Source organism: Ideonella sp., assembly GCF_036277275.1.
Lineage (GTDB): Bacteria > Pseudomonadota > Gammaproteobacteria > Burkholderiales > Burkholderiaceae_C > Ideonella.
Genome location: NZ_DASUNH010000044.1, coordinates 1 through 83,218, shown reverse-complemented (window position 1 = coordinate 83,218; position 83,218 = coordinate 1). Strand labels below are relative to the sequence as shown.

Here is an 83,218-nt window from a genome sequence, read left to right as displayed (position 1 = left end):
CAACCGCTCGGCACTGGGCCTGCTGGGCTTCACGTCGGCCACCGAGGTGGTGGGCCGCCCGATGCATGCGCTGATCCATCCCGATTGCGTCGACGACGGCACGCGGCCCGCCTCGGCCTGCCGGCTTCACAACGCCTTCCGCCTGCGCGAGGCCACGCACGAAGCCGGCGACACGTTCCGCCGGCACGACGGGGCCCCCTTCGCGGTGGAGTACTGGTCCTACCCGATGTCGGAAGACGGCCACCCCATGGGTGTGGTGGTGACGTTCTTCGACATCAGCGAACGCCTGCGCACGCAAGAAGCCCTGCGCAAGAGCGAGGCGCGGCTGGCCAAGCTGATCGACGCCGTCGCGGACGCCGTGATCTCGATGGACGCGGCCGGCCGCATCGTGCTGTTCAACCGTTCGGCCGAACGCATCTTTGGCCGCACGCTCAGCGACACCTTCGGCGAGCCGGTGGCGCAGCTGACGGCGCCCGCGTCCAGCGCGAAGCTGGCCCGCCTTCTGCAGCAGCCGCCCACCGGCAACGTGCCGGGCGCGGTGCAGGAGCTGACCTGCGTGCGCGCAGACGGCGAGGAGTTTCCGGCCGAAGCGACCGTGTCCAGGATCGACATCGACCAGGGCGTGTTGATGACGATCGTGCTGCGCGATGTCAGCGAGCAGCTGGCTGCGCGCCACGAACGCGAAGCGCGCGAGGCCCTGGAGCACTCGAGCCGCGCGAAGACGCATTTCCTCTCGCGCATGAGCCACGAGCTGCGCACCCCATTGAACGCGGTGCTCGGCTTCGCGCAGCTGATGAGCATCGACACCAGCCGCTCGCTGGACGCGGAGAACCGAGCACGCGTCAAGCACATCGAACGGGCGGGCAGCCATCTGCTGGCGCTGGTCAACGATGTGCTCGATTTGTCGATGGTCGAGTCGGGCCGCCTGTCGCTGTCGCTGGAGACCGTCGACGCGCGCGTGGTGGCCGAAGAGGCCCTGACGGTGGTTGCCCCGTTGGCCCGCGACAGCGGAATCGCGCTCGAGACCTTGCTGACGCATCGCACCGTCGATGCCAGCTTCGCGGCAGATGCCGACAAGGACGCGCGGCTCGACGCGTTCGGCGTCTGGATCCATGCCGACCGGGTCCGGCTGCGGCAGGTGCTGATCAACCTGCTGAGCAACGCGATCAAGTACAACGAGCGCAATGGGCGCGTGACGCTGTCGTTGTTGCCGACTGGCGATGTGTGCCAAGTGGTCGTCACCGACACCGGCGTGGGCATGACGGCCGAGCAGCTGAATCACCTGTTCGAGCCGTTCAATCGCCTCGGCGCCGAACGTTCGGCCGTCGAAGGCACCGGCATCGGGCTGGTGCTGACGCGCCAGCTGGTCGAGCTGATGGACGGCCGGCTCGAGATCACCAGCACCGTGGGCCAGGGCACGGTCGCCACCGTCACCTTGCCGCGCGCAGCGCCCGCCGTCATCACGCAGCGCCTGCCCTCGCTGCCGGAATGTGACGATGGCCAGGCGGGGCCGCTGGATGTGCTCTATGCCGAGGACAACGAGGTCAACATCGAGCTGATGCGACAGGTCACGCTGCTGCGCCCATCGATCAACTTCCGCTACGCCACGAGCGGCGCCGAGGCGCTGAAGATGGCCCAGGAGCAACCACCCGACCTGATGCTGGTCGACATGAACCTCGGCGACACCACAGGCACGTTACTGGCTCAATCGATACGCCGCGACCCCGACACCGCGCGCATCCACCTCGTCGCGTTGTCGGCCGATGCCTTGCCCGGGCAGATCCGCGCCGCACTCGACGGCGGCTTCGAGAACTACCTGACCAAGCCGATCAACTTCGTCGAGATCCTCCGCGTCTTCGACGGCTACAGCAAGCTGTGCGAATCCTCGAAGACCACCGGCGCCCGCCGGGCGGCCACGGTTGACGAGCGATTGCACCACACATCACCTTGACGGCGCTGCGGCCACGGGCGACGTTAGACTGCGCCGATGGTCGTGAAGAGAAGTCAACGGGCCCGCACCAGCTGGTGCCTTCCGCCCGAGCCGCCGGGCGCCTGCCCGCTGTGCGCGCGGCCCTTGGTGCCGGGCGCCAGTGTCGACGAGCACCACCTGGTACCGCGCAGCCAGGGCGGCGTGGCGAAAGAGAAGGTGCACCGCATCTGCCACCGCAAGATCCACGCGACCTTCAACGAGAAGGAGCTGGCGCGCAACTTCCACTCGTGGGAGTCGCTGCGGGCCCATCCGGCGATCGCCGATTTCATTCGCTGGGTGGCCAACAAGCCGCCGGAGTTCTACCGGCGCAATGCGGCGTCTTCCGAGCGGCGTTGAGCTGCGGGGTTGAATGGTGGGCTGAACGCCACCATCGAACGGTCAGGGCACGTACTTGGCGGTATGGGCGTCTTGCTCGTGTGCGCCCGCGGCCACCGGCGACGCGCCCCCCGCAGCGATTCTCCGAGGTGCGGCCTCATCCTCCTGCGCCAGCGGAGTCAGCAGCAGCTTGTGCATGGCACCATGCGCCCCGGTGATCACCAGGAGCCCTCGACCAATGTCTCAGCGCCTCGCATCCTGCAGTTGCGGTCAACTCACGGCCCAGGTCGTCGGGGAGCCGGTCCGCGTCTCCATCTGCCACTGCCTGGCCTGCCAACGCAGGACGGGCAGCGTCTTCGGGCAGCAGGCCAGGTTCCGGCGCGAGGACGTGGCGCTTTCAGGCACCTCATCCGAGTACGTGCGGGTCGGTGACGAGGGCTCTCGCGTCAGGTTCCACTTCTGCCCCCACTGCGGCTCCAAGCCCGAAGGGCTGGAGGCGTACCTTGCCATTCCTGTCGGGGCGTTCGCCGATCCGAGCTTCCCGGCGCCGAGCGTGTCCGTCTACGAGGAACGCATGCACGGCTGGGTCGTTCCGCCAGCCGACGCCGAGCACATCCCCTGAGCTTGCAGCAAGCCCTCCAGCAGGTGTGTGTCCATCGCATGTCGGGGCTCGGCACCACTCAACGAACGGGTTATTCGGCCACCATGCTGCGTACGGCGCATTCCCACCCCGGCCGCGGCACAAGCGCCCCGGGCCGGCGCTCCCAGCACAGCGCCCGCACTGCCTGCACCGCCACGAAGAGGTCTCGCGGTTAAACCGATGTGACGGTGTGTAAGGCCTCAGGTCAGACCCCGTTGACGCCGTCAGACGTGGGGAATACAACCCGGGCACGCGTTCGCGAACAACGTATCGCGAAGAAGAATGGGCATGAGGGTGCCCTGGTCACTGATCCGGTAACTTGAGCAGGCAAAAAGACCGCGCTTGGCTTCCGGCCATTTTTTTTCCCACCGAATGACAACGCTGTCTACTCATCGGAGGAGCCGACATGAACCTTGAACCGAACCCCTCGCGCGAGGGATGGCCCCGTCTGCGTACATCCGCCTGGGCGGTGCTGCCTGCAGCCTTGCTGGCAGCCTGCGGTGGCGGCTCCGACGCGGACGACGTCAACACCACCGGCACCGCGGCCGCGGCGCGTGAGCGCGCGCTGGCGGTCACGACCACCGCCGCGGCCCCGCGCTTCAACTACGCCGAGGCGCTGCAGAAGGTCGTGTTCTTCTACGAGGCCCAGCAGTCCGGCAAGAAGCCTGACTGGAATCGCGTCAGCTGGCGCGGCGACTCGCGCCTGACCGACGGCAGCGATGTCGGCCTGGACCTGACCGGCGGCTGGCACGACGCCGGCGACCACGTGAAGTTCGGCTTCCCGATGGCCTCCACCGCGACCGAGCTGGCCTGGGGCGCCCTCGAATTCGAAGCGGGCCACAAGAGCGCCGGCCAGTACGACGCGTTGCTGCTCAACCTGCGCTTCGTCAACGACTACTTCATCAAGGCACATCCTTCGGCGAATGTGTTCTACGGCCAGGTCGGCAACGGCGGCATCGACCACAGCTGGTGGGGGCCCGTCGAGGTCTACCCGAAAGCCGCGCCAGCCTACAAGATCGACAGCAGCTGCGGCGGCTCGGACCTGGCCGGCGAGACCGCCGCAGCGATGGCCGCCGCGTCGATGGTCTTCAAGCCGACCGACGCAACCTACGCGGCCAAGCTGCTGACCCACGCCAAACAGCTCTACACGCTGGCCGACACCAAGCGCCAGAAATACAGCGAATGCATCACCGACGCGGCGTCGTACTACAACTCGTGGTCGGGCTACATCGACGAGCTGGCCTGGGGCGCCGTGTGGCTGTACCGCGCGACCGGCGAGCAGGCCTATCTCGACAAGGCCGAATCCTATGTGCACACCGGTGCCGGCGGCTTCGGCACCGAGGGCCAGACGCCCTACCTGCCCTACAAGTGGACGCAGGACTGGGACAGCAAGCACTACGGCGTCTACCTGCTGCTCGCGCGCATCACCGGCAAGCAGAAGTACAAGGACGCGATCGAGCGCAACCTCGCCTACTGGACCACCGGCACGCCCGAAGGTGAGCGCGTCACGATGACACCCGGCGGCCTGGCCTGGCTGTCGCAATGGGGCTCGCTGCGCTATGCGATGAACGAGTCGTTCCTCGCGATGGTCTATGCGAAGGACGTGACCGACGCGAACAAGAAGCAGACCTACCGCGACTTCGCGACCAAGCAGCTGCACTATGCGCTGGGCGACAACCCGCGCAACGGCAGCTACCTGATCGGCTTCGGTGCCAACTCACCGCAGCATCCGCACCACCGCACCGCGCACGGTTCATGGTCCGACAGCATGTCGCTGCCGGCCAACCACCGGCACAAGCTCTACGGCGCGCTGGTCGGCGGCCCGAGTTCGACCGACGCCTACACCGACAGCATCAGCGACTTCGTCTCGAACGAGGTGGCGACCGACTACAACGCCGCGATCACCGGCGTGCTCGCCGCCGCGCAACAGCTGTACCCGGGCAGCAGCCCGCTGCCGGACTTCCCGCAGCCCGAAGTGCCCACCGAAGACGAGCAGTTCGTCGAGGCCGGCATCAACAGCTCCGGCGCGACCTACACCGAGATCAAGGCGCTGGTGAACAACCGCTCGGGCTGGCCGGCGCACAACGCCGACAAGCTGAGCTTCCGTTACTACGTCGACCTGACCGAGGTGTTCGCCGCCGGCCACACCGCCGCCGACATCAAGGTCAGCTCGGGTTATTCGGAAGGGGGCGTCGTCAAGCAGCTGCAGCGCTGCGGCAACAGCAACCTCTACTTCGCCACCGGCGATTTCAGCGGCACCAACATCTACCCGGGCGGCCAGTCGGCCTACAAGAAAGAGCTGCAGATGCGCATCGCCGCACCGGACGGCAGCAACTACTGGAACCCGGCGAACGACCCGTCCTACGTCGGCCTGCCGCCTTCCGGCGTGGCCAAGGTCACCAGCATCGCGCTGTTCGACAACGGCCGCCGCGTCTTCGGCGTCGAGCCCAAGGCCTGCGGTGGCGACCCGCCGCCGCTGCCCGATGTGCCGCAAGGCCTGACGGCGACCGGCGGTGTCGGCAAGATCTCGCTGGCCTGGCAGGACGCGGCCAACGCCGCGAGCTACACCGTCAAGCGCTCGACCACCGGCTCGCCCGGCAGCTTCACGCCGGTCGGCTCACCCACCGACAACGCCTATGTCGACTCGGGCCTGGCCGGCGGCAAGACCTTCTACTACGTGGTCAGTGCACACAACGAGGCAGGCGACAGCGCCGACAGCGACGTCGCCTCGGCCACCACCGTGTTGGCGCCGCCGGCCGCGCCCGAGCCCACCGCCACGCCCGGCAACGAGAAGGTGACGCTGAGCTGGCCAGCGGTCGACGGTGCGAAGACCTACGAGATCGCCCGCGCCGTCAGCGCCGGCGGCCCGTTTGCCAAGATCAAGAAGGGGCTGACCGTCACGACCTTCGTCGACAAGGGTCTGACCAACGGCACGACCTACTACTACAAGGTCGTCGCCCGCAACAGCGCCGGGGCGACAGCGTCGGCCGTGGTGTCGGCCAAGCCGACCAAGGGCGGCGTACCGCCGAGTGCACCGGTGGTCACCCCGACCGCGGGCGACAAGAAGGTGAGCCTGGCCTGGCCCGCGGCCACCGGCGCGACCGGATACATCGTCAAGCGCAGCCTGGCGTCCAGCGGCCCCTTCGACGTGCTGGCCACGCTCGACGGTGCCACGCTCGCCTACACCGACACCGGGTTGACCAACGGCACGCCGTACTACTACATCGTGGTGGCGACGAACAAGGCCGGCAAGACGCCGTCTGCGATGGTGACCGCCACGCCCAAGGCAGGCGGCGGCGAAGCCTGCACGCTGACCGTGGATTCGAGCAACGACTGGGGCACCGGCCAGGTGCTGACCGTGAGTCTGCTGAACAACGGCAACACCACGCTCAGCAACTGGACGGCCACCTTCACCGAGTCGAACACCTTCACGATCACCAACAGCTGGGACGGCACCTTCACGCTCAGCGGCAACAAGGTGAACCTGGTGCCCCTGGCCCACAACAAGGACGTGCCGCCCAACACCACCAAGTCCGCCGGCATGCAGATCAGCTATTCGGGTGCGAAGCCGGTGCCGTCGGCGGCTTCGGTGCCAGGGCATGACTGCACCGTCGTGATCAAGTAACGAGGAGACCCCGCATGAACCCGATCCAACCCATCCGCCGGCTGGTTGCAGCCTTCGCCGCCATCGGCGCGGCCAGCATGCTGTTCGCCCAGCCGGCCCATGCCGAACGCTCGCTGGAAACCGCGGTCGATTCGTCCACCGTGGCCGAAGAGGCCCTGGCTGCACTGGGCGACGACCTGCACATTCCGTCCAAGGGCCAGTACAAGGCACCGTTCCACGTCAAGGGCAAGAAGATCCTCGACGTCAACGGCAAGGTCGTGCAGATGCATGGCGTCAACTGGTTCGGCTTCGAGACGCCCGACAGCATCGTGCACGGCCTGTGGGCACGCAGCTACCAGGACATGGTCAGGCAGATGAAAGAGCTCGGCTTCAACGCCGTCCGCCTGCCCTTCTGCCCGAAGACGCTGACGACTCCCAACATCAGCGGCGGCGTGCGCTACGACCTGAACCCCGACCTGCAGGGCAAGACACCGCTGCAGGCGATGGACCGGATCATCGCGGAGTTCGCCAACAACGGCTTCTACATCCTGCTCGACCACCACCGGCCCGACTGCAACGCGATCTCGCAGATGCCCAATATCCCAGGCTACTCGCTGGACGACTGGATCCGCGACCTGGTGTTCGTGACCACACGGTACAAGGACGTCAAGAACGTGATCGGCATCGACCTGAAGAACGAGCCGCACTCCGACTGGGGCACCGGCGCCTTCTGGGGCACCGGCAAGATCGAGAACGACTGGAAGCTGGCGGCCGAGCGCGCTGGCGCCGCCGTGCACGCCGCCAACCCGAAGGTGCTGGTGTTCGTCGAAGGCGTGTCGGACAACAACGGCAGCTGCCAGACGCCCGACGGCCACTGGTGGGGCGGCAACATCGAGCCTGTCGAGTGCTTCCCGATCGACGAGAACCAGATCCCGCGCGGCAAGCTGGTGCTGTCGCCGCACATCTACGGCCCCGACGTGGCCGACCAGGCCTACTTCGCCGACAGCGCGGGCTTCCCGAACAACATGCCGCGAATCTGGGAGAACCAGATGGGCCGCTTCATGGCGACCTACCCCGTCGTGCTGGGTGAATTCGGCGGCAAGTTCATGGGCAAGGACCAGGTCTGGCAGACCCACTTCGTCGACTGGCTCAAGTGCAAGAACACCAAGAACTTCTTCTACTGGTCGTGGAACCCGAACAGTGGTGACACCGGCGGCATCCTGAAAGACGACTGGATCAGCGTGAACACCGAGAAGTACCAGAACCTGAAGCGCCTGTGGGACGGCTCACCGGTCGACCACGACATCTGCGCCACCAGCGGACTCCACGCAGACTGAAAGGAACCACCATGACCACCCGTTCTTCGATGCGCAGCGCGTTGCTGCTGGCACCGATCGCGCTGGCGAGCGCGCAGGCGCTGGCCCACGGCCTGATCCAGGATCCGCCGTCGCGCAACTGGTTCTGCGGCGCGATCACCAAGCCCGACCACATCACCAACGGCACCGCCAAGTACCCCGAGTGCAAGACCGCGTTCGACACCAACTGGACCGGCAGCTACAACTTCATGAGCGTGCTGACGCACACCAAGGGCCGCTCCGAGGTGACGCCGCTGCCGGCCAATGTCTGCGGCTTCAATGCCGAGACCTTCGGCAACAGTGCCACGCCGTGGGACACGCCGATGCAGTGGCCCGTCAACAAGGTCAGCGCCGGTCGCAAGGAGTTCACCTGGAACATCTCGTGGGGGCCGCATTACTCCGACACCGCGGACTTCCACTACTACATCACCAAGCCGGGTTTCGAATGGTCGCCGACCCGCGCACTGACCTGGGCCGATTTCGAAGACCAGCCCTTCTGCAAGCTGAGCTACGACGACACCAGGCCCGATGGCAACCCTGACGTGGTGCCCGACAAGGGCGCGACGCTGTTCCACACCTTCTGCCAGTTGCCCGCGCGCAATGGCCGCCATGTCGTCTATGGCGAGTGGGGTCGCAACTTCTTCACCTTCGAGCGCTTCCACAGCTGCGTCGACGTGGAGTATGAAGGCACGTCCGGCAAGCCGCCGGTGGCAGCGATCGCCTTCAACCCTGACGTCGATGAAGTGATCGGCAAGACCACCGTGGTCCTCGATGGCACCGGCTCCAAGGGCAAGGGCCTGACCTACGCCTGGAGCCTGAACCCGAGCGACCTGGGCTCGGCCAAGATCGTCGACGCCAACAAGCCCAAGGCCAGGCTGGTGCTGACCGAGCCGCAGGTCAACGAGAACCTGCAGGTCTCGCTACTGGTGAAGAACGCGGCCGGGTTGACCGACACCGAGTCGAAGACGCTGCTTCACAAGCCCACCGGCGGCTCCAAGTGGACAGGCCTCGGCCCGTTGACGACCACGCCGCTGACGCTGCATGCCAACGACAGCGTCAACGTGCGCACGGTGCTGACGACCGGTGCCGACAACTACGTGCCCAATCCGGCACTGGTGCTGACCGACGCCAACGCCGGTGCCAGCCAGTGGCCGCTGGCGCTGGGCCAGGCGGTGAACGCGACCGACAGCGGTCTGCGCATCGGGGTGGTCAACCAGCAGGGAGCGATCAAGCCGGTTGCCGATGCCACGGCCAACCGCATGTTTGCGGCCAAGGGCTCGAAGATTGCCAGCGCCTTCCTGCAGGTCACGGTGTCGAACAAGATCGCTGCGAGCTACACCGTCACCAGTGACTGGGATGCGGGCTATTGCGCCAGCGTGAAGGTCAGCAACAACGACTCGGTGCCGGTGAAGTGGAAGACGACGATGAAGATCGTCGGCCAGGCCAACAACGTCTGGAACCTGGTCTGGTCGCAGGCCGGCGATACGCTGACGATCGAAGGCCCGCCCAACAACAACGTGCTGCAGCCCGGTGCCAACTACACCGACGGCGGCTTCTGCGCGACGAAGTAGGCCGCCTCGAGGCCAGGGCCGTGCCAGCGCAGGCCGGCACGGCCCTTGTCATTGCCGAGGCCCCGTGCCACTTCAGCGCGAGCTGCGTGGCTGGGGCCATGTCGAGCATGCGTTCTTCGAGGCCATTCGGGGCCGCGAGGACGGGACGCTGCGCCGGAATACGTGGCGCTGGACAGCGGCTACGCCGCTCAGGCCCACCTGTGCCGTGACACGTTGCGCCTGACTGGCTGCCGCCCGGACGCCCATTCACTCGCTGACGCCGTACTTCCTGAGCAGTTCCCGGTACTCCGGCTTCTGCTTGTAGGCCTTCATCGCCTCGGAAAAGCGCCTGGCCAGCTCCTGGTGTTGCTTCGCCTTGGAGAAGACGAGGTACAGATCGCGTCGCTCTGACAATACCGGGCTCAGCAGGCTGACGCTGTCGGCCATGCCCAATTTTTCAGCGGCGAACTTCATATCGCCCACATACCCAACAGCGATCTGGACGTGGCCCGCCGCGAGCATCTTCAACAATGCGTATTCGTCTTCGGCGCCATTGTCCTTGTCGAGAAAGTTCGCGTTGTCAAACATCTCTCCATAGGAAAAGCCTCGGCAAGTTCCGAGCTTGTAGCCCTTCAAAGAGCTCAGGTCACCAGAAAAACTGAGCTTCCTTTCGTTGCTCTTCAGGATGAAGAGGCCTATTCGGGTGCTCGACAGGATGTTTCCTTCCATGAAGTAGCCGAACTGCTCACGCTCAGCCGTCCGGGACATGTAGGTGATCGCATCGGCCTCACCCTGCTTCAGCATCCTGATGGCTCGCAACCACGGATAGGACTGAATGACCACCGGCACCCCAAGGGCCTTGGACACGCTCTGGACCATCTCCACGTGAATACCGGCCGGCTCGCCGTTGACGACCGTTTCCCACGGAGGCCAGGAGCCGTCGGGGCGAACCACGAGCAGGCTGCTCTCGCCGGCAACGCAGACGGAGGCAATCAGCAAGGTGGCGAAAAGGCAGCACGCCGTTGGGATGACTGATCTCACAGCAAATCCACATCCAGGCAAACGCATTTCACGGCAATAGAAAACTTGCCGATGCTAGTCCTGTCGCGACACGCTTACAACTCGCAGACACCGTGCAAGACCTGCCGCCTAGGCACAGCTTGCAGGTCCGGGAAGGCGCCTTGCCAGCTGCGCAGCGACCTTCGAGTTGGATGGTGAGTGGGATTCCACGATTCAGAAGACGACGCAGACGTGGCGACGGCGCCTCGCCGCCCCCAACCTAGGGAGTACCAACGCCCTCCGAGCTGCTTAGCATCCAATACCTAACTTAAGAAAGGATTGGACATGCAAGCTCGTATTTCACTCATCGCCTCTGGCGCCTTGCTCGCGTTCTGCACTTTCGCCGCCACTGCGGCTCTCGCCGCCCCGCCGGTCTACAAGATCGAAACCATCGACAAGGCACACAATACCCTGCCGCGTTGGGCATTGGGCATCAGCAACAACGGCATCGTCACCGGCGAGGCGTGGATGAACAGCCGCTACAGCTCCAGCGCCTTCCGGTACAAGAACGGGACGACCCGTCCGCTGTTGGCGCCGGACACCTGGGATGCCGCCGGCTGGCGCGTCAATGACGACGGCGCCGTGGCCGGCTGGGTCGGCTACGAGGCGTGGACCTGGGACAAGGCCGGCGCGGGCACCAACCTGGACGCGTTGGTGCCCTGTGATGCCGATGGCAGCCGAGACAGCAAGGGAAGCGGCATCAACAGCGCCGGTGACGTGGTGCTCAGCTTCATATGCGACCGTGCCGGCGTCCGGGTATTTGGCGCGTACCTGTACCGCGGCGGCAACATGATCGACCTCGGCACGCTCGGTGGCAACTACACCACGGCCAACGCCATCAACAACGCCGGCCAGATCGTGGGAAGCTCGTTCCTCGCGCCTGACAGCGACGGAAAAGTCCACGCGCGCGCGTACATCTGGGAAAACGGCAGCATGCGCGATCTTGGCACGCTCGGCGGCTCCGATTCCAGTGCAGTGGACATCAATGACGCCGGCCACGTGACCGGCATGGCCCGCAACGCGGCGAACGAGAACCGCGCCTACTGGTACGACGGCACCACGATGCATCAGCTGCCCACCTGCCACGGCAGCGACAACTGGCCGCAACCGAGAGCCATCAACAACCACGGCCAGATCACCGGCGACTACTTCGGCAAGGGCTTCGAAGCCTTCCTGTACCAGAAGGGCCGCTGCTACTCGCTGCTGACCCTCCTGGATGCCAGTGGTGCCGGGTGGACCGCCTTGCAGGCCTATGACATCAACGACAAAGGCGTGATCGTGGGCGCGGGCGTGTTCAACGGCAAGGGCCGCGCCTTCATCGCGACGCCGGTCAAACCCTGAGCCCCCCCCGCGCCTCGGCGGCGGTGCGACAGCGGCGGCGTCAGCCCCGCGTAGATGCCATTGACCGCCGCCGCCAGACTCTGCGTGACATGCGAGCGCTCCTCATCGCCTCAGCTAAAGTCGAGCGCATTCATCGCAACGCCGGTGAAACAATGACAACCGGTCGGTGAAAGAGGGCCGGCCTGTCAGGAACATTTCTTGACCATGGCCGGTCCGTTTTTCAGTCATGATGCACCCCACTAACTCGCTAGAAGGACGTCATCATGACTTTCCAACACAGTCTCACGGCCGCGCGTTCCGCGCTGGCCGCGGCCACCCTGGCCTTTGCCGGTGGCGTTGTCGCCGCACCGCTCTACAGCATTCAGAAGCTGGATCGGCCGGAGGGCGTCCAGCCGGACAATGCCACCGCCATCAGCGACAACGGCATCGTTGTCGGCTTTGGCCGCATCGGCGACGGCCCCTACACCGCCCCGCTCATCCGCAGGCACCACAAGACCCACCGGATGGAAAGCCCGGATCGCGCATTTCCCGAGGTGTGGTCGGTCAACAAACTGGGCGAATCGGCCGGCCACTCCAGCCTCAACTCCACCGCCGTCATTTGGGACAGCACTGGCCATTCCACCGACCTCGACTCGCTGATCCCTTGCGACGCCGACGACGGCGGCAGAAACACTCGGGCCGTGGACATCAACAACAACAGCGAAGTGCTGGTCGCGCTCGAGTGCTGGGAGCGGAACTGGTTCAACCATGCATTTGTCTACCACGCCGGCACGGTGACGCCGGTCGGCGATCTGGGCGGCGGCGACGCCCGCGCCAACGACATCAACAACCTGGGTCAGGTCGTGGGCATTTCCACGCTGCCGCCTGACGGCCAAGGCAAGAGCGTCAGCCATGCCTTCGTCTGGGACAAAGGCGTGATGCGCGACCTGGGAACGCTGGGCGGCGGCCAGTTCAGCAATGCGAAAGCCATCAACGACCTCGGCCACATGGCAGTGATCGCCGACGACCAGGCCGGCAAGGTGCAGTTGTACCTTCACGACGGTACGTCGGCGCGCAAGCTGCACAACTGCAACGACGACCGCGCGATGTACCCAGTGGCGATCAACAACCACGACGACATCGTCGCCAACACCGCAATCGAACAAGAGGGCTATCTGTTCCAGAACGGTCACTGCTACCACCTGGTCGACCTGCTGGACGCCAGTGGCACCGGCTGGGAAGAGCTCACCATCAACGACATCAACCACAAGGGCGTGATCGTCGGCTACGGCTTCCTGAACCGCCAGCTTCGCGGGTTCATCGCGACACCAGTTCGCCGCTGACGCGTGGGCCCTCGTTCGCCGGTATGCAGGGCCGCAGCGATGCGCCCTTCAGCCGCCGACCGTGCGGGCGCGCCAATTGCCCGTGCTGTTGGTTGGTGACGGCGCAGCCCCGGGCGACGCCAGTCACCCTCTGCCCAGTAGGGCTGCCCCGTCCGAGGCAACCTGTGCTCCGGTGCAGGGCACTCATCGACAGCGGAGGGACACATGGCGCTAACCGCAGAAATCCGATGGTTCTGGCCGCACGCGACGCCCTCGGCGTTTGCAGTGTGGTTCCGAAGCTCTGTCCATCACGGGTGCATGGTGGGGGGCGGCCGGTCTTGCGCCGACACCCACCTGCGCTGGGAAGGCCACCCGCGCTGGGACATCCGCCGCCGGGGCGCCTCCATCAGCATCAAGGCCTACCAGACTTCGCTGCCGGAGGCCTGCAACGCGCCACCGTTCGAGGGCGACGTTTCGCTGTGGTTCGACCTGATCTCGAAACACGATCCCCCGCCCGACGCGGTGCCGGTGGATCTGATCGGGCGGCGCTGGCAGCGCCTGTTCGACACGGCCGGCCGGCAGCCGGTCGAAATCCGCATGGCCGCGCCGGGCGCGGCGGCCAAGGTCCAGGCGGCGGACGTGAGCCCGCGCTGCGAAGTCGACTTGGCCGAGTTCGAAGTCGGCGCATTCGGCGAGCGCTGGGCCACCTTCGGCCTGACCGCCCACGGCCCCAGCGATTCGCTTGCCGAGAGCATCCGGCACACGGCAGTGGTGCTCGGCGAACGCAGGCCGCCGTCACTGGAAGACGCGTTCGCGATGACGCTGCCCGAGTGGCTGCTGCGCCCTGGCGCGTCCTGGCGGCACGATATCCCGCTGCTGCGCTTCCGGCGCCCGGTGCGGCCCGAGCATCGCCCCCCGTCGTTGCCGACCAGTGCCGGCTCCTGACGCGGCACGCGGGCCGGTGCGCGCGACTTCGGCCGCCGCCGAAGCAGAGATGGCTCGCCGGCGCCATCCCCAGGCTTGACGGCGGAGCGACCCCGATGCGGCTTGCGTCGCCCCGGTGCACCCGCCTAACATCCGGTCCTCGCCCAGTATGCCACTCAAATAATCCATCAGTTTGACTGACTGCCACGATCGTTCGAACGACCACGAAGAGCACCCGGGCGCCCACGGGGCGCCCCTGCGCCCCACGCCTCAGCGCTTTCGCCTGAAAGGACCCGCAATGCCCGCCTCGATTCCCCCTCGCGCCGCCACGCCAAGCCGGTGTGCGGCGGTCGCCCTCGCCGCGTTCGTCGCCTGTACGACCACTGCCGCGCTCGCTGCGCCGCCGCTCTACCACATCGAGGTCATCGACAAGGGCAAGTCGATCCGCCCGACGACCGGTTACGCGATCGCCAACAACGGCACCGTCGCGGGCCAGGGTCGTGACTTCGAGGGCATGCAGGCGGCCTTCCTTCGCGCGGACGGCAAGACCCGCAAGCTCGACACCCAGGGCTCGCTCCGTGGCGGCGCCTACGGTGTCAACAACCACGGCGTCGCCGTGGGCTACAACGAGTCACAGGCCGCGATGTGGGACGCGAACGGCGTTGCCACCGACCTGAGCGCGCTGATCGCGTGCGATCGGGTCGTCCGCAGCTACGCCTACAGCGTCAATGACGCCGGCGCCGCGGTGGGCACCTTCAGTTGCGACAACAGCGGCGGCTGGGAATACGGCTCGTTCATCTTCTACAACGGCAGCCTGTCCAAGCTGCCGGACTTCGGCAACGGGAACACCGTGGCGATCGGCATCAACAAGTTCGGCCAGGTGGTCGGCTCATCCGAATACCCGCCGCAGGACGGCAAGCGTCGCATGCATGCGTTCTCGTGGCACAACGGCGTGATGACCGACATCGGCACCCTGCCCGGCCACGCCGAGAGCGAGGCCACGGCCGTCAATGACCTGGGCCAGATCATCGGCCGCTCGAACGCGCCGGACGGCGACGCCGAAAGCTTCGTCTACGTCAACGGCACGATGCACCCGCTGCCACGTTGTGCCGGCAACCGGGTGATCACCGAGGCGATCAACAACAAGGGCCAGATCGTCGGCAGCTACCTGCTCAAGCGCTACGAGGCCGCGCTGATCCAGGATGGCCGCTGCTATCCGCTGAACGCGCTGCTGGACGACAGCGGCAAGGACTGGTGGCAGCTGCGCGCCTACGACATCAACGATGACGGCGTGATCGTCGGCACCGGCAATTTCGACAACAAATGGCGTGGCTTCATCGCCACCCCGGTCAAGCGCTGACCCGCCCGCGCCTAGGGCCTGTTAACACTACGGAGACCCGATGGGCCTCCGTAGTGTTAACAGGCCCCAATCGAAAGGTCGAACATGACTCACCCGCTTACCCAAGCCCTGCCGCGCGTGGCGCTGGCCCTGATCACCCTGGCTGCGTCTGCCGCGATCGCGGGCACCCCGCCGATGTACCGCATCGAGAAGGTCAAGCGCGACGAGACCGGCCACCTGAAAGCTCACTCGGCGCGATCGATCAACAACGACGGCGTCGTCGTCGGCTGGTCCAGGGTCGACAACTTCGGCTACATCCCCTTCATGCTGGACGGCCGGCGGCCGCAGCAGATGCAAGGACCGGCGGCCTCGGCGATGTACAACGGCCAGACCATCAACATCCGGCGTGAAGTGGCGGGCTCGATCTACCCCAATGCCTACCTGTGGGACAGCGCAGGCACGCCGCTCAACCTGGGCCCGCTGCTGCCCTGCACGGGCACCAAGTCCAGCGCCAGCGCAGCCATCAACGACGCCGGTGTCGCCGTGGGCAACTACACCTGCACGGTCAACCGCAAGACCAGGTACGGCGCATGGATCTACCGCGACGGCCAGATGGCCGACCTGGGTACCTTGGGTGGCGCCGGCAACCAGGTGTACGGCATCAACAACAGCGGGCAGGTGGTCGGCGGCGCCGGCGCCCTCGTCAACGGCAAAGCCGTCACCCACGCCTACCTGTGGCAAGACGGTGTGATGCAAGACCTCGGCACGCTGGGCGAAGACAACAGCGAGGCCACTGCGATCAACGAGGCCGGCTATGTGGTCGGCCGCTCGTACGGCAGCTACCCCGCCGGGTCTCAGGCCTTCGTCTACAAGGACGGCACCATGAAGGCGATGCCCACCTGCGCCGGCAACACCCTCATGCCGTCGGCGATCAACAACCACGGCCAGGTGGTCGGCAACTTCCGCGTCCGCTATTCGCAGACCGCGGTGCTGGTCCACCAAGGCCAGTGCTATTTCCTGTCGGCGCTGCTCGACGACAGCGCCGAAGACTGGCGCGATCTGTGGGTCTACGACATCAACGACGACGGCGTGATCGTCGGCGAAGGCAACAAGGGGGCGTTCGTCGCGACACCGCTGAGGCGCTGAGGCACGGCCATGACGTCGGGGCCACCCGTCGCCCCATGACGCCAGGCCGCTCCGGCCTGGCCCACCGTCCGCCGGCTCGCTCAGCGCTGCAGCGCCGTGCGCAGCGCCGATGCCAGTTGAAGCTGTGCCAACCGCGCGGCCCCGATGGCGCCGCCCATGCTGATGTAGCCATGGGCCAGGCCGTGGTATTCGACGAGGGTCACGGCGTTGCCTGCAGCCAGCAAGGCCTCGCCGTAGGCCAGGGCCTCGTCGCGCAGCGGGTCGTGTGCGGCCAGTTGCAGCAATGTGGGCGGCAGGCCGGCCAGGCTGGGCGACAGCAGCGGCGCGCCACGCCAGTCCGGCGCCCTCGCCGCGGGACCGAAGAAATGGCGGTTGAAGTAGTCGATCGTGCGCAGCGTCAGCGTCGGGCCGAGGGCGTGCTGCTGGCGCGACGGATAGTCGCCATCGTGGCCGCCGGCGGCCGGCGGATAGACCAGCGCCTGGAGGCGGATCGCCGGGCCGGCAGCGTCGCGGGCGCGGATGGCCGCGACCGTGGCCAGCACCGCGCCGGCGCTGTCACCGGCCACCGCCAGGCGCGACGCGTCGCCACCGAAACGGCGTGCGTGCTCGGCCACCCATTGCAGGGCGGCCCACGCGTCTTCGGGGGCGGCGGGAAACGGGTGCTCCGGCGCCAGCCGGTACGCGGCCGACGCGACGATCGCACCGGTGTCGTGGCAGAGCTGGCGGCACACGTTGTCGTAGCCGTCGAGATCCCCCAGCGCATAGCCGCCGCCGTGCCAGTACACGATCACCGGCAGCGGCCCCTCCGCGCCGCGGCCGCCGCCGCGGGGGGTGTAGACACGGACGTGCACCGGCGAATCACCGGGCTGGTCGCGGTACTCGCTCACGCCCACGTCGGCCGGCGGCACGTCCGCCGCGGCAAGGATCTGGCGGTAAAGGCCGCGGCAAGCCTCGGGTGGCGGGTCGCACAGGTCCGGCAGGCCGGCCGCCTGGGCCTGCAACATCATCGCTTCAAGCTGCTTGTCGAGCATCGGTCGTCTCCAACGGGTTCGGGTGGGGGTGCGCGGCACGCGCTGGCCGCAACAGGAAATGGGCCAGCGCAGGCAACAGCACGAGCGCGCCGACCATGTTCCAGGCGAACATGAACGCCAGCAGGATGCCCATGTCGGCCTGGAACTTGATCGGCGACAGCGCCCAGGTGCCCACCGCCAGCGCCAGCGTGATGCCGGTCAGCAGGACCACGCGGCCGGTGAACTGCAGCGCGTGCAGGTAGGCGGCCGACAGCGTCTCGCCGGCACGCAGCCGCGCCAGCATCACGCTGAGCACGTAGAGGGCGTAGTCCACCCCGATGCCCACGCCCAGCGCGATCACCGGCAGCGTGGCGACCTTCACGCCCATCCCGAGGCCAACCATCAGCGCCTCGCAGAGGATGGAGGTGAGCACCAGCGGCAGCACGGCGACGACGACCGCGCGCCACGAGCGGAAGGTCACCCAGCACAGCACGACGACCGCGCCATAGACCCACCAAAGCATCTCGCGCATCGCCTGCTTGACGACGATGTTGGTGGCCGCCGCGATGCCGGCCGAGCCGGCGGCGAGCATGAAGCGAACCTCCGGGCCGGCATCGGGCCGCAGCGCCGGGCCGCCCCAAGCAAGGCCCGATCCCCCCGGGGGATCGACCCGTGTACTCACGGGGCGAGGGGCACCATGCTCTGCGATGAAAGCCTCGGCGGTCTCGACCACGCTGGTGAGCGTCTCGGCCTTGTGGTCCTTCAGGTACACGTACAGCGACAGGAACGAGCAGCCCTGGTTGAACAGCTCGCGCGGTGCACGCGTCTGCACCCCGCCCAGCGCACTGTCGTTGGGGATCAGCTCATACCACTTCAGCTGGCCCTCGTTGTAGCCCACCATCGCCAGCTTCGACAGCGCCGCCATCGAGTTGGTCGATTCGACACCGGGCAGCTGCTCGAGCTGCCAGGCCAGCTGGTCGACCTTGGCCAGCGTGCCGTAGCGCGTGCACTGGTCTTCAGGGGTCGAGACCATGACGACCAGGATGTCGCTCGATGCCGCGTAGTGCGCGGTCACGTAGTCGTTGTCGCGGTTGTAGCGCGAGTCGGCGCGCAGCTCGGGCGCACCGGGATCGAGGTCGCCCACGTTCAGCCGCGTGCTGATGGCATAGCCGATCACGGCCAGCCCAGTCGCGATGACGATGGCCGCCAGCGCCGGGCCGCGGCGCGTGAAGCGATCCAGCATGTGCCACAGCCAACCTCTGCTCGTGACGGTACCGGTGGTTTCGATGTCGGGGTTGAAACTCGGGTCGTCGCGCAGGCTGCGCCGCGCCGCGTCCGGGCTCACGCCCACATACGACAGCAGGATGGGCAGCAACACCAGGTTGGTGAAGATCAGCACGGCCACGCCGATGCTGGCCACGACCGCCAGCTCCTGGATCGCCTGGATGCGGATCAGCGCCAGCACCGCAAAGCCCACCGCGTCGCACAGCAGCGCCGTCAGGCCCGCGACGAACAGGCGCCTGAAGGTGTAGCGCGCGGCCACGACCCGATGGGTGCCGCGGCCCACGTCCTGCATGATGCCGTTCATCTTCTGCGCGCCGTGGCTCATGCCGATGGCGAAGACGAGGAAGGGCACCAGCACCGAGTACGGGTCCAGCGCATGGCCCAGCAGCGCCAGCAGCCCCGCCTGCCACACCACCGCGACGAGCGAGCAAGCAACGACCAGCGCGGTGCTGCGCGCGCAGCGTGTATAGCCGTAGAGCACGACGGCGCAGATCACCAGCGCGACGGCGAAGAACAGCAGAACCTGCTTGAGGCCCTCGATCAGGTCGCCCATCACCTTGGCGAAGCCGGTGATGTAGATGCCGATCGCCTCGCTGTCGTACCGGGCGCGCAGCGCTTCGAGCTGGCGGCCGAGCTCGCCGTAGTCCAGCGCCTGGCCGGTCTTGGGGTTCACGCTCAGCAGCGGCACGAAGACGATGCTGGAGCGCGCATCGCCGGCCACGATCTGCCCGATCTCGCCCGAGCGCTCGACGTTGGCGCGCACCTCGGCCAGCGCCTGCGGCGAGCCGTCGTACGAGTCTCCCATCACGGTGTTGCCGTCCAGACCGTCTTCGGTCACCGCGACCCAGCGGGTGCTGGGCGTCCACAGCGATTTCATGAACGGCCGGTCCACGCCCGGCATCAGGTAGACCTCGTCGCTGATCTTCTGCAGCACCTCAAGGTAATGCTTGTCGTAGATCGAGCCGTTCTTCGCCTCGACGACGATGCGCACCGCGTTGCCCTGCCCGCCCAGGTCGGCCTGGTGGGCCAGGTAGTTGGCGATGTAGGGGTGCAGCGTGGGGATGGTCTTCTCGAAGCTGGCGTTCAGCGTCAGCCGCGTGGCCTGCCAGCCGAAGAACAGCGTGGCCAGCAGGCACAGCAGCATCACCCAGGGGCGGTGGTTGAACAGCAGGCGCTCAGGCAGCGAGCCCGAGGCGGTATCGAAGTCTTCGAGTCGGGCCACCACCGGTTGGGCGGCGAGCGTGTCGGGGGCGTGCATCGCGTGGGGTCGGTTGAGATTCAGGGGGTGGCGCGGCGCGTGCCGCGCAGGCTGGCGATGACCCAGGCACCGTCGGGCGCGAGGCTCAAGCCCGCGGCAGGCAGCGGGCCGGCCGGCGCCTCGGCCGAGGTGAAGCTGCGGCCGTCGTCGCGGCTCACGAAGAGCTCGCCGGTCTGGCCGAGCAGCACCAGCTCGCCTTCACGTTCCACGCCGGCCTGCAGCGTGATGGCGGTGTCGAGATCGACCTTGTCCCAGCTCGCGCCCGCATCGGCCGAGCGCCAGGCACTGCCGCGCAGGCCGTAGGCCACCAGCGTGCCGGAGCGCGCAGCCAGCAGGCCGAAGAAGCTGCCCTTGTAGGGCGAGGCGAGCGCGGTGAAGCTCGCGCCGGCGTCAGCCGACTTCATCAGCAGGCCCTGCTCACCGGCGATGACCCACTGGCCGTCGACGGCCCGCGCGCCGTACAGATGCAGGCTCCTCGGGTTCGCGCTGTGCGTGGGCAGCGGCGCCCAGTGCGCGCCGCCATCACGCGTCGCGAAGGCCAGGCCGTAGGCGCCCACGGCCACGGCGCGCTGTGCGTCGATCACCTCGAGGTCGAAGAAGGGCTTGTCGGGGCCCTCCTCCACCAAGCGCTGCGCGCTGCGCTGGGCGCGCTCGTCGCTGCCGGCAGCGGCGAGCAGCGCGGCGGCGGCTTGCGTGCCGTCGAGCTGCCGGGTCCATGACTGGCCGCCATCCTCGGTCCTGAGGATCACGCCCAGGTGACCCGCCGCCCAGCCCACGCGTTCGTCCACGAAGCGCACGCTGGTCAGCCCGGCTTGCACCGGCACACGCGCCTGCTTCCAGCGCGCGCCGCCGTCATCCGACCACAGCACCGTGCCGCGCTCGCCGACCGCCACGAGGCGCTTGCCAGCGCGGGCCACGGCCAGCGTGGCGGCACCCAGGGCCTTGGGCGTGACGAGCGCGGGCGTAGCCAGTGCCGCCGGCCCATCGGCCGCCGCAGCCACAGGCACGACCGCAGCAAACATCAAACCGAACCAAGCGGCCGCCGCGGAACCGGCTTTGCCGGGCCGCTGGCGGCGCCCCCCTGGGGGGGAGGCGCCGAAGGCGCTTCGGGGGGGAGTCATCTCGCTCCTTCGTTGGCCAATTCCTCCGGGCTGAAGAACGAGCGCGGCATCGTCGCCAGCGGCTTGTACTGCACGCTCAGCTCGTTGCTGGCCATGTTCAGGTAGTAGGCGCCCGTCTGCAGGTCGTAGCCGCCCCAGAACATGTTGCCGACCAGCGCGGGGATGTCCGGCGCCAGCAGCGTGAGCGTGTAGTTGGTGCGCCAGAGCTCGCCCTTCGCGTCCCAGCCGTCGAAGAGGATGATCTGCCACGAGTCCTCGTCGATGTAGTACTTGCGCTTGGGCACCACGTGGCGCTTGCCTTCGGCGAGCGTGGCTTCCACCTCCCACACGCGGTGCAGCTCCCAGCGCACGAGGCTCGGGTTCAGCGTGTTCGGCGTGACGAGATCGGCCACCTTCGCTGATGCCGCGCGGTTGTTGTTGTAGGGGATGTAGAGCTCGCGCTTGCCGACCAGCTTGAGGTTGTGCTTGTCGACGGGTCCGAACAGGTTGAAGGCTTCGTCGAACAGGCCGATGCCCGAGGTCACCGAATCGGGCGTGTCGTAGGCCACCGAGGGCGCCTTGCGCACGCGGCGCTGGCCCACCAGGTATTGCCACAGGCCGCGCGGGTTGCTCGCGTTCAGGTTGTCGTGCGCGAGGATGGCCTCGCCCGCCTTGGAGCCGGGCTCGCTGACCGCGAACTTGCCCAGCGCGTAGTAGCCGTCGAATTTCTCCAGGCTGCCTTCGGGGTCGTAGTACTGGCGGCGAAAGCTCTGCGTGCCGCCCGAGGCCATCGCGCGGCGGCCGTCACCCGTCACCACCCAGACGCGCACCGGCGCCTGCACATAGGTGCCCGTCCACGCGAGGCGGTGGTTCTGGAAGACTTCGTAGCCGTCCTTGGGGATGGGGAACGGCGTGCCGCCGTAGGCGCCCTCGGTGCCGTGCCCGTTGTCGACCAGCTTGGCGCGGGTCGCATTCTTGAAGGTGTTGTCGTAGACGACCTGCGGCGCGGCGGCGGTGCGGTGGGTCGGGTAGACATCGATGCGGAAGTCGGGGTACTTCTTCATCAGGGCCTTCACGCCGTCGCTGAGCTTCGCGTCGTACTGCGCCATGTTCTTGGCGTTGATCGACAACAGCGGCTTCTCGCCGGGAAACGGGTCGGGCCGCGCGTCGCCCGGCTTGTAGCCGGCCGGGGCCTTGGTGAGGCCGCCGTCCCACGCGGGGATGGTCCCTTCCTTGTTGGCGGCGCGCTCGGCGCCCAGCGGCGTCAGCGTGGTCTTGAGCTTGGCGGCTTCGTCGGCCGATACGACGGCGCCGGCCTGCGTGGCGAAGGCGAGGCTGCCGATCAGCGCAGCCAGGATGTGCTTGCGGTGCATGAAGAGTCTCCGTGAGGCTTAGAAGGTGCGCGCGACGCTGAAGGCCACGTAGGCCCGGTCTCTCAGCGACTGGCCGAAGGTGAGCTGGCGCGGCGAGCCGCTGCCCGGCACCAGGGTCTCGGTGAAGGTCTTGGCGGTGCCGAAGTAATCGGTGTAGGTCAGGGCCAGCTTCCAGTCGTTCTGGTAGCTGCCCTTCACGCCGATGCTGTAGTCGCCCGCTTCCGAGGCGCCGCCGGCGTAGTTGAAGATCGCCGACGAGCGGCCGCCGAAGTTGTAGCCCACGCCCACCGGCACCGACAGATCCAGCCCCGGCAGCACCTGGAAGTACTGCGGCTCGAAGAGCATGCGGAAGGCGAACGCGCCCTTGGTGGTGTTCGGGTCCAGCCCGCCGAGGCCTTGGCTGGAGCCATCGGCCGCAGCGAAGATGTCCTTCGTGACCTTCAGCGTGCGGTTGTAGGCCAGCTCGCCCACCATCGCGCCGCCGCCCCACAGGTCGCCCGGCTGCAGCACGTAGATGCCCGAGACCTGCAGGTGCGCGGTGCGGCCCACGGCGTAGCAGGGGTCTGCGCTCGAGGTGCCGCAGGTGATGACCGGGCCCAGGCCCAGCACGGCCGGGTCGCTGGTCAGCGGCGCGTTCCAGCGCAACGAGCCTTCGACCGCCCAGTTCAATTGGCCGACCGACGAGGTGACGCTGGCGCCCACGGTGCGCACGTCCTCGGCATAGGCCAGGTGCAGGTTGCCGTTGACGAAGTCGAACACCGGCACGGCTGGGGTCTTGTCGTGGTACTGCGCCGCGTAGATGCCGAACTCGTAGTCGCTGCCGGTCGGGCTGTAGCGCAACTGCAAGCCGCCCTGGCCGTCATCGCGCGGCTCCAGATCCTTGCCCTTGGCATAGCTCAGCAGAACAGGGTTGCCCTCGGCGTCCACGCCGAAGTTGACGGTGCCGGCGCCGACGTAGTCCTGGTTCGAGAAGTAGCTGCCGACACCGGGAATCTTGCTGGGCCGCCACTTGAGCTGGTAGTACGCCCCGAGCGACACGCCTTCGGCCACCTGCAGCGAGCCCGAGACCTGCTCCACCGGCAGCAGAACCTCCTTGAACTGCCAGCCCGGCACCGAGACGATCTTGGCCACGTCCACCGGGCCTTGCGCATTGGCGATGCCGTTCTGGCCGAAGAACAGGCTCTCGCCCCACTGCAGGGTGTGGCGGCCCAGGCGCACGGTGCCCTTCATACCACCGAGGTCGCCCTTGGCGTAGACGAAAGCATCGAGCAGCTCGCCGCCGCGGCCGTGCTGGCGCACGGTGTCGGGCAGGAACTCGTTGGCCTCCTGGTCGGTGAAGTTGTTCGAGGTCGAGGTCGTCACGCCGATCGGCATGCCACCGGCATGGATCGGCGTGCCCTGGTAGCTGCTGTGGCGCAGGTAGACGCTGTCGCGCCAGGCGCTGCCCGACAGGCGCGCGCCGAAGCCGGGGGCTGTCAGGTCCAGTTCGCCGAGCAGGTCGAAGCGGCTGGAGATCAGCCCCTTCTTGAAGTTGTGGTCACCGTCGTCTTCGTTGACGGTGCCCGGGTCCACCGCCACGTCGAAGCGGGTCAGCGCCGCCGAAGGGTCGTTGAGCCGGTAGCCTGCGCTGTACTTGGGCGTCAAGTCCAGGCGCAGCTTCAGGTCACTGTCGGGCAGCCCGATGTCGAAGGCGTGGGAGGCGGCGGGCAGCGCGAGCGCGGCCGCCACCGCCAGCGCATGGCGGGTGGGTCTTGGCATGGTGTCTCCGGGAGTTGCGGGGCGGCTTCGTTGGCCGCGGTCTTCAGGTCGTCACTCGATGGGTCACTCGATCAATCGGAACTGGCCCTTCTCGATCCTCAACATCACGCGGCCGCGTTCGTCGAAGCCCACGTGGTTGGTCGGCGTGTAGTTCAGGACGCCGTGCGCGAGCACGATTTCCCTCTCGCTTTCCAGCGCATCGCGCAATGCCTGGCGAAACGCCGGCGTGCCGGGCTTGCCGTTCTTCAGCGCCGCCGGCACGATGCGTTGCAGCACCTTGAGCGCGTCGTTGGCGTGCGCACCGAACTGCGTCCGGCTGTTGGGGCCATGTGCCTTCTCGAAGGCGTTCACGTAGTCCAGCGCCACCGGCTTGATCGGGTTCGCATCGGCCAGTTGCTCGGCCACCAGCACCGGGCCGGCGGGCAGGATGGCGCCGTCCATCTTTGGCCCGCCGACGCGGATCAAGTCGGGCGACGCGGCGCCGTGCGTCTGGTAGATCGGCCCGGCCCAGCCGCGCTCGCGCAGGTTGATCTGCAGCATCGCGGCGGCCGAGCCGGCACCGACGATCAGCACCGCGTCGGGCTTGGCCGCGATGACCTTCAGCGTCTGCGCGGTGATGCCCGTGTCGATCGGCGCGAAGCGCTCGGTGGCCACGATCTCGAGCCCGGCCTCTTTCGCCGAGGCGCCGAAAGCCTGCAGCCACATCTCGCCATAGCCTTCGTTCCAGCCGAGGAAGGCGATCCGCCGCACCTTGTCGGCCACCATGCGTTTGGCGACGGCGTCGGACATCAGCGACACCGGCTGCGGCAGCGCAAACGTCCAGTCGTCCTTGCCGCCGGGCCGCGGCGCCGGCGCGAAGGCGAGTTGCACCGTCTTGGCTTCGGCGGCCACCGGTGCCATCGCCAGCACCGCCGGCACGCCAGACGACCCGAGCAGCAGGTCGACCTGGCTCTCGGTGATGAAACGACGCGTGTTCTTGACCGCCGCGAGCGGGTCCGAGCCATCGTCGAGCACGATGACCTTCAGCTTCTCGCCGCCGACCTGCGCCGGCCACAGGGCCATCGATTCCTTGACCGGCCGACCCAGCGACGACAGCGGGCCAGTGAGCGAGAGGTTGACGCCGATCGTGATATCGGCATGGGCGGTGGGCACCAGTGCAACGTTCGACGCCGCGATCAGCACGAGCGTTCCCGCCACCCGGCAAAACAAGCGATGCATGCGTGTCTCCCTCAGAGGTAGGTCGATGCCAGCCCGCCGTCCACCGGCAGGTTGATGCCACTGACCCAGCGCGACTCGTCGGCGCACAGGAAGGCCACCACCGGTGCGATCTCGTCGGCCAGCGCGGGGCGCTTCATGCGGTGGGCGTCTTTCTGCACGCGCTCTTCGCCCAGCATCTGCACGAAGTCGCCCAGGATGGGCGTGAACACCGGGCCAGGCGCCACGCAGTTCATGCGCACGCCCTTTTCGAGGAACCACGTTTGCGACTGCGTGGTGGTCCACACGATCAACGCTTCCTTGAAGTACTGGTAGCACGTGGCCTGCGGCACCGGGTTCTTTGCCAGGAAGGCCAGGCCCGCCTCGAAGCTGGGCGTTTCGGCCAGCGCCTTGTGCACGTCAAGCCGAGCCGGCCACTCGGCGCCAAGGATGGACGAGATGTTGACGATCGCTCCACCGGCCCCGCCATGAGGCAGCCGCTCGAGCGCGCGCGTACACAGATGCCGCAGGCCCAGGTAGTTCACGCGCGCCACCAGATCCACCGGCGCGGTGCCGGGCACGCCGGCCACGTTGCACAGCGCGTCGAAGTGCTCGGGCAACTGCTTGAAGGCTGCATCGATGGCGGCCTGCTCGGACAGATCGGCCCGGACGAAACCATCCAGCGTGATCATCGGGTCGTTGCGGTCCACCCCGATCACCTTGGCACCCTTCAAGCGCAGCAGGCGCGCGGTCTCGGCGCCGATACCGGAGCTGGAACCGGTGATGACGATGGTCTTGCCTTGGACGTTCATGGTCAGTGTCTCCTTGTTTGCTCAGAACGGGAACGGCGTCGGTGCGCCTTTCACGGTCAGCCATTGCCAGGTGGTGAACTGCTCCCAGTCACCCGGGCCGCCGTGCGAATTGCCGTTGCCGGCGATGCCGGAACCGCCGAAGGGGTTCACCGCGTCGTCGTTGACCGTCTGGTCGTTGATGTGGACCATGCCGGCCTTGAGCTGCTGGCCCACCGCCAGCGCGCGGCCGACCGATGTCGACAGCACGCCCGCCGCCAGGCCACCGTGGCCGGTGTTGGCCAGGGACACTGCCTCGTCGTCGGTCTTGAAGGTGACGAGGTTGACCACCGGGCCGAAGGTCTCGTCGTCGAAGCTGGGCATGCCGGGCTTCACGCCGGCCAGCACGGTGGGTCGGTAGAACAGCCCGTCGTAGCGGCCGCCGGCCAGCAGGTTCGCGCCAGCCTGCACGCTGGCCCTGACCGTGGCGTGCACCCGGTCGCGCTGGCGCTCGTCGATCAACGGGCCCAGCGCGACCTGGCCCGTGGCGCCGTTGCCCACCGGCAGGTGCGTGGCCTTCGCGACCAGTCGTTCGGTGATCGCCGCCACGATGGACTCATGCACCAGCACGCGGTTGCTGGCCATGCAGATCTGCCCCTGGTGCAGCCACGCGCCCCAGGCGATGTTGCTGGCGGCGAGATCCAGGTCGGCTTCGCTGGCCATGTCGTCGAGCACGATCAGCGCGTTGCTGCCGCCCAGCTCCAGCGAGACCTTCTTCAGGTGCTTGCCGGCCAGCTCACCGATACGGCGGCCCGCGCCGGCCGAGCCGGTGAACGAAATCATCGCGACGCCAGGGTCGGTGACGAGCGCCTCGCCCACCTCCGCACCACCGGGCAGCACGTGCAGCACGCCCGCGGGCAGGCCCGCCTGCTCCAGGACCTGCGCGATCAGCAGGCCACCGCTCACGGGTGTGCGCGGGTCCGGCTTGATGATCACCGCGTTGCCCGCGGCCAGCGCCGGCGCCACCACCCGCAGCGTGAGGATGAGCGGAAAGTTGAATGGCGAGATCACGCCCACCACGCCGTGCGGCACGCGCCGGGCGATGCTCATGCGGCCGGGCGTGCTGGGCAGCAGCTGGCCCTGCGCCTGCATCGGCATCGAGGCAGCGATCTGGCAAAAGGCCACCGCTTCGCGGATCTCGTGCTGCCCCTTGGGCAGGATGGCGCCGGTTTCGCGGGTGACCCAGAGCGCCAGCTCGTCGAAATGCTGCTGGAACAACGCCGCCGCGCGGTGGAAGACCGCGGCCCGATCGCGCGGCCCCGACGCGGCCCATGCGCGCTGGGCGGCAGCGGCACCCCGCGTCGCGCCGGCCACATCGGCCGCCACGGCGCGGCCGCTGCGCGTCAGCACCTCGCCAGTGGCGGGCTCGATCACATCGGCCGTGGCCGACGCGGCGCGCCAGCCGCCGCTGTAGACATGCTCGCGCCACAGCGCGTGGTTGAGGAAAGAGGTGGTCATCGACAGGCTCCCGTGGGTGGACTTGCCCACCTCGGGTGCAACGCCCGTGCCGCGCCGGTGCCCCCACCTCGGCGCCGGCCGCCGGCGCACCCGTTGACGGCATTTGTTTTCAGAGTGAAAACATCTCCGAACCCTGGGACTTTCACCTACCCCTCTTGTTGCGCCGCAATACAGGGTTTTCTTGGGCACAAGATAGTTATGAATTGAAAACAATTCAGTGCCCGCCGCCGGGTCGAATTCATCAATTCATCAAGCACCCATCGCCATGGCCAAGCCGCCCCGCATCTCCCTCGCCGAAGTGGCCCGCCAGACCGGCACGATGCTGCGCCGCGGCGACAGCGGGCACTTCGTCGAGGGCCAAGCCCCGACGATGGCGGACCTGACCGAATCGCTGTTCTTCTCGCCCGGCGACGGGCGCATCTGGCTCAACGACCAGCGCATGCTGCTGATGCACAGCTCGGCCATGGGCCACCTGCGACGCGAACTGATCGATACGCTGGGCACCGAGCGCGCGCGTGGCCTGCTGACCCGCGCGGGCTATGTGGCCGGTGCGCGCGATGCGCAACTGGTGCGCGAGCGCTGGGCGCAGGCCGATGCGGCCAACGTCTTCATGGCCGGCACGCGGCTGCACGCACTGGAGGGGGTGGTCAAGGTCACGCCGCTGGCCTTCGACTTCGACATCGACCGCGGCACCTACGAGGGCGAATTCCTGTGGGAGCACTCGAGCGAGGACGACGAACACATCGCCGCCTACGGCATCGGCACCGAGGCGGCCTGCTGGTCGCAGGTGGGCTATGCCACCGGATACGTGACCAGCCTGTTCGGCCAGTTGGTGATCTTTCGCGAGATCGAGTGCCGCTCGATGGGCGCCGGCGTGTGCCGCGTCATCGGCCGCCACGCCGCGGCCTGGGGCGACATCGGCGAGGACTTGCGCTACCTGGAGGCGAAGGACTTCCGCCGCCTGAGCACGACCGCTTCGCCGCCGCCGGACACCGAAACCGCACTGGCCAACGTGCCCCACACCGCCACGCCCTCGTCCCAAGCCACTGGAGATGACCGCCACGAGATCGTCGGTGCCTCATCCGCCTTCAACTCGGCCTGCCACCAGCTCGCCCGCGTGGCCGGCACCCGCGCCACGGTGCTGTTCACCGGCGAGTCCGGCGTCGGCAAGGAGGCCTTCGCGCGCCGCCTGCATCGCATCAGCGCGCGCACCCAGCAGCCTTTCATCGCGGTGAACTGCGCCGCCATCCCCGAAACGCTGATCGAGAGCGAACTCTTCGGCGTCGAGCGCGGCGCCTTCACCGGCGCCACGCAATCACGCCCGGGCCGCTTCGAGCGCGCCGACGGCGGCACACTGTTCCTCGACGAGATCGGCACCTTGAGCCTGGTGAGCCAGGGCAAGCTGCTGCGCGCGCTGCAGGAAGGCGAGGTGGAGCGCGTGGGCGGCACGCGCACCCTCCGCGTGGACGTGCGCGTGGTGGCCGCCACCAACGTGGATCTGCAGGCCGAAGTCAACGCCGGGCGCTTCCGCGAGGACTTGTACTACCGACTCAACGTCTACCCGATCCACCTGCCCCCCTTGCGCGAGCGGCGCGACGACATCCCGCTGCTGATGAACCACTTCCTGCGCCGCGAGGCCGAGCGTCATGGCCGCCACCCCACCGGCTACACCCCGCGCGCCGTGCGCGCGATGCTGCACTACGCCTTTCCCGGCAACATCCGCGAGCTGCAGAACCTGATCGAGCGCGGTGTGATCTCGGCCGAAGACGGCGTCGCCATCGACGTGGCCCACATGTTCCGCCGCGAGCAGCTCAGCGACGAGGCGCTGCTGGCCATCGGCGCCCACGGCACGCTGACGTCGCCGAAGAACGGCGCCGAGCCCCAGCGCCTGCTGGACCTGCTGAGTGGCGCCATGCGCGGCAACGATGGCTGCGTCTCGCTCGACGCGCTGGAGCGGCGCCTGCTTCAGGAAGCGGCCGATGCCGAGAACGGCAACCTCGCCGCGGCCGCGCGCAAGCTCGGCCTGACGCGTGCCCAGTTCGCCTACCGGCTGGAGAAGGCGCGCGAGCCGCAGGCCGGCGCCTGAACGCCCATCACTTGCGAACCCGGCAGGCCGACGAAACCCCAAGCCGAGGCACGCCTCTGCGCGGCCCCGGTGAACCCGGCGGCCGCGCGTTCTCAGCGCCCTTCTACCAGGGCGTTTCGATCAGCATCGCGTAGTCCAGCATCGCCATCGCGGCGTCGGCCTGGGCCCAGAAGCGGTGGTACTTCCAGGTCGGTGCCGCACCACCGTTCAGGTAGGCCTGCAGCTTCGGCCAATCCGGATCCTGCTTGTACTTGGGCCGCAGGCTCAGGAAGGTGCTGTTCGCATCGATGGTGGCGCCCTGTGCGTTGGTGCCGACCCAGCCGCCCGGCACGTAGACCCCGCTGCCGGTGTTGGCGTCATACGCATCGTCGAAGCGCAGGTAGTCTTCGCGCTTCTCCGGCACGGCCAGGCCCTTGGCGTCCTTGGCGTTGGTCCACATCGCATCGAGCAGGCGCTTCGCAAGCGTCTTCGCCGCCGCGTCGTTGGCCTTGGCGCCGTAGTAGATCAACGTGCGCGCCAGTGCCGCGGTGATGCCGACGTCGGCATTGCGCTTGGTCACCTTCACGTGCAGGCCCGCGTTGGCGCCCGGTGCGTTCGGGTTCCAGTTGTCGGGCTGGCCACTCCACTCCATCGTCGACGGGATCGTGTAGCTGCCGTCGTCCTTGAACCGCACGTTCTTCGACGCCCACGGGATCCACTTGTCCAGCACCGCCTTGGCCTTGGCATCGCCGGTGGCGTGGTAGTACTCGGCAACACGGAACATCGACCAGGCCTGGAAGCCGAACCAGGTGTTCGAGGCCGGGTCGTGGTAGACCGGCTTCTCGTCATAGAACATGCCGTAGAAGGTGGCGGTGCCGTTCGGCGGCGTCTCGTACGAGCCGCCCCAGCTGTTGGTCGCGCCGCCGGCAATGCCGCCCTCGGCCGACTGCAGCCAGCGGTAGAACTCCAGCTGGCGCGTCAGGCTCTTGCCCCAGTCCGCCTGGCCGCTGGCCGACTTCGGCTTGAACTCGGCGTTGGTCGACAGCACCCACGCTGCCATCGGGTTCTGGTAGCCGAAGTGGTTGTGGCTGCTGCCGATGCGCCAGGCCCAGCCGGCGTTGGTGTCGTTCGCGCCGCCCCAGGCGTAGTACCAGCTCAGCAGGTAGTGCTGGTTGTCGCGAAAGCCCTGGCCGTTGGGCTGGCCGGTGCCGGCCTGGCAGTTGTAAGGGCCGCCGACGCAGTTGCCGACCTTCTTGAAGTACTTGTCGAACATCGAGTAGCGCAGGTAGTCGCCCATCTTCGCGGCGCTCTTCACCAGGTCAGCCACCTCGGCGCCCTTGCCCTGTGCCTTGGCCCAGACGTTGGCCCAGTACACCGCCTCGACAGCGCGCGCATCGGCGTCCGGCGCGTTGGTGTAACGCCACTGCTTGGCGTAGTTCGAGTCGGCGGTGAACAGGCTCAGGAAGCCTTGCGTGCCACCGTTGCGCCCCCAGCGGAAGGTGTCGCACGACGGGTGCGGCACCGTCTCCCAGACCGACTCCTGCGCGCCGCGCTGGAAGGTATTGATCAGCGAGGCGCGCGTCACGCCATCGCCGCATTTGCCGTAGCCGTACCAGTTGTCGACATCCATCAGCCAGTGCATGCCGTAGATGTTGCGGGTGCCGTAGGCCGTCTCCAGCTCGGTGCCGATCGGATCCTGCCCGACCGGCACGCCGAACTCGAGTTGCGACGGGTAGTCCTTGGGCAGCGGGTGTTCGCCGGCATAGGACGCAGGCTTGGCGGCGTTGTAGAAGGCGTTCGTCGGCTGGTCGGCCGCCGACGGAATCATGTACTTCTCCATGTTGGCCCACGCCTTCTTCAGTGGGGCCCAGTCACCGGTCTGGCGGCCGTGGTAGGCCTCGAGCCAGAGCCAGAAGCTGTAGGCCTCGGACGTGGTCTCGTGCCCATAGTCGGGCGCCTCGACCATCAGCGTCTCCGGCGAGTGGTACGGAATGCCTTCGGGGCTGAAGTAGCCGTTTGCCGGGTCCTTGATCTTCTTGTACTGGGCCGAGAAGCGCTTTTCGAACTGGGTCGCCAGCTCGGCGTCTTCGGCCATCGCGTGGCCGGTGGCCATCGCCAGCACCGCGGTCGTCACCGCCTGCGTGATGCGCTTCAGCGAGCGCCTGGAGGTTTGCATGTCGGGTCTCCTGAGTTTGAAAACGTTGTCAGACTTGAGCGTGTCGATACGGGCCACGCACCATCCGTACCGTTGAGAGTTGTTCTAAGGCCGACCTGAGAGGAGCGGCGCTGAAAAGTCTACGCAAGGCAAACTGAAAACGTTGTCAGTCTCGACCCCCATTGTTGTAACCAAATTCGAGCCCGATTGAGAACGCTCCAATCGGAATTCACATAGGTGGATTCGTTGGCCCTTCACCACGCCGGCCACTGCACTTCAGAACTGAAATCGTTACCATCCGGCACAGCATTCGATACTCGCCGCGTCGACGCTTCATCACCCCTTGGCTCGACTGGAGTCACGACCTGGAACCCTCCTGACCATGCAGGCCATGCACCCCGCCAGCACCATCCTCGAAGTCGCCCGCAAGGCCGGCGTGTCGCCGAGCACGGTGTCGCGCGTGGTCAACGGCAGCGCCGGTGTCAGCGAGCGCAAGCGGCTGGCGGTTGAGGCGACGATCCGCGAGCTCAACTTCCGCCCCAACCCCTCGGCACGCAGCCTGAAGACGGGCACGACGATGTCGGTCGGCGTGGTCGTGCAAGACTTGGAGAGCCCCTTCTTTACCCGCATGCTGCGCGGCATCGAAGAGGGCCTGGCCGACAGCGGCAACGTGCCCATCATCGTCAGCGGGCTGTGGAACGCGTCCGAGGAAGCGGCGCGCATCCGGCTGCTGGTCGAGCGGCGCATCGACGGTCTGATCGTGCTGGCCGGCCACCTGACCGACGAGCAGTTGATCGAGTTCGCGCGCATCCAGCCGGTGGCGGTGGCGGGCCGCGACCTCAGTGGCCCGAACCTCAGCGCCAAGTGGGTCGACCAGGACGAAGCCGGCTACCTGGCCACCGCCCACCTGCTGGCCCACGGACACCGGCGCATCGCCTTCATCGCCGGGCCGCAGAGCCAGACCGACGCGCTGCAGCGCCACGCCGGCTACTGCCGCGCGCACCGCGAGTACGGCATCGAGCCCAACCCGGCCCTGTGCGCCCAAGGGGATTTCCTCGAGACCAGTGGCCTGCTGGCGATGAACCGCCTGCTCGACGCCGGCGCGCCCTTCACCGCGGTCTTCGCCGCCAACGACCAGATGGCCTACGGCGCCCGGGTCGCGCTGTACCGGCGCGGCGTTCGCGTGCCGGACGACATTTCGCTGGTCGGTGTCGACGACATGCCGGCATCTGCCTTCATGACGCCGGCGCTGACCACGGTGCGCCAGCCGCTGCACGAGATCGGTCGCCACGCCGCGACCGCGCTGCTGCGCCTGCTGGGCCGCGACGTCCCTCAGGTCGAGGTGCCGGGCCTGCAGCTGATCGTGCGCGAGACCACGCGACGGCTGTGACACGACGCCGGTGACGCCGGTGACGTGCCGCCGCAGTGCGTCAGCTGATTGACGCAAAGCCTGGCCGCATCACGCCAGAAGCGTGTCGTGCACAGGCCCTAATCGCATCCGCAGGCCGTGTCACCAACGGTCGCAGCCCGTAGGATCAAAGGCTCGAGACACCCCTGAGGAGACAAGCCCATGAGCACTTCAGAGCGCAGCCTCAAAGGCAAGACGCTGTTCATCACCGGCGCATCGCGCGGCATCGGCCTGGCGATCGCCACCAAGGCCGCGGCCGACGGCGCCAACATCGCGCTGGTCGCCAAGACCGTCGACCCCAACCCCAAGCTGCCCGGCACGCTGCACAGCGCCGCCGAAGCCGTGCGCGCCGCCGGTGGCCAGGCCCTGGTGCTGCAGACGGACATCCGCGACGAAGAGCAGGTGGCCAAGGCCGTCGCGCAGACGATCGAGCAGTTCGGCGGCATCGACATCCTGGTCAACAACGCCAGCGCGATCAACCTGACACCCACGGCTGCCACGCCGATGAAGCGCTTCGACCTGATGAACGGCGTCAACGCGCGCGGCACCTTCTGCTGCACGCAAGCCTGTCTGCCCGCGCTGACGGCCAGCGCCAAGGCCGGCCGCGCGCCGCAGGTGCTGACGCTGTCGCCGCCGCTGAGCATGAAGCCGCACTGGTTTGCCAACCACGTGGCCTACACGATGGCCAAATACGGCATGAGCATGTGCACGCTCGGTCACGCCGAAGAGTTCAAGCGCATCGGCATCGCCGTCAACAGCCTGTGGCCGCGCACGGCGATCGCCACCGCCGCGCTGCAGATGATCCCGGGCGTCGACCCCAAGCTGTGCCGCAAGCCCGAGATCATGTCCGACGCCGCATGGTTCATCCTGACCAACCCGGCGCCCGCGCCCAGCGGCAACTTCTTCATCGACGACGAAGTGCTGGCCGCCAACGGCATCACCGACCTCGAGCCTTACAGTGTCGAGCCGGGCACCAAGAATTTCCTGCCCGACTTCTTCCTCGACTGATGCCCTCCTCGACCAGTTCCCCACCGGCCCGGCGCAGCGCCGCGGAGCAGAAGCGCCTGGAAAAGTCGCTGGTCGAGATCTTCGAAAAGCGCATCCGCTTCAACGAGACGCTCGGGTTGAAGGTGGTCTCACTCGCGCCCACCGCACCCACGTTGCGCTTCGAAATGCGCGACGACCTGATCGGCCACTACGGCTCGGGCCGGCTGCACGGCGGCGTGATCTCGGCCACGCTGGACGCGATGGGCGGATTCGCGATCATGGTCGCGCTGGCGGAGAAGCACGCCGACGAAGTGCTGGAGCAGGTCACCCACCGCTTCGGCCGCGTCGGCACCATCGACCTGCGTGTCGACTACTTGCGCCAGGGCCTGGGACGGCACTTCACCGCCTCGGCCGAAGTCACCCGCCTTGGCGGCCGGGTCGCCGCCACCCAGATGCGATTGACCAATGACGAAGGCACGCTGATCGCCACAGCGGCGGCTGCTTACATGATCAGTTGACGCACATCAACTGGCGCAGGTAACGACATACCTCGCCGCACCAACCACGGTGCTCGCAGGCTGACGCTGGCGCCTTGGGGCGAAAGACTCATTCGCGGCCGGCAACCATGATCCGGCACCGCGGCGTCGATCACGCCGAGCGGCGCCCACACCACTCTGTTTCAAGTCGGCGCAATTTTTACGTTGACGCTAACGCCACAGATGCCCAGACTGGCTTGCATCAGCCCGGCCGAACGGTTGATCGCAGGGAGGCATGTTCGGCGATCACTTCTGTCGGCAGTCGACCGTTTCGGGCTGTTGCCGTATGGACCGTTGCCCTCCTGCTTGTCCACCACAGGAGGAGACGATGGTTCGTTTGAAAAGCGGTTCCCGCGTTGGCATGCTGAGCCTGATGGCCGCCGCGTCGGCTGCAGTGCTGAGCCTGAGCACACCGGTGTTCGCGCAAGAAGGCGCGGCCACCCCCGCCACGCAGTGGAGCCGCAGCCAGATCGAGTCGACGATCGGGCGCGACATCCAGCGCCGGGTCGATGCCCAGAGACGCATCGAAGGCCAGGGCAAGCATGTCAGCGTCGCCGCCTCGCTGAACACCAAAGGCGATGTGCTGACGCTGAACCTCAGCGTCGAGTTCCTGCCCAAGTGGTACGGCGCCGAGTTCGAAGACCTGCTGCACGAACTGGCGACCGCTGCTGAAGAACAGTTGCGCGACCGCAGCTCGGTGCGCGCGGTGAAGTTCCGCATCGGCGGGCGCGACATCTACGACTACTTCCCCGAAGACCGGCCGCCGGCGCGCCCGGAAGGCTCGAGCAGCCGCCCCAGGACCCAAGCCGGTACGGTCGTCCTGGGTGCGGGCCATGGCGTCTATCGCCACTACGGATTCAACGACTGGCGTGCCCAGCGTGACCCGAGCAACGGGATCACCGAAGACTTCATCACGCCAGCCTTCGCCAACGAGCTGTCGACCTGGCTGGTCGCACGCAGCAGCGCGACGACACTGCTCGCTCGTTCGACCGCGACCACCATCCACGCACCGAGCACACAAGAGTGGTGGAAGATGGGTGCGCGCTACTACCTCGAAGACACCTACCCGAACAATCCCGAGATCTGGCACTCGAAGCCCAACGACACCAGCAACCTGCGTGAGCGCAACGAAGACATCCGCAGCCGGCCGCTGTTCGCCAACCACGTCGGCGCGACCACGGTGATCCACCTGCACACCAACGCCGCCGACGCCAGCGCCACCGGTGCGCGGGCCTTCTATCACACCGGGCGCACGGCCGACCAGACACTGGCCGACAACATGCTCTGCTACATGGGCGAGCTGATCCACGCGAAAGAGGGCTACGAGGAATACACGGTGCCGAAATCCGCCGGCGCGCGCGACAACCTGGGCGAGAACTCCCTGGCGACCATGCCCTCGGTGATCATCGAAGCAGGCTTCCACACCAACCCGACCGACGCGGCCGCGCTGCAAGACCCGGTGTTCCGCACCGCGGCGATGAAGGGCGTCGAGAAGGGCTACCGGCTGACCGGCGAGGGCAAGCCCTGCGAGCTGTTCAAGGTGCCCAAGATTGCCGACAGCACCGGTCTGCAAGGCGTGCCGATTCCGGTCAAGGTGCCCTACAAGGGTTACCCGGAATTCGCGGTCACGGCCACGGTCGAGATCGTCAGCTGCCCGGCCGGCTGGACCTGCACCGGCGGCACGGTGACCTACAGCGAAAAGACGCCGTCGCCGTTGAAGTACACCTTCTCGTGCAACGTGACCTCGCCGCAGCCGGCAGCCACCTTCGGCCTGCGCACCACGCTGAAGGACATCGACGATGTGAAGACCAAGCCGGTCGACCACAACGTGACCTGCACGCCGAGCGCGCAGCAGGTGGTTCCGGGCAAGGCGGGCAGCAAGCCGACCTTCTCGATCGGCGCGTCCTGACGCCTGAGCTGAGCGCTTGATGCGCTTGGGGGGCGGGCACCCTGTCCGCCCCCTCGGTGAGCGAGTGGTCGTTCGTCGATCGACCAAGGTCAGCCGGCGAATGCGCGTTCACCGTGCGCCGCCGATGACCGGCTCGCACGCCGCATCCCGATCCATTCCAGCTCGGCGATCACGAAGGTGCCCACGGCCTGCACGGTCAGCATCGCGATGCCCAGGCCCAGTGGCGAGCCGAAGGCGCCGAACGCCGCCATCGCGCAGTCGAGCATCCAGACGAAATTCAGCGCCACCACCGCGCCGACCGCTGCGGTGGCCACCAGCGTACGGCCGGACAGCCACGCCAGCAGAGCCGTCCACGGCAGCAGCGCCACGCCGATCCCCGTCAACACCGCCGCAGGCAGCCCGGTCCAAGCGGCCAGTTGATCGGCATCGGCCATCAATGCCAGCGCCGTCAGGCCGCTCAGCACGGCATCCACACGCAGCACGTTGCGCAAAAACGGTGTCATCGTCAGGCGGGACATGGTCATCTCCTTCGGGGGTTGGGGTTCGAGGTGAGGTCATCGTCGGCGCGGCGGGTCAGCACGTCGATGACCTCACAGGTCATGGCGGTCAAGTCGCATGGCGCTATCGTTGCTGCATGGAAGCCGCCACCCTCACCCGCCCTGCCCCCGCCGGCGCGCCGAGCGCCGCCAACGCCCCCGTCGGCGAATTGCTGCGCCACTGGCGCCAGCACCGCCGCTGGAGCCAGCTCGACCTGGCGAGCGAAGCCGAGGTCTCGACCCGGCACCTGAGCTGCATGGAAACCGGCCGCGCACTGCCCAGCCGCGAGATGCTGCTGCGTCTGGCCGAGCGGCTGGATGTGCCGCTGCGCGAGCGCAACCGGCTGCTCACGGCCGCCGGCTACGCGCCGATGTACCGAGAGCGGCCGCTGGCCGACCCCGCGTTACAGCCCGCCTATGCCGCAGTGCAGCGCGTGCTGCATGCCCACGACCCGTATCCCGCATTGGCGGTCGACCGGCACTGGAACCTCGTTGCCCACAACCGCGCCGCCTCGGCTTTCATGGCCGACCTCCCCGCCGAGCTGTTGACGCCGCCGGTCAACGTGCTACGCGTGTCGCTGCACCCCGACGGCCTGGCCCCGCGCATCGCCAACTTCGCCGCGTGGCGCGAGCACCTGTTCGAGCGGCTGGCGCACCAGGTGCACACCAGTGGTGACCCCGCGCTGGCCGCGCTGGCCGACGAACTGCGTGCCCTGCCCCTGCCGGCAGGCTGCACCGAGGCGCCCCCCGCCCCTCGCGGAATCGTCGACATTGCCGTGCCGCTGCAATTGCATTCGCCGGCCGGCCTGCTCAGCTTCATCAGCACCATCACCGTCTTCGGCACGCCGGTCGAGGTGACGCTGTCGGAGTTGGCCATCGAAGCCTTCTTTCCGGCAGACGAAACGACGGCCAAGGCCCTGGCCGCGATGGCGGCTGCATCACAGGGCTAACCCGGGCCGCGCGCGTCGCGGGGGTGACGGACAGTGCGGCCATAGCCTGCGATAACCATACCCAGTCCCTGCTTTGATTTGGAGTCGCCATGACCGCCACCAACACAGAAACCCGCTACCGCATCTGCCCGCTGTGCGAGGCGTGCTGCGGGCTGGACGTGCAGGTGGCCGACGGCAAGGTCATCGCGATCCGCGGCAAGGCCGACGATGTCTTCTCGCACGGCTACATCTGCCCCAAGGGCTTCGCGCTGAAAGACCTGCACGAAGACCCGGATCGCCTGCGCCAACCGCTGGTGCGTCGCAACGGTGAGCTGCAGCCCGCCACCTGGGATGAAGCCTTCGACGAGATCGAGCGGCGCCTGGTTCCGATCATCGAGCACCACGGCAAAGATGCGGTGGCGCTGAGCGTGGGCAACCCCACGGCGCACAAGATGAGCCTGGTGCTGTACTTCAGCCGCCTCGCGAAGGCGCTGGGCTCGAAGAACATCTACTCGGCGTCGACGCTGGACCAGATCCCCAAGCAGCTCGCGTCGGGCTGGATGTTTGGCCACTGGCTGTCGATCGCCGTGCCCGACATCGAGCGCTGCGATTTCCTGCTGATCCTCGGTGCCAACCCGATGGCCAGCAACGGCAGCCTGTGGACGGTGCCGGATTTTCGCGGCAAGGCCAAGGCGCTGCGCGCACGCGGCGGCCAGATCGTCGTCGTCGACCCGCGCCGCACCGAGACGGCCGCGGTGGCTGACGCGCACCACTTCATCCGCCCCGGTGCCGACGTCTTCCTGCTCGCCGCGATGGTGAACGCGGTGTTCGCCGAGAACCTGGCCAGCCCCGGCCGGCTGGCCGAGTGGACGGTGGGCATCGACGCCGTGCGCGACGCGGTGGCCGCGTTCACGCCCGAGGCGGTGGCCGCACGCTGCGGCGTCGACGCCCGGACGATCCGCGCCCTGGCGCGCCAATTGGCGACGACCGAACGCGCTTGCGTCTACGGCCGCATCGGCACCTGCACGCAGGAGTTCGGCACGCTGTCGTCATGGCTGGTCGATGTGCTGAACGTGTTGACGGGCCACCTCGATGCCCCCGGCGGCGCGATGTTCCCGCATGCTGCCGCCTTCGCGCCCAACACGCAAGGCAAGCCCGGCATCGGCCGCGGCATCATCACCGGCCGCCACGCCAGCCGTGTCAGCCATGCGCCCGAGGTGATGGGCGAGCTGCCGATGACCGTGCTGGCCGAAGAGATCGAGACGGCAGGCAAAGACCAGATCAAGGCCTTGATCACGCTCGCGAGCAACCCGGTGCTCTCGTCGCCCGGCGGCCCCCGCCTGGCCCGGGCGCTGGACTCGCTCGAGTTCATGGTCAGCCTGGACATCTACCTCAACGAAACCTCGCGCCATGCCGACGTGGTGTTGCCGGGCATGTCGCCGCTCGAAGACGAGCACTACGACGTGACCTTTCCGCAGTTCTCGCACCGCAACCATGCCCGCTACAGCCCGCCGGTGTTCCCCCCCACCGAAGGCCAGCCGCCGGAATGGCAGAACCTGTTGCGGCTGACGGCGATCGTGCGTGGCCTGGGCGCCCGGGCCGACGTGCTGGCGCTTGACGACGCGATGCTGGAGCAGGACGTGACCAAGCAAGCCGGCGCCCACGCCCCGGCGGTGCTGGCCGCGCTGGCGGCTGGCGGCCGAAAGGGGCCGGATCGGCTGCTGGACCTGGCACTGCGTACCGGCCCGCATGGCGACATGTTCGGCCTGAAGCCGCAAGGGCTGAACCTGGACAAGGTGATCGCCGCGCCCGGCGGCATGGACCTGGGCCCCTTGCAGCCGCGCATCCCCGAGATGCTGCGCACGCCCAGTGGCCGCATCGAGCTGGCGCCGCCGGCCTGCCTGGCCGACCTGCAACGCGCCCGTGACCGCCTGGCCGAGCCGGCGCCCGAGATGGTCATCGTCGGCCGGCGTGACGTGCGCAGCAACAACAGCTGGATGCACAACCTGCACACCCTCGCCAAGGGCCCCGAGCGCTGCACTGCGCTGATCCACCCGAAAGATGCCGAGCGCCTGGGCCTGGCCGACGGCGCGCTGGCGCGCATCAGCGCGGACGATGGCAATGCCGAACGCACGGTCACCGCGCCGGTGGTCATCAGTACGGACATGATGCCCGGCGTGATCAGCCTGCCCCACGGCTGGGGCCATGACAAGGCCGGCGCCCGATTGCGTGTGGCCGCCGAGCGGCCGGGTGCGAACCTGAACGCAGTGCTCGACGACGGGCTGCGTGATCCGCTGTCAGGCAATGCGGTGCTGTCCGGCGTGGCGGTCAGCGTCAGCGCGGCATAGCGCCACAGTGCCTCGCCGGGTCGCGCGGCCGTGGCGGGTTCTGGCGAGGAGGCCGAGGCCTCAACGCCTCGTGCGGCGAAAGCCAATCAGGCCGTAGATCGCCACGTTGACCACGATGACGATCGCCGCGAGATAGAGCTGAACCTCCCGGGTCAGGCCTTCCGGATAGACAATGCTCAGCAGGTAGCGTTCGACAAAGCTCTCCGAATAGCCGCCCTGGCCTGCCAGCGTACGGAAGTGGTTTTCCAGGTGGGTCAGTGGGCAGAGGCGGCCGGTGAGTTCGACGTAGATGCCCCATGCCGCGGCTGGGAGCTGAACAAGAGGCACCCACTTCCAGCGCAAGGCGAGCACGGCACCGAACAACGCGAAGGCGATGAAGGCGAGGTGCAGAACGAGGGCAGCGTCAGCCGCAAGACGAGACCACATCGCTGACAGGCCGGGTTTGACTGCGCCGCGTCGATCTTCGTTATGTCCGAACGCGCCACAGGCGCATCGCGAGCATGCCGATGATCGCCCCTGCCATGATGCCGACGCCGCCGCTCAGCAACACCCCCTTGCCGAAGGAGCCGTCAGGCTTCGAGGCCTCGGCTGGGGCAGCGGGAACCAGTGCCCGCCAGTCGGCGGCCGTCATCTGCGTCATCCTGGGGGCATCCGGCAGTCCAAAGACGCAAATCTCGCCGCCCGGCAGCTTGCAGAAACGCTCGGCCGGGCATTGGGTGAGGATTTTCTGCGCCGCGCCCTGCGCGCACTCGGCGCCCGAGCTGCGCAGGACCTGGAGCGTGACCTCTGGGTGCTTGGTGAGCTGCTCGGGCATGGTGGCCTCCATCGCGCGACAAGAAGCTCAAGCGTAGCCCGTTCCCGGCTGCCGCGGGTATCGGTTGGCGCCTTCGCCCGGCCGGCCGCCGCCAGCGCCATGTACGATCGAAGCAGGCTGTCCACGGAGTAGTGCATGCAAATCGTCTGTCTCGATCTCGAAGGCGTTCTGGTCCCCGAAATCTGGATCGAGTTTTCCCAACGCACCGGCATCGCCGAGTTCTCGCGCACCACGCGCGAAGAGCCGGACTACGACAAGCTGATGCGCTTTCGCATCGACCTGCTGGCCCGCCACGGCCTGAAGCTGGCCGACATCCAGGGCGTGATCGCCGGCATGGGCCCGCTGCCGGGTGCGCGCGAGTTTCTCGACGGCTTGCGTGAGCAGTTCCAGGTCATCATCCTGTCTGACACGTTCTACGAGTTCGCCGACCCGCTGATGCGCCAGCTCGGCCGCCCCACGTTGCTCTGCCATCGGCTGCTGATCGACGACGCGGGTTTCGTGCGCGACTACCGGTTGCGTCAGCCGGACCAGAAGCGCCACGCAGTGAACGCGCTGAAGAGCCTGAACTTCCAGGTCTTCGCCGCTGGCGATTCCTACAACGACACCGGCATGCTGGGCGCCGCCGATGCCGGCTTCCTGATCCACCCGCCCGAGGCGATTGCGCAGCAGTTCCCGCAATTCAAGGCCCACCACGCGTACGCTGACCTGCGCCGTTCGATCGACGAGGCCGCAGCGCGGCTTGCCGCCGGCTGAGAGCCACCGGCTGATCAGAACCGCATCTTCATGCTGACGCCGACCGCCCAGGCCCTCAGCCGCGGGCTGTCTTCGTCTTCGCGAGGCCAGAAGTGGCCGAGCACCACGCCGCCGAGCAGCCAGTCTTGGTAGACAGGCTGCTCCCAGCGGGCCTGCACGCCGTAGTCGCTGACGCCGACGCCCGAGCCCTGCTCGCCGCTGGCCAGGGTTTCGAGCGCCAGCATGCGCTGGTCGCCGAAGGACCGATACGCTCCCAGCAAGGTCGACCATTCGAATTGCTTGGACTCCTGCGTGATCGTTGCCGAGTTGAGCCAGCGCGCGGCCAGGTCCGGCGTGAAGGCGTGTTCGTATGAGAGTGCCGTGGTCGAGCCGAAGCGATCTTCGAGCGACCAGAAGAACGTCTGCCTGAAATCGGCCAGGTCGTTCGGGCCGATCAGCCACTCGTTGCGGTATCGCGCCTGAGCGAACGGATTGAGCCCGCCGCGCAGGCCGACCCGGAGGTCGACCGCATCGTTGAGCGAGCGGCCGAGGCCGGCGAAGAAGTCGCGGTCGCGGGTGTCGTCGAGCAGGCGGTCCTGGCGCGAGAACGGGCCCGGCCGATCGGTGATCACGTCGCGCTGGTCGTCGCGGCCGACGAAGGCGTACAGCCGTTCCTCGATATTGGGCAGACGAAAACGCGCGTTGAAGCGCACGTCGAAATCCGGGTTGTCGTGCTGGCGCAGCAGCAGCGCCATGCTCAGGCGGCCATCGGTGACCTTGCCGCCGCCGGCCTCGAAGGGACGGTCGCCGAACCAGCTGTCGACCCCGCTGGCGAGCCAGACGGCGATCGAGCGGACGGTGCTGCGCGCCGTTTCGGCGGCCTCGGCGACCTCGGCCGGCACCGTTTCTTCTGCCTGCGCAGCGCCGCACGGGAACGCTGCCGCACAGGCCGCCAGGAGCCCCCATTTGAACGAACGGCTGCGATGCAAACCCGTGGCAGACACGCCCGCAATGTAGCGCCCCCGCCGCGAAGCGAGAACTGTCGTACCGCGGCGGGCCTTGTCGGCCGTCAAACCCGGCCTCGCTGCATCCCGCGATAGTGGCTCGGTCTCCACGACCAAGGCCGCCGGCTGACGCCCACCATGCCTCGCCATATCTTGATCATCCAGGGCCACCCGGATGCCGGCGGAACGCACTTCTGCCACGCCCTCGCTGCCGCCTATCGGGACGGTGCCATGACAGCCGGGCATCACGTGCGATCGCTGGACATCGGGACGCTGGACTTTGCGCTGCTGCGCCGTCAGGCAGATTGGGAGCATGGGCAGCTTCCGGCAAACTTGGTGCCCGCCCAGGCGGACATCGCCTGGGCCGAGCACTTGGTGCTGCTGTTCCCGCTTTGGCTGGGCGACATGCCGGCCCTGGTCAAGGGCTTTCTCGAGCAGGTCGCACGACCCGGCTTCGCCTTCAAGGGTGACGGGCCCAACCCGTTCGCGCACAAGGGGCTGGTCGGCCGCTCGGCACGCATCATCGTGACGATGGGCATGCCGGCGCTGTTGTACCGCTGGTACTTCCGCGCCCACAGTGTCAAGTCACTGGAGCGCAATATCCGGGTGCCCTGCCCCGCGCACAGGTGCCATTGAGATTCGACCAGATGGTGATGATGGTGCGGCCGGACGGCTGGGCAGATACCCAGCGCCCGATCGAACACACCTTGATCGGCGGCGTCGGGGCGATGAAGGCCGCCACCTCGAAAGCCTGGCTGGTGCGGCTGGGTCGTTTGGGCCAGGCGGCCGTGTAAGCCCGAAGGCGCGGGGCCTGCCGGCCGCGTCTATCATCGTTCGCGCGGGCTTGTCATGATCCCGCCCGCCTGGGATGCTCGAACGCCTGCTTCCGTCGCTCTCGCCCGGTAACCGCCTGCTGCTGCTCAACATCAGCCTGGCATTGGCCTACTACGTGACGGCCCAGCTGGGCATGGCGCTGGCCATCGGGCCGCTGCGCATCACGGCGATCTGGCCGCCTGCCGGCATTGCACTGGCCGCGCTCATGTTGTGCGGCCTTCGCGTTTTTCCCGGCCTGATGCTGGGCTCGGTCGCCACCCATTTTTCCGACTTTTTCGGCCCGCAGCTGGGCTACGGTGGCTCGGCGCTGCTCGGCGCGGCGCTGTTGGCCAGCGGCTCGCTGGTGCAGGCGACGCTGGCCGCGCACCTGGTGCGTGACGTGCCCGGCAAGGTGGAGGCCGCGCCCGTGCGGCAGACGCTGCACTTCGCACTGGTGGTGGGCGCGTGCAGCCTGATCGGGGCCAGCGTCGGCGAGGCCACGCTCTACGCCTTCGGCAAGGCGGCGCCGAAAGAAATCTTCTTCGGCGGGCTGACCTGGTGGGTCGGCGATGTCGCCGGCATGCTGCTCGTCGCGCCACCAGCCTTGCTGCTGCTGCACCCGGCGTTTCGCGGCCAGCGGGTCGCCGCACAGGCCTTCCCGATCATCTGCATGGGCCTGGGCCTGACGCTGTTCGCGACGCTGTCGGTCGGCGTGATGGAGCGCGACCTGCACATCGAACGCTTCCGCTCCGACGGCACGCGGCTGGCGATGGCGCTGCAGAACCACATCGACATGGCCGAGCGGGATCTCGAGATCCTGCAGCGCATGTTCTACAAGGTCGAGTTGCAGCCTGACGAGTTCCGCACCGTCTCGGGACCGATGCTGGAACGCAGCCCCTGGCAGCAGCACTTCGCCTATCTGCCGCGTGTCAGCCTGATCGACCGCGATTCGTTCGAAGAACGCAACGGCGATCTCACGCTGCGCGAGGTGAGCCCCCGCGACACCGTCATCTCCGCCGGGCTGCGGCCGGAGTACTTTCCGGTCCAATGGACGGCCCCGGAAGCGGGCCGCGAGGCCTTGCTCGGCATCGACCACTTGGCCGATCCGCAACGCGGTGCGGCCATCGACAAGGCGCGCGAAAGCGGTGGCATCGCCTCTTCTCTGCCTTTGCATTCCGTGGCGCAGACGGCAACCAGTGACCTGGTGCAGGTGCTGTATGCGCCACTGCCCGGCCTGACTTCGCGCGGGCTGCTGATGGACCCGCAGAACTTGCGCGGCATGGTTGCCGCGACCATCGACGTCGGCCTGCTGCTGCGCGCCGCGGTGACGCAGATGGACATCAACGGTCACCATCTGCTGCTGTACGACCCGGACGCACCGACAGCCCACGCGCTGGAGTGGCCGGCCAACGAAACGCTGGTGATACGCGACCAGGCCGAGCGCGACCGGGCATTGCCGCAGCTGAACAGCGGCATCCACCACGAGGTGGCGCTTCAGGTGGCCGACAGGCGCTGGATGCTGTTGCTGCAACCTGCATGGGCGCAGCTGGTGCCCAAGCCGGGCTGGCTGCAGCTCGCGGTGCTGGCTTCGGGCCTGATCTTCACCACGCTGCTGACTGGCTTCATGGTCGCGCGCCGCCGGCACGACCTGCTGGTCAGAGACCAGCAGCAGGCGCTCGAATCCCAAGTGGTGGAGCGGACCCGCGAACTGGCCCGCAGCAACGAGTCGCTTCGCGACGAAGTGGCCGAGCGCGAGCGCGCCGAGCAGCAGCTGCAGATGTTCCGCTGGCTGGCCGAGAGCGCCCACCAGGGCCTGGGCATTTCCGAGCTGGACGGCCGCATGGTCTACCTCAACCCGGCGCTGCGCCAGATGACCGGTGACGTCGACTGGACACCGGCCAGCAACCGCAATCTGCTGGACTACATGGGCCGGCGCTTCCGCAAGATCTTCGTCGACGAGGTGATGCCGGCGCTGAAGGAACACGAACATTGGGAAGGCGAATGGCGAATCGCCGCGCGCGGCGGCCGGCCTGCGCGGGTGCTGGCGCAGTCGCACTTCATCCTCAAGGACGACCTCGGCCACCCGCTGTACATGGCCAGCCTGATCACCGACGTGACCCAGCAGCGCGCGGTCGAGGACGAGCTGCGCGATGCCCAGCAGCGGGCCGAGGCGGCCAACCGCGCCAAGTCGATGTTCCTGGCCAACATGAGCCATGAGATCCGCACGCCGCTGAATGCGGTGCTGGGCTTCACGCAGATCCTGCTGGCCGACCGCACGCTGCCCGCCGCGGCGCACCAGCGGCTGGAGGTGATCCTGTCGGCCGGCAACCGGCTGCTGGGCCTGATCAACGATGTGCTGGATCTGGCCAAGATCGAGTCCGGCAAGCTCAATCTGGTATTGCAGGCCTTCGACCTGCAGCGCGAGTTGCAGGACATCAGCCATCTGTTCGCCAGCCGGGTGGCCGCCAAAGGCCTGGCCTGGGAGGCCGACCTGTCGGGCCTGCCGGTGCCGTCGATGGTGCAGAGCGACCGCAACAAGATCGGCCAGGTGGTCATCAACCTGCTGGGCAACGCACTGAAGTTCACCGAGCGCGGCCGCATCCGGCTGCAAGCCTGGCGCGACGGCGCTTCGCTGTGGATCGAGGTCGAGGACACCGGCCCCGGCATGGAGGCGGCCGAGCTGGAGCAACTCTTCACCCCGTTCAGCCAGGGCGAGGCCGGGCGCGACAAGGGCGGCTCGGGCTTGGGCCTGGTGCTCTCGCGCGACATCGCCCGCGCGCTGGGCGGCGAGCTGACATTGACCAGCACCCCCGGCGTGGGCACGCGCGCCCGCGTCGTGCTGCCGCTGCCGGCAGTGGACGCGCCGGAGGGCATTGCGTTGGCAGACGTGCAGTTGGCCCGGCTCGACCCGGCCACCCCGTGCCGCGCGCTGGTGGTGGAAGACGACCGCGACAGCCGCGACCTGCTGGTCAAGCTGCTGCTCGACATCGGCTGCGAGGTGCAGCAAGCCGACGACGGCCAGGCCGGGCTCGAGGCCTGCCGCCATGAGCGCTTCGACATCGTGTTCAGCGACATCCGGATGCCGCGGATGACGGGCGTCGACCTGATCCGCGCGTTGCGGGCGGCGCCCGAGACGGCGGCGCTGCCGGTGGTGGCGGTCACCGCGTCGAGCCTGGAGCACGAACGCCGCTTCTACATCGAGATCGGTTTCCAGGACTTCGTGCCCAAGCCCTACCCGTTCCGCGACATCTACCGCATGCTCGCCCGGTATGCCGGCGTGCGCTTCATCGATGAGCCGGGGCCGCCTGCCGCCCCCACGTCGGGTCCCGCCCACGGCCCTGTGGCCAGCGCCCCGGCCGAGACGCCACAGGCATCGCTGGATGCCGAGACGCGGCAGCGCCTGGTTGAGCTGCAAGCCGCAGCCGCCGACGGCGACCTGGGCCGCGTCAAGCAGCTGCTCGCCGGGCTGCCGCCGGACAGCCTCGGCAGTGCACGCGGCCGGGCGTGGGAAGACGCTGCCAAACGCTACGACTTCCAGGGTCTCGAAGAAGCGGTCGGTGAGTTTCTTCGCCATGCGCCGGGCGCTTGAACTGCGACAAACGCACGTCGGGGCGAGCCCGAAAAGCTTGAGCCGGCACCGCCACGCTGGCATACACTGGGTTTTCTTCGGCACCTCTTGATTGCTCAGCAGTGACCGGAATCAAGCTCACCGTCCTCATCGTCGACGACACGCCCGAGAACATCGATGTGCTGAGCGCCGTGCTCGAAGGCATGGGCTGCGAGCTGATGGTGGCCACCAACGGGCCCCGCGCGCTGGAGCTGGCCGCACGCCGCGCCCCCGATCTGATCTTGCTCGACGTGATGATGCCGGGCATGGACGGCTTCGAGGTCTGCCGCCGCCTGAAGGCCGACATGGCACTGGCCGAGATCCCGGTGATCTTCGTCACGGCTCGCACCGACGACATCAGCACCGGCTTCGGCGTTGGCGGCAGCGACTACATCACCAAGCCGATCAACACCGACGAAGTGCTGGCGAGGGTGCGCCACCAGATCGAACGCCAGGTGCTGCTGCGCGACCTGCGCGAGCTGAACCGCAGCCTCGAAGAGCGGGTGCGCGAACGCACCGCCGAGCTGACGCTGGCCAATCGCCAGCTGCGGGTCGAGATCAACGAGCGGCGCTACATGCAAGATCGCCTGAACTACCTGGCCACGCACGACTTCGTGACCCGGCAATACAACCGCGGCGCACTCGACGCCCACGTCTCCGAGCTGCTCGCCCGCATTCAGCGCCAGGCCACCGCCGCCGTGTTCCTGCTGATCGACATCGACCAGTTCCGCCTCGTCAACGAGACCTGCGGCTGCGTGGCCGGCGACGAGCTGCTGCGCCAGTTCGCCGAGCTGGTCAGTGGCGCCTTGCAGCGCTCGGACTTCTTCGCCCGGCTGGGCGGCGACAAGTTCGCCGTCGTCAGTGAAGACCAGAGCGAGGAAGGCGGCACGGCGCTGGCGCGCCACATCCACAAGCAGATCAGCGAGTTCGAGTTCCAGTGGGAGGAGCGGGTCTTCAAGCTCGCTGCGTCGATCGCGGTGGTGCGCATCCAGCGTGACATCGTCTCGTTCGACCAGTTGATGCTGATGGCCGACGAGGCCGCTTACCTGGCCAAGCGCGAGGGTCGCGGTGCGATCTGCGTCTACGACCCCAAGCGCAGCGCCAGCGACCCGCAGCGCGAGTCGATCAACTGGGCATTGGTGCTGTTCGACGCACTGAAGGAAAACCGGCTGCGCCTGTACGGCCAGCGCCTGCAACCGCTCGGGGCTCCGAGCGGGGCCCCGGCGCGGCTGCACATCGAAACGCTCGCTCGGCTGTGGGATCCGGTGCGCGAAAAGCTGCTGATGCCGGCGCACTTCATTGCCCCGGCCGAGCGCTTCCACCTGGTGATCGACATCGACCGCTGGATGATCGGCCAGGTCGTGGCGCTGCTGGGCGAGGTGCCCGACCTGCACGACCAGATCGGTCAGATCGCCGTCAACCTGTCAGCCATCACGATCCGCGACGCCGGGTTGTGCGACCACGTGGGCGAGCTGTTGGCCAAGCACCGGGTGCCGGGCCGGTTGTTGTGCTTCGAGATCACCGAGACCGAGGCGATCACCAACCTGCAGAGTGCCAGCAGCTTCATGCAGAATCTGCGCGACCTGGGCTGCCGTTTCTCGCTCGATGATTTCGGCAGTGGCTTCGCGTCGTTCACCTACCTGCGGCGCCTGCCCTTCGACTCGATCAAGATCGATGGCATGTTCGTGCGCGACATGGACACCGACGACGTGCACAGCGGCATGGTCCGCTCGATGGCCGAGATGGGCCGCCTGCTGAACAAGCCCATCGTGGCCGAATGCGTGGAGAACGAACGTGTCGCCGCGATGCTGCGCTCACTGGGCATCGATTGGGCACAGGGCTACCTGTACCACCAGCCCGAGGCGCTGACGCCGCAGTTGCTGCGCGAGTGGCTGGGCGATGCCAGTCGGGCCGACGCGCAAAAGGTGGCTTGAGGGGCTGGACGGCTGGTCCGCCCCTCCTCGCGTCGCCGCCCTCTCGGTGGCCGGGGAATCCGACTGCCTCGGCTGTCAGTCCGGCGCCACGGCGGATTCGCCGAGCCTCTGACGTCGGACGAGTTCCGCGTGCGAGAGGAAGCGTTCGAAGAAGGCAACGGGACACTCTCGCTCGGCCTCCCGCCACCGCGGCAACGCATCCTCGACGCGCCCCGACAGCACCAGCCATTGCGCGCCGTAGTAGTTGGCCTCGCAGATCCGGTCCGAACGATCGGGCGGTGAAGCCTGGCGCGCCGCTGCGTCCATAGTCGCCAGATCCGAAGTACCCAGGTAGACCGCGAGAATCGGCCCCGGCCAACCTGCGCGCTTGTCAGCCGGAAGCGCTGCGACCTGGCGGCGAAACTCGGCTTGCACCGCGTCGCGACCCTCGAGCTGGAGTGCAGCCAGGTACCACCACAGACTGGCATGACCCGGGAACTTGCCATCGGCCACGACGCGGCGAAGGCGTGGCTCCGCGGCCGGGATGTCGCGCAACGCGAATAGGATCAGACCCACGTGCACGTCGCCGTTCGCATCAAAGCGAGACTGTTCCCAGGTGAGCCGGTCCTCCAGGGCGCCAGCGAGGTCGAAGGCCTGCGCACGGTATTGGGCGCGGACCCATCTCGGAGACGACAGGAAGGGGCTGGCCGCGACCGCCGCGTCGAGATCGTCGCGGGCCGCGTCCCGCTGCTGGAGCGCGAGGTGCGTGAGGGCGCGATGCGTCAGTGTCGCAGCATCGTCTGGACGGATCCGCAGCGAGCGGTCAAGCATCGACAGTGCTTTCACGAAATCGCCCCAATCGTTGAGCAAGTCGCCATAGTGCGTCAGGAGATCGGGGTCGTTGGGCGCAAGGACCACGGCGCGGTCAAGGATCGCGCGTGCGGGGTCCAGCTCGCGCCGGCCTGCGTGTGCCTCAGCCTCGAGCATCAGAACCTTTGTCGACGATGGGAACTCCCGCTCGAGGGCTGCCAGGAGCGTCAGCGCCTCGTCGAAGCGCTCCTCGTCGAGAGCGATCATCGGCGGCAACAGGCGGGCACGCGGCGGATCAACCGGCAGGGACTCAGCTGCTCGGGCTGTCATCGCCGCCAATGCAATGGCGAAGAGCAAACACATGCCAAGGCGGAAGGTACAAAGCGTGGCAGGAAGGTGAGGCATCATCTCGGTCGAAGGGAAGGCGCCGGGCGTCCTGATGGATAGCGTGGCGGGGCGGCAGATGGCGCATTTTCGCGCCGGTGGGAGGCATGGCAACGTCATGAAGTCGAAGATCAATGCGCCACGAGAAGGGACCGCCGTGGCGAGAGATGGGCTCGGTGCGCTTTGCACAAACGATGCATGGGCGACCCCGACAGTCGGGAGGCAGGTGCTCCGCATTGCGCTGCTCACTGCGCTATTCGCGCCCGCTGCAGCGGCTATCGCGCAGTCGGCGAGTCCCGTCGATATCGCCCGCCTGCTCGCGCTGATTGATCAGCCCCGGGGGGGAGCCATTCCGGCGAGAACGAATACGGACGCAGGGCGTGCAATCTGGTCGATGGAACTGCCGGTGCCGCCTGGCGTGCTGGAAAACATCCCAGCAGTCACTCTCTACCACGGCGGCGGCACAGGCAACGGAAAGCTTGGCGTGGGGGGCAACTTCACGGCAACACACTCGATCCACCGCTGCCCGCCAACGATCGCGCAGGACGGGCACACAGATACCTTGAGACTGACGACGCGCGATCGGCTTTGCTACGACGGGCGCCGGCTCGTTCCGACGCACGCCGCCGCCTCACGAGCGCGTCCAGGTAGCGCGGCCTACGATGCCGCGTACTGGGCCGACGACGCTGTTTATGCAACCGAGGAGACCTCCGGACTTCGCGTCAGCCGCATGCCGGGCGGCTTTGCCCTGAGACACCCGGGTGGACGTGTCGACGCCTTCGGGAGCGATGTGACGCCGTCGCAGTGGATGGATCTCGGCACGGACGCCGCGGGGCGCGCCGGCCCGGTCACATGGTGGTTGAGGCGGTCAGCCGACCGCTACGGGAACGCGATCGACTACGGCTACGAACGTGGTGCGGCGGGCGAGCAGACGCTGCTGACCACGATCCGCTATGGCGGGCGGCCGGGCGCCGCCCCCCCCAGTCGCACTTCGCCACCGTCGTATTCGAATACGAGCCTCGCCCCGATGCGGAGCGCATCTTCATCGCGGGAGGCCGAGCGGATGCACTTCGCCGCCTGCGTCGAGTCCGGACCTTGACCGACACGGCAAGCGACGGCAGCGGCGGTATGCCGGTGCTCGATCTGCGGCTCGATTACGGCGTGAGCCCAACCAGCGGTCGCAGCCTGCTGTCCTCGGTCACGCTCTGCACTGGCGACGGCGACTGCCTCGCCCCGACCCGCTTCGGGTTCGGGCAACCGGCCTTCACTCCAGCGTTTGCAAGCCTGGGTACGTGGACGGGCCCCGTGCTCGAACGACTGGCCGGAGGAGCCGAGCTGCTGGCGCCGCCGTCCTCGGGAGCGCCGGGCGACCCTGCTAGCCGTCTGTCGCTGGCAGACCTGGGCATCAGGACTGTCGACGTTGACGGCGATGGTCTCGATGACCTGCTGGCGCCTGGCCAGCCGGACCCCGAGGGAGGCCCGACAGGAACGATCCTCTTTCGCAATTCGGGGCACGGCTTCAGTGCCCAGCCTGCGCTGCCTGGGCGCCACCCTCGGGAGCGGGTAATGGCGACGGGGGACTTCGACGGCGACGGGTCGATGGACTTGGTCGTCGCCCGATCCGGCGACACGGCCACCGATGATGCGCCTAGTCACGGCGCCTTCGCCTGGTCCCGCTGCGATGCACGCTTCCGGACAGGCCAGGGCTTCGTGTGCCGTCCGATTCCCAATGTGCTTGCCGGAACCCTCCGGCACTGGGTATACGACTTCGACGCTGACGACCGCAGTGATGTGTTGTTCGATTCGAAGACGGCGCAGCGACTGTGCCTTTCCACCGCTACTTCCTTCGAATGCCGCGACCTGCCAGCAGGCCAGCGCTACGTACTGCCGCCAGCCTCTCTGCTCAAGGATCCGAATCGCTGGAGCAACGATTTTTCTGACATCGATGGTGACGGCCGCACGGATCTGATGAACTACGAGTCGGAGAGCGGCGCCCTTGTGGCGTACAGCTACGGGTACGACGCGGAAGGGCCGAGGGCCTCCGACCGCGTTCGACTGGCGCACTGGCCCGACGTCGCCCCGGAGAGCGCGGGCGCCGCCGGCGACCTGAATGGTGACGGCTATACCGATTTCGTGGCCGAGACGCGCGATGCCCGGTCGGGGATGCCCACGTACCGCATCTGCTACGGCAGCGGCCTGCGATCGGCGGCAGCCTGCGAGGCGTTGCCCCTTGCGCTCGGCTCCCGTGTTCTGCTGGCCGGGGACTTCATCCGCAACGGACAGCGCGCGACCCTGGTGGCCGACGATGCAGATCCTCTCCACCTTCGCAGCTGCGTCGTGCACGGGGATGCACGTGCAGCCTGCCCCTTGCGCTGGGAGTTCCGGGACGCCGAAGGCTATCGGCTGACCCGCACATCGCCGGGCGACCGGTGGCTGTTCCTGCAACTGATCGATGGCACAGTTCCGGAGCTCGTGCGATACCGGCGCGGCGGCCACTACGAAGTTTTCGGTGCCCGGCGGCTTGCGGCGCCGCGTGAGGCTCTTGACCAGCTGGTATGGGTCGAGGACGGATGGGGGGTGCGAACCGAATGGCGCTATGCGCCCGGCAACTTCGTGTACGACGCTGTGGCGCTGGATCCAGATGATCGCCCGCTCTCGACATCGTGGCCGATCAAGAGCGTGCCACGCATCGCAGACATCGTTGCAGGCGCGCGGCAAAGCGTGCGCGGTCAGCACGAGGATGTCGCCTACAAGTATGCTGGTGCGGCCCGGAGCTCCATCGGCCGAGGCTACTTGGGGTTCCGCCGCATCGACCGCATCGTCGATCGGGAGCCTTCTCGGACGGATTGGTACGCCAACTCGTGGCCCTTCATCGGCCTGTCCACCGACTCGGTCATCCGGTGGCCGGATGGGGGCACCGTCCTTCACACCGACTGGGACGCGAAGCACCGGCGCCTGGACGCTCATCGCACTACCGTCATCGCGGTTTCCCGGCGTCTCACGTCGAAGAAGACAACGTCGAACGCAGAGACGGGCCACTCCGACGAGCGCAACCTCCATGACGATTGGGGCAACCTCGTTGCCAGTGAGAAAACGGACACGGAACCGGGCGGCCGGGCCACCCGCACCACCGTTCGAATCGACTACGCCTTCGACCCTGCACGCGACGCTGCCCCACGCAAGAAATCTGCATCGACCACGGTCACGCGCGGAAGCGGCGTTCCCCAGGTCACGCGCGACTGGCACGACTTCGACCCAGTCACCCTTGAGACGAAGTCGCAGGGACATTCAGACAGCGCCGAGACCTCATTCCACGTCCAGACGATCTTCAAGGATGTGCGGGGACTGCTACGTCGAATCGAGAAGACATGGTTCGATCGTGCAACGGATAAGCCGCAGAACACCATCGTGCGTGAGTTCACCGAGTACGACAACCATGAGCGCATGTTTCAGACGGTGCTCGACGGCAGTCAGCAAGTGGTGCACAGAGAGCTTTCGGATGCCCGCGATGGCCGTTGGATGTACCGTGCGGATGCAAATGGCGAACAACTACGCCGGGGCGACCTCTTCGGCCTCGAATGGATCATCACGGGGCCAGACGCGCAGGAGACACATCACTACGTGCGACGCTGCGATGCCAGCTGCCCAGTCGGCGCAAGCGTCGAGATCGACGTGCGATTGCGTCGAGGCCCGGACGGCGCAAAGGAACGAATCGGCGATCCGAATTTTGTCTTCCGCGATGGCACCGGAGCAGTGGCGGGGCGATGGCCGCCTGCGCAGAATGCCGCTTCGGCGAGCACGTCGAAATAGTCGCGGATGGCGCGTGGCGTACTCACCCCGCATGATGGGCCGGCCAAGGGCGGTGCTGGATTGACTCCAACAACGACGAGTTGAACTTGACAGCCAGAAGCAAGGCGGGCGCCTTGCTTCTCAACTCAAATCACCCCACCCACCGTCGCGCGTTGCGGAACATGCGCATCCACGGGCTGTCGGCCGTGATGTCGCCATTGGTCCAGCTCATCTGCGCATGGCGGAAGACGCGCTCGGGGTGCGGCATCAGCGCGCTGAAGCGGCCGTCGGCCGTGGTCACCGCCGTCAGACCGTCCGGGCTGCCATTCGGGTTGAAGGGGTAGACCTCGGTCGGCGCGCCGTGGCCGTCGACGAAGCGCATCGCTCGGTGCACCAGGGTGGCGTTGCCGCGCTGCGAGAAGTCGGCGAAACCTTCGCCGTGCGCCACGGCGATCGGCGCGCGACTGCCGGCCATGCCGGTGAAGAAGATCGACGGACTATCGAGCACCTCGACCATCGCCAGCCGGCCTTCGAACTGTTCGCTCTTGTTGCGCGTGAACTTGGGCCAGGCCTCGGCACCGGGGATGATCGGCGCCAGCGCGGCCATCATCTGGCAGCCGTTGCACACACCCAGCGCAAAGCTGTCGCTGCGCGCAAAGAAGGCGGCGAACTGCTCGGCCAGCACTGGATTGAACATCACCGAACGGGCCCAGCCCTCACCGGCGCCCAAGGTGTCACCGTAAGAGAAGCCGCCGCAGGAAATGAAGCCCTGGAACTGGTCCAGCCGTGCGCGGCCGGCGTGCAGGTCGCTCATGTGCACGTCGAAGGTGTCAAAGCCCGCCTTCGCCATCGCGTAGCTCATCTCGACATGGCTGTTGACGCCCTGCTCGCGCAGGATCGCCAGCTTCGGCCGGGTCTTGTTGATGAAAGGCGCGGCGATGTCTTCGGCCGGCTCGTAGGTCAGGTGAATGTGCAGGCCGGGGTCGTCGCCACCGGCGGCCGCGTGTTCACTGTCGGCGCCGACCGGGTTGTCGCGCAGCCGGCTGATGCGCCAGCTGACGTCGTCCCAGGCCTGGTGCAGTTCGCGCAGCGGGGCCGAGAACTGCGGCTTGGCATCGCGCCAGACCTCGACCACCTGCTTGTCGTTGGTCTTGCCGACGACATGGCTCAGCGTCGACAGGCCATGGGCGCGCAGCGTGCCGAGCACAGCGTCGCGCTCGGCCGTCTTCACCTGGATCAGCACGCCGAGTTCTTCGTTGAACAGGGCCTTCAGCGTCAGTTCGTCGCGCCGGCCGCTGACCTGGCTGGCCCAGTTCTTCGAATCGCCCATTTCGGCGCGGCTGTCGGCAATGCCGTCGCCTTCGGTGACCAGCATGTCGACGTTGAGGCTGACGCCACGGTGGCCGGCGAAGGCCATTTCGCAGGCGGCCGCCCACAGGCCGCCGTCCGAGCGGTCGTGGTAGGCCAGCAGCTTGCCTTGGCCGCGCAATTCGTTCACCGCAGCGACCAACGACTTCAAGCGCGCCGCATCGTCCAGATCCGGCACCGTATCGCCGAACTGCTGCAGCGTCTGCGCCAGAATCGAGCCGCCCATGCGGGCCTTGCCGGCGCCCAGGTCGACCAGGATCAGCGTGGTGTCGCCGTCTTGCAGCTGCGGCGTCAGCGTGCCCCGCACGTCGTCCAGCGTGACGAAAGCCGTGACGATCAGCGACACCGGCGCGACGACCTGCTTCTGCACGCCGCCGTCTTGCCAACGCGTGCGCATCGACAGCGAATCCTTGCCAACCGGCACGCCGATGCCGAGCGCCGGGCAAAGCTCCATGCCGACGGCCTTGACCGTGTCGTACAGCGCGGCGTCTTCGCCCGGCTCGCCGCAGGCGGCCATCCAGTTGCAGCTGAGCTTGACGTGCTCGAGCGTGATCGGCGCGGCCAGCAGGTTGGTGATGGCCTCGGCCACCGCCATGCGGCCCGAGGCCGGGGCGTCCAGCGCAGCCAGCGGCGTGCGCTCGCCCATGCTCATCGCCTCGCCACGCAGGCCGGCGTAGTCGGCCAGCGTCACCGCGCAGTCGGCCACCGGCACTTGCCACGGGCCGACCATCTGGTCGCGATGGTTCAGGCCGCCGACGGTGCGGTCGCCGATCGTCACCAGGAAACGCTTGCTGGCCACGGTCGGGTGACGCAGCACATCGAAGGCGGCCGTCTTCAACTCGACGCCATCCAGATTCAGCGGCGCCAGTTCGCGCGCCACGCGAGTCACGTCGCGCTGCATCTTCGGCGGCTTGCCCAGCAGCACGTCCATCGGCATGTCGATCACGCGCTCGCCGCCGGGGCCGTCTTCGAGGATCAGCTCCTTGTCGTCGGTGGCGACGCCAACGATCGAGAACGGGCAGCGCTCGCGCTCGCACATCTGCTCGAACAGCGGCAGCAGGTCCGGGTTCACCGCCAGGACGTAGCGTTCCTGGCTCTCGTTGCACCAGATTTCCTTCGGCGCCAGGCCGGTTTCCTCGAGCGGCACCTTGCGCATGTCGAAGCGGGCGCCCTTCTCGGCGCCGTCGACCAGTTCGGGGAAAGCGTTGCTGATGCCGCCGGCGCCGACATCGTGCACGGCGACGATCGGGTTGTTCGCCCCGAGCGCCCAACAGTGGTTGATGACCTCCTGCGCGCGGCGCTGGATCTCGGGGTTGCCCCGTTGCACCGAGTCGAAATCGAGTGCCGCGGTGTTGGTGCCGGCCGCCATTGAGCTAGCAGCGCCGCCGCCCATGCCGATGCGCATGCCCGGGCCGCCGAGCTGGATCAGCAGCGTGCCGGCGCCGAAGGGCAGCTTGTGGGTCTGGCCCTCGCTGATCGTGCCCAGGCCGCCGGCGATCATGATCGGCTTGTGGTAGCCGCGGCGGATGGCATTGGCGCCCTCGCCCACCGTCTGCTCGAAGACGCGGAAGTAGCCGCCCAGCGCGGGCCGGCCGAACTCGTTGTTGAAGGCCGCCCCCCCCAGCGGGCCCTCGGTCATGATCTGCAGCGGGCTGGCGATGTGCTCGGGCTTGCCGTAGGGGCTGGTTTCCCAGGGTTCGCTGGTGCCCGGGAGGTTCAGGTTCGAGACCGAGAAGCCGGTCAGGCCCGCCTTGGGCTTGGCACCGCGGCCGGTGGCGCCCTCGTCGCGGATCTCACCGCCCGAGCCGGTGGAAGCGCCCGGGAACGGCGAGATCGCCGTCGGGTGGTTGTGCGTTTCCACCTTCATCAGCACGTGCGCCGTTTCCTGGCGCGGGCCGTACTTCGGTGCGTTGGTGAAGCCTTCGGGCAACCAGCGCTCGATCGGGCCGCCTTCCATCACCGCGGCGTTGTCGCTGTAGGCGACGATGCTTCGCTGCGGGTTGGTCTTTTCGGTGTGGCGGATCATGCCGAACATCGACAGCGGCTGCTTTTCGCCGTCGATCGTGAATTCGGCGTTGAAGATCTTGTGGCGGCAGTGCTCGCTGTTGGCCTGCGCGAACATCATCAGCTCGACGTCGGTGGGGTTGCGCTTCAGCCCGGTGAAGGCGTTGACCAGGTAGTCGATCTCGTCGGTGGACAAGGCCAGGCCGAATTCGGTGTTGGCCTTCTCCAGCGCGGCACGCCCCTGCCCCAGCACGTCCACATGGGCCATCGGCTCGGCCGGTTGCTCGTCGAACAGGTGGCGGGCGGCGTCGCGTTCGAAAGCCACGCTTTCGGTCATGCGGTCGTGCAACAGCGCGGCGCAGGCCTGGCGCTCGTCGGCCGTCAGCGGCTTGGCGCCGCCCAACAGGCCGGTCTTCAGCGTCAGCCGGTATTCGGTGACGCGCTCGACGCGGTGGATGCCCAGGCCACAGTTGTGGGCGATGTCGGTGGCCTTGCTGGCCCAGGGCGACACGGTGCCCAGGCGGGGCATCACGACGACCAGTTCGCCTTCGGCTGCCAGGGCCGGGTCGCCGTAGCGCAGCAGCGAGGCCAGTTTGTCCAGTGCGCCAGCGTCCAGGCCGGCGTCGCTCCAGGCCCAGTGCACATGGCGGGCGGTGACACCGGTCACCTTCGGGCAAGCGGCTTGCAGGGCGGCGTGCAGCGCTTGGGCGCGGAAGGCGGACAGGGCGTTGCCGCCCTCGAAGTGCATCAGGTGCTTGGGAGCTGAAGACATGGGGTGACGGCGTGGGAGCGGCGGTGGCGGCGCGGCACGCTCGTGGCGCACCGTGTGGCGGGAGGCCGGCAGCCCTGGGACACCAGGGGCCAAGCCCGTGAAAACCCGTGATTTTACGGGGGAGTGCGACAATGACAGTCATGTCATTGCGTTGGAGGCTCACTTCGCTCTGCGAAGTTGCGCCGTAAACAAAAATCTCTCTATGACGATCACATTGAAGTCCGCCGCCGACATCGAAGGCATGCGCGTGGCCGGCCGCCTGGCCTCTGAAGTGCTGGACATGCTGACCCCGCATGTGAAGCCCGGCATCACCACCGAACAGCTCGATAAGCTGGCACACGACCACATCGTGAACGTGCAAGGCGGCGTCCCTGCCCCGCTGAACTACCAGCCGCCGGGCTATACGCCGTACCCGAAGTCGATCTGCACGTCGATCAACCACCAGGTCTGCCACGGCATTCCGAACGACCGGCCACTGAAGAACGGCGACATCGTCAACATCGACGTCACCGTCATCAAGGACGGCTGGCACGGCGACACCAGCCGCATGTTCGTCGTCGGCGAGGGCTCGATCGCCGCCAAGCGGCTTTGCGCCATCACCTATGAAGCGATGTGGCGCGGCATCGCCAAGGTCAAGCCGGGCGCACGCCTGGGCGACATCGGCCACGCGATCCAGACCTTTGCCGAGAACCAGGGCTTCTCGATCGTGCGCGAGTTCTGCGGCCACGGCATCGGCCAAAAGTTCCATGAAGAGCCCCAGGTGCTGCACTACGGCCGCCCGGGCACGCTGGAAGAGCTGGTGCCTGGCATGGTGTTCACGATCGAGCCGATGATCAACGCCGGCCGGCGCGAGATCCGCGAAACGGGCGACGGCTGGACCATCGTCACGAAAGACCGTTCGCTGTCCGCCCAATGGGAGCACACCATCGTCGTCACCGAGACCGGCTACGAGGTGATGACGGTGTCGGCCGGTAGCCCGGCTGTGCCTGCGTTCGTCGCAGGCTGATGGGTCATGGAGCGGGATCAGGACGCCGGGGCACTCTGCTCCGTTCGTGTCCCCCGCCGCCAGCCTGCGGCTGACAGCTCCTCCTTTACCTCACTGCGCAGAGCACCCCACCATCCTGATCGGCACTGTCTTGCCTCATCAACGCGCGGCAAAACACCGTGCCCGCCGAGGGTATGGGGTGACTGGCGCAGCGAAGTATTAGGAGGAGGCAGCAGCCAATGGCTGCTGTCGGGGGACGGAGCCCGGACACAAACAGTCCTGAGGACTGTTTGTGCCTGGCGACGCTACGGGCCTCCTGGCCCGGGGATGAACGGAGCCAGTCGCCCCGTACGCTCGGCTCGCACCAACCCTCTGGCTGACCGGAACCGGACATAACGGATTCGCTGACATGGCCCCTTTGGACGCCCCGACCGAAAAGGCCGCACCCTGCGTCACCACGCTGCGCGATCGTTTTCGCGGTGGCAAGGCCGAGCTGATCGAGCACTTCCGCAGCTCGCGCCCCACCACCACCAGCGTCGCCAAGCTGCTGCGCGCACTGGCCCGGCACGTGGACGCCACGCTGCAAGAGCTTTGGCAAGCCAGCGGCATGCCCACCGGCGCCGCACTGCTGGCCGTGGGTGGTTATGGCCGCGGCGAGCTGTTCCCGCATTCCGATGTCGACGTGCTGGTGCTGCTGCCGCCGACGATGGTGCATGCGGCCGACGACCCGGCCGTGCACGCCACGCTGTCGGGCTTCATCACCGCCTGCTGGGACATCGGGCTGGAGATCGGCTCGTCCGTCCGCACGATCGAAGATTGCATCGCCGAAGCCCGCAAGGACGTGACGGTGCAGACCGCGCTGCTTGAAAGTCGCTTTCTCTGCGGCTCGCGGCGCCTGTTCAACGCCTTTCGCCACGCCAACACCGAGGTGATGGACGCGCGGGCCTTCCTGCGCGCCAAGTCGCTGGAAATGCGCCAGCGCCACGTCAAATACGAAGACACGCCCTACGCGCTGGAGCCCAACTGCAAGGAAAGCCCTGGCGGTCTTCGCGACCTGCAGGTCGTCATGTGGGTGGCCCGCGCCGCCGGCCTGGGCCGCACCTGGAGCGAGCTGGCTGCCAAGGGCCTGATCACGCCGTTCGAGGTGAAGCAGCTGCAGCGCCATGAAGGCACGCTGAAGCTGATCCGTGCGCGACTGCACATGGTGGCCGGCCGGCGCGAAGACCGGCTGGTGTTCGACCTTCAGACGGCCGTGGCCGAGAGTTTCGGCTACGAGAATGATCGCGGCACCCGCGCATCCGAAGTGCTGATGCACCGCTATTACTGGGCGGCCAAGGCGGTCACGCAGCTGAACCAGATCCTGATGCTCAACATCGAAGAGCGGGTCAACGGCACCGAGGCCGTGCCGATGCGCCCGATCAACGCTCGCTTTTTCGACCGCGCTGGCATGCTGGAGGTCGCGCGCGACGACCTCTACACCGAGAACCCGCACGCCATCCTCGAGACCTTCCTGGTTTACCAGCAGACCCCCGGCATCAAGGGCCTGTCGGCCCGCACCTTGCGCGCGCTCTACAACGCCCGCAACGTGATGGACAGCAGCTTCCGGCGCGACCCGGTGAACCGCGAGCTGTTCATGGACATGCTGCGCCAGCCCGAGGGGCAGACGCACGCCTTCCGTCTGATGAACCAGACCTCGGTACTGGGCCGCTACCTGTGGGTTTTCCGCCGCATCGTCGGCCGCATGCAGCACGACCTGTTCCACGTCTACACGGTGGACCAGCACATCCTGATGGTGCTGCGCAACGTACGGCGCTTCTTCGTGCCCGAGCATGCGCACGAATACCCGTTCTGCAGCCAACTGGCCGCGGGCTGGGACAAGCCGTGGGTGCTGTACATCGCCGCCCTCTTCCACGACGTGGCCAAGGGCCGCGGCGGTGATCACTCCGAGCTCGGTGGCACCGAGGTGCGCCGCTTCTGCCGCGACCACGGCCTCGACAGCGCCGACACCGAACTGGCCGAGTTCCTGGTCCGCCACCACCTGACGATGAGCCGGGTGGCGCAGAAGGAAGACCTGTCCGACCCCGAGGTGATCACCTCGTTTGCGCGCAGGATGGGCGACGCGCGCCACCTGACCGCGTTGTACCTGCTGACCGTGGCCGACATCCGCGGCACCGGCCCGAAGGTGTGGAACGCCTGGAAAGGCAAGCTGCTGGAAGACCTGTACCACCTGACGCTGCGTGCACTGGGCGGCGGCTCGCCCAACGCCGACGCCGAGATCGAGGCCCGCAAGCAGGAGGCGCAACACATCCTGGCGCTGCACTCCGCGCTGCCGGGCACCGAGCAGCCGCTGTGGAGGACGCTGGACGTCAGCTACTTCGCCCGCCACGACGCAACCGAGATCGCCTGGCATGCGCGCGCGCTGTGGCGCCACATCGAAACCCGCGTGCCGATCGTTCGCGCCCGGCCCTCGCCGATCGGCGAAGGCCTGCAGGTGCTGGTCTTCTCGCCCGACTGCCCCGATCTTTTCGCCCGCATCTGCGGCTACTTCGACTCAGCCGGCTTCTCGATCCAGGACGCGAAGATCCACACCACCCGCGCCGGCTACGCGCTGGACACCTTCCAGGTCGTCAACCCCAACGCCGAAAGCCAGGCCGCCAGCGCCTACCGCGACATGATCTCGCTGGTCGAGACGCAGGCGGCCGAGGCGCTGGCGTCGACCGGCATGCTGCCGCTGCCCAGCCGCGGCCGCGTGTCGCGCCGGGTCAAGAGCTTCCCGATCCAGCCCCGTGTGTCGCTGCGGCCGGACGAGAAGGGCCAGCGCTGGGTGCTGTCGGTCAGCACCAGTGACCGGTCAGGCCTGCTCTACGCCATCGCCCGGGTGCTGGGCAAGCACGAGATCAACCTGCAACTGGCGAAGGTGTCGACGCTCGGCGAGCGCGTCGAAGACACCTTCCTCGTCAGCGGCCCGGCGCTTCAGCAGCCCAAGCTGCAGCTGCAAATCGAAAGCGAGCTGCTCGACGCGATCGCGATGACCCCATGACACAGCCATGAGCTTGAGCACCATCACCGCCGCCGAGGCCATGGCAGCACCCGATGGCTATGACACCATCATCGATGCACGCTCGCCATCGGAGTTCGCCGAAGACCGGCTGCCCGGCGCGGTGAACTGGCCGGTGCTCGACGACGCCGAGCGCGCCGAAGTCGGCACCATCTACACCCAGGTCTCGACCTTCGAGGCGCGCAAGCGCGGTGCGGCCATCGTCTCGCGCAACATCGCGCGGCTGATCGACGAACACATCGCAGGCTTGGGCCGCGAGTGGCGGCCGCTGGTCTACTGCTGGCGCGGCGGCCAACGTTCGGGCAGCTTCGCGATCGTGCTGGCGCAGATCGGTTTTCGCACCCGCCAGCTGCAAGGCGGCTACAAGGCCTACCGCGAGCTGGTGCGCAACGAGCTGACCGAGTTGCCGCTGGGCTTCGACTGGCGCGTGCTTGGCGGGCGCACCGGCAGCGGCAAGACCCGCCTGCTTGCCGCGCTGGCAGCCGAAGGCGCCCAGGTGCTGGACCTGGAAGCCCTGGCCGCCCACCGCGGCTCGGTGCTGGGCGAGTTGCCCGACCAACCGCAGCCGAGCCAGAAGGAATTCGACAGCCGCATCTGGCATGCGCTGCGCGGCTTCGACCCGGCTCGGCCGGTATTCGTCGAACGCGAAAGCCGCCGCATCGGCCGGCTGCAACTGCCGGACGCCGTGCTGCAGGCCTGGCACGACCGCGGCCGCGCCATCCAGGTCGAGCTGAGTCCGGCCGAGCGTGTGGCCTTGCTGACCGAGGAATATGCCTTTTTCACCCGCGACGTCGGCGCGCTGAACGAGCGCCTGCAAGCCCTCACCGAGCTGCGTGGCAAGGCCACTGTCGCGCGCTGGCAATCGCTGGCCGCATCGGGCGACTGGCCAACGCTGGTGACAGAGCTGATGCAGCAGCACTACGACCCGCTGTACGACCGCGCGACGCGGGCGTTTGCAGACGCTGCGAACATCGAGACGATCACGTTGAGCGACGCGCGGCCGGCGACGTTGGCCGACGCAGCGCGCCACCTGGCCGGCTGACGCCCCGATCCCGCCGGGCCCTCGCGCCATTCTCGGCCGTATGCTTGCTCCATGAAGACGGTCAAGCCGGTGATGAGACGAGACCACGTGCTGCCAGTCGAGGTGCTCCGGGAGCTGCGGATCGCCTCGGCTGGGAGCGGGCTGGATCACCTCAGCGCGGCTAGTGGCCTTGCCGTGGTCGGCGACCATCTGTATGTGGTCGCCGACGACGAGCACTCGCTGGGGCAGTTTCACCTGGTCGACGGCGGCCCCGGCCGCCTGCTGACACTGTTCGACGAGGCGCTGCCCTCCCACCACGGCGAACGAAAAGCCCTCAAAGCCGATCTCGAAGCGCTGACGGTGCTGCCCGAACTGGCGGGTTATCCGAATGGCGCGCTCTTCGTTGCCGGCTCGGGCTCAAAGCCCAATCGGCGACGCGGGGCGCTGCTGTCATTGGACGTGCGCGGCGTAGTGACAGGGGCGGCCCGGCCGGTCGACCTCACCGCCATCCACGGGCCGCTGCAACACCAACTCGGAGCGCTGAACATCGAGGGCCTGTTCGTCTCGGCCGGTGCGCTTTGCCTGCTGCAGCGCGGCAGCAAGGTCTCGCCCACCAACGCCTGTGTCCGTTTCGACCTGGGCGAGTTCGGCAAGTGGTTGACGCAAGGTGGCCCGGCTCCGCAGCCCACGTCCATCACGGGCTACGACCTCGGCTCGGTCAGCGGCGTGCCGATGACCTTCACCGACGGCGCCGCGCTGCCCGACGGTGGCTGGGTTTTCTGCGCCGCAGCCGAGGACACGGACGACAGCTATCACGATGGCGCCTGCGCCGGCTCCGCCGTTGGTGTCGTGGACGCCTGCGGCACGCTGCATGGGCCGTTCGTGACGGCGGCCCCGGCAAAGGTCGAAGGCATCGCCATCGACCCGCACGGTGCGCCCGGTGCCATTCTTCTGGTCACCGATGCCGACGATCGGCAGATGCCGGGCTCGTTGCTCAAGGCATCACTGACCCACGTGATGCACTTTCCGTTGCCCACCGCCGTGCGTCATGAGCGCGGCCTCATGCCGACGAACCACGGCGCAAGCAGTCGCTCGTCACGGGACACCTGAAACCGAGCAGCCGCCGGTCAGGCGCAGGCCGGTCTGAGCCCCATTGCGGCCTACTGCGCCGGCTTGGCAGGCGCAGCGGCGGGCGCAAACCCATCCGCCCGCAGCAGCGCGCCCACCTCGGGATCGCGACCGCGGAAGTTGCGGAAGGCCTGCCCGGGGTCGACGGTGTTGCCGACCGACAGCACCGTGTCCCTGAAGCGCTTGGCGAGCTTGGGGTCGAACGGGTCGCCCGCTTCGACGAACGCGTCGAATGCGTCATGCGACAGCACCTCGGCCCAGAGGTAGCCGTAGTAGCCGGCCGCATAACCGTCGCCCGAGAACACATGGCCGAACTGCGGGATGCGGTGGCGCGCCGCCATCGCTGAAGGCATGCCCAGCTCGGCGAACACCGATTTCTCGAACGCACGCGGCTCGACCGGCTTGGCGCCTTCGAGGTGCAGCTTCATGTCGAGCAGCGCCGACGCGAGGAACTCGACCTTCCAGAAGCCCCTGTCGAAGTTGCGGCTGCGCTCGATCTTGTCGACCAGCGCCTTGGGCAGCGGCTGCCCTGCCTGGTTGACCAGCATCGCGAGCACCGGCGGCGTCGGCAGCCAGTACTCGTGGACCTGCGAGGGGAACTCGCCAAAGTCGAGCACCGAATTCGGCCCGGCCAGGCTGGGGAACGTCACGTCCGAGCACAGGCCATGCAGCGCGTGGCCGAACTCGTGGAACATCGTGACCGCATCGTCCCAGGTGATGGTGACGGGCTCGCCCGGCTTGCCGCGCTTGAAGTTCGAGTTGTTCGAGACGATCGGGCGGATGTCGCCGCCCAGCCGGTGCTGCGGCCGGTAGCTGTCCATCCAGGCGCCCGAGTTCTTGCCCTCGCGCGCGTAGGGATCGAAGTACCACAGGCCGTTGTGCTCGCCGTTCCTGCCGAGCACCCGATAGACGGTCACGTCGGCATGGAACACCGGCACGTCGTGCACCGGTTCGAAGCGCAGGCCGTACAGGCGACCAGCCGCCCAGAACATCGCATCGCGCACCTTGTCCAGCTGCAGGTACGGCGTCAACTCGTCGATGTTGAAGTCCAGCTGCTGCTTGCGCAGCCGCTCGACGTAGTAGCGATAGTCCCAGGGTTGGATCTGGAAGCCGCCCTTTTCCGCGTCGACCAGCTTCTGCATGTCGGCCACCTGCTGGTTGACCTGCGAGACCGCTGGTCCCCAGACTTTCAGCATCAGCGCCATCGCGGCCTGCGGGTCTTGCGCCATCGTGTCCGACAGCTTCCAGTGCGCATAGGTGTCGAAGCCCAGCAGCTTCGAGCGCTCGGCACGCAACGCCAGTACCTCGGTGACGATGCGGTTGTTGTCGTTCGTGTCGCCTTTGTCGCCACGGTGAATGAACAAGCGCCACGCCTTCTCGCGCAGCGCCCGCTTCGGCGAGCGAGCAAGGAAAGGCTCCATGGCCGAACGCGTGTTGGCAATCACCCAGCGGCCCTTCATGCCAAGCCGCCTGGCTTCCTGCGCGGCGGCCTCGATGTCGCCTTCGCTGAGGCCGGCAAGGTCGGCGGCTTCGCTGATCACCAGCCCCTGGCCGCCTTCGTCGGCGAGCAGGTTCTGGCTGAAATCGGTGGCCAGCGTGGCCAGGCGCAGGTTGATCGCGGCAACACGCTGCTTGTCCTTCGGGCCGAGCCGCGCACCCTGCTTGACGAAGCCGGTTCGGTAGGTCCAGACCAACCGCTGCTGCTCGGGCGTCAGCCGTTGCATTTCGTCGGACCGGTAGACCGCCTCGATGCGCTCGAACAGCCTGGAGTTCTGGGCCAACTCGTCTTCGAAAGCCGCGAGCTTGGGCTCCATCTGGCGCTGAACCTTCTGGAAACCGGCCGTGCTGAGCGATCCGGTCCACACACCATAGAGCACCTTCGCCTGTTGCAGCAGCCGGCCCGAACGCTCCAGTGCCAGCACGGTGTTGTCGAAATTCGGCGCCGCCTTGTTGGCAGTGATCGCTGCGATCTCACGCCGCTGTTCGGCCATGCCGGCCACCAGCGCCGGCGCGAAATGCTCGATGCGGATCTTGTCGAATGGCGGCACGCCGCCATAGGGGCCGGCCCACGACGCCAGCAGCGGGTTGGCCGGCGGTGCAGCCGGCACCTTGGCGGCCACGACGGCAGCGCTGCCGGCCAGCGTCAGGGCGGCTGCCCAGCGGATGATTGCGCGCAACATAGGAACGATTCCCCCCGGATCTCTGGGCGCGACCGATGCGTTCGGCCATGAAAAAGCGGCCTCGTGGGCCGCTTTTGGTGTTCGCCCGAAGGGCAGAACCTTACCCCATGTGCAGACCGCCATTGCACGAGAAGTCGGCGCCAGTGGTGAAGCCCGAGTCTTCGCCAGCCAGCCATGCCACGACCGAGCCGATTTCTTCCGGCGTGCCCAGGCGCTTGACCGGAATCGTCGCGACGATCTTTTCCAGCACCTCAGGCTTGATCGCGCGGACCATGTCGGTGCCGATGTAGCCCGGGCTCACGGTGTTGACCGTCACGCCCTTGGAGGCCACCTCCTGCGCCAGCGCCATCGTGAAGCCGTGCATGCCGGCCTTGGCGGCCGAGTAGTTCGTCTGGCCGGCCTGACCCTTCTCGCCGTTGACCGAACTGATCTGGATGATGCGGCCCCAGCCCTTTTCCACCATGCCGGGCACGACCTGCTTGGTGACGTTGAACATCGAGTTCAGGTTGGTGTCGATGACTGCGTGCCAGTCTTCCGGCGTCATCTTCAGGAACATGCGGTCGCGGGTGATGCCGGCGTTGTTGACCAGGACGTCGATCGCGCCATGCTCGGCCACGGCCTTCGAGAAGGCCTGCACCGTCGAATCCCAATCCGCCACGTTGCCGACCGAGGCATGGAAGGAATAGCCCAGCGCCTTCTGCTCGACCAGCCATTTGTTGAAGTCGCGGCTCGGGCCGCAACCGGCGATGACCTTGAAGCCTTCCTTGTGCAGGCGCTGGCAGATTGCCGTGCCGATGCCGCCCATGCCCCCGGTCACGTATGCCACTTTCTGTGCCATGTCTGTCTCTCCTTGTGTGCAATTCAACAAATGCCGGGCAAGCCCCGGGGCCGTGCGCCCACTATTGCGCTTGCGCCCCGGGCTGGGCAGCCCGGATAAGCCCTAACGATCGCCAAAGCAAACCCAGCCGCCGAGCGCCAGAAGATCTGCGCCAGGCGGCTGGGCACCCGCTCGGCGGGTGATGGCGGTCGTCCGCCATCGGGTGAACCCTTCAGCGTTCGACGGTCAGCGCCACGCCCATGCCACCGCCGATGCACAGCGAAGCGATGCCCTTCTTGGCGTTGCGGCGCTGCATCTCGTGCAGCAGCGTGACCAGGATCCGGCAGCCAGAGGCGCCGATCGGGTGACCGATGGCAATCGCGCCGCCGTTGACGTTGACCTTGCTGGTGTCCCAGCCCATTTCCTGGTGCACCGCGCAGGCCTGTGCCGCGAAGGCTTCGTTGATCTCCAGCAGGTCCAGGTCCTGCGGCTTCCAGCCGGCGCGCTCCAGCGCCTTGCGCGCAGCGGGCACCGGGCCCATGCCCATGTAGGCCGGATCCAGGCCGGCACTGGCGTAGCTTGCGATGCGCGCCAGCGGCGTCAGGCCCAGCTGGGCGGCCTTGGCGGCGGTCATCACCACCACGCCGGCGGCACCGTCGTTCAGGCCCGAAGCGTTGCCGGCCGTCACGCTGCCGGCCTTGTCGAAGGCGGGGCGCAGGCCAGCCAGCGCGTCGGCGCTGGTCTTCTTGTTGATGAACTCGTCCGCGTCGAAGACGACCGGATCGCCCTTCTTCTGCGGGATCGTCACGCCGACGATCTCGTCCTTGAAGCGGCCGGCCTCCTGGGCGGCTGCCGCCTTTTGCTGCGAGGCCAGCGCCAGCGCGTCCTGCATCTCGCGGCTGACGCTGTACTTCTTGGCCACGTTCTCGGCCGTGATACCCATGTGGTACTGGTTGTAGACGTCCCACAGGCCGTCGTTGATCATCGTGTCGACCAGCTTCCAGTCGCCCATGCGCTGTCCGTCGCGGCTGTTCGGCAGCACGTGCGGCGCCAGGCTCATGCTTTCCTGTCCACCAGCGATCACGATCTCGCTATCGCCGTCGCGGATGGCCTGGGCCGCCAGCATCACCGCCTTCAGGCCGGAGCCGCAAACCTTGTTGATCGTCATCGCCGGCACGCCGTGCGGCAGGCCGGCCTTGATCAATGCCTGGCGGGCCGGGTTCTGGCCCGAACCTGCGGCCAGCACCTGGCCGAGGATGACCTCGTTGATCTGCTCGCCAGCCAGGCTGCTGCGTTCCAGCAGCGCCCTGATCACGGTCGCGCCCAGTTCCGGCGCAGCGGTCTTGGCGAGCGTGCCGCCGAACTTGCCGACGGCGGTGCGGGCGGCGGCGACGATGACGATGTCGGTGGTCATGAACAGATCTCCTGTGGGAAATGCGAGCGGGGTCGGGGAATTCGGAACCGAGGTCGGCCGGCGCCTGTCGGCGCCGCTGACGTCATGCCTTGGCTTTGACGTACCGGCCAGGCGCGGGTTCGATGGCCTTGTACTGGCGGTTGCCTGGCGTCTTGGGTGCGGCCACCATCGGGCCGGCGTGGCCCTTGAGCCACTGCGCCCAATCGCCCCACCAACTGCCCGGCACTTCCTTCGCGCCGGCCAGCCAGTCGTCGGCTTTGGTACTCAGCTTGTCGTTCGTCCAGTGGCTTCGCTTCTTGGCCGCCGGCGGGTTGATCACTCCGGCGATGTGGCCAGACGCACCCAGCACGAAACGCTTCTTGCCCTTGAAGATTTGCGTCGATGCGTAAGCACCCTTCCACGGCACGATGTGGTCTTCACGCGAGCCGTAGAGGAACACCGGTGATTCGATCTTGCCGAGGTCGAGCTTCTCGCCGCAGACCGTTAGCTTGCCCGGCACCTTCAGCTCGTTTTGCAGGTAGGTGTGGCGCAGATACCAGCAGAAGAACGGGCCCGGCAGGTTGGTCGAGTCGCCGTTCCAGTACAGCAGGTCGAACGGCGGCGGCGTCTCGCCCTTCAGGTAGTTGCCGACGACGTAGTTCCAGACCAGGTCGTTCGGCCGCAGGAAGCTGAAGGTCGTGGCCAGCTCCTGGCCCTTGAGCAGCGCCGGGCCGCTGGGTGCCTCGGCACCGAGGGTCATCTCGCGCATCTGCACCGACGCCTCGTCGATGAAGACATCGAGGATGCCGGTGTCGGCGAAATCGACGAAGGTGGTCAGCAGCGTGACCGAGGCCGCCGGCTGCTCGCCACGCGCAGCCAGCACCGCCAACGCCGTCGACAGGATCGTGCCGCCGACGCAAAAGCCGAGCGTGTCGATCTGGTTTTCGCCCGAGATCTCTTGCGCCACGCGGATCGCCTGGATCGCGGCATGCTCGATGTAGTCGTCCCAAGTCTTGCCGGCCATCGACTCGTCGGGGTTGCGCCAGCTGACCACGAACAGGCGGTGCCCCTGCTCCACCGTGTAGCGGATCAGCGAGTTCTCCGGCTGCAGGTCGAGGATGTAGTACTTGTTGATGCACGGCGGCACGAACAGCATCGGCCGTTGGTGCACCTTGGCCGTCAGCGGCTTGTACTCGATCAGCTGGAAGTATTCGTTCTCATAGACGACCGTGCCCTCGGTGGTGGCCACGTTGCGGCCGACCTCGAACACGCTCTCGTCGGTCTGCGAAACATGGCCTTGCTGCAGGTCGTGCACCAGGTGCTGGATGCCCTGGGCGATGCTCTCGCCCCGCGTTTCCAGCGCCTTGCGCTGGGCTTCCGGGTTCAACGCCAGGAAGTTGCTGGGGCTCATCGCGTCGACCCACTGCTGCACTGCAAAGCGGATGCGCGCCTTGGTCTTCTCGTCGCCCTGCAGGCTCTCGGCCATCTGCATCAGCGTACGGGCGTTGAGCAGGTACATCTGCGCGGTGTAGGCGGCGCCGGGATTGGCGGCCCAGTCTTTGGCAGCAAAGCGGCGGTCGCCGACCGGCCTGTGGGCTTTCGCCTCCTGCCCGTCGGCGCCGGTGGTCCCCAGCGCCTCCAGCGTCCCGTTCCACAGCGCGGTGGCTTGCTTCAGGTACTCGCTCTGCAAATCGCTCATCGACGCTTGCGGCAGCGTCAGGCCGGAGAATGAGCGCCAGATGTCACCGACCGCGTGGCCGAAGGCGTCCGCCTGTGCCTGAGCCTGGGCGCCGAGGGCGCCAAATGCCTCCAACGAGGGCTGCTGCGACTTACCAATCACTGCGTTTGTCTCCTTGCGGTGGGGCCCGCGGCTCGGCTGTGGTGGCCGCGTCGGCACGGTGCGGCGCCTGGCATTGAACGGCCGTCAGCTTACCGCATGATGACTCTATTTTTCGTTACGTGAGATTACTTATCACTGCCTGAAATGCACATTGTCGCCCTGGGTTGGATGTTCGTGGTGGTGCTGATGAGCCTCGCAGAGGCGACATCGCCCCAAGGCACGGTGCTCGGTGCCGTGTTCACGCTGGCGCTCTATGGCCTGCTGCCGCTGGCCATCGTGCTGTACGTGATGAACACACCGCACCGCAAGCGCGCGCGCCGACGAGCGGAGATGGAAGCTGCGGCACCCGCCGAATCGCCACCGCACGAGGGCCGCGATGATTAGCGAGAAGGCTCGCTGCGCGACGTGACGTTGTGCACTGCACAACGTCCGCGTCGCAGGCCAGTGCGGGCCGCGGCAGAGGCGCCCGCCCGCTTCCTACCGGCTGACGCTACCGAATCCAGATCGCCGCCGCATGGCGGCCGGTCACGCGGTCACGACGGAACGAGAAGAAGCGGGCCGGCTCGCTGTGGGTGCACCACTGCCCCCCACTGACCTGCGTGACCCCTGCCAACTGCAGCCGGTGCCGCGCCAGGCCGGGCAGATCGGCCCACCACTTGCCCGGGGCCACACCCGGACGGAAGAACGCAACCGCGCCCGGGCCGAAAGCCTCGCGCACGTCGTCACCCACTTCGAATGCCTCGGGCCCGATGCAGGCGCCGAGCCAGGCGCTGACTTCACTCGGCGCGCATCCCGCGGCTTCGCACACCGCCTCCAGCGTCGCCTCGACCACGCCGCCGGCCAGCCCGCGCCATCCCGCATGCGCCGCGCCCACCGCATGCCCACCTGGCGCGGCCAACAGAACCGGCAGGCAATCGGCCACCAGCACCGTGCAGGCGACGCCGCGCTCGGTCGTCACGCTGGCATCGGCCTGCGCAAAAGCCTGGCCGCGCGCCAGGTCGGCCCGCGTCAGCCGCACGACGCGCGCGCCGTGCACCTGATCCAGATAGACCGGTTGCGCGCCCTCCAGCCAGCCGGCAAAGCGGCGCTGGTTTTCGTGGATCGCCGCCGGCTCGTCAACGGCATCACCCCGCAGCCCGGCGGGTCGCAGGTTCAGGCTGTCGAACGGCGCCCGGCTGACCCCGCCACGGCGCGTCGACATCAAACCGCCCACCTCGGGCGGCAGGCCTTCGGCGCGAAGAAAACTGCCGGTGGTCATGGCATCAGCGCGGCCAGCGCACGGCCGCTCCGAAGCGGCCGCGCCACCCCCTCGGGGGGCAGGCTCGGTACGCCGGGCCGGGGGCTGCCATCAACCGGCATCCGGGCACTTCTCCGGCCGTGTCGCTTCGAACGCGTCCAGCTTCATGCAAGCCTCGAACACGCGCATCACGTTCGGCACATGGTCCAGCCGGCACTCGAAGCGCTGGGCGTTGAAGATCTGCGGCACCAGCACGCAGTCGGCCAGGCCCGGCGTGTCGCCCACGCAGTAGCGCGCAGGCGCCGCAGCCAGTTGGCGCTCGACCGCCTCCAGCCCCGTCTCCACCCAATGCTTGTACCAACGGTTCTTGGCGTCTTCGTCGACACCCAGCGAGTTGACCAGATAGCGCAACACCCGCAGATTGTTCAGCGGGTGGATCTCGCAGGCAATGTCCAGCGCCAGTGCGCGGGCGCGGGCGCGGGCCAACGGGTCCTTCGGCAGCAGCGGCGGCACCGGGTAGGTCTCGTCGAGGTACTCGATGATCGCCAGCGACTGATGCACGTAGGCGTCGCCGTCTTTCAGCAGCGGCACCAGGCGCGAGGCCGAAACGGCCGAGTACGACTCGGCAGTCTGCTCGTCCTTCTGCAGGTGAACCGACTTGTAGTCGTAGGCCAGCCCCTTCAGCGCCAGCGCGATGCGCACGCGGTAAGAGGCCGAGGAACGAAAGTAGTTGAAGAGTTCCATCACGGTGGGTTTCCTGTTCAGATTTCAGCCAGCACGATGTCCAGCTGCAATTGGCCCAAGCCTTCGATCGCCCCGACCAGTCGGTCGCCCGCCACCACGGCGCCCACGCCGGCCGGCGTGCCGGTGTAGATCAGGTCACCGGGGGCCAGCGTCCAGGCGCGGCTCAGCGTGGCGATGGTTTCGCTCACGCTCCAGATCAGGTCCGACAGGTCACCGGCCTGGCGGCGTTGGCCGTTCACGTCGAGCGTGATCGCGCCTTTCAGCAGCTCGCCGGTGGCGGCCTTGGGGTGAATCGAGCCGATCGGCGCACTGTCGTCGAAGCCCTTGCCGATGCTCCACGGCCGGCCCTGTTTCTTCATGTCGTTCTGCAGGTCACGCCGCGTCATGTCCAGTCCGATCGCGTAGCCCCAGATCAACTCGGCGGCACGCTCCACCGGCACGTCGCGCCCGCCAGCCCCCAGCGCCACCACCAGCTCGATCTCGTGGTGCAGGTTGCTGGTCATCGGCGGGTAGGCCATGCGGCCGATCTGCCCGTCGGCCACTGGCAGCACCGCATCGGCCGGCTTCATGAAGAAGAACGGCGGCTCGCGGCCGGTGTGGCCCATCTCGACGGCATGCTCGGCGTAGTTGCGGCCAACGCAGTAGATGCGGTGAACGGGGAACGAACGCCCATCGCTGACGGGCACGGCGGCCACGGCGGGCGGCTGGATCACGTAGGTCATGGCGGGGCTTTGCGTTGAGCTCGATCGGTCGATGATGCCACGGCACCGGCACTGACTTCGGGCTGCGAGCCCGCGCATTCGCAGGCCCTACACTGCCGCACCATGTTCACGGGCCGCACCATCGTTCACTGTCGCGCCTGCGGCACCAAGGTCAATTACGTGGTACCCGCAGACGACAACCGCCCACGCGCGGTTTGCCCCAACTGCGCCACCATCCACTATGAAAATCCGCTGAACGTGGTGGGCACGGTCCCGGTCTGGCAAGACCAGATCCTGCTGTGCCGCCGCGCGATCGAGCCGCGCCACGGCCTTTGGACCTTGCCGGCCGGCTTCATGGAACTCGGCGAGACCACCGCCGAAGGCGCACTGCGTGAAACCGACGAAGAAGCCGGTGCGCATGTGGAACTCGAAGGCCTGTTCACCGTGCTCAACGTGGTGCGTGTCGGCCAGGTGCATCTGTTCTACCGCGCCCGCATGACCGACACCCACTTGAACCCGGGTAGCGAGACGCTGGAGGCCCGGTTGTTCCGCGAGGACGAGATTCCCTGGAACGAGCTGGCTTTTCGCACCGTGCGAGAGACCTTGACCCGGTATTTCGCCGACCGCAAGGCCGGTCAGTTCCGCATCCACTGCGCCGATATCGCTTGACCGGCCGCCGGTCGGTCCGGTCTGTCCGCGTCGGGCACAGAACCGACGATGTGGCTGTCGATGCGAAGGGCGATCAACCCTTCAGGAACGCCAGCAGATCGGCGTTCAGGCGATCCTTGTGCGTGTCGGTGATGCCGTGCGGGCCGCCGCTGTAGACGATCAGCTTGGCGCCCTTGACCAGCTTGGCCGTGGCCTTCGCAGTGGTCGCGATCGGCACGATCTGGTCGTCGTCGCCGTGGACGATCAGCGTGGGGACGTCGAACTTCTTCAGGTCCTCGACGAAGTTGCTCTCCGAGAACGCCTTGATCGAGTCGAAGGTGGCCTTGTGCCCCGCTTGCATGCCCTGCTGCCAGAACGAATCGATCGCGCCCTGCGACGGCTTTGCGCCGGGCCGGTTGAAACCGAAGAACGGACCGCTGGCGATGTCGTGGTAGAGCTGGGCCCGGTCGTTCAACGACGCCGCGCGCAGCCCGTCGAAGACCTCCATCGGCACGCCCTGGGGATTGGCCGGCGTCTTGACCATGATCGGCGTGACGGCCCCGACCAACGCCGCCTTGGCAACACGCTGGGTGCCATGGCGCCCGATGTAGCGCGCCACCTCGCCACCGCCGGTCGAGAAGCCGACCAGCGTTGCGTTCTTCAGATCCAACGCCTCGATCACCGCCGCGAGATCGTCGGCGTATTGGTCCATGTTGTTGCCGGCCCAGGGCTGGCCTGAGCGGCCGTGGCCACGGCGGTCATGGGCAACCACCCGATAGCCGTGGTCGGCCAGGAACAGCATCTGGGACTCCCAGCTGTCCGAGCTGAGCGGCCAGCCGTGGCTGAAGACGACGACCTGTCCGTCCTTCGGGCCCCAGTCCTTGTAGTACAGCGGCGTGCCGTCCTTGGCCGCCACGTAGCTGGAGGCCAGCGCCGCAGCACTGCGAGCACCGACCTGCGACGGGGCCCGAGCCGTGGCTTGCGCCTGAACGGCCAGCGATGCCAGGGCCACGGATGAAGCGACGAAAAGCTTGGCGAAGGTGTGCATGTGAAGCTCCGGTTAGGGTTTGAACTGCGACAGGTTTGTCTGTCGGCAGAACGAACTTTGCCCGGGAAGCCCGTACGATACGCTTCATTCAGTACGCAAAAATTGATCAGGAGTTCAGGCCATGGGCGATCGACTGGCCGCACTGCTGGACCACTTCTCGGTCCGCGCGCACACCTTCCATGCCGGGGCGCTGTGCGGCATCAACGCCCTGGAAGCGAACGAGCCCTTCGGTCAGTTGCACCTGATCCAGGACGGTGATGCCGAGGTACGCCACGGTTCGTCGCCGACCCTGCACATCGCGCAACCGAGCCTGCTGCTGTACCCGCGCCCGATGGCCCATCGTTTCATCACGGACAAGCATCGGGGCGCGAACTTCGTCTGCGCCAACGTGCAGTTCGACGGCGGAACGGCCAGCCCGATTGCTGCGGCCTTGCCGGATGTCGTATGCCTGCCGCTCGAGCGGCTGCAAAGCTGCCAGGCGGTGCTGGCGCTGCTGTTCGCAGAAGCCGGGTCGAGGAACTGTGGTCGCCAGGCGATGCTCGACCGGCTGTTCGAAGTCGTGCTGATCCACATCCTGCGCGCGCTGATGGAACAAGGCCAGGTCGCAGCCGGCATGATGGCCGGCCTGGCCCATGGGCAACTTCGCCGCGCGCTCATTGCGATGCACGAGTCACCGCAACGCGACTGGTCGCTCGAAGACCTGGCCCGCGAAGCCGGCATGTCGCGTACCGTCTTTGCCACCAGCTTCCGCCGCACACTGGGTTGCACACCTGGAAGCTACCTGCAGTGCTGGCGCATCGGATTGGCGCAAAAGCTGTTGCGCCGCGGCCAGTCACTGAAGCTGATTGCTGCCGACGTGGGCTACGGCAGCGAAGCCGCCCTGTCACGGGCCTTCAGTGCGCAGACAGGCCTGTCACCGAGGGAATGGCGAAAGGCGAATACCGCACCCGGTTCGGGCGATCAGTAGAAGCCCTTCGACAGGCTCAGGGCGAAAGGACACGATGGTGGCACGGCCTATGTCATGCGGCCATCCACCTGACCCGTTCGGGCAGAGCCTGTCGACGCCCAGCACCCTGTCCTGCATCTCAAGCGGCCGGCACCACCGGCCCGGTCAGGCCGTCCAGCCCGCAAGTGGCCAGCGCGGTCGCATCGTCGGACGAGGCCACGCCCTCGGCATACACCTTCAGGCCGATGCCGTGCAACATTCGCACCGCGCCCGCCACGTGTTCGCGACGGGCGTGGTCGCCCGACAGGCCTTCGACGAAGCTCGCATCGAGCTTCACGAAGTCGAGCCCCACTTCCAGCAGGCCCGACGCTTCGGTCAGGCGTTCACCGGCATGTTCGAGGCCCACGCGGGCGCCGCAGCCGTGCATCTGCGTCACCATCTCGCGCACCAGCTCGATGTGCCGCAGCGCGCCGTCCTCCGCCACCTCCAGCCACAGGCCGGGCGCTTCGGCTGCAAAGGCGGAAAGCAAAGCCCGCAGGTTCGGCACGAAGCTGCTGTCCACCAGCGAGCCGGGGCTGACGTTCACCGCGCGGGCCATGCCGTCACTGGCAATGGCGGCCAGCGCGAGCTTGACGGCCAGCAGGTCGATGCGCGAGGTCAGCTGCGTTCGGCGCGCCATCGGCAACCATTGCGCCGCCGGCACCATCTCACCGTCGACTTCGAGCTGCAGGCGCAACGGGCACTCGCGGTGCACCACCGCACCATGCATGTCGACCAGCGGAAACTCGACCAGCTTGGCGCGCTGGTTGCTTACGGCGCCTTCCAGGCGTTCACGCCACGCGTCCTCGCCCAGCACCAGGCCGTCTCCGGTGTCATCGAGTTCCACCGCGTAGGCGCCGCGGCCTTCCGCCCGCGCCAGCGCCTGGTCGGCCGCGGCCAGCAAGGAAGACATCGGCGCTCCGTGCCACCACCGCACCGCACCGACCACGGCATTGGCCGTCGGATCGTGGGCACGCAGCAGATTGCGCAGCCGCGCCGCGACATCGACCGCCGGCTCGCGCAGCGAACCGACATCGGGCAGCACCATCGCGAAATCGGAACCGTTCAGCCGGCCCACTTCGAACGAGCCCGCGCGACGCGCCGATTCGACGATGGCCGCCGCCGACTCCTGCAGCAGCCGGTCCGTCGTGGCGTGGCCCAGCTTGCGGTTCAGGCCCTGCAGGTCGGCCAAGCGCACGAGCACGATCGCGCCGCCGGCGCTGCCGTCTTCGCTGCCCAGCATTACCTTCAGGCGGCCCATGAAGTGCGAGCGGTTCGACAGGCCGGTCAGCGCGTCGCAATTGGCTTGCCGACGCAATTGTTCGACCTGCGCGGCCTGCTCGTCGAACATGCCCTTCAGGCGCGCCACCATCGTGTTCATCGCCCGCGTCACTTCGCGCAACTCGGGCACCACCGGCTCGCTGATGGTGATGAAGCGGCGCTCGGTCAACGCGGTCGCCTGTTGCACCGTGGCCTGGAGCGGCAGGCGAATGCGGCGCACGGCGACCGCTGCCAGGGCCCCCAGGCCCAAGGCCAGCACAGCCAGGATGCCGGCAGTCGACAGCGTGTTCTTCCACAACTGGTCATCGGCAAAGCTCGAATGGCTGCGCACCTCGAGCCGACCCAGCTGCTTCCAGCCGTCGCTGACCTGTGCCGTGCCGGGCACCGGCGAGATGCCCATCAAGCGCACGAACCAGCCCGGCGCGGCACTGGCCTTGGGGTCGGCACGGCGCTCCTGCACCACCTTGCCGTCGGTGCCGGTCAAGCGGATCAACTCGTAGTAGCCAGTGTCGAACTGGCTGGCAATCACCAGCTCCATCGCGGTGGCATCGCCCTTTTGCTGCGACAGCGTCAGCGCGAGAAACTGCGCGGTGTCGTTGTTCTTCAACCCTAACTGGGTTTCGAGGTACTGGCGCGCTGAGTGCACCGTGATACCGAATGCGGCGGCAAACGCCAGCACCAGTGTCAGCGCGAGCAACAACCAAACCTGGCGGATCAGTGACATGGGCCCTCCTGGGGCATGCTTATACCTCGTTCAAGGCAGTGGATTACTGGAAAAAGCCGTCCTGGCGTGCCTTGGCCAGCGCGTCGCGCCAACGCGAAAGTCGCTCGGCCGGGCCCGCGCCGCCGACCAACACCGGGCCCACACCTTCCCACAGCCCCTCGGCGTTGAAGCTGAAGACGGGAGACAGGTCGGGCCGACGGCCAGCGCGGCGCAACTCGGTGATCAAGTTGTCCAACACGTAGGGGTCGGCCTCCGGGTTGGGGTAATAGGCGAGCACCATGTGCGGCTGCACCAGCCCATCCCGCCCACCGATCGCCGCGCGCACGTAGACCATGCGCAGCTTGCGGTGCGGCATGCCCAGGGCCGTGAGGGTGAAGTACTTGGCGATCGCATAGTCCTCGCAATCGGCCATGCCCTTTTGCAGCGATTCGAGTGGGCTGGCCCAGTAGTCGATCTGGCCCCAGATATCGACGTCGTCGCGGTACTGCAGGCGCCTGTTGAAGAATTCATTGACCGCGGTCAGCTGGCTCAGTTCGTCTTGCGATTGCACGCTGACCATCGCCTGTCGCAAAGCCTGTGCCCCTTGCTGCGCCTGGTCGCCACGGCGGGCGGCAGCGTGGACGATGCGCGCCGGGTCCCAGGCCTGCACGCCCAGCGACAGCGTGACAAGCAGCAGCGTCGCCCAACGCACATGCAGCAGCGCCCGTCGCAACGCCACGGCTGCGCCCGCGACCCAAGGCTCGGACCGGACGGCGATGGCAGCAGCAACGGAAACGTCGAGCATCGAAGGGTTGTCGGCCGTGCAGCGCGCGACTTGAGCGGCGCCCCTGCAGTCTGACATCAACGGCCGGTAGCTGTCGTTGGTCCGCCACAGGCGGCAGGGATAACAACGCCTGCGACTGGGCCGCCGGATGGCCAAGGATGTCGGCGTGTCGAAACCTCGTCCGCTGACACCCGTGCTTTCCAGCGGCCACACAGGTACTTTTCGAGCGGTTCATCGGCTGAATTTCGATAGACTGCCGGGGCCCGCCATGACGGGCGCACTCAAGCGCCAAAAAACAGCCCATGCCCGTCCGCCCATCGATGCTGCCCTGTTCTCCGCTGAGCCTGATGGCCACAGCCTTGGTACTGGGTTTCGCGTGGGCCGGCCCTCTGGCGGCGCAACAGCCAACGGCAGTTGCCGCATCCAGCGCGGCGGTGCCGTCCGAGTCGGCCGAGATCCAGCGCCTGCTCAAAGACGGCCAACACGCACAGGCGCTGAAGCTGATCGACGAGGCGCTGGCGAAGAACCCCAAAGACGCGCAGATGCGCTTTCGCCGCGGCGTTGCGTTGTCGATGCTCGACCGCAAGTCGGAAGCGCTGGCAGTGTTCCAGAAGCTGGTCGACGACCACCCGGACATGCCGGCACCGTACAACAATATGGCGGTGATCTATGGCGCCCAGGGCGACTACGAGAAGGCCCGCCAGGCGCTTGAACGGGCGATCCGCACCAACCCGGCCTATGCCACCGCCTACCAGAACCTCGGCGACGTCTACGCCCAGCTCGCCAGCCAGGCCTACACCAAGGCGTTGCAGCTGGACAAGGCCGACGCCAGCGTGCAGCCCAAGCTGGCCCTGTTGCGTGAGCTGACCGCCGGCGCCAACACCGCGCCACCGCCCGCCGCTGCGGCAGTGGCAGCCAAGCCGGTGGGGCGCCCAACTGCGCCCCCCCCGGTGGTGCAGCCCGCGCCCGTCCCTGCGCCCGTGGTGGTGGCAGCAGCGCCGGCGCCCAAGCCTGTGACCGCGCCACCACCTGTGGTAGCGCCCAGCCAGGCAGCCGCGTCGGCCAGCAAGCCGCCAGCCGTGGCGACGCCTGCGCCGCCGCCGGCCATCAAGCCTGCGCCGCCGGCACCCGCCCCACAGGCGGCCAACGGCGCCAATGCGGAGGTCGAAGCCGCCGTGCGCGCCTGGGCTGCTGCCTGGGCCCAGCGTGACATGACCGGGTACTACGCCGCCTACACACCGGACTTCAGCGGCCAAGCCGGCTCGCGTCGGGCCTGGGAACAAGACCGCCGCGACCGCATCGCCGCCCGCAAGCAGATCAAGGTCGAACTGGTCGACCTGCGCGTGAGCGTCGACGGCGACAAGGCCACCGCGAAGTTCAAGCAGGTCTACAACTCGGACGCGCTGTCGGCCACCAGCCGCAAGACGCTGCAGCTGGTGCGCGCCAACGGCCGTTGGCTGATCAAGCAGGAAGCCGTCGGCGGGTGATCCCCGCGGGTCCCTGCCAAGCCGCATCGCCATGAAGCGCGAATCGCCCCACAATCCCCGCAAGCGCCGTGGCGCGGTGCTGCTCGGCACCGTCGGGCTGTTGAGCGTGGGCGTGTTGTCGACCACGGACTCGCGTGGGCTGGGCTGGTGGTCACGCGACGCGCATGCCCACGCGCCACCCTCGGCCGTGTCGTCCACGCCGGCAATGCGGCTGGCCGACGACACCCCCGCGCTGCGGCTGCCCGACCCCACGGCGGCGCTGCAAGGCAGCCCCGAGGCGCGGCTGATCGCCATCTACCGCCTGGTCGGCCAGCGCAGGCTGCACGATGCGCTCGCTGCCAACACCGCGCTGGTCCAGCAATACCCGAACTTCCGCCTGGCGCTGCTGCTGCAAGCCGACCTGCTCGCCGCTCATGCCGCGCCGCTGCAGGGCTGGGGTGGCGGCGTAATGGGCAGCGGCGACGTGACGCCGCTGCGCGCGGAAGCCCTGCAACGTCTGGCCGCTCTGCGAGCGCGCCCGCCGGCGGGCGCGGTGCCGGCCGAGTTTGTCCAGCTGCCGCCGACCCAACCATACGCCATCGCGGTCGATGCGTCGCGCAGCCGGCTGTACCTGTTCGAGAACAGTGAAGACGGCCTGAAGCTGATCGACGACTTCTATGTCTCGGTCGGCAAACAAGGCGTCGACAAGCTGGCCGAAGGCGACCAGAAAACGCCGCTCGGCCTGTACTTCGTCACCGGTCAGATCGAGCCTCATCGGCTCGAAGACCGTTTCGGCGCCGGCGCGTTGCCGCTGAACTACCCCAACGCCTACGACCGCACGCGCGGCCGCACCGGCAAGGGCATCTTGCTGCACGGCGTGCCCTCGGCCACCTACTCGCGCCCGCCGCAAGACAGCGATGGATGCGTCGTGCTCGCCAACGACGACCTGCTGGGCCTGTCGTCCCGGCTGCCGCAACGTGACACGCCGGTGCTGATCAGCCGGAAGATCGATTGGCGCACGCCCGAAGCCGCGCGCGCTGCGGCCCGGCCCGACTTCCTGCAGACGTTCGAGCGCTGGCGCGCAGCGCGCCTCGCCGCCGATGGCGACACGATGGCTTCGTTCTACCCGAGTGCCACCGCGGCCGATGCCGACATCAACCTCACGCGCTCACGCCAACGTGCGACGAGTGCCCCCGCACCGGCGGCGATCGACGAGACCAGCCTCATCAGCTTCCGCGACGACCGGGAACTGATGGTCGTCACCTTCCGTGAGCAGGCCGGCAACATCGGCAACAGCCAGCAGGTCGACCACGTGATGCGCCAGTACTGGAGCCGCGAGGGCAACGACTGGCGGATCGTGGCTGAAGGGCAGGTGCATTAGGCCCCCACGGGCCCTCCCGGGCCCTGTCCCCGGGGGGGCTCGCGCAGCGGACCGGCAAAGCCGATCCGCGCACGCCACTTGAAAGGAAACATGGCCACCCAAACGGGTGGCCATGTTTCTTCTGCTATTCGACGGACTCAGCGTTTCATCGGCGGCAAGTCGGTACAGGTGCCGTGAGCGACTTCGGCGGCCATCCCGATCGACTCGCCCAGCGTTGGGTGCGGGTGGATCGTCTTGCCAATGTCGACTTCGTCGGCGCCCATTTCGATGGCCAGCGCGATCTCGCCGATCATGTCGCCGGCGTGCGTGCCGACGATGCCGCCGCCGACGATGCGGTGGGTGGCTTCGTCGAACAGCAGCTTGGTGAAACCTTCGTCGCGGCCGTTGGCGATGGCGCGGCCGGAGGCCGTCCACGGGAACAGGCCCTTCTTGACCTTCAGCCCTTGAGCCTTGGCCTGATCTTCGGTCAGGCCGACCCAGGCGACTTCGGGGTCGGTGTAGGCCACGCTCGGGATCACCCGGGCATCGAACTGCGCCTTGGTATCGCCTGACGCGACCTCGGCCGCCACGTGCGCCTCGTGCACGGCCTTGTGCGCCAGCATCGGCTGGCCGACGATGTCGCCGATCGCGAAGATGTGCGGCACGTTGGTGCGCATCTGCACGTCCACCGGGATGTAGCCGCGGTCGCTGACGATCACGCCAGCCTTGTCGGCACCGATCTTCTTGCCGTTCGGCGAGCGGCCCACGGCCTGCAGCACCAGGTCGTAGGTCGCTTCGCTCTTCTTGCCTTCGCTGTCTTCGAACTGGACCTTGATGCCATCGGGTGTCGCCGTGGCGCCCACCGTCTTGGTCTTCAGCATGATCTTGTCGAAGCGCGGCGCGTTCATCTTCTGCCAGACCTTGACCAGATCGCGGTCGGCGCCCTGCATCAGGCCATCGAGCATTTCGACGACGTCCAGGCGCGCGCCGAGCGTCGAGTACACCGTGCCCATCTCGAGGCCGATGATGCCGCCGCCAACGATCAGCATCTTCTTCGGCGTGCCGCGCAGCTCCAGCGCGCCGGTCGAGTCGACGATGCGCGGATCGTC

61 protein-coding genes are annotated in these 83,218 nt (G+C 67.5%); 34 read left to right on the top strand and 27 right to left on the bottom strand.

Features of this window, described 5'->3' with window-relative positions:
* The 6 genes from VFY73_RS09275 to VFY73_RS09250 all read left to right on the top strand — a co-directional run.
* Window positions 1-1,951 (top strand): ATP-binding protein (locus VFY73_RS09275; protein ID WP_329717925.1); only part of this gene is annotated, 1,951 nt, incomplete at its 5' end.
* Between the two features lie 36 nt (window positions 1,952-1,987).
* Window positions 1,988-2,326, top strand: a complete 339-nt coding sequence (locus tag VFY73_RS09270; RefSeq protein WP_329717924.1) for an HNH endonuclease — start codon at window positions 1,988-1,990, stop codon at window positions 2,324-2,326.
* 217 nt (window positions 2,327-2,543) lie between these two features.
* Window positions 2,544-2,927: a GFA family protein gene (locus tag VFY73_RS09265; protein ID WP_329717922.1), complete on the top strand. Its 384-nt coding sequence runs from the start codon at window positions 2,544-2,546 to the stop codon at window positions 2,925-2,927.
* 424 nt (window positions 2,928-3,351) lie between these two features.
* On the top strand, window positions 3,352-6,570 hold the full coding sequence (locus VFY73_RS09260; protein WP_329717920.1) for a glycoside hydrolase family 9 protein: 3,219 nt from the start codon (window positions 3,352-3,354) through the stop codon (window positions 6,568-6,570).
* Window positions 6,571-6,584: 14 nt separating this feature from the next.
* On the top strand, window positions 6,585-7,886 hold the full coding sequence (locus VFY73_RS09255; RefSeq protein WP_329717918.1) for a glycoside hydrolase family 5 protein: 1,302 nt from the start codon (window positions 6,585-6,587) through the stop codon (window positions 7,884-7,886).
* An 11-nt stretch (window positions 7,887-7,897) separates the two neighbouring features.
* Entirely contained in the window at window positions 7,898-9,475 is a 1,578-nt protein-coding gene (locus VFY73_RS09250) for a lytic polysaccharide monooxygenase (RefSeq protein WP_329717916.1), read from the top strand.
* Window positions 9,476-9,721: 246 nt separating this feature from the next.
* On the opposite strand, the gene VFY73_RS09245 is transcribed toward VFY73_RS09250, so the two are convergent.
* Window positions 9,722-10,453, bottom strand: coding sequence for a substrate-binding periplasmic protein (locus tag VFY73_RS09245; protein ID WP_329717914.1), 732 nt, complete (start codon window positions 10,451-10,453; stop codon window positions 9,722-9,724).
* Between the two features lie 345 nt (window positions 10,454-10,798).
* On the opposite strand from VFY73_RS09245, the gene VFY73_RS09240 reads away from it, so the two are divergent.
* The 5 genes from VFY73_RS09240 (at window position 10,799) to VFY73_RS09220 (ending at window position 16,564) form a co-directional block, all read left to right on the top strand.
* Complete coding sequence (locus VFY73_RS09240; protein ID WP_329717912.1) at window positions 10,799-11,854, top strand: hypothetical protein; 1,056 nt, start codon at window positions 10,799-10,801, stop codon at window positions 11,852-11,854.
* A 263-nt stretch (window positions 11,855-12,117) separates the two neighbouring features.
* Window positions 12,118-13,176: a hypothetical protein gene (locus tag VFY73_RS09235; RefSeq protein ID WP_329717910.1), complete on the top strand. Its 1,059-nt coding sequence runs from the start codon at window positions 12,118-12,120 to the stop codon at window positions 13,174-13,176.
* Between the two features lie 297 nt (window positions 13,177-13,473).
* Complete coding sequence (locus tag VFY73_RS09230) at window positions 13,474-14,100, top strand: hypothetical protein (RefSeq protein WP_329717908.1); 627 nt, start codon at window positions 13,474-13,476, stop codon at window positions 14,098-14,100.
* Window positions 14,101-14,377: 277 nt separating this feature from the next.
* Window positions 14,378-15,439 (top strand): hypothetical protein, encoded by a 1,062-nt coding sequence (locus VFY73_RS09225; RefSeq protein ID WP_329717906.1) that lies wholly within the window; start codon window positions 14,378-14,380, stop codon window positions 15,437-15,439.
* Window positions 15,440-15,523: 84 nt separating this feature from the next.
* The gene (locus VFY73_RS09220) at window positions 15,524-16,564 is read left to right on the top strand and encodes a hypothetical protein (RefSeq protein ID WP_329717904.1); all 1,041 of its coding nucleotides are present in this window, start codon (window positions 15,524-15,526) and stop codon (window positions 16,562-16,564) included.
* Between the two features lie 80 nt (window positions 16,565-16,644).
* Here the strand turns inward: VFY73_RS09220 and VFY73_RS09215 are convergent, their stop codons facing one another.
* From VFY73_RS09215 to VFY73_RS09180, 8 genes are all read right to left on the bottom strand, one after another.
* Complete coding sequence (locus VFY73_RS09215) at window positions 16,645-17,595, bottom strand: alpha/beta hydrolase (RefSeq protein WP_329717902.1); 951 nt, start codon at window positions 17,593-17,595, stop codon at window positions 16,645-16,647.
* The gene (locus VFY73_RS09210) at window positions 17,576-20,116 is read right to left on the bottom strand and encodes an efflux RND transporter permease subunit (RefSeq protein ID WP_329717900.1); all 2,541 of its coding nucleotides are present in this window, start codon (window positions 20,114-20,116) and stop codon (window positions 17,576-17,578) included. The genes VFY73_RS09215 and VFY73_RS09210 overlap by 20 nt, the downstream gene beginning before the upstream one ends.
* A gap of 20 nt (window positions 20,117-20,136) precedes the next feature.
* A complete protein-coding gene (locus tag VFY73_RS09205) occupies window positions 20,137-21,138 on the bottom strand; it encodes a WD40/YVTN/BNR-like repeat-containing protein (protein ID WP_329717898.1) in 1,002 nt (333 codons plus the stop codon).
* 95 nt (window positions 21,139-21,233) lie between these two features.
* Entirely contained in the window at window positions 21,234-22,589 is a 1,356-nt protein-coding gene (locus tag VFY73_RS09200; RefSeq protein WP_329717896.1) for a DUF1329 domain-containing protein, read from the bottom strand.
* Between the two features lie 18 nt (window positions 22,590-22,607).
* Entirely contained in the window at window positions 22,608-24,347 is a 1,740-nt protein-coding gene (locus VFY73_RS09195) for a DUF1302 domain-containing protein (protein WP_329717894.1), read from the bottom strand.
* 63 nt (window positions 24,348-24,410) lie between these two features.
* The gene (locus VFY73_RS09190; protein ID WP_329717892.1) at window positions 24,411-25,565 is read right to left on the bottom strand and encodes an ABC transporter substrate-binding protein; all 1,155 of its coding nucleotides are present in this window, start codon (window positions 25,563-25,565) and stop codon (window positions 24,411-24,413) included.
* 11 nt (window positions 25,566-25,576) lie between these two features.
* Window positions 25,577-26,353: a coniferyl-alcohol dehydrogenase gene (locus tag VFY73_RS09185; RefSeq protein WP_329717890.1), complete on the bottom strand. Its 777-nt coding sequence runs from the start codon at window positions 26,351-26,353 to the stop codon at window positions 25,577-25,579.
* 21 nt (window positions 26,354-26,374) lie between these two features.
* Complete coding sequence (locus tag VFY73_RS09180) at window positions 26,375-27,847, bottom strand: benzaldehyde dehydrogenase (protein WP_329717888.1); 1,473 nt, start codon at window positions 27,845-27,847, stop codon at window positions 26,375-26,377.
* Window positions 27,848-28,112: 265 nt separating this feature from the next.
* On the opposite strand from VFY73_RS09180, the gene VFY73_RS09175 reads away from it, so the two are divergent.
* Window positions 28,113-29,933 carry a sigma-54-dependent Fis family transcriptional regulator gene (locus VFY73_RS09175; RefSeq protein ID WP_329717886.1) on the top strand — a complete coding sequence of 607 codons (1,821 nt, stop codon included), beginning with the start codon at window positions 28,113-28,115 and terminating at the stop codon, window positions 29,931-29,933.
* Window positions 29,934-30,036: 103 nt separating this feature from the next.
* Here VFY73_RS09175 and VFY73_RS09170 read toward each other — a convergent pair whose 3' ends face one another.
* Window positions 30,037-32,088 (bottom strand): glycoside hydrolase family 48 protein, encoded by a 2,052-nt coding sequence (locus VFY73_RS09170; RefSeq protein WP_329717884.1) that lies wholly within the window; start codon window positions 32,086-32,088, stop codon window positions 30,037-30,039.
* Window positions 32,089-32,449: 361 nt separating this feature from the next.
* Between VFY73_RS09170 and VFY73_RS09165 the strand changes: the two genes are divergently transcribed.
* The 4 genes from VFY73_RS09165 (at window position 32,450) to VFY73_RS09150 (ending at window position 36,907) form a co-directional block, all read left to right on the top strand.
* A complete protein-coding gene (locus VFY73_RS09165; protein ID WP_329717882.1) occupies window positions 32,450-33,457 on the top strand; it encodes a LacI family DNA-binding transcriptional regulator in 1,008 nt (335 codons plus the stop codon).
* Between the two features lie 180 nt (window positions 33,458-33,637).
* Window positions 33,638-34,483, top strand: a complete 846-nt coding sequence (locus VFY73_RS09160; protein ID WP_329717880.1) for an NAD(P)-dependent oxidoreductase — start codon at window positions 33,638-33,640, stop codon at window positions 34,481-34,483.
* Entirely contained in the window at window positions 34,483-34,980 is a 498-nt protein-coding gene (locus VFY73_RS09155) for a thioesterase family protein (RefSeq protein WP_329717878.1), read from the top strand. The genes VFY73_RS09160 and VFY73_RS09155 overlap by 1 nt, the downstream gene beginning before the upstream one ends.
* A 346-nt stretch (window positions 34,981-35,326) precedes the next feature.
* Window positions 35,327-36,907 carry an N-acetylmuramoyl-L-alanine amidase gene (locus VFY73_RS09150; protein WP_329717876.1) on the top strand — a complete coding sequence of 527 codons (1,581 nt, stop codon included), beginning with the start codon at window positions 35,327-35,329 and terminating at the stop codon, window positions 36,905-36,907.
* Window positions 36,908-36,996: 89 nt separating this feature from the next.
* Here VFY73_RS09150 and VFY73_RS09145 read toward each other — a convergent pair whose 3' ends face one another.
* Window positions 36,997-37,425 carry a hypothetical protein gene (locus VFY73_RS09145; RefSeq protein WP_329717874.1) on the bottom strand — a complete coding sequence of 143 codons (429 nt, stop codon included), beginning with the start codon at window positions 37,423-37,425 and terminating at the stop codon, window positions 36,997-36,999.
* A 116-nt stretch (window positions 37,426-37,541) separates the two neighbouring features.
* Between VFY73_RS09145 and VFY73_RS09140 the strand changes: the two genes are divergently transcribed.
* On the top strand, window positions 37,542-38,393 hold the full coding sequence (locus VFY73_RS09140) for a helix-turn-helix transcriptional regulator (protein WP_329717872.1): 852 nt from the start codon (window positions 37,542-37,544) through the stop codon (window positions 38,391-38,393).
* A gap of 89 nt (window positions 38,394-38,482) precedes the next feature.
* Window positions 38,483-40,720 (top strand): molybdopterin-dependent oxidoreductase, encoded by a 2,238-nt coding sequence (locus VFY73_RS09135; RefSeq protein ID WP_329717870.1) that lies wholly within the window; start codon window positions 38,483-38,485, stop codon window positions 40,718-40,720.
* A gap of 60 nt (window positions 40,721-40,780) precedes the next feature.
* Here the strand turns inward: VFY73_RS09135 and VFY73_RS09130 are convergent, their stop codons facing one another.
* Together VFY73_RS09130 and VFY73_RS09125 are read right to left on the bottom strand one after the other, a co-directional pair.
* On the bottom strand, window positions 40,781-41,146 hold the full coding sequence (locus VFY73_RS09130; protein ID WP_329717868.1) for a DUF2784 domain-containing protein: 366 nt from the start codon (window positions 41,144-41,146) through the stop codon (window positions 40,781-40,783).
* 40 nt (window positions 41,147-41,186) lie between these two features.
* A complete protein-coding gene (locus tag VFY73_RS09125) occupies window positions 41,187-41,534 on the bottom strand; it encodes a hypothetical protein (protein WP_329717866.1) in 348 nt (115 codons plus the stop codon).
* Between the two features lie 135 nt (window positions 41,535-41,669).
* Between VFY73_RS09125 and thrH the strand changes: the two genes are divergently transcribed.
* Window positions 41,670-42,287, top strand: a complete 618-nt coding sequence (thrH, locus tag VFY73_RS09120) for a bifunctional phosphoserine phosphatase/homoserine phosphotransferase ThrH (RefSeq protein ID WP_329717864.1) — start codon at window positions 41,670-41,672, stop codon at window positions 42,285-42,287.
* A gap of 14 nt (window positions 42,288-42,301) precedes the next feature.
* On the opposite strand, the gene VFY73_RS09115 is transcribed toward thrH, so the two are convergent.
* On the bottom strand, window positions 42,302-43,168 hold the full coding sequence (locus tag VFY73_RS09115) for a hypothetical protein (protein ID WP_329717862.1): 867 nt from the start codon (window positions 43,166-43,168) through the stop codon (window positions 42,302-42,304).
* Between the two features lie 240 nt (window positions 43,169-43,408).
* On the opposite strand from VFY73_RS09115, the gene VFY73_RS09110 reads away from it, so the two are divergent.
* The 4 genes from VFY73_RS09110 to VFY73_RS09095 all read left to right on the top strand — a co-directional run bounded on the left by VFY73_RS09110 (window position 43,409) and on the right by VFY73_RS09095 (window position 49,624).
* Window positions 43,409-43,906: an NAD(P)H-dependent oxidoreductase gene (locus VFY73_RS09110; protein WP_329717860.1), complete on the top strand. Its 498-nt coding sequence runs from the start codon at window positions 43,409-43,411 to the stop codon at window positions 43,904-43,906.
* Window positions 43,897-44,064 (top strand): hypothetical protein, encoded by a 168-nt coding sequence (locus VFY73_RS09105; protein ID WP_329717858.1) that lies wholly within the window; start codon window positions 43,897-43,899, stop codon window positions 44,062-44,064. The genes VFY73_RS09110 and VFY73_RS09105 overlap by 10 nt, the downstream gene beginning before the upstream one ends.
* A 74-nt stretch (window positions 44,065-44,138) precedes the next feature.
* On the top strand, window positions 44,139-47,672 hold the full coding sequence (locus VFY73_RS09100; RefSeq protein WP_329717856.1) for an ATP-binding protein: 3,534 nt from the start codon (window positions 44,139-44,141) through the stop codon (window positions 47,670-47,672).
* A gap of 101 nt (window positions 47,673-47,773) precedes the next feature.
* Window positions 47,774-49,624 (top strand): EAL domain-containing response regulator, encoded by a 1,851-nt coding sequence (locus VFY73_RS09095; protein WP_329717854.1) that lies wholly within the window; start codon window positions 47,774-47,776, stop codon window positions 49,622-49,624.
* Between the two features lie 75 nt (window positions 49,625-49,699).
* Here VFY73_RS09095 and VFY73_RS09090 read toward each other — a convergent pair whose 3' ends face one another.
* The gene (locus tag VFY73_RS09090; protein ID WP_329717851.1) at window positions 49,700-50,680 is read right to left on the bottom strand and encodes a tetratricopeptide repeat protein; all 981 of its coding nucleotides are present in this window, start codon (window positions 50,678-50,680) and stop codon (window positions 49,700-49,702) included.
* A 235-nt stretch (window positions 50,681-50,915) separates the two neighbouring features.
* On the opposite strand from VFY73_RS09090, the gene VFY73_RS09085 reads away from it, so the two are divergent.
* Together VFY73_RS09085 and VFY73_RS09080 are read left to right on the top strand one after the other, a co-directional pair.
* Window positions 50,916-51,896 (top strand): hypothetical protein, encoded by a 981-nt coding sequence (locus VFY73_RS09085; protein ID WP_329717849.1) that lies wholly within the window; start codon window positions 50,916-50,918, stop codon window positions 51,894-51,896.
* Window positions 51,893-54,607, top strand: a complete 2,715-nt coding sequence (locus tag VFY73_RS09080) for a VCBS repeat-containing protein (protein ID WP_329717847.1) — start codon at window positions 51,893-51,895, stop codon at window positions 54,605-54,607. Before VFY73_RS09085 ends, VFY73_RS09080 begins: the two co-directional genes overlap by 4 nt.
* Window positions 54,608-54,737: 130 nt before the next feature.
* Here VFY73_RS09080 and purL read toward each other — a convergent pair whose 3' ends face one another.
* Window positions 54,738-58,730 carry a phosphoribosylformylglycinamidine synthase gene (gene purL / locus VFY73_RS09075; RefSeq protein WP_329717845.1) on the bottom strand — a complete coding sequence of 1,331 codons (3,993 nt, stop codon included), beginning with the start codon at window positions 58,728-58,730 and terminating at the stop codon, window positions 54,738-54,740.
* 202 nt (window positions 58,731-58,932) lie between these two features.
* On the opposite strand from purL, the gene map reads away from it, so the two are divergent.
* From map to VFY73_RS09055, 4 genes are all read left to right on the top strand, one after another.
* Window positions 58,933-59,736: a type I methionyl aminopeptidase gene (gene map, locus VFY73_RS09070; RefSeq protein ID WP_329717843.1), complete on the top strand. Its 804-nt coding sequence runs from the start codon at window positions 58,933-58,935 to the stop codon at window positions 59,734-59,736.
* Window positions 59,737-60,124: 388 nt separating this feature from the next.
* The gene (locus VFY73_RS09065) at window positions 60,125-62,755 is read left to right on the top strand and encodes a [protein-PII] uridylyltransferase (protein WP_329717842.1); all 2,631 of its coding nucleotides are present in this window, start codon (window positions 60,125-60,127) and stop codon (window positions 62,753-62,755) included.
* Between the two features lie 7 nt (window positions 62,756-62,762).
* Window positions 62,763-63,815 carry a tRNA 2-selenouridine(34) synthase MnmH gene (gene mnmH / locus VFY73_RS09060; protein WP_329717840.1) on the top strand — a complete coding sequence of 351 codons (1,053 nt, stop codon included), beginning with the start codon at window positions 62,763-62,765 and terminating at the stop codon, window positions 63,813-63,815.
* A gap of 51 nt (window positions 63,816-63,866) precedes the next feature.
* Window positions 63,867-64,904, top strand: a complete 1,038-nt coding sequence (locus tag VFY73_RS09055) for a DUF6929 family protein (protein ID WP_329717838.1) — start codon at window positions 63,867-63,869, stop codon at window positions 64,902-64,904.
* A 50-nt stretch (window positions 64,905-64,954) separates the two neighbouring features.
* Here VFY73_RS09055 and VFY73_RS09050 read toward each other — a convergent pair whose 3' ends face one another.
* The 4 genes from VFY73_RS09050 to phaC form a co-directional block, all read right to left on the bottom strand.
* A complete protein-coding gene (locus VFY73_RS09050) occupies window positions 64,955-67,102 on the bottom strand; it encodes a M3 family metallopeptidase (protein ID WP_329717836.1) in 2,148 nt (715 codons plus the stop codon).
* Window positions 67,103-67,202: 100 nt separating this feature from the next.
* Entirely contained in the window at window positions 67,203-67,940 is a 738-nt protein-coding gene (phbB, locus tag VFY73_RS09045; RefSeq protein ID WP_329717834.1) for an acetoacetyl-CoA reductase, read from the bottom strand.
* Window positions 67,941-68,151: 211 nt separating this feature from the next.
* A complete protein-coding gene (locus VFY73_RS09040) occupies window positions 68,152-69,333 on the bottom strand; it encodes an acetyl-CoA C-acetyltransferase (RefSeq protein WP_329717832.1) in 1,182 nt (393 codons plus the stop codon).
* Window positions 69,334-69,415: 82 nt separating this feature from the next.
* Window positions 69,416-71,011: a class I poly(R)-hydroxyalkanoic acid synthase gene (gene phaC / locus VFY73_RS09035; RefSeq protein ID WP_329717927.1), complete on the bottom strand. Its 1,596-nt coding sequence runs from the start codon at window positions 71,009-71,011 to the stop codon at window positions 69,416-69,418.
* Window positions 71,012-71,296: 285 nt separating this feature from the next.
* Between phaC and VFY73_RS09030 the strand changes: the two genes are divergently transcribed.
* Window positions 71,297-71,536: a hypothetical protein gene (locus VFY73_RS09030; RefSeq protein WP_329717830.1), complete on the top strand. Its 240-nt coding sequence runs from the start codon at window positions 71,297-71,299 to the stop codon at window positions 71,534-71,536.
* Window positions 71,537-71,642: 106 nt separating this feature from the next.
* Here the strand turns inward: VFY73_RS09030 and pgeF are convergent, their stop codons facing one another.
* The 3 genes from pgeF to VFY73_RS09015 form a co-directional block, all read right to left on the bottom strand.
* Window positions 71,643-72,410 carry a peptidoglycan editing factor PgeF gene (gene pgeF / locus VFY73_RS09025; RefSeq protein ID WP_329717828.1) on the bottom strand — a complete coding sequence of 256 codons (768 nt, stop codon included), beginning with the start codon at window positions 72,408-72,410 and terminating at the stop codon, window positions 71,643-71,645.
* A 90-nt stretch (window positions 72,411-72,500) separates the two neighbouring features.
* The gene (gene maiA, locus VFY73_RS09020) at window positions 72,501-73,133 is read right to left on the bottom strand and encodes a maleylacetoacetate isomerase (protein ID WP_329717826.1); all 633 of its coding nucleotides are present in this window, start codon (window positions 73,131-73,133) and stop codon (window positions 72,501-72,503) included.
* A 17-nt stretch (window positions 73,134-73,150) separates the two neighbouring features.
* Window positions 73,151-73,855 carry a fumarylacetoacetate hydrolase family protein gene (locus VFY73_RS09015; RefSeq protein ID WP_329717824.1) on the bottom strand — a complete coding sequence of 235 codons (705 nt, stop codon included), beginning with the start codon at window positions 73,853-73,855 and terminating at the stop codon, window positions 73,151-73,153.
* A 102-nt stretch (window positions 73,856-73,957) separates the two neighbouring features.
* Between VFY73_RS09015 and VFY73_RS09010 the strand changes: the two genes are divergently transcribed.
* Complete coding sequence (locus tag VFY73_RS09010) at window positions 73,958-74,503, top strand: NUDIX hydrolase (protein ID WP_329717822.1); 546 nt, start codon at window positions 73,958-73,960, stop codon at window positions 74,501-74,503.
* A 73-nt stretch (window positions 74,504-74,576) separates the two neighbouring features.
* Here VFY73_RS09010 and VFY73_RS09005 read toward each other — a convergent pair whose 3' ends face one another.
* On the bottom strand, window positions 74,577-75,530 hold the full coding sequence (locus tag VFY73_RS09005; protein ID WP_329717820.1) for an alpha/beta hydrolase: 954 nt from the start codon (window positions 75,528-75,530) through the stop codon (window positions 74,577-74,579).
* A gap of 121 nt (window positions 75,531-75,651) precedes the next feature.
* Here VFY73_RS09005 and VFY73_RS09000 point away from each other — a divergent pair, with 121 nt between their 5' ends.
* On the top strand, window positions 75,652-76,497 hold the full coding sequence (locus tag VFY73_RS09000; RefSeq protein ID WP_329717818.1) for an AraC family transcriptional regulator: 846 nt from the start codon (window positions 75,652-75,654) through the stop codon (window positions 76,495-76,497).
* 118 nt (window positions 76,498-76,615) lie between these two features.
* On the opposite strand, the gene VFY73_RS08995 is transcribed toward VFY73_RS09000, so the two are convergent.
* Both VFY73_RS08995 and VFY73_RS08990 read right to left on the bottom strand, forming a co-directional pair.
* Window positions 76,616-78,520 (bottom strand): bifunctional diguanylate cyclase/phosphodiesterase, encoded by a 1,905-nt coding sequence (locus VFY73_RS08995; RefSeq protein WP_329717816.1) that lies wholly within the window; start codon window positions 78,518-78,520, stop codon window positions 76,616-76,618.
* Window positions 78,521-78,563: 43 nt separating this feature from the next.
* Window positions 78,564-79,304, bottom strand: coding sequence for a transglutaminase-like cysteine peptidase (locus VFY73_RS08990; protein WP_329717814.1), 741 nt, complete (start codon window positions 79,302-79,304; stop codon window positions 78,564-78,566).
* A 326-nt stretch (window positions 79,305-79,630) separates the two neighbouring features.
* Here VFY73_RS08990 and VFY73_RS08985 point away from each other — a divergent pair, with 326 nt between their 5' ends.
* A complete protein-coding gene (locus tag VFY73_RS08985) occupies window positions 79,631-80,770 on the top strand; it encodes a tetratricopeptide repeat protein (RefSeq protein WP_329717812.1) in 1,140 nt (379 codons plus the stop codon).
* Window positions 80,771-80,801: 31 nt separating this feature from the next.
* On the top strand, window positions 80,802-82,130 hold the full coding sequence (locus tag VFY73_RS08980; RefSeq protein WP_329717810.1) for a L,D-transpeptidase family protein: 1,329 nt from the start codon (window positions 80,802-80,804) through the stop codon (window positions 82,128-82,130).
* 137 nt (window positions 82,131-82,267) lie between these two features.
* Here the strand turns inward: VFY73_RS08980 and VFY73_RS08975 are convergent.
* Window positions 82,268-83,218, bottom strand: a 951-nt coding sequence (locus VFY73_RS08975; protein ID WP_329717808.1) for an NAD(P)/FAD-dependent oxidoreductase, incomplete at its 5' end; no start/stop codon positions are given.

What these genes read in the sequence shown, in the direction of transcription:
- VFY73_RS09000 (WP_329717818.1), top strand. Translation starts at nt 75,652, where the DNA reads ATGGGCGATCGACTGGCCGCACTGCTGGACCACTTCTCGGTCCGCGCG.
- VFY73_RS09235 (WP_329717910.1), top strand. Translation starts at nt 12,118, where the DNA reads ATGACTTTCCAACACAGTCTCACGGCCGCGCGTTCCGCGCTGGCCGCG.
- VFY73_RS09185 (WP_329717890.1), bottom strand. Translation starts at nt 26,353, where the DNA reads ATGAACGTCCAAGGCAAGACCATCGTCATCACCGGTTCCAGCTCCGGT.
- VFY73_RS09030 (WP_329717830.1), top strand. Translation starts at nt 71,297, where the DNA reads ATGCACATTGTCGCCCTGGGTTGGATGTTCGTGGTGGTGCTGATGAGC.
- VFY73_RS09130 (WP_329717868.1), bottom strand. Translation starts at nt 41,146, where the DNA reads ATGTGGTCTCGTCTTGCGGCTGACGCTGCCCTCGTTCTGCACCTCGCC.
- phaC (WP_329717927.1), bottom strand. Translation starts at nt 71,011, where the DNA reads ATGAGCGATTTGCAGAGCGAGTACCTGAAGCAAGCCACCGCGCTGTGG.
- VFY73_RS09220 (WP_329717904.1), top strand. Translation starts at nt 15,524, where the DNA reads ATGACTCACCCGCTTACCCAAGCCCTGCCGCGCGTGGCGCTGGCCCTG.
- VFY73_RS09180 (WP_329717888.1), bottom strand. Translation starts at nt 27,847, where the DNA reads ATGACCACCTCTTTCCTCAACCACGCGCTGTGGCGCGAGCATGTCTAC.
- VFY73_RS09175 (WP_329717886.1), top strand. Translation starts at nt 28,113, where the DNA reads ATGGCCAAGCCGCCCCGCATCTCCCTCGCCGAAGTGGCCCGCCAGACC.
- VFY73_RS08980 (WP_329717810.1), top strand. Translation starts at nt 80,802, where the DNA reads ATGAAGCGCGAATCGCCCCACAATCCCCGCAAGCGCCGTGGCGCGGTG.
- VFY73_RS09050 (WP_329717836.1), bottom strand. Translation starts at nt 67,102, where the DNA reads ATGTTGCGCGCAATCATCCGCTGGGCAGCCGCCCTGACGCTGGCCGGC.
- VFY73_RS08995 (WP_329717816.1), bottom strand. Translation starts at nt 78,520, where the DNA reads ATGTCACTGATCCGCCAGGTTTGGTTGTTGCTCGCGCTGACACTGGTG.
- VFY73_RS09265 (WP_329717922.1), top strand. Translation starts at nt 2,544, where the DNA reads ATGTCTCAGCGCCTCGCATCCTGCAGTTGCGGTCAACTCACGGCCCAG.
- VFY73_RS09165 (WP_329717882.1), top strand. Translation starts at nt 32,450, where the DNA reads ATGCAGGCCATGCACCCCGCCAGCACCATCCTCGAAGTCGCCCGCAAG.
- VFY73_RS09110 (WP_329717860.1), top strand. Translation starts at nt 43,409, where the DNA reads ATGCCTCGCCATATCTTGATCATCCAGGGCCACCCGGATGCCGGCGGA.
- VFY73_RS09160 (WP_329717880.1), top strand. Translation starts at nt 33,638, where the DNA reads ATGAGCACTTCAGAGCGCAGCCTCAAAGGCAAGACGCTGTTCATCACC.
- VFY73_RS09255 (WP_329717918.1), top strand. Translation starts at nt 6,585, where the DNA reads ATGAACCCGATCCAACCCATCCGCCGGCTGGTTGCAGCCTTCGCCGCC.
- VFY73_RS09225 (WP_329717906.1), top strand. Translation starts at nt 14,378, where the DNA reads ATGCCCGCCTCGATTCCCCCTCGCGCCGCCACGCCAAGCCGGTGTGCG.
- VFY73_RS09145 (WP_329717874.1), bottom strand. Translation starts at nt 37,425, where the DNA reads ATGTCCCGCCTGACGATGACACCGTTTTTGCGCAACGTGCTGCGTGTG.
- VFY73_RS09205 (WP_329717898.1), bottom strand. Translation starts at nt 21,138, where the DNA reads ATGTTTGCTGCGGTCGTGCCTGTGGCTGCGGCGGCCGATGGGCCGGCG.
- map (WP_329717843.1), top strand. Translation starts at nt 58,933, where the DNA reads ATGACGATCACATTGAAGTCCGCCGCCGACATCGAAGGCATGCGCGTG.
- VFY73_RS09140 (WP_329717872.1), top strand. Translation starts at nt 37,542, where the DNA reads ATGGAAGCCGCCACCCTCACCCGCCCTGCCCCCGCCGGCGCGCCGAGC.
- VFY73_RS09125 (WP_329717866.1), bottom strand. Translation starts at nt 41,534, where the DNA reads ATGCCCGAGCAGCTCACCAAGCACCCAGAGGTCACGCTCCAGGTCCTG.
- purL (WP_329717845.1), bottom strand. Translation starts at nt 58,730, where the DNA reads ATGTCTTCAGCTCCCAAGCACCTGATGCACTTCGAGGGCGGCAACGCC.
- VFY73_RS09215 (WP_329717902.1), bottom strand. Translation starts at nt 17,595, where the DNA reads ATGCTCGACAAGCAGCTTGAAGCGATGATGTTGCAGGCCCAGGCGGCC.
- VFY73_RS09150 (WP_329717876.1), top strand. Translation starts at nt 35,327, where the DNA reads ATGGTTCGTTTGAAAAGCGGTTCCCGCGTTGGCATGCTGAGCCTGATG.
- VFY73_RS09170 (WP_329717884.1), bottom strand. Translation starts at nt 32,088, where the DNA reads ATGCAAACCTCCAGGCGCTCGCTGAAGCGCATCACGCAGGCGGTGACG.
- VFY73_RS09250 (WP_329717916.1), top strand. Translation starts at nt 7,898, where the DNA reads ATGACCACCCGTTCTTCGATGCGCAGCGCGTTGCTGCTGGCACCGATC.
- VFY73_RS09210 (WP_329717900.1), bottom strand. Translation starts at nt 20,116, where the DNA reads ATGCACGCCCCCGACACGCTCGCCGCCCAACCGGTGGTGGCCCGACTC.
- maiA (WP_329717826.1), bottom strand. Translation starts at nt 73,133, where the DNA reads ATGGAACTCTTCAACTACTTTCGTTCCTCGGCCTCTTACCGCGTGCGC.
- VFY73_RS08990 (WP_329717814.1), bottom strand. Translation starts at nt 79,304, where the DNA reads ATGCTCGACGTTTCCGTTGCTGCTGCCATCGCCGTCCGGTCCGAGCCT.
- VFY73_RS09200 (WP_329717896.1), bottom strand. Translation starts at nt 22,589, where the DNA reads ATGCACCGCAAGCACATCCTGGCTGCGCTGATCGGCAGCCTCGCCTTC.
- VFY73_RS09135 (WP_329717870.1), top strand. Translation starts at nt 38,483, where the DNA reads ATGACCGCCACCAACACAGAAACCCGCTACCGCATCTGCCCGCTGTGC.
- mnmH (WP_329717840.1), top strand. Translation starts at nt 62,763, where the DNA reads ATGAGCTTGAGCACCATCACCGCCGCCGAGGCCATGGCAGCACCCGAT.
- VFY73_RS09085 (WP_329717849.1), top strand. Translation starts at nt 50,916, where the DNA reads ATGAAGTCGAAGATCAATGCGCCACGAGAAGGGACCGCCGTGGCGAGA.
- VFY73_RS09190 (WP_329717892.1), bottom strand. Translation starts at nt 25,565, where the DNA reads ATGCATCGCTTGTTTTGCCGGGTGGCGGGAACGCTCGTGCTGATCGCG.
- VFY73_RS09065 (WP_329717842.1), top strand. Translation starts at nt 60,125, where the DNA reads ATGGCCCCTTTGGACGCCCCGACCGAAAAGGCCGCACCCTGCGTCACC.
- VFY73_RS09090 (WP_329717851.1), bottom strand. Translation starts at nt 50,680, where the DNA reads ATGATCGCTCTCGACGAGGAGCGCTTCGACGAGGCGCTGACGCTCCTG.
- VFY73_RS09015 (WP_329717824.1), bottom strand. Translation starts at nt 73,855, where the DNA reads ATGACCTACGTGATCCAGCCGCCCGCCGTGGCCGCCGTGCCCGTCAGC.
- thrH (WP_329717864.1), top strand. Translation starts at nt 41,670, where the DNA reads ATGCAAATCGTCTGTCTCGATCTCGAAGGCGTTCTGGTCCCCGAAATC.
- VFY73_RS09230 (WP_329717908.1), top strand. Translation starts at nt 13,474, where the DNA reads ATGGTGGGGGGCGGCCGGTCTTGCGCCGACACCCACCTGCGCTGGGAA.
- VFY73_RS09270 (WP_329717924.1), top strand. Translation starts at nt 1,988, where the DNA reads ATGGTCGTGAAGAGAAGTCAACGGGCCCGCACCAGCTGGTGCCTTCCG.
- VFY73_RS09010 (WP_329717822.1), top strand. Translation starts at nt 73,958, where the DNA reads ATGTTCACGGGCCGCACCATCGTTCACTGTCGCGCCTGCGGCACCAAG.
- VFY73_RS09005 (WP_329717820.1), bottom strand. Translation starts at nt 75,530, where the DNA reads ATGCACACCTTCGCCAAGCTTTTCGTCGCTTCATCCGTGGCCCTGGCA.
- phbB (WP_329717834.1), bottom strand. Translation starts at nt 67,940, where the DNA reads ATGGCACAGAAAGTGGCATACGTGACCGGGGGCATGGGCGGCATCGGC.
- VFY73_RS09155 (WP_329717878.1), top strand. Translation starts at nt 34,483, where the DNA reads ATGCCCTCCTCGACCAGTTCCCCACCGGCCCGGCGCAGCGCCGCGGAG.
- VFY73_RS09100 (WP_329717856.1), top strand. Translation starts at nt 44,139, where the DNA reads ATGCTCGAACGCCTGCTTCCGTCGCTCTCGCCCGGTAACCGCCTGCTG.
- pgeF (WP_329717828.1), bottom strand. Translation starts at nt 72,410, where the DNA reads ATGACCACCGGCAGTTTTCTTCGCGCCGAAGGCCTGCCGCCCGAGGTG.
- VFY73_RS09240 (WP_329717912.1), top strand. Translation starts at nt 10,799, where the DNA reads ATGCAAGCTCGTATTTCACTCATCGCCTCTGGCGCCTTGCTCGCGTTC.
- VFY73_RS09260 (WP_329717920.1), top strand. Translation starts at nt 3,352, where the DNA reads ATGAACCTTGAACCGAACCCCTCGCGCGAGGGATGGCCCCGTCTGCGT.
- VFY73_RS09195 (WP_329717894.1), bottom strand. Translation starts at nt 24,347, where the DNA reads ATGCCAAGACCCACCCGCCATGCGCTGGCGGTGGCGGCCGCGCTCGCG.
- VFY73_RS08985 (WP_329717812.1), top strand. Translation starts at nt 79,631, where the DNA reads ATGGCCACAGCCTTGGTACTGGGTTTCGCGTGGGCCGGCCCTCTGGCG.
- VFY73_RS09055 (WP_329717838.1), top strand. Translation starts at nt 63,867, where the DNA reads ATGAAGACGGTCAAGCCGGTGATGAGACGAGACCACGTGCTGCCAGTC.
- VFY73_RS09040 (WP_329717832.1), bottom strand. Translation starts at nt 69,333, where the DNA reads ATGACCACCGACATCGTCATCGTCGCCGCCGCCCGCACCGCCGTCGGC.